This window comes from Bacillus sp. FSL K6-2431 (assembly GCF_038005165.1).
Lineage (GTDB): Bacteria > Bacillota > Bacilli > Bacillales > Bacillaceae > Bacillus > Bacillus pumilus.
This window is the reverse complement of record NZ_JBBOSQ010000001.1, coordinates 1,033,541-1,148,883: the sequence shown is the minus strand read 5'-3', so window position 1 is coordinate 1,148,883 and position 115,343 is coordinate 1,033,541. Positions and strand designations below refer to the sequence as shown.

Here is a 115,343-nt window from a genome sequence, read left to right as displayed (position 1 = left end):
AACGTTATCCACCATCGCGATATAATATTTATCCTTTTCATTTTTCTGATGGAGACAATCTGACCTCAGACAATGCACGGTGCGTAAAGCTAGTTTCTGAAATTATGAAAAAAGCCAATTTATTCTGTTATGGTGAAGTGAATCAATACAACCGGCATTCTACATTAATGTCAGCATATAAGCATATACAGGATGAGAAATTTAAGCATTATATTTTGAAGCAAAAATCAGATGTTTTTCTCGCCCTAAAAAAATTTTTTCAGCAGGAAGAAGTTCTTTCGTAAATAGCACATTTGAAAAAACCTTTCAGCATAAGGGCTGAAGGGTTTTTTGTATGGAGAAGGAAGGGATCACCAGAAAAAAAGTAAAACTTTCTCTTTGACATTTCAATTTTCATTTATTAATATTTAATCTTGTTAAATATAAGTTTTTCAAAAAAGATGCCGATCGTCTTTTCTTCTTTTTCTACTCTTTGCTCATGAGTGAACAATAAGTATAAATGGGCTGCACACCATTATTCATGCGGGGAAGATGAAGGAGATATAACAGTTTTATGAGCTTGCTTCATATTCTGTCAGATGATGGGCATTCTAAGTTTGCTAAAGCAGATGACACTATATTTTTATACATGAAAGGAGAAACAAAACATGAACAGAGGGCGTTTATTGCTAACGAACATTATTGGCCTTATTGTAATTCTTGCCATTATTGCCGGAGGTGCTTATTACTACTACGAAAGCACAAATTTTGTCAAAACTGACGAGGCGAAAGTGACAGGTGACATGTATCAAATCACAGCACCAGCAGCTGGACAAATCAAAGGCTGGGATATCAATGAAGGTGACGAAGTGCAAAAAGACAGCACAGTTGCAAAAGTTGAAGGAGAAACAAAAACAAACATTAAATCAGTGGCTGATGGCACATTAGTCAAAAAAGAAGTACAAAACAATCAACAAGTGCAGCCTGGTACAGTTCTTGGTGAAACGATTGATTTAAGCAAGCTTTACATCACAGCCAATATCAAAGAAACAGATATTAAAAACATTGAAAAAGGCGACAAAGTTGACATCGTCGTAGATGGTGATCCTGATACAACATTTGAAGGAACAGTTGAACAAATTGGTTATGCGACAAACTCAACATTCAGCATGCTGCCAGCAACAAATTCAAGTGGTAACTATACAAAAGTCACACAAAAAGTAGCAGTGAAAATTTCAATTAAAAATCCATCAGACAAAGTACTTCCTGGTATGAATGCTTCTGTCAAAATTTCATCTTAATGATGATTGATATCAAAAAATGAAAGGAGGTTGTCTGAGATGGCAAATCAACCTGCAGCAACAAAACAGGGAGCAGGCTCCTTGTCTTTACTGATCATTTTAATGGCCGGCTTGTTCGTAGCGATTTTGAACCAAACTCTTCTGAACGTAGCCATGCCCCATTTAATGACTGAATTTAATGTGAGTGCAACGACGATTCAGTGGCTTACAACAGGTTATATGCTTGTCAACGGTGTGCTGATTCCGTTATCTGCGTTTTTAATCACACGCTTTGGACAGCGCAGCTTATTCTTAGTTGCCATGATCTCGTTTACACTAGGGACCTTTATTTGCGGGATTGCGCCGAACTTTTCAACGATGCTTATCGGTCGTTTGATTCAGGCAATCGGCGGCGGTATTCTGCAGCCGCTTGTGATGACAACAATCCTTTTTATTTTCCCTCCTGAAAACAGAGGGAAAGGAATGGGGATTTTCGGTCTTGCAATGATGTTTGCTCCAGCGGTAGGACCAACATTATCTGGTTACATTATTGAACATTATTCTTGGCGTATTATGTTTTATGGACTTGTTCCAATCGGAGCAATTGTCATTATCGCGGCTTTCTTTATGTTTAGAAATATTGTAGAGCCTAAAAAGATCAAGCTGGACGGCCTTGGTGCGATTCTTTCCATCGTTGGTTTTGCTTCACTTCTATACGGAGTGAGTGAAGCCGGAAGTGATGGCTGGACAGATCCGATCGTCTTATCGACGATTATTGTTGGTGCGATTGCGATCATTCTCTTTATTTTCCAACAGCTGAAAGTTGATAATCCGATGCTTGATTTCCGTGTGTTTAAATACAGCATTTTCTCATTATCAAGTGTTATTAATATTATTATTACAGTTGCCTTATACACTGGGATGTTCTTACTTCCGATTTATCTGCAGAACCTCGTTGGATTTACGGCATTGCAATCCGGGCTATTAATGCTTCCGGGGGCACTTGCGATGCTGATTATGTCCCCGATTTCAGGGATTTTGTTTGATAAATTTGGACCTCGTCCGCTTGCGATTGTGGGGATGCTCATTACCGTTGTCACCACATTCGAGTTTACAAGGCTGACCATTGATACATCATATAGTCACATTGTACTCATGTATGCAGTGCGTGCATTCGGTATGTCACTCCTTATGATGCCGGTGATGACAGCTGGGATGAACCAATTACCACAGCACTTAAACAGCCATGGTACAGCGATGTCTAATACATTAAGACAAATAAGCGGTTCGATCGGTACGAGTTTGATCACAACGATTTATACGAATCGGACAACATTCCATTATTCCAATATGGCGGATCAAACAAATACAGCGGACCCATTCTTTATGAATTCATTCCAGGCGGCTGTGTCGAATGTGATGCATCATATGGGCATGACAGCTGAAGCTGCTCAAAAATATGTATCCACCCAGCTCTTTACGAAAGCACAGGTTGATTCAAACGTAATGGGTATCAATGATGCTTACATGTGGGTAACGTTATTCTGTGCCGCTGGTGTCATTCTTAGCTTGTTCCTGCGTGATGTACGTAAGGATAAAAAGCGAAAAGATCAGCAGCATAAAAAACAAGAAATAACACTGCTTCCAGCACCTAAGGAAGCAAACCAAGATGCAAGATAAGTGTGGAGGGACCGTACATGAAAATTTATGTCGTATACGATAGTGAAGGTAACCATACAAAAGCACTGGCAGAAGCAATTGCAGCAGGCGCAGGTGAAACAGAGCAGGCTGAAGTATTCGTTGATCACGTGAAAGATGCGGATATTCGCAAGCTGGATCAAATGGATGCGATCATTTGGGGCTGCCCTGGTCACTTTGGGACCATTAGTGCTGGATTAAAGACATGGATTGACCGTCTTGGCTACCTATGGGCAGAGGGAAAACTAATCGATAAAGTCGGTGCCGTTTTCTGTACAACTGCTACAACGCACGGCGGTTTAGAAATGACGATGCATAATTTGATTACACCAATGTTCCACCAAGGGATGCTTGTCGTTGGTCTTCCTGGAAATGTGCCAGAAAATGCTTTATACGGCTCTTACTATGGAGCAGGTGTGACATGTCCGATTGATTCTGATGAAGTGATTTCGACAGAAGGCATTGAACTCGGGAAAGCATTAGGAAGACGTGTAGCATCAGTCACTGCGTCATTTAAGCGATAAGGAGAGGGTTCTTTTGGCGACGATTATTGTAGCGTTAGTAGCTGCTGTTCTAGTCATTATCGGATTAGTAGCATTCAATGTCAGACACGCTTCGGTCGAGAAGAAAGAGATCAATGAAGATGTGCCCAATCAGCCTGACGTGCCCCGTAGCGAGTCAGAAGTTGCGGCGAGACCTGTAGAGCCTGAAGTAGAAGAGGAAGCGTCAACGCCTTCTCAAACGGATGAACGAGTGTCTGGTGATGATTTCTATAGACAGGCGCTTCAAAAGTTTAAGCAGCCAGAACCACCTGTCAAAGAAGAAGAGCCAGAAACTAAAATGAATGATGATATGTATCGTTCTGCTTTGCAGAAGCTAAAGCAGAACGACAAATAAAAAAGAGAACCTCTCGTCAGGTTCTCTTTTTTTATAGCACAAAAAAACCGCCGGCAGAAGCCGGGCGGTTTTCCTTCACTCTATAAAGTGCTAAAGAGCAGATGCTCTTAAATTACGCTTTGTTAACGTTAGCAGCTTGTGGTCCACGGTTACCTTCAACGATTTCGAAAGAAACTGCTTGACCTTCTTCTAAAGTTTTGAAGCCTTCGCCTTGGATAGCAGAGAAGTGAACGAATACATCGTCTTGACCTTCTACTTCGATGAATCCGAAACCTTTTTCAGAGTTGAACCATTTTACTTTACCTTCTAACATGAAATTTCCTCCTAAAGCGATCTTAACGCTTAAATTCACTATTCTTGCTCTTACACAAACTTCAAAGACGAAAACTCTTTCAAAACTTTCTTCTTAAAGATGATACGAACAAAAATAATTACCTTTACTTTACCAGTGTTTGCGGGAAAAAACAACTGTTATCCAAAAACTTTTTTAAAAATAATTAGCGCTAACAAATTGAGGAAAAAGCCTATGTTCATTGGCCTCTTTTTCTCCCTGAGAAGCTCACTTGATTTCGGCCAGACTGCTTCGCTTTATAGAGCTCTTGGTCAGCTATAATCGGTAATTGCTTGATATTTGGACTTGTCCCGGGGAAATACGCACACCCAAGTGATACTGTAATATGAATGGACATGCCATTTTGTAAATAAATCGGCTGATCTGCTATTTTTCTTCGTAAGCGTTCTGCAATCTGCCATGTTTTTTCAACTGTACAATTGGGTAGAAGGACGGCAAATTCCTCACCGCCAATTCGGCCAATATAATCTGAGCTTCTTGTGTTTTTCATCAGCCTTTTTCCGATTTCTTTTAAAACCATATCTCCCTCATGATGTCCATATTGGTCATTGATGGATTTGAAGTAATCGATGTCTAAGTAAATAAGGGATATTTGATGGATAGGCTGCTTAAATTTCATCGAAAAAGCATCATTTAAGACCTCATCGAACTTCCGCTTATTTAAAACACCTGTTAAAAAGTCATAATGAGCTTGGAATTTATACAAATTTAACAGCTGATATGCTTTTGTTTGATGCTCAATGACGTAAAAGTTAAACAGTCCTGCAACATATGAGAACATCCAATAAGCAAAATGCAGTTCAAATGATGTCTCATGCACGATCATGATAAACAGGCTTGTGGCAATGACATTACCTAACGTAATGGACAAAAGCATTTTCATAACTTGATTCATATGGCGCTCAGCAATTAAAAAAGAAGCTGTTGCGATGATCATCATGGAAAAAATATTGATGAAAGAAGCGACGTTGGCTTCGATTAATAATCGACCAATGATTACAACACAGGCTGCAATGATGGTTTGGGCGATGCCTCCATAAAAGGCCGTTAAAATAAGGGGGATATGTCTTAAATCGATGATGGCTGGTCCTGCTTTGATAGAGAAGAACATTAAGAGGACACCGAGTAACCCAGAAAGAATGCCTTTGAATAGTTGTCTGAGCAGGGTATCTTCTTTCTTAAGAAAATTCTCTTTAAACACAAGCAGAAATAGATAATGAAAAGTGACAAGAATTGTTAAATTAATAAAGAGGTCTCTTAGCAAAATTAAATCACCTTTTTAAAATTACTAAAATTTGTTGCAAAAGAAAAGGGGAAAAAGGATAATTAATAAAAATTTCACTTATAAGGGGATCGAAACATATGCGAGGAAAACGCTTCCCAGATGAAACGGACTGGCTTTCTTTTTTTGAAACGGAGCCTGATGAAAGGTTCGAGAAAGGGATGCCTATTGAATATCAAAGCCTGACATTTCGATTTGAGAATCAAGACGAGCGTTTCGTTGTCACGATGTACCTTGGAAGTCAAGAATTTACGTTAAAAGCTGTTCGAAAAAAAGATGGATCTGTTTTAGGCATTTATGATTTTAAAACCGTGCAACATGTAGAGATAAAAAAAGACAAGCAATACGAAAAAGAGCTTTTAATCATAGTGGAAGCTTATGGCGATTTTATCACAACAGTTGAAATCACCTTTTTACCTTTCTTCTCTGTGATGATGAAAGAACATTTTTCAGGAGAATAAACAGGAGCCTCTATTCATAAAGGCTCCTGTTTTCTTATTTGTGCTCGATGTCATTGATCACTTGCTGGATTGATTCATCATCCATCACATTCATGACACTTTCATCAATATGAAGAGACTGTGCATAAGATTCTCTTGGCTGATGGTTTCTTGATGTCGATTGGTGCTGATTCGTATGATTTGGCTGTACAGCAGTGAATGCCTGCTTCATCATTTGTCCGATTTCCGCAGTGCCCTTTGATTCTTTCTGTGCGTGTGACTCTTGTCGAGACGATTCATGGTGCTGTTGATCTTTTCCCTTCATCATTGAAGACATATTCATTTGCGTCATGCTTTTCAGTCTTCTTCGTAAAACTGGGGAAAATAATGCAATGATGGCTGTAGATGCTGCGATCATTGCGCCAGTGCTCATGCCTTTTCTTTTTTTAAACAAACGAATCCCTCCATTTGATCGTGATGATTCTTCTTCATCATGTTTAGGATGACCAAACAAAGCTGAATTATGAATTCAATTCGCTTAAAGAGAGGATGTATGCATAAAAAGCCGACTGGATGAAAAACCTAAGAGCAAAAGGAGGGAATAAATGATGAATAAGAAATGGATGCTATCTTTACTACTCGTTCCAGCATTGATCACCACTGGATGTGGTATGAACAACCAGGGCGATGAGCGAAGAGGAACAATGAAACGACAGTATGAAAATGTCACATATAAGAATGACAACATGAGGCAGGATCAGCCAGATGTTCAAACACCTCAGAAGGTCAAAGTGGCAGATAAAGCGTCAGAGCTAGTAGCCAACATGTCTGAAGTAAAAACAGCGAACGTACTTGTTACAGGAAAGAATGCATTTGTTGCCGTTATGCTTGAAGGCGATAAAAGCGGTAATGTAACAGAAGATTTGAAAAAGAAAATTTCTGATAAAGTCAAATCAACGGATCAACAAATCGACAATGTGTATGTATCTGCGAATCCAGACTTTGTCGATCGTATGGAAGGGTACGGAAAACGTATTAGAAGCGGAGAGCCCATCTCAGGATTTTTCGATGAATTTACTGAAACGGTCAGACGTGTCTTCCCTGAATCAAAATAACTACGACAAAAGCCGTATGTCATATGCGGCTTTTTTGTTTGGAACCGCACCTTGCGCACCTGACTGCATAAAGTAAAAAATATATCACCTCTTGTTGATCTTTGTTTCTTCATAGAAAGAGAAAGAGGCTGCAGGATGAATTCAGGTGGGGAGCAAATGAAAGCCAAGCCGTCATTGATTCATAAAAAGCTTGTAGGCGGAATGATAGCAGCAGGTCTCATTTTTTATGCTTTCACCGCATACTTGATTTATGTTGCGTTTCAGCTGACAGGACAATATTTAGAGCAGCAGTCTTCTCCTAAAACGATTTTAACGGAGGGACTCAATAAGCAAGTCTATGAACATATTAGAATATACTATGCAGAGGAAGAGGACGCTTTTGTTGATTTAACAATTGAGGCCATGGATCAGGCAAAGAAGAGGACAGCGTCAGTATTTCATTTTGAAACTGACAAACCTTTAGACATTATTTATTTTGATGATAAAGAGACAATCGAGCAATTTGCAGGAATTAAGCATATTACGGGTTTTTACTCCGATCATGATCAAATGATAGGGTTATATCCAGATAAGCGGGAAGCATTATTGAAGAAAGAGACACTCCCTTTATACTTTTTCAACACGTTATTGATTCATGAATATGCTCACTTTGTTTTCTATGAAAAAGTTCATTCTTACGAAGTGTCTTCGGTGATCTTTCCCCTTTGGTTCCATGAGGGAACAGCAGAATGGACGGCCTATGACGTGTTAAATGCCACGTCTGAACGGTTCGACGTCATTCCCTTTCAATTTCTTCATTCCGATCAAGATTGGCAGGACTCCCGAATGACGTATGAGACAGATGTTTATGTGCAAAGCTACTATATGATTTATGAGCTCGTGCAGCTTTATGGACGAGACGTCATACATGAGATTATGGAGGAAACGGCGAAGACTGGCCGTTTTGATAGAGGTTTTGAACAAGCGACAGGACAACGTTTGGCAGATTTTGAAGAGCAATTTAAACTGAGTTATCAAAGAAAAAACGGCTGACCTGAGGATATAGGTCGGCCGTTTTTTGTTTAATGAAGCGGTTTTTGCTGATTGGCTTTGTTTGGCGGCATTTGAACTTGGCCCTTCATTGGGGCAAATGTAGACGTCATCGCCTGCATATCTTGAGCTGTAAGCTGCGGAACTTGATAATAGCTATGTTTATTTTGATATAAGAAAATTTCATACGCCATTTCAATAAAGTTCGGAATTTGCGCTGCAAGCACACGTCGCACCACAGGGTTTGTTACCTCTAGTGCAGTCATTGAAAGTAATCCAGCATGTGATTTCACGAGACCTAGCATATGCCCTGTAATTCCCGAGTCCTTTACATCCTGTAACGATTGATTTGGCTTCTTAGGCTGAGATGGTTTTAACCCGTATGTCACCTGTGTTTGTTCTTTCATCATATACGTAGATGTTTCTTCACTAGGCTTTTGACCAGTAGAAAAACAATCTACCGTGACATTATACTGTGACAATACAAATTGATATTGTCGATCTAAAATGTCGGATAATGCGGGATCTTGGATGAATTGGCGAAAGATCATGTATTGATCCAAAATATTAATGGTCCCTGCTAATACTTCATGTAAATCAAATAACTCATGCCCGCCATGATTGAATTGGGGCTGCTGGACATTTCCTTGAACGTTTGTCTGCTGATCGTTTTGCATAGAGATTCCTCCTATTGTTTATACATTCTGTTTTAATGTGAGGAAGTTTTCCTTCTTTCATGCAAAAAACATTATTTACAATTAGAGGGTTTTCTTCCTTTTTGTCGAAAAAAAGTATCAGACGAATGAACATGGGGGTACCAGATGCAGGACAAAATCATTAATCGTTTGATAGAAGACGAACATGTGCAGGCACCAGTGATTGGCATCGGTGTTTCGCCGTTTGAACAGCATCATCTTGAGGCTTTTTTTCAATCATTTCCACATGAACTAAATGCCTCTTTTATTGTTGTACAAAATCATGTGACAGGCGATTGTATAACTGATTTGGAAGCACTTGTTTTACCGATTGGCTACCGGGCAAAAACGATTAAACATGGTGAGAAAGTCATGAAGAAGACGATTTATTTTTGTCCACAGCATGCGGTAGTGACGTTAACAGAAGATCAGCGGCTGCACCTATCAGAGCAGCTGCCGGCGTGCATGGCTTGCTCTGTGGACTTGCTTTTTCAGTCTCTTGCCAGCGTTCAAAAGGAGGAGGCATATGCGATTTTCTTTCAAAAAGGTCATTGCGTGGGAAGTGGCTTGCTTCAGTTGGTTGAGCAGGGCGGTACAGTTTTATCGTGCAGTGAGGAAGAAAGTGGTTTTGACACTTTGTATCAACAAACATTCAAAGACCCTTCAACCCTTGCGGCATATATCGCAAATATCATCAACGTCCCGCATCTCGATGAGGCAGATCCTGTTTTACTGAGAATTATTGAACGTCTTGAAATGTATAAAGGCATTGCTTTTTCAACCTATCAAAAGAAAAGGCTGCTATCTGTCATTCAAAAACGAATGAATGTTGCAAAAAAACGGATTTCATTGTTAGCAGAGTACGACTACTTATTAGAAAGAGAACCAGATGAGCTTGACCTTCTGCACGCTCAGCTTCTAAGCGGCATGACATCTTTTTTTAGAGATATGGAGGCTTTTCATGTATGTGAACATCAGATCATTCCGTCGATCATTGAAAATGCGGTGAAAAACGGGAAATCTCGATGCCGTATTTGGATTGCAGGATGTTCGACAGGAGAGGAAGCGTATTCTTTTACGATCTTATTTTTAGAAGAAATGAAGCGAAGACAAGTGACCATTGAACTTCAAGTATTTGCAACAGATATCAACCGGAAAGCCATTCAAACAGCTAGTAAAGGTCTTTACTCAGTAGAGTCTATGGCAAGGATGCCGGAAAAATGGCGGGCGCGATATTTCGAAAGGAAAGGTGACGCTTTTATTGTGAAGCAGTCGCTTAGAAAACATATTGTCTTTGCACCTCACAATTTATTGATCGATTCACCTTTTATCCACCTCGATTTTATCAGTTGCCGAAATGTTCTGATGTACTTCCAGCCTGAAGTGCAAAAACGAGTATTGTCCCGATTCCAATATGCTTTAAAAGATCAAGGGATGTTGATATTAGGGCCAAATGAAACTGTACCCAATATCCCTCGTTTGTTTCATTTGTTCAATGAAAAATGGAACATTTACACCCATTCAAACGTTTCAAAACCACATGTCCCTTGGACACCAGACGCTCGTGATATCGAGTTGAAAGCGCGAGCCGAACAATATATGCAAGAAGTAAGCAAGGATTATGATGCATGTATGGTCATCAACGATAGTGACAAAATCCTGGCAGTATCAAAGGGTGCGTATTCTTTTTTAGATCATACAGAAGTGTCAGATCAATCATGTGAATATGTGACACCAGATTATATGAAAGAGATGCTCAGTCAAACCTTTCAAAAGGTTTGGACAGACGAGACAGAGGTTGTGTTTCAACATGTTCTCATTTCGGAAAAAGGCAGCAAGCAATATGCAGATTTTACCGTGAAAAGTTTTGACCGCCGTTTTAAGGGAGTTTACGTCATTCTCATTCGAATGAATGAGAGAGGAAAAAATCAAAAGAACGGCAGGGACATAGGGATGTCAGATCAGAATTCAGTCTATCAACAGCGTATTGTCGATTTGGAAAATGAACTCAATGAAGTCAAACAAAAGGAGCAGGAGGCAAGGGCTCAATTAAAAGCAAAACACACGCAATTAGAGGAGTTTGAGAAAAAACACGAACATTATATAAATATCATAAACAACTTGAGGGTGACAAGAGAAGAACTGTACAAACCCTCTGTCAAGCCGGAGCTTGCAACGCTGTTTGTGGACAGGGACATGAATATACGCTATTACACTCCTACAGCTGCCTCTTTATTTACTTCTGCGAAAATCAGACATCAGCAATCCTTTCAGTCGATGGCTAAAAAGCTTACGCAGGAAACGCTCTATCATGATATCCAATCCGTCATATCGGATAGGCGCGCGATCGAACGTGAAATTGAAACGAACGAAGGCGAGCAATTCACCGTTCACATCACACCCATCTACGATGAAGAACGTGAAGGAGCAGTGATGACCTGGATTAAAATGACTGAAGTAACGAAAATCAAGCAGTCGCTTCATCTAGCGGTGACGGCACTTGATAACAGCCATATTCATATTGTTGTGGCAACTGAGGAAGGTGTCATCCAATGCGTGAATCAGCGTTTCTGTCAGTTTGTCCAGCAGCATGAATATGACCTGATCGGCAAAGATATTTTTTCTGTCTATCATTCGCTATGTCAATGTGATGATTTAGAGAAACAATGGAAGGTTTGTTTAAGAGAGGGCAGCTGGACAGGTGAACTATACTTTCAAGATTTATCTGGACGTGAACGATGGGAGAGAGTCTCTTTACACCGAATTGATGACCCTGACAAAATGCAGTCAACCGTCATGCGGATTTCAGAGGATATCACCAATCAAAAGCAGTCAGAGAAGATGCTGATGAAATCTGAGATGCTGTCAGCAGTAGGGCAGCTTGCAGCAGGCATCGCTCATGAGATACGGAACCCGCTGACCTCATTAAAAGGGTTTTTACAGCTGATGATTCAAAGTAAGAAGTATCAGAAAGATTATGCAGATGTGATGATGTCAGAGTTTAATCGGCTCGAGTCGATTATTAATGAATTCCTCGTTCTTTCGAGAAGCAAATCGGTGAAATTTGAACCGGTACATGTCAATCTTCTGCTCGAAGAAGTGATCATGGTCGTTGAATCCCAGGCGGTCTTAAAAGGCGTGTCCATTCAGAAAAAGCTGTCTCCGTCGCTCCCTAACATTCAAGGCATTCCGAATGAACTGAAACAAGTCTTCCTAAACATCCTTAAAAACGGAATAGAAGCGATGGATGGTGTGACAGGCGTCATCAAGGTGACCTCTCTCATGAAAGATCAGCAAATGATGTTGATCTTTGAAGACCAAGGAAAGGGAATACCAGAGGACGAAATAGGGAAACTCGGTGAACCATTTTATACAACAAAAGAAAAGGGGACAGGTCTTGGTTTAATGATGACCATTAAAATCATTGAAAGCCATGGCGGCACCATTCGTTTTGAAAGCAAAAACTTTGAGGGGACACGAGTGATTATTACCTTTCCGATGAGTTAAAAAAGACAAGTTTTACATGAAATCCATTCAACATCAATATTTACTTTGTACACTATGAGAGATGAAGCACAAAGGGGAGAGGTCTAATGAAACGAATGCTGTTTATTCGAATGATTTGTTGCTTGGTTTTGGTGATCTTTAGTTTGCAATCCTTATTGCCTGGCATGTCCGCAGGGAGCGAGGTCAATGCATCTGAAAAGAAAGAAATGGTGTGGAAACAAAAAAAGATTGTGCAGATCAAAAAAGCCCGTCAGCTCATAGGAGAGACCGTGACAGTGAGCGGAATTGTGACAGCAGATCAATCAGCTGTAGGCAATGGGAAACTGTCCACATACATTCAAGACAAATCAGCTGGAATCAATGTTTATTCAGCTCAGCCCAATCACTTCCCGGAACTAAAAGCAGGGATGAAGGTGACAGTGACTGGTAAAATCACGTCTTATAAAGGACTGATTGAAATTGTGCCAGATCAAGGCAGTCTGAAGATAGATGCTGTGAACCAAACCTTGCCAAAGGCGAAGCGAGTGTCTGTGAAGCAGCTAGAAACGGAACAAGCAGGTAAACATGAAGGAAGACTAGTAAAGGTCAAAGGCTATGTAGAGGCAAAACCAGCGCAGCCGGCTGGCGGTGGATACAATGTGGTGATCATCGATAAAAAGTATCACAGCACCACTCTGAGAGTGATGGTCGATACGAATGCGATTGATAAAGTAAAGACAGGAAAATGGTACGAGTTTACAGGGGTGTTAAGCAGATATGATACGTTGCAGGTGCTTCCAAGACATAAGGATGATATCAACCTGCTGAAACGCCAGCCAAAGCCGCCAAAGATGAAGAAAGAATACAAAGCAACGGTTGACCGTGTGGTGGATGGAGATACGATTCATCTAAAGAAGCCCGTTCTAGGTACAACAAAGGTGCGTTTTGTGAATATGGACACGCCGGAAACGTATCATCAGCCAAAAAGCGAATTAGACAAAAACCAATTGCGTTTTGGACAGCAAGCGACTGACTATTTAAAAACACTACTTTCAAGCGGTGACCAAGTCACATTAAAGATTGGTCCTGAAGCGAAAGATAACTATGGACGTCTTTTAGCTCAAGTGAAAACCAAAAAAGGGTTAAATACAAATCTAGAGCTTGTGAAAAAAGGATATGCCCCTACTTATTTCATCTGGCCAGTTGGAGATGAAAAGGACTATCATACGTTTCAAAAAGCAGTAAAAGAAGCAAAGGAAAAAGGACTGGGCATATGGAACGAAGCGGACCCTCTGCTGGAACAGCCATTTGAATTTAGAGCACGTGAACAGAAAAAAGGACTGACACGCTATGTTGGTGATTCATCTGTCAAAACCTACGTGTCCCCTGACAAATGGAAAGAAATCGATGTGGATAAACGGGTCTTTTTTGCTTCCAAAGAAGAAGCAGAACAGGCTGGTTATCAGCCGGCAAAGGATGCGGACGACGTACCATTAACGATTTTAAGTTTGAATGATTTACACGGTAAAATTGATCAAGAATACGAACTGGATGTAAAAGATGATGGCAATAAAGGCATGTACGGGCGGATGGATTATGTCGCGGCCTATATGAAGCAAAAACAAGCAGCGCACAAAAATACGATCACGGTCCATGCTGGAGATATGATTGGCGGGAGCTCTCCAATATCTTCTCTTCTGCAAGATGAACCAACCGTTGAACTCATGGAGAACATTGGCTTTGATGTCGGCACGGTCGGCAACCATGAATTCGATGAAGGGGTAGACGAGCTATTGCGTATCTTGAATGGCGGAGATCATCCTAAAGGCACAAAGGGGTATGACGGACAGAACTTTCCGCTCGTTTGTGCGAACTGTGAATACAAGGATACTGGCAAACCGCTTTTACCGGCTTATGAAATCATCGATGTCGAAGGAATCCCAGTCGCATTTATCGGCGTTGTGACCAAGTCAGCCGCAGGAATGGTCATGCCAGAAGGGATTAAAGACATTCAGTTTACAGATGAAGTCAAAGCTGTGAATGAAGCCACGAAGGAACTAAAACAAAAAGGAGTTAAAGCCATAGCGGTTTTAGCTCATATGACAGCCTCTCAAAATGGGGATACGATCACCGGAGAGAGTGCAAAGCTTGCAAAAGAAGGTGATGATGAAATTGACGTCATCTTTGCAGGGCATAATCATGAAGTGGTCAATGGAGAGGTCAATGGAAAATTAATTGTGCAAGCCTTTGAATATGGAAAGGCGATTGGCGAAGTCAATGTGACACTTGACCGTAAAACGAAGGATATCGTCAAAAAGAGTGCGAATATCCAGTATGTAGATCAAGCTGGTATAGAAAAGGACAAGGAAGCAGCAGACATCTTGGCTCATTACGGAAAAGAAGTGGAGCCGATTATTAGTGAGGTTGTTGGAGAAGCCGGGGTCAAAATGGAAGGCGGCTATTCAAATGATGGAGACACGCCGCTCGGTAATTTGATTGCGGATGGTATGAGATATTCAATGAAAAGTGACTTTGCCATGATGAATGGAGGCGGCATTAGACAAAACCTTGAAAAAGGGCCGATAACGTGGGGAGATCTCTTTAATATTCAGCCATTTGGCAACGTTTTAGTCAAACTAGAGATCAAGGGAAAAGACTTAGTAGAGATCATAGAAGCACAAATTTCTCCACAATTTGGACCAGATTATAGCATTTCAGGCTTTTCATATTCCTATGATCCTGTAACATATAAAGTAGTCGACTTGAAGCTGCCAGACGGTTCAGCAATAGCTCTCGATCAAGCGTATACACTCACTGTGAATAACTTCATGGCAACAGCAACTGGCAGTAAATATGCACCAATAGGCAGGCTTGGGCAAAACCCTGAAACAGGCCCAGAAGACTTAGAAGCCACTGTCGATTTTGTGAAAAGCTTTGAAGGAGCTTCCATTGTGTATCAAAAAGAGGGACGAATTCAAAAAGCAAAACAAGAGGAAAAAGCAGCAAGCTAAAGAGAGCGTATCATCTAAGAGAAATGTAACAGGCAAAGGAGTTTAAGCATGAAAAAGTGGCTTGCACTGACTGTGATGACAGCCGGGATTGTGCTGCTCGGCTGGGGGATATGGCAAATCGCATCGACTCATCTTCAAACAGCCCAATCATTAGACGAAGCGAAGAAGGTCGTGGCGGACGATCAAGGGATGTCCAAGAAGCAGTTTGCTCCTGAAATGGGGAGAGCCTCTGGCATCCTGACGATTCCAAAATTAAAAGCAGACCTTCCCATTGTCGAAGGGACGGATGCGGATGACCTTGCAAAGGGAGTAGGACACTACAAAGGCAGTTATTATCCGGATCAAAATGGACAAATCGTCCTTTCTGGCCATCGTGACACGGTGTTTCGCCGGACAGGCGAACTGGATATTGGAGATCAACTGAAAATCACTGTGCCGTATGGTGAATTTATATATGAAATCACACATACGAAAATTGTTAATCAGCATGATACATCCATCATTACGTTGCAGAATGAAAAGGAAGAGCTGGTGTTAACCACATGCTATCCTTTTCATTTCGTCGGCAATGCGCCAGAGCGGTATATTATTTATGCAAAAAGAGTGTCTGAATAAAGAAAAAGAGCCTGCTTTTCATACGCAGGCTCTTTTGTTAATGGATGAATTGACTCATGAGCTGGTCCATATCAGGTGGTAGAGGTGCTTCGATGATCAGATGCTCTCCTGTAAAAGGATGTTTCATGTCTACTTGCTTGGCGTGAAGAGCACACCTATTGATGTAATCACGAACTCCGTCATATAATGTATCCCCAGCTAGTGGATGCCCGAGACTGCTCAGGTGGACACGAATTTGATGCGTTCTACCCGTTTCTAATTGAAGTTTAACGGCTGTCAGTTGCAGACGTTTATTCATGTCCATGATCTGAAAATGAGTCACAGCTTTTAGCCCATTAGGGGAGATTCTTCGTCTGACTGCATGGTGTTTGTCACGGCCGATCGCTGCATCGATGGTGCCTTTCTTTTTTTTGAAAAGTCCCTCTGCGATGGCGATGTATGTGCGTTTGATTGTTTTTTTAGAAAGCATTTGATCAAGAGCCGCATGGGCTAATCTATGCTTTGCAAAAATGACGGTGCCGCTCGTGTCTTGATCAAGTCTGTGGATATGTCTTACCCGCTTTTCTTCACCATTTGCTTGAAAATGGAATGCCACAAGATTTGCCAGTGTGCCTGTTTGTCCTTGTTCATTCGGATGAGTTGGCCGGCCGGCAGGTTTTTGCACAATTAATAAATGCTCGTCTTCAAAGAGTACCTCTAATTCACCATATTCCGGTGTCACATCACTTTCTTCTGTTTCAAATAAATCAATGATGATCTGATCGCCTTGACTGACTTTAGCTGCGTGATGGGCAGGCTTTTGATTTAAACGAACTTTTTGATGCTCCATCCAAAAGTGAATAATCGGTTTTGATGCAGAGACGGCTGTCTTTAAAAAATGACTGAGTGAAGTGTGATGATACTGCTCGTCTACTTTGAGTGAGAGCGTGTGTCCTTTTATGATCATGATATCCGTTCCTCTCTATGGGTATATATAGGAAACACTTACCTTGGCGAACGCCTTTTTTTCTGTGCTATTCTGAATAAAGAATAACGACAGAGAGGTAGATGTCACGTGAGATTAATGAAAGCTGCTACAGACCTGCAAGAGCAGGCAATTGAAGAAATATCAAAGGATGTTGAAGATCTTCTTTCTCATGCTGTCAATGGACAGCAGCGGGATATGCGTCAAAAAGATCGCTCCCTTACCTTTATTGATGGTGTATATAACGGGACGATGGATGATGCTTTTCGTATTTTATCGGGACTTCAGCTATTACATACCATTATTGTAAAACCGAAACGTCATCTCACCAAACGAGATCGTGAGCTATTCGAGCGAAACCGTGAGCAGGTCAACGCCTGCGGCTTTTCTTTTCCGTTTGATCTCGACGATTTTGCCAGCCGTCACCTTCAAAATGCGTAAAAGATGGTGTGAACTTCCTTGTTAACTTACAGGGCCCTCGCACATACTATTTTTAAGGGAACGGAGAAACCTTTAAGATCTGTAATACCAAACCCGCTCTTTTTCAACATCGCCTATTTCTCCACGAATCGGAGCGCTTGGATCTCTTGCAGAATGAACCGAACATGGGTAGGAGCCTGACAAAACGGTGCAGGCTCCTTTTATACATAATCATTTTAGCAGACATTCATCTTTGAAAGTCAATTTTATTCACGATATGATAGCATTGAGTATATCTTTAAGACTTTTGTAAAAAAAAGGAGTGGCCTCGTTGGTAAAGGCGATTATATTTGATTTTGACGGATTAATTTTAGATACAGAAACACATGAATATGAGGTTTTACAAGAAATGTTTGCGGAGCATGAGTCAGATCTGCCTCTTTCCGTATGGGGCAAGGTCATTGGGACGCAGGCAGGCTTTAAGCCATTTGAATATTTGGAAAAGCAGCTAGGAAAGACACTGGATCATGAGACACTCACAGCAGATCGGCGTTCTCGTTTTCAAAAAAGAATGAAGGACGAATCAGCAAGACCTGGTGTAGAAGCTTATTTAGAAGCAGCAAAGGAGCTGGGGATCAAGATTGGACTTGCTTCCAGCTCAGACTATAAATGGGTGTCTGATCACCTGAAGCAGATTGGTCTTTTCGACTATTTTGAATGTATCCGCACGTCAGATGATGTGGAAGAAGTCAAACCAAATCCAGAGCTCTATTTGCAAACCGCACACTGCTTAGGGGTAGAGCCAAAAGATTGTGTGGCATTTGAGGATTCTGTAAATGGATCAGTAGCTGCCAAACGGGCAGGTATGAAATGTGTCATCGTCCCAAACAAAGTGACGAGCACGCTGCAATTTGAAGAATATGATGTCAGATTAGAATCCATGGCTGAAATCGAATTGCTCCAGCTATTCCATCAGCTTGAAAAAGAGGATCAGTAAGGGGGCAAATACATCATGGCAGAAAAACTAGACTTAACGCGGTTTGAAAAAAGAATGGAGATCCGTAATATCCGGGAAGAGGATATTGACCGGATCATTGCCTTGCAAGAGGTATGCTTTCCAGGCATGGATCCTTGGAAACGAGAGCATCTTGAAAGCCACCTTGAGCATTTCCCAGAAGGGCAGTTTTGTGCTGAATTCGAGGGAGAAATCATTGGCTCTTGTTCAAGTTTATTAATTAACTTTGATGAATACGATGATCGCCACACGTGGCAGGACATTACAGATGATGGGTACATCACAAACCACAATCCGGATGGGATGAATATGTACGGAATCGAAGTCATGGTGAGTCCTGAATACCGACGAATGAAAATTGGACATCGCTTGTATGAAGCAAGAAAAGACTTGGCAAGAAGATTAAATTTAAAAAGCATCATCATTGGCGGGCGCATTCCGAACTATCATAAATTCCAAGAGGAAATGACGCCTCGCCAGTATGTGGAGCAGGTGATGCTTCACCAAATCTATGATCCCGTTTTATCTTTTCAGCTGTTAAATGAATTTAGTCTCATGCGGATCAATCCCAATTACTTGCCTGATGATAAAGCATCCAGCACATATGCGACGTTAATGGAATGGAACAATGTCGATTATCGCCCGCAATCGAAAAGATATTTTAAATCGGCGTTCCCTGTTCGAATTTGTGTGATTCAATATGCGATGAAACAAATTCACTCCTTTGAAGAATTTATGAATCAGGTCGAGTATTATGTGGATGTTGCATCAGATGCATCAGCTGACTTTGCGGTATTCCCAGAAATTTTCACGACGCAGCTCATGTCTTATTTAGAAGAGCGGTCACCTAGTCTTGCCGTGCAGCGGATCACGGAATATACCGAGGACTACATTAATTTGTTCACAGACCTTTCTGTGAAATATAACATTAATATCATCGGCGGTTCCCACTTTGTAGAAGAAGAAGGGAAAATCTACAATATCGCCTATTTATTTAGACGTGATGGAACGATTGAAAAGCAATATAAGCTTCACATCACGCCGAATGAAAGAAAATGGTGGGGGATTTCAGCTGGTGACCAGGTCCGGGTATTTGATACGGATTGCGGCAAAATTGCGATCCAAATTTGCTACGATATTGAATTTCCTGAGCTTGCACGGATTGCAGCTGACAAAGGAGCGAAAATTATTTTCACTCCGTTCTGTACAGAAGACCGCCAAGGCTATTTAAGAGTACGTTACTGTGCACAGGCGAGAGCGGTTGAAAACCAGATTTATACCGTCATCTCTGGAACAGTTGGCAACCTTCCACAAACCGAAAATATGGATGTTCAATATGCACAATCGGCTATATTTGCCCCATCAGACTTTGAATTTGCAAGAGATGGGATTGTAGGAGAGTGTAATCCAAACATTGAGATGGTTGTCGTAGGTGATGTCGATTTAGAAATTTTAAGAAGACAAAGGCAAGATGGGACCGTACGTCAGCTGAAAGACCGAAGAAGAGACGTGTACCATATTGAATATAAGAAATAATGAAGGAAGCGCCTATGGTTGAGGCGCTTCTTTTTGATAACATATTTTTTTCAATTGCCAAAGGGATGCTGAAGAAAAAGCTGAATATACTGAAAGGAGATTATGTGTTCAAAAAGGAGAGGAACATGGGGCGACAATCTAAACATCTGTATATCAATTTGCCGGTAAATCATGTGAAGGAATCTATCGCTTTTTTTGAGCAGCTGGGCTTTGAATTTGAGCAGCAGTTCACGAATGATCAGGCGGCCTGTTTGGTCATTGATGACACGATCACCGTCATGCTGTTGTCACTCAGGCATTTTCAGTCCATTTCAGAGAAACAATTAGTGGATGCAAAAAAAGCATCAGAGGTGATCATCTCTATGCGTGTTCATTCACGAGAAGAGGTCGATGAGCTTGTCGAGCAGGCAATGGCAGCAGGCGGTTCACCGTTTAAGGAAAAGCAGGATCATGAGTTCATGTATGGATGGAGCTTTCAGGATCTTGATGGTCATTTGTGGGAAGTGTTTTATATGGATGAGGAGAGAAGCGGCCTTTCATAAGGGTGCTTCTTTTTTATTGTTTATCAATGGTATGATAATGAGGAGCAGAAGAAATCTGGAATTCAACTAAAGAAAAGTAGGTGCAGCATGGAGTTTTTACTTGTCTTACTGCCAGTGTTCGGCATATTCCTGATCGGGTATATCGGGCAGAAGGCGATTGGTTTTGACATACATACGCTCTCATCAATGTCTTTATATTTAATGTCACCATTTCTTGCGTTTGAAACCTTTTATCAAAACAAAGTGTCGATGGACTATGTGTATTTATCCATTTTTGTTGTCGGACTTTGTCTTGCACTTATTTTATGTGTCTTTATTTTATCTCGTATTTATGGGTATTCGAATGAAACGTATTGCGCCATGATTCTGTCGTCAGCCTTTATGAACAATGGAAACTATGGCACGCCTGTTGTGCTTCTTGTCTTCGGAGCAGCAGGTTTGGACATTGCGATCGTGTTGATGGTGCTGCAGCAGCTTGTCATGAGTACAATCGGCATGTATTATGCAGCAAAGGGCGGAGAGGATGCGGGAGATGGAAAGGTCGTCTTGAAAAAAGTGCTGCGTATGCCAGTTGCTTATGGGGCGCTCATCGGTCTATTATTTCAGCTGATTGACCTTTCATTACCTAAAGAGCTGATGACGGGTATTCAGCTTGTGGGGAATGCTGCCATTCCGACGATTATGCTTATTTTAGGTATGCAGCTTGCTGTGATTTCTTTTAAGCAAGTGGATTATCGCAATATTTCTTATGCTGTATTGCTGAAGCTGTTTATCTCCCCACTCATTGCATTTGGCTTTACGCTTATTTTACCGGTAGATGATATGGTGAAACAAATTATGATCTTAGTGGCAGCCATGCCGACAGCAGCAAATACCACGCTGATGGCTGTACAATTTCGAACGAAGCCTGAGTTTGTCTCAAGCACGACATTTCTCAGTACAATCTTAAGTATCGTGACATTACCAGTTTTATTATGGATTTTATCCATGCACCCTCTGGGATAGGGGATAGGCGGCATACAAAGGGGGACATATGAATGAATGTAGATGTTCATTTCCAAGTGAGTGACGTGTTGAAAACGAAGCATTTTGCGCATGCAAAAGTGTTAGCAGGGGAAAAAGGATTGTTTCGGCAGGTCAAATGGATACATGTGTTAGAAGTGCCTGATGTAGAGGATTTATTAAATGGAGGCGAGCTTATATTAACAACAGCCGCAGGCTTCCATGACCAACTGGATGTGTTTCAAGCGTTTTTACGACAGCTGATTGATTCAGGGGCGGCCGGCTTGTGTATTGAATTTGTTCCGCTAAGATTCGAAGTGCCGGAAGAATTACTGACCTATGCAGAAGAAAGAGATTTTCCGCTTATTCTGTTTACAAAAGAAGTGAAGTTCGTCAACATCACGCAGCATCTTCATACGATGATGATCGAGCGTCAGTATCAAATGATGGCTGATTTAGAAGCACTGTCATCAAAGCTAAATGAGCTTTTGCTGACCCCGCATCCGCAAATGGATATTTTGGATCAAGTGTATCAGCACGTAAGGGGGATACTTTTACTCCTCCCTGTTCAGGGCGAGCCGATTATTTTATGTGATTCTTCCAAACAAACCGAAGAACTGGTCATGAATTATTTGCAGTTTGCTTCCGTGCCAAAAGGATACGAAGTGACACAAAAACAAGTGCTTGCGCTCAAACAAACATTTGCAGATCTTGTGCTCATTCATCAAGCGGACACGCTCTCTGAATTCGAACTACTTGTAATGGATAAAGGAGCGAATGCTCTAGCCCAGCAAACATTAAGAGAGCTTTATACAGAAGAGCTGAAGAAGACAAAAGAAAATGAATGGCTGCAAAAATGGTTTCAAGAAGAGCATACAGAACAAGAGATCATAGAGCACCTAGAAGAAACAGAAGGGGTGAAAAAGCCAACTGGCTGCGTAGTCTTGCTGTTTCAAAAACATCATCAAATTGAAAAAATCACAGGGAATCTTTACTTTCTTGTCTCTTGCCGCTCCATTTTTCAGCGTGCTGGTTTCCATCTGATTGCATATGAGCATCAAGAACAAACCTTGTTTATTTTATTAAACACGAGAAAGAAAGAGGACTGGAAAGAGCGTGCAGAAAAGGCTGCAAACGACATCAAACAATTGTATGACCGGGAGCAGCCCCGAGGGGCCGAGATCAATTTTGGTATCGGGCAATATTGTGAAAAGTTTCAGCACATGAGAAAAAGCTTTCAAGCAGCCAAAGAAGTGCTGCATTTAAAAAAAGTGATGCCTCAGCGGGTGGAAAGTCCATTTTACCAAGATCTACATATGCTCCGTCTTATGCCTATGATGAAGGAAAGCGGTCTGCTTGAATGTATGGTGAAAGAGTATTTAGAGCCCGTGATTGTATACGATAATCAAAATAGCGGGAGACTCTATCAAACGCTAAATATCTTTTTACAGACAAACGGTTCTAAAAAAGAAACCGCAAGCCAGCTCTATATTGTTAGGCAAACCCTCTATCATAGACTGGATAAACTGCATGCCTTGCTCGGTGAGGATATGATGCAGGCGCCGAAACGGCAGGCGCTTGAATTTGCGATTCTTGCCTATGAATTCCTGCAAGGAAATCGACGTTAGCAGAGTGTGCTCCATTTTGCCAAGGCATCAAGAAAAGTGTCTTATGCTGGTGCTCAATCAGTTGACGATCTGTCTAATGTAATCGGCCTGACCCCTTTTTTATAATGAAAGTAACGGATTGGTTCTCTATTACGGGCGGCCTGGTTCCAGTTTCATATGCCTCACGTTTCATCCATATAATGAATGGAGAGGCAATGTGCTGCTGAATTGGTCTAAGCTTCTTTAATGATGAAAACGGATACATGGGGGCGGGAAGATGAAAATACATGAGCAGGCTCAAAATCTTCAGGCAAAAGATGATCAGTTGATCTGGCATCATATGAAAGGAACAAACAAGGAAAATGAAAGTATGGTCATTCACGAGGCAGAAGGCGCATGGGTGACAGATATTCATGGAAATCGTTATTTAGACGGGATGTCAGGCCTTTGGTGTGTAAATGCCGGATATGGCCGGAAAGAGCTTGCAGAAGCGGCGTATAAGCAATTAAAGACAATGCCTTACTATCCGCTTACACAAAGCCACGTGCCGGCGATTCAGCTGGCTGAAAAGCTAAATGAGTGGCTTGGCGGGGACTATGTCATCTTCTTTTCTAACAGCGGCTCTGAAGCCAATGAAGCTGCATTTAAAATGGCCAAACAATATCATACGCAAAAAGGAGAAAGTACTAGGACAAAGTTTATCTCCCGGTACCGGTCGTATCACGGCAATACAGCAGCGGCTCTTGCCGCAACCGGTCAAGCGCAGCGTAAATATAAATATGAACCATTAGGTCAGGGCTTTATTCATGTCGCGCCGCCTGATGTGTATCGTCATCCTGAGGATCAAGAGAATCTGGCAAGTGCTATGGCAATAGATCAGGCCATGACGTGGGAACTAAGTGAGACGATAGCTGGGGTCATTATGGAGCCGATCATTACGGGCGGAGGTATCCTAATGCCGCCAAAAGGGTATTTGAAGAAGGTCAAAGACATCTGTGAAGCCCATGGAGCGCTTCTCATTGTAGATGAGGTCATCTGCGGATTTGGCCGGACAGGGAAGCGGTTTGGTTTTATGCATGAGGAAGTAAAGCCGGATATTATCACCATGGCAAAAGGGATCACAAGCGGTTATTTACCGCTTTCTGCAACGTGCGTGAAACGAGAAATCTATGAAGCCTATGCAGGAGAAGATACGTATGACAGGCTGCGTCATGTGAATACATTTGGCGGGCACCCTGCTTCCTGTGCGGTGGCACTTGCCAACCTAGAGATTATGGAAAACGAGCAACTGGTGGAACGGTCCGATGCGATCGGCCGGGATATGCTTGAACGTTTGCAAGAGTTAAAAGAACACCCATTTGTCGGAGATGTCAGAGGAAAAGGCTTGCTGTTTGGCATTGAGCTTGTTCAGGATCAACAATCCAAAAAACCAGCTGAGCCACATGTCGTCGGTCAATTGATTGCTGAATGTAAAAAACGCGGACTAATCATCGGGAAAAATGGGGATACAGTGGCCGGCTATAATAACGTTGCCCAGCTTGCACCGCCGCTTAATATAACAGATGATGACGCCTCATTTATCATCAATACCTTAAAAGAAAGCATGGCACAGCTATAGCAGAGAGACTTCCTCTGCTTTTTTTATGGAATAAAAGTTTGCTTTCCATCATTTTGAGCTAGTTCTATGAAGATGATGTGAGATGAAATCGGTATTGGGCACACTAGGTGTATTGAAAAATAGAAGAGTTTCAATTACTGTTAGGAGAAGACTGATTCAATACACTTTTGAAGGAGACGGCTTATGAGTTTTCATGATCAACCCATTTTACCTGCTGTACGCAATATGAAGCAATTTGAGGAATTTTTAAAAAGTCCATTTACATATGGTGTTTTACTTGATGTTCACTTAGGCCGGCTTAAGGGCATCATGAATGAGGCAAATGCTCATCACAAAAAAATGTTTGTCCATGTCGATCTCATTCACGGGATTAAACATGATGAGTATGGAACGGAATTTATTTGTCAGGAAATGAAGCCAGCAGGAATTATTTCTACTAGGTCTTCTGTCATAGTAAAAGCCAAGCAAAAAAAGGTATATGCCATTCAGCGAATGTTTTTACTTGATACGAGTGCCATGGAAAAAAGCATGGAGTTCGTCGGGAAACATCGTCCAGATTTTATTGAAGTATTGCCGGGCGTCGTGCCAGATTTAATTACAGAAGTGCGCGAGCGAACTGGGATCCCGATTTTTGCAGGCGGATTTATCCGTACAAAAGAAGATGTAGAAAAAGCGCTTGAAGCAGGGGCTACAGCAGTGACGACCTCAAATACCACCCTTTGGAAAGCGTTCCAAAAGTGAAAAGATAAAATGTGAATATTTATTGACAACGTTTTCATCCTCTGATACTATAGCACTAAGTTAATATCATGTGATGGAGAAACGGAGATCCACAACAACGCTTTACTAGGTGACAAATGACCCTGATGTAAAGTATGTTTGTTGTGGATCTTTTTCTTTATCTTTTCTACACATTCATAGGGGATGGCAACTGAACCAGAGGAGGAATTTTTCATGACACCATTTTGGGGAGAAGTCGTAGGTACAATGCTGCTCATTATTTTTGGAGGCGGTGTATGTGCGGCAGTTAATTTAAAGAAATCACTCGCATATCAATCCGGCTGGATTGTAATCGCTTTCGGGTGGGGATTTGCAGTAGCCATTGCAGCATATGCAACTGGTGGAATTAGTGGAGCTCATTTAAACCCTGCACTCACAATTGGGCTTGCGCTAGAAGGAAGTTTTCCTTGGGCTGATGTTCCAATGTATATTGTTGGTCAAATGCTTGGCGCATTAATAGGGGCTACTATTGTCTTTTTACATTACTTACCGCACTGGAAAGCAACAGATGATCCAGGTGCAAAGCTAGGCGTATTCTCAACTGGTCCTGCGATTCCGCATACTTTTGCAAACGTACTTAGTGAAGTCATCGGTACATTTGTATTGGTTCTAGGAATTTTAGCGATTGGTGCAAATAAATTTGCAGACGGAGTCAATCCGCTGATTGTTGGTTTCTTAATTGTTGCAATTGGTCTTTCTTTAGGTGGAACAACTGGTTATGCAATTAACCCTGCACGTGATTTAGGTCCGAGAATCGCACATGCGATCTTGCCGATTCCAGGGAAAGGCCCATCGAACTGGAAGTATGCTTGGGTGCCAGTCGTTGGTCCAATTTTAGGCGGCGCATTTGGCGGTGTTTTCTACAATGCAGCCTTTAAAGCGAACGTCACTCCAGCCTTTTGGATTGTAAGCGTTATTTTAGTTGTGGTATTGTTAGGACTCTATATCACTACGAAAAACCAAACAAATGCTGTAAATGAAAGTATGTAAGGGGAGGAAAACATCATGACAAAAGAAAAATATATTCTTGCACTAGATCAAGGGACAACAAGCACAAGAGCGATCTTATTTGATCAAGAAGGCAAAATTGCACATACAACTCAGAAGGAATTTAATCAATATTTTCCGAACCCAGGCTGGGTAGAACACAATGCAAATGAAATTTGGAGCTCTGTTCTATCGGTCATTTCAACTGCTTTAATTGAATCAGGAATTGAAGCAGACCAAATCGCTGGTATCGGAATTACGAACCAACGTGAGACAGCGGTTGTTTGGGATAAACATACAGGCGCACCTATTTACAATGCAATTGTTTGGCAGTCAAGACAAACATCTGGCATTTGTGAAGAGTTAAAAGAACAAGGACACAATGAAACGTTTAGAAATAAAACAGGTCTTCTTATTGATGCTTATTTCTCAGGTACAAAGGTAAAATGGATCTTAGACAATGTTGAAGGTGCCCGTGAGAAAGCAGAAAATGGCGACTTACTGTTTGGCACAATCGATACTTGGCTTATTTGGAAGATGACAGGCGGTAAATCACACGTCACAGATTACTCCAATGCGTCAAGAACATTAATGTTCAACATTTACGATCTGAAATGGGATGAAGAATTACTTGATATCCTTGGCGTACCGGCTTCTATGCTTCCAGAGGTGAAACCATCTTCACACATTTATGGTGAAACAACTGACTATCACTTCTTCGGCAGAAATATTCCGATTGCAGGAGCGGCGGGAGATCAGCAGGCTGCTTTATTCGGTCAGGCTTGCTTTGAAGAAGGAATGGCGAAGAACACATATGGTACAGGATGTTTCATGTTGATGAATACAGGGGAAAAAGCCATTAAGTCGGATCATGGTTTATTAACGACGATTGCATGGGGCATTGACGGCAAAGTTGAATATGCTTTAGAAGGAAGTATTTTCGTTGCTGGCTCAGCGATTCAATGGCTGCGTGATGGACTCAGAATGTTTAAAGACTCGAAAGACAGCGAAGCTTATGCAGAGCGCGTTGAGTCAACAGATGGCGTATACGTCGTTCCGGCATTCGTTGGTCTAGGCACACCATACTGGGATAGTGATGTCAGAGGCGCTGTATTCGGGTTAACACGTGGTACTTCTAAAGAGCACTTTGTCCGTGCAACGTTAGAATCACTTGCTTATCAAACGAAAGATGTGTTAGATGCGATGGAAAAGGATTCAAATATTTCATTAAAAACATTGCGTGTGGATGGCGGAGCTGTAAAGAATGATTTCTTAATGGGCTTCCAAAGTGATTTACTGGATGTGCCTGTAGAGCGTCCAGAAATTAATGAAACGACGGCACTCGGTGCGGCCTATCTTGCAGGAATAGCAGTTGGCTTCTGGAACGACCGTTCAGACATTGCAAAACAGTGGAACCTTGACAAGCGCTTTGAACCTAAGATGGAGGAAGGCAGCCGTGACTCGTTATATAGCGGGTGGAAAAAGGCTGTAAAAGCAGCTCAAGCTTTCAAATAAACCAAAAGTATGATATACTTCAATTAAGTTAATAGAACGGTTGGAGAACTGGAGAGACCGCAGGCACCGAAGTGTAGAAATACGCTTTGGGTGTTTGCGGTCTCTTTTTCTTTACCGTACAACATGGGAGGAACAAGAGATGACTTTTTCTAGCTTAGAAAGAGAACAAATGCTGCAGGAAATGACAAAAAAACCATATGATGTGTTTATCATTGGTGGGGGTATTACAGGCGCGGGTACAGCACTTGATGCGGCTTCACGCGGAATGCGCGTCGGTCTTGCAGAAATGCAGGATTTCGCAGCAGGTACATCTAGCCGCTCAACGAAACTAGTGCACGGTGGACTTCGTTATTTAAAACAATTTGAAGTAAAAATGGTCGCAGAGGTCGGTAAAGAGCGTGCCATTGTATACGAAAACGGTCCTCATGTAACAACACCAGAATGGATGCTTCTTCCGATGCATAAAGGCGGGACATTCGGTAAGTTTTCAACATCCATTGGGCTTAGAGTGTATGACTTTTTAGCTGGCGTCAAGCATAGCGAACGCAGAAGCATGCTGAGCGCGAAGGAAACACTTGCAAAAGAACCGCTTGTGAAAAAGGACGGCTTAAAAGGCGGCGGCTACTATGTTGAATACCGTACGGACGATGCACGCCTCACAATCGAAGTTATGAAAGAGGCTGTGAAATTCGGAGCAGAAGCGGTCAACTATGCGAAAGTAAAAGAATTTATTTATGATAAAGGCAAAGTTGTCGGTGTTGTCATTGAAGATGTCATGACGCAGAAAACATACGATGTATATGCGAAGAAAATCGTCAATGCGACAGGTCCGTGGGTCGATCAACTAAGAGACAAGGATCACTCAAAAGAAGGGAAGCACTTACAGCATACAAAAGGTATTCACTTAGTATTCGACCAATCAGTCTTCCCATTAAAACAAGCGATCTACTTTGACACACCTGATAAACGGATGGTCTTTGCGATTCCAAGAGAAGGCAAAACGTACGTTGGTACAACAGATACAGTGTACAAAAAGCAGCTGGAACATCCGCGTATGACAAAAGCAGATCGTGATTATGTCATCAATGCGATTCAATACATGTTCCCTGATCTCAATATTACAGAAAAAGATGTTGAATCTAACTGGGCTGGTCTTCGTCCACTCATTCATGAAGAGGGCAAAGACCCTTCAGAAATTTCTCGTAAGGATGAAGTATGGACATCATCTTCAGGCTTAATCACCATTGCTGGCGGTAAATTAACAGGCTACCGCAAAATGGCTGAGCATATTGTGAATCTTGTACGTGATGGACTAAAAGAAGAAACAGGCAAAGACTTTGGACCATGTAAAACAAAGCACATGCCAATTTCAGGCGGTCATGTAGGCGGATCTAAAAATATGGCTTCCTTTGTCCAAGCGAAAACAGCAGAAGGTGCATCTGTTGGTTTAACAGAACCGATTGCTCAAAAACTTGCCGAAAAATATGGCTCAAACGTCAGCAGTCTCTTCAAGCGTGTAGAGCAGCTTCAAGGTGAAGCAGACAAACGAAACATTCCAGCGTATGTACTCGCAGAGCTTGTCTATGCAATCGAAGAAGAATTAGCTGTTACTCCTGTCGATTTCTTCTTAAGAAGAACAGGAAGCCTACTATTTAATATCAACTGGGCAAAAAAATATGCACAGCCTGTCGCTGATTATATGGCAGAGCGTTTTGGCTGGGATGAAGCAGTAAAACAGAAGCATCAAACAGAATTAGATCAACTATTCCATGAAGCAGTTGTACCGCTTGATGCTGAATAAAAGAAAAGCCGATTATGCATCGGCTTTTTTATTTGTTCAGCATTTTCTTCATCTCCCAATGATATAGCATGACATAAAGGATGATTCCATATAAAATAGCAGTAGAGGTTATTTTATTGATGATAAGAGCTGGGAGGACGACCATGAGTTGGAAGACGAATTATGAGCGATGGATCAATGAGAAGCACCTGGATACTGAGCTAAGGGAATGGCTGGAGGCACATCAAGATAATCAACAAGCACTTGAAGACTGTTTCTACAAAAACCTTGAGTTCGGTACTGGAGGAATGCGCGGGGAGATTGGTGCTGGTACGAACCGAATAAATGTGTACACGGTTCGTAAAGCATCTGCAGGTCTTGCTGCGTATATTGCGAAACATGGAGAGGATGCAAAAAGAAGAGGCGTCGCCATTGCATATGATTCACGCCATAAATCGCCTGAATTTGCGATGGAAGCAGCCAAAACACTTGCCTCGCAGGGCATCCAAACATACGTGTTTGACGAACTGCGTCCAACACCGGAGCTTTCCTTTGCTGTTCGAGAGCTGAATTCATTTGCTGGGATTGTCGTAACAGCAAGTCATAATCCACCAGAATATAATGGCTATAAAGTATATGGAGAAGACGGCGGACAGCTGCCGCCACTTCAAGCAGATCAAGTCATTCAAGAAGTAGATGCAATAGAAAATGAACTGTCGATTTCAGTTGATTCAGAAGAAACGTTAAAACAACAAGGGCTGATCAACATGATCGGAGCAGAAATCGATCATGCTTATATTGAAAAATTAAAAACCATCAGTGTGCACCCTGAGCTGGCAGATGAGGTCGATGTCAAAGTCGTTTTCACACCGCTTCATGGTACGGCCAACGAGCCTGTCCGAAAAGGGCTTCAAGCTTTAGGCTATCAGCATGTAACCGTTGTACCTGAACAGGAAAGACCAGATCCACAATTTTCAACAGTGTCATCGCCAAATCCAGAGGAGCATGCAGCATTTGAGTATGCGATCAAGCTTGGCGAAAAGCAGAATGCCGATATCCTCATTGCAACAGACCCAGATGCGGATAGGCTAGGTATTGCGGTCAGAGATCAAGATGGAGAGTTTACCGTCTTAACAGGCAACCAAACAGGAGCTCTATTGCTCCATTATTTATTGTCTGAAAAACAAAAGCTTGGTCAGCTGCCGCCTCGTCCCGTTGTGATGAAAACGATTGTCACAAGTGAGCTTGGGCGTGCTGTTGCTTCAGCATTTGGTGCCCATACGATTGACACGCTTACTGGTTTTAAATTTATCGGTGAAAAAATCAAGCAATTCGAAGAGAGCGGAGAATACACGTTTCAATTCGGGTACGAAGAAAGCTATGGCTATTTGATCGGTGACTTTGCTCGAGATAAAGATGCGGTGCAAGCAGCGCTGTTAGCTGTCGAAGTCGCTGCTTTCTATAAAAAACAAGGCAAGTCCTTGTACGATGCGCTAGTTGATATTTTCAAGGAGTTTGGATTTTACCGAGAAGGGTTAAAGTCGTTAACCTTAAAAGGAAAAGAAGGAGCAGAGCAAATTTCAGCGATCCTTCATACCTTTAGAACAAATCCGCCAGCTGCTATCGCGGGTCAGCGCATCACTGTCATCGAGGATTACCAATCAAGTCAAAGATATCTGATTGCCGAAAAGAAAGAAGAAACCATTCACCTTCCAGCATCAAACGTGCTGAAATATTTCCTTGAGGATGGTTCGTGGTTCTGCTTAAGACCTTCCGGAACTGAGCCTAAAGTGAAATTTTATATTGCTGTCAAAGGTACATCGTTAACAGATAGCGAAGAAAAGCTGAAGCATTTGTCAGAAGAAGTGATGAAAGTCGTTTATGAAATTGTGGAAGAAACAGCTAAATAAACAAACAAGGCCATTGTGTGAATACATGATGGCTTTTTCTCCATCAAAAGGATGAGAAAAAATCATCCTTTTAGCGAAAGAACCGGCAGAATGCTCATGATATAATGAGCGTAATGAAAAGAGAAGGCAGCAAATGCCGGGGGTAAACAGTATGGGAGAATATCAAGAGAAGGTTGAAACATTAAAAACGCTAAAAGAAATTGCTGAAAAGCTAAATGAAGGCTTGGAAATAAAAGATACGCTTCATGAAGTGCTCCATATGCTGATGGATGTCACAGGCTTTCATTCCGCATGGATTTATTTTATAGAAAAAGACGGCTCGTACGAACTGATGGCAGAGGTCTCCTTACCAGAAGCGCTGGCAAAGCATCAAAAGCAGCTCATGTGTCAAAACGATTGCTATTGCATCAATCGATACACAAAGGGCTCACTCCAATCAGCCACAAACATTATGAATTGTAAACGCATCGAAACGGCGGTTAAAAAGCAGCTTGGGGACACTGAAGGAATTACACATCATGCGACGGTTCCCCTTAAAGCATGTAAGCGTACGTTCGGGTTATTGAATGTGGCGGCAAAAGGAAAAGTCACATTTACGCAAGAAGAATTGAACTTGCTTGAAAGCATTGCGCTTCAAATTGGTACCGCCATTCAACGGATGAAGCTTGTGCAAAACGAACATCAGCATGCTCTTTTGGAAGAAAGAAACCGGCTTGCACAGGACTTACATGATTCCGTTAACCAAATGCTATTTTCAGTCAGCCTGACTGCTAAAGCCGCCCGTCAAATGACAAACGATCAGAATCTAGGGGAAATGATTGATTTTATTCAGCATTTGTCACAAGATGCACTGGTTGAAATGCGGTCACTCATTTGGCAGCTAAGGCCAAGAGGACTTGAAAAAGGATTCACAACAGGGATTCAAGAGTATGCAAAGCTTTTAGGATTACGCTGTACATTATCGTTATCAGGTTGTATGGAGATGGATCATACTCAGCATGAAACGTTGTTTCGGGTATGCCAGGAAGCGCTGAATAATTGTCAAAAACATGCGGAAGTAGAGGACGTTAAAGTCCAGCTGGAACAATCAAAAGACACGTTTGAGATGAAAATCATCGACCACGGTAAAGGGTTTCAGTATGACGAGCAAATGAGCCTCCCTTCACTTGGTCTGAAAGGGATGTCTGACCGTATCAAAAGAGCTGGTGGAACATTTTGTATAGAGTCTGAGCTCGGTAAAGGGACCACTATTCAAGTGAAGGTGCCATTTTCTCAAGAAAGGAAGGGGTCGTCATGAGAGTTGTCATTGCAGATGATCATCATATTGTGAGAAAAGGGCTTGTGTTTTTCCTGCAGACACAGCCTGACGTCGAAATTGTTGGTGAGGCTTCTAATGGAGAAGAAGCATTAGAAATTGTCAGACAAACGCGACCTGACATCGTTCTCATGGATTTATCGATGCCTGTAATGAATGGCATTGAGGCAACGAAACAAATGACGCTGGAAATGCCTGATACCCGCATTGTGATCCTGACAAGCTATGCGGATAAAGATTATGTTATTCCCGCCATTCAAGCAGGGGCAAAAGCCTATCAGCTCAAGGATGTAGCGCCAGAAAAACTTCTTACGACAATGATTGACGTACAAAAGGGCACCTATCAATTAGATGGTCATATCACCAATTTTCTTGTGCAGCATTTGACTGAGCCAAAAGAGCAAAAATGGGAGTTAATAAAAGAGCTGACCAATAGAGAGCGAGATGTCTTATTCGAAATTGCAAAGGGGAAAAGCAATAAAGAAATTGCCTCATCCTTGTTTATTTCTGAAAAAACTGTCAAAACGCACGTATCTCATGTATTATCAAAACTAGAGCTGGCAGACCGTACCCAAGCGGCTCTATATGCAGTGGATTATCAAAAAAGTCAGCCTAAAGAGCTGCTATAACAGAAGGGAATTTAGTCGTTATGCTAAAACTTTTAAGCGCACATTCAGTTCAATGAATTGAATAAAAAGAGCACGGTTGTTGGTTTATTTGACGTGCCCTTTTGCGTGAAAAGAGAAGCATGTTCAGTCTAATTTCTATGAGTAAAACGATAAAAGACTTGATGAGTATATGCTCATCAAGTCTTTTTTTTATTTTGAAGGAGGTAATAAACCGGCTGACTAAAGGTGAAATGATAAAAGGAGGAAATGAGCATGGAGACATATGAATTAGTGAGTGATTATCGCCATAATGAAAAATTGAAAGAAAGCTTTAATAAGCTAGCGATCAATACATTTGATTTGGATTTTAGTGACTGGTACAAAAGAGGGTATTGGGATAAAAAATATATTCCTTATTCCTTTGTCCATCACGGGAAAGTGATCTCAAACGCTTCCGTTTACCTCATGTCACTGATCATTGATGGAAAAACGTATCGAGCTGTTCAAATTGGCACGGTGATGACGGATCAAGCCTATCGCCATAAAGGATTAGCGACAAAGTTAATGGAGCATATTATGGATACGTACGAACATGATTGTGATTTGATTTTTCTTTTTGCCAATGAAACTGTACTGGATTTTTATCCAAAATTCGGCTTTACACGGTACCACGAAAGTGAGTTTAGTCTAGATATCAGCAAAAGCGCCATTCATATAAAAAAGGACATGCGTCTCAAGCAGCTGACATTGGAACATGACCTGCCATTACTTGAACAGTTCGCAGAAAAACGCCAAACGGGCTCAAAGAAATTAGACGCTAAGCATCATGGCAGCTTATTGATGTTTTATTTTACATTGGTTTGGCCGGATGCCCTTTTCTATATTGAAGCGTTGGATACGATTGTTCTGATGAATGAAGAAAATGAAACCATACATGTCTTTGATATCATTTCTCTCGAGCCACAAAATATAGAGGAAGTTGTTGCACATATTGTGAATGAAACGACGGAAAAAGTGATGTTCTATTTTACACCTGATACGTCAATTGACGGCTTACACTCGGTGAAGGCACCAAATGACGAGGATGCGCTGTTTGTTTATACAAAACAAGATTGGGTAAAAGGCCACTTTATGCTTCCAATCACTGCGCACTGCTAAATGTATGTAAAAAGGCTGATAATCAGCCTTTTTCTTTATGTGTACATCGGTTGTGAATAAACTTCAGAAGCAGCGGCCTCTGAAGCATGGTCAATGTACTGCAGGAGCCCATATAAACATTTTTCAACATCAGCATCGTTCCGGTTAAATTGATACGCGTGTAAGAAATGCTCAATACGTTTCGAGAGCAAGTCATCTTGCGTACGTACCATAAGAATAAGTAAATTATCCCATTGCGAGCGATGCGTATAATAAAGTGCTTTATCATAATCCGCCACATTCATCAAACCTTCTCCTTTCCCTTGAGAAGTCCTCATTAGTTTGCTCGGAACATATCGACATTTTCAGGGGAAAAGTTGGTGTCCGCATCAATCGTGTACCGGGAATTATAGGCTGAATAAATGCTTCATGTATGAAAATGGATCGATCAGCACAACATAAACAAAATATACATGAAAGTGAGATCAATGATATCATGCAGCCGAAATGGTGGGTGCCTTTTGCAGCGGGAATGGTTTTGTTTGGCAGTTTCATGATCCATCCTGCAACAAATGCAGCGACGCAGCCTGTTGAAAATTGGGAAAGACTTGCGTACACAGCGTTGCAAGAGGAATATGAAGGCGCCGTTTTAAACGATTATCAATATATCGGGCGTACACAAGTAAATGAAGATCAGACAAAGGATGTTTTTCGCGTCACCGTGAAGGAAGGCTCAACGCTTTTTGCTGCGCATGCAGAAATCTATTTTCACCCGGTGACCGGTCATTTGATTAGTATTAACGTATTCCGGTTATAAAAAAAGCACCTCTTTATTAGAGGTGCCCAGCGTGTAGACAAACCCTCGCATTCTTTGTCAGGTCTGCGCTTCGGTGCTCACGAATGTCAAATTCGCTCCGCTCCGGTGCTCGCCCTTCCTAGACTGCAAAGGTTTTCTATCACGCTGAAAAGAAGACAAAGGGCTAAAATAAAAATCATTTTAGCCCTTTGTCTACAATCTGAGCACCTCTTTATTAGAGGTGCCCTTTCCGGATCAATTATTTCATGCTTCCTTGAAGGTATGAGCGGATATCCACGCCAAGTGAATCGGCTAATCGTTGTCCGTAATCTTCATCTGCACGATAGAAGTTGCAGATCGCAAGTAATTTTGTTTTGTCATTTACGTCTTTCAGGTCAGCTGTTAGGTTTTTGATCAATGCTTGTTTCTCTTCTTCTGAGTAGCTTCGATATTTTTCCCCAGCTTGTTTGAAATCGTTTGGTTTTTCAATTTTTTGTCTCACCATACGATCACCGTGAAGAACTTGTTCACTTTCTTTGTAGTGAGGATTTTCTTTTGGCTGATCATCGTAACGGTTTGGTTCATAGTTAATATGACCGCTTGGACGAGTCGTTGTCATAAAGCCATCCTGCTGATTATTGTGTACAGGTGCATAAGGACAGTTCACCGGAATGCGCATATAGTTGGCACCAAGACGATGACGCTGCGTATCTGGATAAGAGAACAGACGACCTTGAAGCAATTTATCTTCAGATGCTTCAATTCCTGGAACAAGTGCACTTGGTGTGAAAGCAGCTTGCTCTGTTTCAGCAAAGAAGTTCTCAGGATTGCGGTTCAGTGTCATGCGTCCTACTTTTTGAAGCGGGTAATCTTCTTCGCTCCATGTCTTTGTTGGATCACATGGATCATAATCAAGATCATCATAATCGCTAAGCGGCATCAACTGGACATATAAATCCCATGCTGGATAGTTGCCATTTTCAATGCGGTCATATAAATCTCTTGTCGCATGCTGGAAATCATTCGCTTGGGTTTCTGCTGCTTCTTCCATAGATAAATTACGAATACCTTCTGAAGGTCTCCAGTGATATTTCACATATTTTGTTTCACCATATTTGTTGACCCATCTAAATGTATGCACACCAGAACCGCGCATTTCAGCGTAGCTCGCAGGGATTCCTTCATCAGAGAAGAGCCATGTGAGCATATGAGTGGATTCAGGAGTTAAGGTCATAAAATCCCAATAACGGTCAGGATCTTGGATATTGGTTACAGGATCTGGCTTGAGAGAGTGAACCATATCAGGGAATTTCAATGCATCACGTATAAAGAAGATCGGCAAGTTGTTACCAACTAGATCATAGTTGCCTTCTTCTGTGTAAAATTTGACAGCAAAGCCGCGCGGATCACGCAATGTTTCAGGTGAACCTTTAGGATGAATAACTGTTGAGAAGCGAACAAAAACATCTGTCTGTTTTCCTTCTTCACTTAAGAAGGCTGCTTTTGTATGTTTCTCCATACTATTTTCAACTTCAAACACACCATAAGCGCCGGCGCCTCTCGCATGAACAACACGCTCTGGAATACGTTCACGATCGAAGTGTGCAAGTTTTTCAATCAAATGGTAATCATCAAGAAATGTAGGTCCGCGGTGACCAGCTGTTCTTGAGTTTTGGTTATCGCCAACAGGTACGCCTTGGTTCGTTGTCAAATTTTTATGATTTGAATTTGTCATTCTTTTCTCCTCCTGTAAACAAAAAAATGGTTTCTAGCAATCTATATACCCTAATTATATTGAATCAAACATGATAGTCAATATCTATTTATAATAATTTTAAATTAATTATTATTACAAGAAGGTAAAGAAAAAGACGAAAGAATAGAATTCTTTCGCCTAAAGGAGGAGCTCTCTAAGAGCATCTTTGTTTTGAGTTAAGTCTTTTAATGTGTATTGGTCAAGAACGCGCAAGTAAGCAGTAAGTGCTTCATGAAGTACATGCTTTAATGAACAAATCGGGGAAATGATACAGCTGTTTTTCCTTGGATCAAAGCATTCAACCATGACTAAATCATCCTCTGTATAACGGACAACCTCTCCAATGTTAATGCTTTCTGGGCTTTTCCCAAGCCTAATTCCGCCATTTCTTCCACGGATCGTTTCAACATAGCCGCGTTTTCCAAGATGATAAATCACCTTTGTCAGATGATTTTTAGAGATGCCATAAACATCGGCGATCTGCTGAATATTTGACAGTTCATTGTTCTCTCTTGATGCTAAATAAATGAGTACTCTTAATGAGAAATCTGTATAATTCGTTAGTTTCATTTTGACGACCTCTAAACCTGATAGAGTTTTGTATCATCGTAACACATTTTAGACAAAAACTGTTCGAGAAAGTGTTAAATGTGTCAACATTTAAAACATGTATTATAAATATTGCTTTTATAAGCTGTCATCCGCTACGATAAAGATGTATTTAAAATACATCTTTTGAAAGAAGGAATGACGATGTTATCTATAGATCAAATGAATGCTATTAAACAATCAGCCCCTCTATTAAAAGGCGAGGGAACCAACCTTGTGACTGTTTTTTATCAAAATATGATTCGTCAGCATCCAGAGCTACTCAATCAATTTAATCAAACAAACCTCATGAACGGAAGTCAGCCAGAGGCGCTTGCTGCGACACTATACCAAGCTGCACTGCACATCGATCGATTAGAAGAATTACTTCCTGCGGTCAAACAGATTGCCCATAAGCATGTCAGTGTGATGGTCAAAAAAGAGCAATATCCAATCGTCGGATATTACCTAATTGAAGCGATGAAAGAAGTGTTTGGTTTAACGGAAAAAGATGACACGCTTTTAGCTTGGAAGGCCGCATATGACATCATTGCAAATATTTTTATCACGATTGAAGGAGAAATGATGGAGGTGAATGTAAAGCAACCAGGTGGATGGGCAGATGTGAAGCCGTTTGTGATAAAGAAAAAGGTACAGGAATCTCCAGCGCTGATCTCCTTTTACTTAGTACCAGAAGATGAATCAGAGCTGCCAATGTTTGAAGCAGGTCAATATATTACGGTTCAGGCAGATATGCCAGGTGAGGCTTATATGTGTAGCAGACAATACAGCTTATCAGATCACCATCATCCATCTTATTACCGCATCACAGTGAAGCGCGATGGTCATGTGTCTACATTTTTGCATGATGAAATGGAAGAAGGAGACGTTCTTCAAGTGAGTATGCCGCAGGGAATGTTCTGCTTGCAAGAAGCCACAAAAGAGCCTGTTTATTTCATTAGTGCTGGTTCTGGAGTCACGCCAATGATCGGTTTATTGAAAACAGCAGCGCAAAACAGCCATCCATTTACAATGATTCATGCAGATCGATTAGAGGATGTCACCGCTTTTGAAAATGAATTTGAAAGCGTTCTAGCATCAGCTCCGCATGGCCGCATCATGTTATGTAATGAACAATTTGCGAAGTCTGGTAAGGGTGAGCTTGTTGAAAAGGCAGCTTCCCGCATTGACCGTCTATTTCTTCAATCAGTGGTTGGAGAAGGGAAAGGCCAATTTTATCTATGCGGATCCCCGGTGTTTACACAGGAGATGATTTATATACTAAAAGAGCTGGGAATTCCAGAACAGAATATACATTTCGAGTCATTCGGCGGGCAATCCACAAAAGAAATGGAAGTCGTCTAAACGAATGGCGGAACATCATGTTTTTTTAGATACGCTCATATAGTAGGGATAAGTCCGATGAGGAGGGATGGTTTCCTTGAGCGTATCAGAAAAACGTCTTTTACAAAGAGCCATTGATGAAATTACAGAAATTGCAGAAGGATTTGGTCTAGATTTTTATCCGATGAGGTATGAAATCTGTCCCGCGGAAATAATTTATACGTTCGGTGCATACGGAATGCCAACACGATTCAGCCACTGGAGCTTCGGGAAACAATTTCATAAAATGAAGCTTCATTATGATTTAGGATTAAGCAAAATTTATGAGCTGGTCATCAATTCAAATCCTTGCTACGCCTTTCTACTTGATAACAACACGCTTGTTCAGAATAAATTAATTGTGGCTCATGTACTGGCACACTGTGATTTCTTCAAAAATAATTGCCGTTTCCAAAACACAAAACGAGACATGGTAGAAAGCATGTCAGCTGCGGCAGAGCGGATCAAAGAATATGAGCATCTTCATGGAACAAAAGAAGTTGAATCCTTTTTAGACGCCGTATTGGCTCTTCAGGAGCATATTGATCCGTCTCTTGTTCGTTCAAAACTAAGCTGGAATATCGGCGATGAAGAAGAATATGAAGATGACCAACCAAAGCGTCAGACGCCGTATGATGATTTGTGGGGAATGGATGAGCCGAAAATACGTGAGAAAAAGAAAATCGCCAAGCCATTTCCGCCAAAGCCGGAAAAAGATATTTTACTCTTTATTGAGGCGCACTCCCGGGAGTTAGAGCCGTGGCAGCGCGACGTTCTCACGATGCTGAGGGAGGAAATGCTCTATTTTTGGCCTCAGCTAGAAACAAAGATTATGAATGAAGGCTGGGCATCGTATTGGCATCAGCGGATAATGCGAGAGCTTGATTTGGATTCAAATGAATCGATTGAGTTTGCCAAATTAAATGCTGGCGTGGTGCAACCGTCAAAAACAGGCATCAATCCTTACTATTTAGGTTTGAAGATTTTTGAAGATATCGAAGAGCGCTATGACAACCCATGTGAAGAATTAAAAAAAGCAGGGGTGACAGAAGGATCGGGCCGCAGCAAAATGTTTGAAGTAAGGGAGATTGAATCAGATATTTCCTTCATTCGAAATTACTTAACAAAAGACCTTGTGATGAGAGAAGATTTGTACTTGTTTCAAAAACAAGGGAGAGATTATAAAGTCATCGATAAAGAATGGAAGGCTGTTCGTGATCAGCTAGTCAGCATGAGGGTCAATGGCGGCTTTCCTTATTTGACCGTGATGGATGGCGACTATTTAAAAAACAATGAACTCTATATTAAACATTGGTATGAGGGCATTGAACTAGATCTGAAATACTTAGAAAAAGTACTCCCATATTTGCATCAGCTATGGGGAAGAAGTGTGCATATCGAATCCATTCTTGAAGGAAAAGAAGTCATGTTTTCGTATGATGGAAAAGGAGTTCATAGAAAATATCTCGCATAAAAAAACAAAAAAAGATGTCTCTTAGTAGACATCTTTTTTGTCAGTTTTATTGGTTTTTCAGCAGCTTGAAAATGTGTTTTGCTTGATCGGTGTTTTCCATCAGACCTTTTAGCTTTTGGCTTGTTGGGCCATACGCAAAGAATGGCACTTCATCGCCCGTATGACCTGATGTGGTCCAGCCTGTATGTGATCTCACGTTCATCACTTCTTCAATCGCATCATCAATTTTAACAGTATCCTTTGTTTCAGCGGCCTTTTGAATAGAGGCCATTTCTTCTGTTGTGAAATCAAGATCGATATATTGTTTCAGCGCTGATTCAACAGGCATGCCACTGACGATTTTGTTTGCGATAAAATCTGGGGTCTTTTTCGCTGCTTTTACCGGTTTGTAATCCCAGCTACCTGAGCCGTCTGCCCCAAAGGAAAGTCCGCCAGTTGAATGATCGGCAGTGGTGATGACTAACGTATTTTTATCCTTTTTTGCAAAACGAATCGCTTCTTCAAATGCTTTTTCAAAATCCTTCATTTCACTCATGGCACTCACAATATCATGATCATGTCCTGCCCAGTCAATTTGACTGCCTTCGACCATAAGGAAAAATCCATTTTTGTTTTTAGACAGCTGTTTAATGGCTGAGGATGTCATGTCTTGCAGGGAAGGGGTCTTTTTATCACGATCAATCGCTTTATCAAGACCGCCATCAGCAAAAATGCCTAACACCTTTTGGTTTTTGTTTTTTTGTAAGGCATCTTTATTGGTGACATAATCATATCCGGCTTGCTTAAATTCCTTCGTTAAATCACGATCCTTTCGGACAAAATCGACGAGACCTCCGCCAAGCATGACATCGACTGTATGCTGTTTACCGATTTTTTCATCGAAGAAATCATCAGCGATGGCTGCTGTGTTTTTTCTCGATACATCGTGAGCCGCATACGCAGCAGGGGTGGCATTTGTTAATTCAGAGGTCACGACAAGACCCGTCGATTTTCCTTTGCGTTTGGCTTCTTCTAAAACGGTTTTTAATTTTTTGCCGTTTTTGTTTACACTGATCGCATTGTTGTAAGTCTTTTTACCAGTTGCCATAGCTGTACCAGCTGCGGCAGAATCAGTGATATTGCTTTTCGAGTCGTTAGGGTATGTTTTATGCATGCCAGTAAGGTAAGGGTCAAACGCTGTTTGCTTTGAAAGGTCTCCGTTGTGCTTAAATGAACGGTAAGTTGAAAGATACGGTGTTCCCATGCCATCCCCGATCAGCACGATCACATTTTGTACGTCATTTTTTGGCTTCTTTTTAGCCTCTGCCTTGTCAGCCTGTCCAAATTCAATTCCTGAAAAAATGCCAATCGATAGCACAGATGCTGCCGCCACTGCAGCGATTTTCGTTTTCGAGCTTTTCAACACACTCATTCATTTTGCCTCCTCAATGTTTATGTATCGCTCTTACGTTTACAATGGTAGAGCAGAATTGTGGATTCCCATTTACAGGATCGTAAAGTTCCCTTTAAAATTGTAAAGGCCCACTTTACATAGAATGAGCCAAAAAGAGAAATGAATGTATCATTTATCCATGACAAGATGCGTTTATTTTGTCATGATTGTGTAATGAAAATGAAATATAAAGAACCCTAAAAAAAAATAAATTTTGCCGAATTAATAAGCATAATGTCGTAGGAAGTCAAGACTATTTCTTCTGGTATTTGATCCTTATAATAGTAAGTAGATAAAAATTCGGATCTCGATAGATACATACAGGAGGAACAAATGAAAAAACAATTGATCACAGCTGCAAGTGCAGTTTTACTTGGGACGACATTATTTGCCGGAGCTGCCTCAGCACAATCAGTAAAAGTTCAAAAAGGTGACTCTCTTTCTGTTCTAGCGAAAAAATATAAGACAAGCGTGAGCAAGATTAAATCAGACAATAAGCTGAAATCTAACACGATTTATGTTGGACAAACGTTAAAAGTAAATGGTACTGCCGCAAAAAAAACAATGAAAACATCCAAAACAACAACAAAAGTAAAAGCGGCGTCAGCCACAGCCACTCATAAAGTTGTGAAAGGTGATACATTATCTAAAATCGGCAAAAAGTACGGCATGACTGTAAAAGAGCTGAAATCGTTAAATAAACTCAAAACAAACCTGATCAAAATTGGGCAAAAGCTAAAGGTCAAAAAGTCGTCTAAAAAAGTGAAGACAACACCTGTTAAAGAAAAAACAGTTTCTGCTTCTTCTTTAAACACGTCTAAGCTTGTATCGGATGCTAAAGCGCACAATGGCACACCATATAGATGGGGTGGAACGACACCAAAGGGTTTTGATTGCAGCGGGTTTATGTGGTATATCATTAACAAACAAAAAAAGATTTCGAGACAAACAACTGAAGGTTTTTGGGGATCAATGAAAAGCGTATCTTCTCCAAAGGTTGGAGATTTTGTGTTCTTTACAACATATAAATCGGGTCCGTCTCACATGGGTGTCTACATTGGGAACAACAAGTTTATTCATGCTGCTTCCGATGGTGTGACGATCAGTGATATGAATTCAAGCTACTGGAAGCCGATTTACCTTGGAGCGAAAACTTTTGTAAACTAATTTATTTTAAAAGACTGCTGATGAAGCAGTCTTTTTGATTTGCGCTGTAGACTTAAGAACATAAATCGATATTCAAAAAAGCCCGTGCGACTTGGCATTAGTCAAGTAACACGGGCTTTTCATTTTGAGAACGGCTTAAAAGCCTAATTGAAGATCGACATCGATCGATACGATGGCATAGACACAAAGAATGACAAAGATATTCAGAACGACACCAAGGAACCCAGGTCCCGTACGGCCTTTTTTAATGAACAGTTCAATAATGCCAAATGGAACTGCGGCCATTGCAAAAGGAAGCATCTGAAAAGAATAAAATGTCACATTACTGATAATGGCGAGGTTCAGCATGAGCAGAGATAATATCGCTGTACCGACAGAAATCCAGCCAAATACATTATGCTCTTTAAAAATTCTTACCAATTCCATAATTCCACCTCGCTCACTTTTGCCGTTTTAATGCGTTTTGTCTTCACGAATTTCTCGATTTCTTTCGAAGGACCTGTGATCACAGAGCCATAAATCGTGACACCATTTTGATTGATATAGCGTATGCGGTTTGACAGATCCAGTTCAGATCTGCCAGAGATCGTTTTTGCCCAGGTTGGGTGCTGATTGACATAAGTAAGGGCATCTTTAAATTGATCTACCTCTGTTTTTGATGTGTGCTGAAGCTCTTTTAAGAATTCAGAGTCTCTCCCAGGAAAGCCAATTGGCCGCTGATTCTCGCTTAATGAATCCTCTGTTTTAATCGCATTCCAGAGCACTTTCATATCATATTTTTTAGCAAAGGAATAAACGTCCTTTGGTGTATACGCTTTGTCATAGGAGACATACACTTCACTGACTGTTCCTTCAGGAAGCTTGTCTAAAGTAGTGAGTGTTTGTTTTTTTGATGCATCTGCCTGAGTAGAAGGATGGGTAAAGAAATCCTCCGTATCGCGTGCGCTGTCACCATAATATGAGATGGTAGGCTGCTTTAATTTATCGAAAAACATCTCGATTTGCTCACTGCCAATGGCTTCTGTTTTATTGCCAATTTGTTTTTGCAGCTTCAATTCGGTGTTCATTCCAAAAAGCTTGACTTGGCCTTTTAAATCCTTCATATCAATCGCCACGTTTGGTTTCGTCAAAGCGACTGTTACAGCGGCTGTTTCCATGAAGTGATTCCCTTTGCTCTCTGCTCCGCCAACGCCGTAGTATAGATAACTTCCTAATGTACAAAGCGGTAAAATAATAAGTGTAGAGATGACAGCAAGTACAGAAATACGTAAATAAGACTTTCTTTTTCCGTATTGCAAGATGGCTTTTTGCTTTTCAGGACTGATGGAAAAATCGGTCCAATCCGAGTCGTTCAGTTCCTGACTTAAGCGTTTTTCGTTTTCTTCAAGCTCTTCTTCAAACGCTATCATTTCTTCCTCGTTCATCTCACCATTATTATATTGTTCCCATCGCTTGTTAAACTCTTCATTCATCATTAACACCTCTGTTGTAAAGTGCTTTTAGGCGCTGCCTTGCACGAAATAAAACACTTTTAAAATTTGCTTCAGTAATATTCATGACCTTGGATGCTTCCTTGTAATTCAGTTCTTTTAAATAATACAATGTCAACGCTTCCTTGTAGTTATCTGGAAGCTGTTCCAAATACATGTTGAGGACTTCTTTTATTTCAACCTGTTCAGCAGGGCTTTGTACAGACGTTTGTAAAAGGCCGCCAATAAGATCATCCGATATGGTCACTTCTTTTTTATGTTTCCTGACATAATCAATAAAAGCATTTCGTGCCACCTGAAATAACCAAGGTTTCACTTTGCTATGGTCGTAGGAATGAATATGTATATAAGCACGCATAAAGGTTTCCTGCAATAAGTCTTCTGCCAAATGTTTGTCTTTTGTCATGGAGAGCAGAAACCTGTAAACATCGTTCATATACATTTGATAAATTTCATCGATCGTCACTGATTTTTCTCCCCTCTATGTTATACACGCATAAGAAAGGCATAAAGTTGCACGAAACTTCTCAATACCGTACAATACTCATTTCTTTCGCCGAATCAAAATCATTTCTCCTTATCATAGCGAAATTTGCGTCATTTATAAAGCATTTTCAATAGAACAAATCAGGAAAAAACCTTAAAAAACGACAAAATTGGACACAATTTCTCTTCTATTCTCTCCTAAAACCATAGACCTGAATACAGAAAGAACGATGATTTAGAAAGAAAAATGATGTGATGGTTTGGCTGTTTCATGAAAATTTTAGTACCAGGTAATAAAAAATTTGTTATAATAGAAACAAATCCTTCATTCTTCAAACAAAGGAAGTGCACTATGTATAAATTTTCAGGCTATACCATTAAAGTAGTATTTACTCTCCGAGGCGGAATCAAAGTATATCAAAAAGAGAATCTGCCAACGGATCGGGGATTTGTCATTGCATGTACACATGAGGGTTTTGTGGATGTTCTTGCATTAGGCGCAGGAATTCTTCCGTTTGAGATCCACTACATGGCGAAAAAAGAATTGTTTGCAAACAAATGGATCGGTGGATTTTTAAAGAAGATTCATGCCTTTCCAGTTGATCGAGAGAATCCTGGGCCAAGCAGTATTAAAACGCCCATTAAATTATTAAAAGAGGGAAAGATCGTCGGGATTTTTCCAAGCGGAACACGTACAACAGAGGATGTACCTTTAAAAAGAGGTGCGGTTACTATTGCACAGCTCGGTAAAGCGCCAATCGTTCCAGCAGCGTACAAAGGACCGTCCAATGCGAAAAGTCTTTTCAAAAAGGGGAAAATGCGCTTAATTATTGGTGAACCGATTGAGCAGTCAGAATTTGAGCATCTGCCGCCAAAAGAACGATTAGGTGCCATGACGGAAGTATTAAACACGAGAATTAAAGAACTTGAAGCTCAATTAATGGAAAAGGCATAAGAAAAACGACCGCTTGCTTTGGCAAGGGTCGTTTTTTTCTTAAGAAGCGCCTTCTTCAGCGGCTTCTGCTAATTGTTCATTTAACTTTTTGACCTCGATATATACCACATGGTGTCCATCGACTTCATTAATGATAAATTCATAGCCTTGCTCACGAATGGTGTCATTTTTCTCAACTTCATATTTCTGAGTAAGGAACCAGCCGCCGATCGTATCGACTTCTTCGTTATCAAGCTGCGTACCTAAGAGCAGGTTGACTTGGTCCACTAGAACCTTTCCATCAAAGATGTAATGGTCTTCTCCAAGTTTACGCACTTCGTTGATTTCATCCATATCGAATTCATCACGAATTTCACCGACGATTTCTTCAAGGATGTCTTCTACAGTCACAAGACCAGCTGTACCGCCGTATTCATCTGATAAAATCGCCATGTGTACACGTTCACGCTGCATTTTGAGCAATAAATCATGTACAGGAACGGTTTCAATCACATGAATAATTGGATTGACAAACTTTTCGATCGTATCACTTGTAGAACACTCACCGCTAATGCATGCAGTAAGAACCTCTTTAATGTTCAGAACACCAATCATATTATCTTTATCGCCATCTTCAATTGGATAACGTGTATATTTCTCTACCTTGGTCACCTTCAGCATTTCCTCAATGGTAATATCATGAGGGAAGCTGACAACTTCGGTACGAGGAATCATAATTTCTTTCGCCAGACGGTCATCAAATTCAAAAATTTTATTTACATATTTGAATTCAGACTGGTTAATTTCGCCGCTTTTATAGCTCTCTGATAAAATAATCCGCAATTCTTCTTCAGAGTGCGCCATGTCATGCTCAGAAACTTGCTGAAGACCGAACGCTTTTGTTAACAAACGAGCAGATCCATTTAATACCCAGATAAATGGGAACATCACTTTGTAAAAAATCATGAGCGGTCTAGCAAAAAGAAGAGATACTTGCTCCGCCTTTTGAATGGCGAGTGTTTTTGGTGCAAGTTCTCCAACCACAACGTGTAAAAACGTCATAATACTAAACGCAATAATAAAAGTGACAATAGAACTAGCTGATTGAGGAATGGACAGCTCTACAAATAGTGGAGCAAGCATGTGCGCAATTGTTTCTTCCCCTAACCAACCAATACCAAGGGCGGTAATGGTAATACCGAGCTGACAGGCCGACAGATACTCATCAAGGTGAGTCGTGACATGCTTGACAGCAACTGCTGTTTTATTACCTTCTGCGATTAACTGATCAATTCTTGAGCTTCTTAAGCGAATGATCGCAAACTCTGATGCAACGAAAAATGCGGTTAAAGCTATAAGCAAAGCAACTATAAGTAAATTAACTATGTCCAATTAAGGCCTTCGTTCTGACTTTGAGAACGAAGGTAACACCTCCTGTTTAGTAAAAATTTTAACTTAACAGCAGTAAAAATGATTGGACAGCCGTCATCTTCTCAGGTGTAAGCTGCTCTTTTAATTTTTCACGTTGTTCTGGTTGAAGCTGCTTACAACGTACCAAAATGCGGTCCATATGCTCGTTCATCCGATCGATATCAGATGTTAAATGGACAAGTTCATCAGGATCTTCCTTTTGAGAAGGGAATTGTTCATCTAATCTGGATTTGATGTCAGAAAGAGCCAATCTCTGCTGTTTGCAAAGAACGATTAATTGTAATCGTTTTAAAGCATGTTCATCGTAATAACGATAATTTGAGCAAGATCTAACAGGCACAAGCAACCCTAGATTTGTATAATAATCTACAGTACGTTTCGTCACCTGTGCAATCTGTGCTAGTTCACCAATACGATACTTTTTCTCAGCCCCATCTGAACATCTCCTCCTAACCGTCACGTTATAGTTTATGAAAATAGTTTAATATAATTCTAGCCTGAAATACAAGTTAATTGTTCATATTTCCTGCCGATATGAAGAGGAGAAAGGGATTTCTCAGTCTAAATTGTCCTGTCAAATTTAACATAGTGATACAGGAATTTTCAGATTATTTATGGTAAGATAAAATGAAGACCGTTTCATATATATGTAGAGAAGCGGATTTATACGTGAACCGGAGGTGGTTAAGTGGGGCCCTCAATATAGTCTTATTTAATCAGTTAACCGTTTTGCAAAACATAACATCATCAATCAGGAGGTGACTCCTTGTTCTTCTAAGAAAGAGCAAGGTTAAATGGACGATATTGTTAATCTGAGTATAGTCGGTGTTTTGATTGCTTTAACAGCTTTCTTTGTTGCATCTGAATTTGCCATAGTAAAGGCAAGAAGCTCAAGAATTGATCAGCTTGTTGCCGAAGGGTCTAAAAAGGCCATCGTGGCGAAAAAGGTGACATCAAGGCTGGATGAATATTTGTCAGCCTGTCAGCTCGGTATTACAGTGACATCCCTTGGTTTAGGGTGGATTGGTAAGCCAGCTGTAAAAGAACTTTTGGTTCGAGGTTTCGGTTTGACAAACATTCCTGATTCAGCAATCAGCCTGATCTCAGCAACACTTGCGTTCTCTATTATTACCTTTTTGCATGTAGTCGTCGGTGAGCTTGCACCAAAAACACTGGCGATTCAAAAGGCGGAAAAAATGACGCTCTGGCTGTCAGGCCCGCTGCATGCATTTTATATCCTAATGTTCCCTTTCATTTATGTGTTAAACGGGTCAGCCCGTGTTCTAACCAAAATGATGGGCATCGATATGGGGTCTGAAAAAGAACAATCCCATTCTGAAGAGGAATTAAAGATTTTATTATCTGAGAGCTTAAAAAATGGGGAAATCAACCCATCAGAATATAATTATATGAACAAAATTTTCGACTTTGATAATCGAATTGCCAGAGAAATCATGGTCCCGCGGAGAGAAATTTGTGCCATTCCAGAAGATATGCCGCTGGATGAAATCCTCTCCATCATGACGCAGGAGAAGTATACACGCTTTCCTGTGTTTTCAGGAGATAAAGACCATGTCATCGGCATGCTGAACAAAAAGCAGCTCTTTGCAGATCTTGTGTATCAAGGAGAAAAAGATCAACTGAAGATTCAAGATTATATATATCCAGTGATTGAAGTCATTGACACGATTCCTATTCAAGAGCTTCTTGTCAAGATGCAGCGCGATCGAATGCATATGGCGATTTTAACCGACGAATATGGCGGAACGTCTGGACTTGTCACAACAGAAGATATTTTAGAAGAGATTGTTGGCGATATTCGAGATGAATTCGATGAAGATGAGCAGCCGGTTATTCAAAAAAGAGCCGATCATCATTATGTTTTAGATGGCAAAGTCAGATTAGATGAAGTTCAAGATTTGATCGAAATGTCATATCATGATGAAGAAATTGATACAATAGGCGGGTTAATCTTAAATGAGAACATTGATATCCGAGAAGGACAATCCATTTATCTTGATGATATTCGGATGAAGGTCTTGGAGATGGATGGACGCTATGTGAAAAAGATCGACCTAAAGAAAGGCGTCACATCATCAGAAAAAGGAAATACACGCACAGGGCTTGATATAAAAGAGCCGCTGTTAGTAAATGAAATGACCTTGAGCGAAAAATAAGCTCAAGGTTTTTTTAGGTATTTAGTCTCTTTTTACGAATGCTCGTTCGGGTTATAATGAGAACAAACGTTCGATAGAGGGGGATGGATATGCTTTGGTATGAAACAGCCAGTATCACGGAGAAAAAAACCTCAATGAAACGAATTGAGTTTCATTTGAAGAATTTTAAAAATTACCAGGCAGCGATTTTAAATATCGAAAGACAGCTTGAAAAAAGAAGTACGCATCATTTGGATCACATGACACGGAAGAAGTTAGAAGAGCAAAAAAATCAGTATGAACTCATCGTTGCTTGTATTGAAACAGCACTAAAAGAGTTGGATGAGATAGAGAAGCAGCTCATCGATTACAAATACTTTCGTGATTGGCGGATGGCCAAGTGTGCGATGGAAATCGGCTACAGTGAGAAAACCCTCTTTTTAATGAAGCGCCAGCTTATGGATCAATTGCTCATTAGCTTAGCTGCGATCACCAATATTTAAAAAAGGTGTTGTCCTATTTGATAGAACGCAGTAAAGAGACAGAAAGACCCGATGATTGTCGTCACTAAGTAGACAGCAAGTTTTCCGATTTGCCGCTGCTGTAGCATGGTCGCAGACTCTACACTAAACGTAGAGAATGTTGTAAAGCCACCGAAAAAACCTGTTCCAATGATCACAAGCAGCGGATGATTAGCAGTCACGGCACCTGTCAGTATACCTAAACCGGCAGCACCTAATAAGTTGATGAGAATAATACTGTACGGGAAACGAGCATGAGACTTAGTTTTATGTATCGATTGGCTAATCAAAAAACGAAGGACGCTGCCAATCCCGCCGGCAATAGCTGTATATAAAACGATCATTTATCTGCCTTCTCTCTGCTGCTTATTTTGATGAAAGAGTCGTTGAGCTAGCATTAGTCCACATAAGGCAGCCGCTACTCCTGCAATGACTGAGAGCAGGATGTAGATCACACTTGAAGTGATTTGCCCGGTCTGTAATAAAAGAATCGTTTCTTTAGAAAAAGTGGACATTGTCGTAAAACCTCCGCAAAATCCTGTTCCGATCAAAGCGGCAAGATATTTTTTTCTCTTTTGGAACATAAAATATCCTGTTGAAAAACCAAGAAGCAGACTGCCTGTCACGTTTTCGATTAGCGTTGCATAGGGGAATGTTTGGCTGACGATCAATTGGCTTAGTTCATATCTGCAAAGTGTCCCAATCAGTCCACCAATAAATACGGCAAGATACGCTTTCATTTACATCATTTCTCCTTTAGAAAAAATAGCGGATGATCCGTCACCACACCATCAACGGGATATTTTTTAATCCGATCGGCTGTTTTTTGATCTTTCACAGTCCATATAAACACATCCATCCCGAATGTGTGGATGCGGTCTATCCACCATCTATTGATCATCGTTTTTTTCATATTAAGACAATTTGCAAACGAGCTGTATGCCGTTAACTTTCTTTTCGTCAGTTTAAATGCATTAGGCTTTATAATCAAAGCTGTTCGAAGAGAAGGGGCGAAAGCTTTGATTCTTTGCAGTGCATGATCGTCAAAAGATTGAATCATGATATGACGAGAATAGGCAAAACGATTGACGATGCGGGCAACTGCCTTTTCAATTCCTATCTGCCGTTTTGGGTGTTTGATCTCGATCAATATCCCGATCCGCTGGCTGTATCTTTCAAGAATTTCGTGTAATGTTGGAATTCGTTCATTTGTGTACTGTTGGTCAAACCAGCTTCCTGCGTCCAGTTTTTTCAACTGATCGAGTGTATAGCTTTTGACTAAGCCGTTCCCGTTCGTCGTTCGGTCAACTGTATCATCATGGATCACGACGACGTGCTGGTCCAATGTGAGCTGTACATCTAATTCAATATAATCTGCACCCTGCTGAACAGCTAAATCAAATGCAGCAATTGTATTTTCTGGGGCAGCGCTTGATGACCCTCTATGCGCAATAATATACACATGCTCCAGCTCCCTGACTTAAGTTCTGGTCTTATCATATCAAATGCTTTACCGTTTTTCCTTCTTTACTATATGGACGAAAGAAGAGCTGTATGTAATGGTGAATTGGATTGCTAAGAAAGTATGAGAATACAAATGTAAAAAGTTGCAGGAATATCCCAAGCCATGATTGAGTAAATCTGAAGTACATCAATTTTTTCTTCGATCAATTTTGTCCAAATCGTCAGCGTTCGCCAAAATATTAGTGCTTTCGTCATGTTGACTGAAAATTCTGATGTTTTATAATGATGAAAAGGAGGCGAGATGATTGGGTAAAGGGAGAATTAGAGTGGAAGAACGTATTAAGGCCGAAACGGATGCTGAAATGTTTAAAGCGACTCTCCTTGATCAGGCTCAGAAGAAAAAGTAGTTTGCTGCCCGTCGATATGTCTCTAGCCAAAATTTCATAATTGAACATCATGCCTCGGGACTGATCCCGAGGCTTTTTATTTAGAGGTCAGACATTTATGAGAGGACATAAACGAAGGTTATATTATAAACTAGAGAGGATTGTTTTAAAGGAGAGAGACAAACATGATTACACAAAAATGGATGGATACATATTTTACAGTAGATGTTGCGATCCAAATCGGTATTAGCCTTTGTATTTTATTGCTTTTTTTATTGCTTCGGAAAGTATTTACGAAGTACTTATTTCATCTTCTCTTTAGGCTGACCAATCGGTCTAAAACGGAGGTCATTAACCAAATTGTTGTGGCATTCGAAAAGCCAGCCAGACTGTTTTTTGTCGCACTTGGGTTATATTTTGCGTTAAGACAGGCACCATACTTTGAGCATCATATGGATGTCATCGTCAAATTATATAGATCCTCCATTATATTGATGCTGACATGGGGGCTTTGTAATCTAACAGCAGCTTCTTCTTTCTTATTTCAAAAAGTAAATTCGAAATTTGAATTAGAAATGGATGATATTTTAGCGCCGTTTTTATCAAAGGTGCTTCGTTTCATTATTATTGCACTAAGTATTAGTGTCATTGCACAGGAATTTAATTATGATGTAAATGGACTTGTGGCAGGTCTTGGTCTAGGGGGTCTAGCCTTTGCGCTTGCTGCACAGGATACGGTGGCGAACTTTTTTGGAGGGGTCGTCATCATTACAGAGAAGCCTTTTACAATGGGCGACTTTGTGGAGACGCCAAGTGTTCTTGGGACTGTCGAGGACATTACATTTCGAAGTACAAAATTTAGAACACCTGCTGAAGCTGTCGTGACAGTTCCGAATTCTACGCTTTCAAAGGAACCAATCACGAACTGGACGAGAATGAATAAACGCCAAATTACGTTTTCCGTACGTGTATCCTACAATACACCAAAGGAAAATCTGGACCATTGTATCAAACGTCTCAAACAAATGCTTTATGAGCATGATGGGGTGCACAAGGAGACAATCATGGTGAATCTCGATGTACTGGCAGACAGTTATTTGAATTTATTTTTTAACTTTTACACAAACACGACAGCCTGGGCTGAAAACCTGAATATCAAACAGGACATTAACTACCGTATTATGGATATCTTCCATGAAGAAGGTGTAGAATTTGCCTTCCCTGGACAGACCATTTACATGAAACAAAAAGGTGAAAAACAGCTGAGTGAATAAAGGAGGAAGGATGCGTGGATCAAACAAAGGTGGCAGTGCTAAGAGAGAAATTAACGCAGGCTTCACATATAATGGTGCTTTCAGGTGCGGGGATGAGCACGGAATCAGGTATTCCCGATTTTAGATCAACGGGCGGCTTATGGACTGAAGACACCGCTCGCATGGAAGCGATGAGCCGCTCCTACTTTTTATCAAACCCTTATCAATTCTGGCCGAAATTCAAGGAATTGTTTCAGATGAAAATGAGCGGGGAGTACGAGCCGAATAGTGGGCATACCTTCTTAGCAAGCCTTGAGAAACAAGGAAAACTTGTAGAGATTTTTACCCAAAATATTGATGGCCTGCATAAAAAAGCAGGAAGCCAGCATGTATATGAACTTCACGGCTCCATTCAAACAGCTACTTGTCCATCATGCCAAGCGACATATGAATTGCCTTATTTATTACAAGAAGAAGTGCCTGTATGTCTAAAGGTTTCCTCAGACGGACGGACATGTGGGCAAGTGCTGAAAACAGATGTTGTCCTTTTTGGAGACAGGGTTAAACATTTTGATCAAGTAGAGAAATCACTTCAGCAAGCGGACCTTCTGCTCGTCATGGGAACCTCCCTAGAAGTAGCGCCAGCAAGGTATATTCCTGAAGATGCGGCTCAAAATCCTTCCATCTTCAAGGTGATGATGAATTTGAGTGAAACAGAATACGATCCACTGTTTGATCTTGTCTTTCATGAGCGAATTGGCGATCTCGTGAAAGCTTTATAATTCATAAAAGACCCCGCATCCAAAAAAGGTGCAGGGTCTTTCTTTATTGTTGCAGCGGCTTCATCGTTTCATCAAGTACTTCAAATGTATAGCCCTTTGCTTTTAGCTGTGTGAGCAAACTGTTTAAGTATTTTGCTGTCGCTGGCTGATCGTGCATTAAGATGATCTTTGGTTCCTTTGGATGTTTTGTCTCTAGCACTTGCAGCTGATTCAATACTTCTGGTACATATTTTGAGCTTTTATATTTCCAGTCAAGACTGTCAATTGTCCAATCCCAGTAGATAAAGCCTTTTTGTTTTAAACGTGCTTTTTGCTGATCGGTTAAATTTGGGGCGCTGCCATAAGGTGTTCTCACAAGATGTGAATACTCTCCTGTGACAGAAGCCAAAATGCGCTGATCTTCCTTCATCTCATTAACGGGAGAATCACTTTTTTGATAAAAGCGTTTCACATCGTGTGTGATCCCATGAAGCCCTAACTGATGACCTTCTTGATGAAGTCTTTTCACAGCGGCCGGATGTTCCTTAATCTGCGGCCCAAGCATGAAGAATGTAGCCTTTACTTGATGCGCCTTGAGCACATCTAAAAGCTGGTTTGATGTCGCTGACGGACCATCATCAAAGGTTAAAAAGATCGTTTGATCCGTTACGTGTTTGTTTGGGTTGATCTTAAAATGTGCATCTAATGTTTTCGTAGAATCATCTTTTGCTTTCAGACTTGTGCTTGTGTCTCGGAATTGACTGCTCGCAGACATTTTAGCCGGCTGGTCTGCTGCCTGCATATTGGTTTTAGATATATCCCAAATAAAAAAGAGGATCAGTGACAGAATCACTAAACCAATCGCCTTTGAGAGCAGCATCGTGTTTGAAGGTGTCTGTTTTTTCGTAACCCGTTGCATTACAATCGCTCCAATAAATCAAAAATTTTTGTCGAATCATGTAGTAGATTCTGTCTTTTTTCACTGTTTTTTGTCGTGTTTATATGGAGTAAGTATACAGGAAAAAAGAGCCTATGAATATAGAAGATGCTAAAAAATTGGAATCTTTTTGGTTATGAGTCTATCTTTGTTACAATAGAAAGTTGACCATTTATCATGATGTGAAATAATTCTGAATAATCATTGAAACATACCCATTTATCCGCTAAGATAGCATCAGATTCAACCATTAATGCGAAGCGAAGGGGAGATTCCGTATGAAAGTATTGTATAATGACGATTTCATTGAAAAAAAGGATGCACATGTGGATATTGAAGACAGAGGCTATCAATTTGGTGACGGTGTCTATGAGGTCATCCGTGTATACAATGGGAATTTGTTTACATTAAAAGAGCATACAGAGCGTTTGTTCAAGAGTGCAAAAGAAATCGGCATTCATCTTCAAGGTGCAGTATCAGATATGGAAGAAAAGTTAAAACAGCTCGTCGCCCATAACCAATTAACAGATGGCGGTGTGTATATTCAAGTCACACGGGGCGTCGCACCTCGTAAACATCAATATGGCAATTCTCTCACTCCTCAAATCACAGCATATACGTTCCAGGTGAAAAAGCCTGTTCATGAGCAGACAGCTGGTGCAAAGGCTATATTATCTGAGGACCTTCGCTGGTTAAGATGTGATATTAAAAGCTTAAATCTTTTATATAACGTCATGGAAAAACAGAAAGCATCTGAAGCTGGTGCGTTTGAAGCCATTCTGATTAGAGACGGTTTTGTGACAGAGGGTACTTCCTCGAATGTATATGCCGTCATTGATGGCGTGATTCGCACACATCCCGCAAACAATTTTATTCTAAACGGCATTACCCGTAGAAAGCTTCTTGAAGTATGTGAAGAAGAGGGATGCAGCGTTGGAGAAACGCGTATAAGTAAAGAAGAGCTGCTGCGCGCGCAGGAAATCTTCATCAGCTCGACGACGGCTGAAGTCATTCCGATTGTTGAAATTGATGGTCAGCCAGTAGGTGAAGGCGTTCCAGGAGAGTTAACAAAGCGTGTACAGGAAGGCTTCCAGCAAAAAATTAAACAGGAAAGTGAAGCATCGATTTCTTCATAAATAAAAAGAGGCTGTAAACGAATGTTTACAGCCTTTTGTAATTCTTTTATTTTACAATAAGCACAGGTATATCTGATTTTGATGATAACTTTTCACTTACACTGCCAAAGAGCATTTTTTTCAATCTGCTTTGGTCACGTGCTCCCATGACGATGAGGTCTGCTGATATGTCTTCAGCATATTCGATAATCGCTTCCGCTGGTTCCCCCTCAACAATTTCAATCGCAGCTTCAAACTGCTCCTCATTTAAAAGCATTCTTGCTTCTGCAACGACCTCTTCTGTATGATCTTCAAAAATCAAGGGACTTTGCTGTTCATCATGAGGTACATACACAGGGGGGGTTTGAAGGTCTGCCATGCCGCCGCCGATATAAGCTCCGCCAGTCATTGGGCGCGGTGCATCAAACACCTGTCTGCTTGATTTGCCATCATGTGCATAGGCAACGGTCAGCTTGGCATTCAAGGTTTTGGCTAAAGCGATTGCCTTTTTTAATGCTTTCTTACTGTCTTCATGTCCATCAAACGCAACGACCATCCGATCAGCTTGAAACAATGTCCTCATTCCTTTCAAAAGGAGTCTTTACACTCATGGTATACCCGTTATCTGAAAAAGATACACATGAAGGTGGTGAACTTTTTGTTAGAAAATTTCATTTATTGAAAAATATTTATTGACAAAATGGTGACAGCCACTATAAGATAAAAAAAGATTCAAGAGCCAAAAGGAGGAAATGTCATGTGCAACATTGGAAGAATGAAATCAAACTGCATGAATGGGTTGATTCACGTGACAATTACACCTTCATTGGTCATTGAAAAGGGACTCGTATGTTCCAATTGATCGGATGAATCAAGGCGTATGTTGCGTATTTGTCAACATGCGCCTTTTTACATGACGAAAAGAGGCGTACCAGATTGCTGGTTGCCTCTTTTTTTGTTGTATTCATTTCGCATTCCGAAATAAAGGGATGGAGATCAACAAGTAAATGAAGAGGAGTGAAAGCATGTGAACATGCCAAAAACAAGACAAATGACAAAAACCAAAAAAATAATTCAAGGTGACAGCCAAGAAAATCTAGAAAGCGGCTAGCTTTAAAAGGAGAGACAAACATGTTTTCAGTATTTACAAAATTAGGCTGGTTCTTCAAACAAGAGTGGAGGCGTTATACGATCGCCATTACGCTCCTGCTCATTGTGAATGTGCTTGAAATGCTGCCGCCAAGATACCTTGGGCAGGCAGTGGATGACATTCGTTCTGGTCAATTTACAACATCTAGTATGATGTTTTATGTAGCCATTTTTTGCTTGCTAGGTGTCGTCGTCTATACACTGACATATTTTTGGATGTATCAGTTATTTGGCGGCGCAAATGTCATGGAGCGTGTAATGCGCGGGAAACTCATGCGCCACTTACTCAAGATGACACCCACCTTTTATGAAAAGAAAAAAACTGGTAACTTAATGGCATTAGGTACAAACGATTTGAATGCTGTAGCTTTAACGACAGGCTTTGGCGTTCTGACATTGGTGGATTCCACTGCTTATATGCTGATGATCTTTTTTACGATGGGTCTGACGATTAGCTGGAAATTAACTTTAATGGCGATTATCCCTATGCCGCTGATGGCGCTTTTGATTGCGTATTATGGCAGCAAAATTCATGATCGCTTTACAGTTGCTCAAGATGCATTTGGTGATATGAATGATCGCGTCCTTGAATCGGTCGCAGGTGTCCGGGTCATCCGGTCTTTTGTACAGGAGAAGCAAGATGTCGAACGCTTTCGCCAAATGACAGATGATGTATTTCAAAAAAATATGAGAGTGGCGGTCATTGATTCATTGTTTGAGCCGACAGTGAAATTACTTGTCGGTGTCAGCTACTTAATAGGAATTGGCTACGGAGCCTATCTTGTATTCCAAAGTGATTTAACCATTGGTGAGCTTGTCGCTTTTAACGTCTATCTTGGGATGATGATCTGGCCAATGTTTGCGATCGGCGAGTTGATTAATATTATGCAAAGAGGAAATGCGTCGTTAGACCGGTTGAATCATACACTCAGCTACAAGCCGGATGTCACAGACGCTTCTCAGCCAAAAACGTTACAAGAGCCTGGCGATATTCAGTTTGATCGCGTGACATTTAGGTATCCAACTTCCCCTAAAGATAATTTAATTGATGTGTCCTTTACGATTCGAAAGGGGCAAACGATCGGAATTACAGGCAAAACAGGAAGCGGTAAAACGACTATCGTAAAACAGCTTCTGCGCCAGTACCCAACAGGTGATGGTCAAATCCTGCTATCAGGAGTCCCAATCCAAGAGATCGAATTGGATCAGCTATTTCAATGGATCGGATACGTACCGCAGGATCATATTCTTTTTTCTAAAAGTGTAGAAGAGAATATGCGTTTTGGTCATCGAGACGCAAAACAAAATGAATTAGCACAAGCGATCAAAGATGCTTATTTTGAAAAAGATTTACGTCTTTTGCCTGAGGGTCTCGAAACCATGGTCGGAGAAAAAGGTGTGGCGCTGTCAGGTGGACAAAAGCAGCGAATTTCCATTGCACGCGCTTTATTAATAGATCCCGACATTTTAATACTGGATGACTCGCTTTCTGCGGTAGATGCAAAAACAGAAACCGCTATTTTAGAAAATTTAAGGCAAAATCGTCATGGAAAAACGACGTTTATTACGACTCATCGTCTATCAGCTGTTGAGCATGCAGATCTCATACTTGTCATGGAAGAAGGACGCATCGTCCAAAAGGGAACTAACGAAGAGCTTATTCAGCAAGATGGATGGTACAAAGAACAATTTCTGCGTCAGCAGCTGACAAACCAGCTGGAAGGAGGGGATGAGGCATGACAACAGGAAGAAGACTCCTTGCCTACGCACTCCTTTATAAGAAAGTACTGTCTGTTGCCTTGATCTTTCTCATCATTGCAGTAGGTGCTGAACTGACAGGACCATTTATTGGGAAGAAAATGATTGATGATCATATTTTAGGCGTAGAAAAGCCTTATGTCGAGGTCAATGAAAAAACAGACAAAACCGTTTATTACCAGGGAAATAACTATATACGAAGCGATCGATTAGACAGTGATATGGAATCCGGAAAACAAATCAATGTGGTGCAGGTCGGATTCGGTTACTATTTTGTGAATGAGCCCATTCGTTTTGATGGAAACCGAAAGATATCGGGAGATCAGCTTACCATTGAAAATGGAAACGAGCGCGAGACCTATCAAGTACAGCGTTTATCGAAAGAGGAAATTTTCTCTTTTTATGAGCCGGAAATCAGTGGTTTGGTGCAGCTTGTTCTATTTTATCTAGGGCTTCTCGTTATTGCGATTTTCTTTCAATATACGCAGCATTATCTGTTACAGCGAATAGCCAACCGAATTATTCAAAAAATGAGGGTTGATGTATTTGAGCATATTCAAACACTGCCTATCCGGTATTTTGATAATTTACCTGCTGGAAAGGTCGTAGCGAGGATCACCAATGACACAGAAACCATTCGTGATTTATATGTGACAGTCCTCGCCAATTTCGTGACGAGTGCGATTTACATGATTGGGATTTATATTGCCATGTTTTTATTAAATGTGAAGCTGGCACTCATTTGTTTAGTGGCGGTACCGATTATTTTCCTATGGTCAATGACCTACAGAAAGTTTGCATCGGTGTACAATCACCGCATTCGTTCGATCATTAGTGACATCAATGCCAAGCTAAATGAAGCCATTCAAGGGATGACCATTATTCAAGCGTTTCGCCATGAAAAAGTGACGAAAGAGGAATTCGATGAGCTGAACAACAATCACTTTCGATATCAGCGAAAGATGCTCCATTTAAATTCACTTCTTTCGCATAACTTAGTTAACCTGCTTCGGAATTTAGCCTATGTGGCACTCATTTGGTATTTTGGCGGTGCGTCCTTAAGTGCGACGGGGATTGTGTCGATTGGTGTGCTCTATGCGTTTGTCGATTATTTAAATCGATTATTTCAGCCGATTACAGGCATTGTGAACCAATTCTCGAGATTGGAATTAGCACGGGTTTCCTCGGAAAGGGTTTTCCGATTATTGGATGAGCCAGGAACAACAGTGGAAGAACCCGTTCAGAAGGAAATGGAAGGACACGTTCAGTTCCAAGATGTCACCTTTGCTTATAATGAAGGGAAAAATGTATTAAAGAACATTACGTTCGAGGCCAAAAAAGGCCAGACGGTTGCACTTGTGGGGCATACTGGTTCTGGGAAAAGCTCGATCATGAACTTACTGCTGCGTTTTTATGACATTCAGCAAGGAGACATTCTCATTGATGGAGAAAGCATTTATCGCCAGTCCCGGCAAACGTTGCGGAAACAAATGGGCATTGTCCTTCAAGACCCGTATTTATTTTCCGGAACGATTGCATCCAATGTCAGCTTAGGAAATGAAGACATTAAAAGAGAAACGATTGAAGCATCATTAAAACAAGTAGGCGCAGTAGAGTTATTGAAGCATCTGCCAGAAGGATTTGATGAACCAGTCGTTGAAAAGGGAAGTACTCTTTCCTCAGGGGAACGTCAGCTCATTTCATTTGCTCGTGCACTAGCATACAATCCAGCGATCTTAATTTTAGATGAAGCCACCGCAAACATTGATACAGAAACAGAAGCGATCATTCAACGAGCGCTTGATGTTGTCAAAGAAGGACGAACAACTTTTGTCATTGCTCACCGATTATCCACCATTAAGAAAGCCGATATGATTTTGGTTTTAGAAAAAGGGGAAATTGTCGAGCGGGGCAGTCATGATCAACTCATGCAGCAAGAAGGGCTATATGCGCAAATGTACGAACTGCAAAAAGGTGCTGTGGCAAACAGCTGATGAATCACAAAAAGAGCCTATTCATTATGAATGAGGCTCTTTTTATTTGCATAAAAAAGTCGAGAAATCGTTTTAGACCTCGATCTTTACTCGTTATGCGACATTAGTAAGCAATGCCGACGCGTTGATGTACAAATTCCTTCGAATTTAACTGCTGATATAAAAAGTGTGCGGTATCTTCAACTGAAATTTTCTTTCCATCTATAGGGAGAAAATCTTTCTCATAGCGATATGACCGTGTCACTTCTCCGTCTGGTAAATAGGTTGGACAAATAATGGTCCAATCTAAATCAGTCGATTGAAGGAGTTCAAACGCTTTGGCATGCTCCTTAGCTGCTCGGGAAGTGGTCCGCCTTGATTCATTTGTTTCAAAACGGTAAAGTTCCGGCTGCTGCCTTGCCTTTAAAATACCTGCTGTACCTATTGTAATAATTCTTGATGTATTTGATTGCTTCATGGCTTGTACGATATGTTCCATTGAAACAGATAATGTATCATCACCATCTGTCGATAGACAGCTCACAACAATATCTGCTCCTTTGATCGTCTCAAGCACATCTTCTCGATTTCTTGAATTGCCGGTGACTTGAAACATACCCGCAAGCATTTCTTCTCGGTTTGTCCGAATCAATGAACGAACGATGTAACGATCATCTACTTGAACGAAACGAAGAAATGCTTGTCCTACACGTCCATGAGCACCGAAAAGAGCTATTTTCATCTGTTCGATCCCTCCACTACATACTATAAGTGAAAAGAACCCAAAATGGTACAACTTTTATGTGATGCTTTTTTTATAAAGATGAAAGGACCGAATACTATGAGCATATTCACATAATAGAGAGATACCTACGAATTGTAGAAGTTCAAAGTTCATACCGGAAATAATGTCCATGAAGATTCGCTCCTTTCTACTCCATGATATGAGCTGGAAAGGAGATTGGTGAGGGGGAATAACAAAAAAAGAAGACACCTTAAGAGGTGCCTTCTATGATCCAGATATGAAATTAAGCTTTTGTTCCACCCATGTGTTGTTGAGCGTAAGACACAAGACGTTTTGTGATTTCTCCACCAACTGAACCGTTAGCACGAGCTGTAGTTTCTGCTCCAAGGTTAACGCCAAATTCAGAAGCGATTTCGTATTTCATTTGATCGATTGCTTGCTCTGCTCCAGGAACTAGTAATTGATTTGAACTATTAGAATTAGCCATGATGTGAATCTCCTTTTTGTATATGATTTTTTATGGTTGGGTTTGCTGGAATCGCACCAGCGAAATGATCAAGTCATTTGCCACTTGGCGAAACCCAATGCAGTAACTTCTTTGTACTAAGTATTATGGTGATTTCCGAAAAAAACATACGAGAAAAGTACATGGTAAATGTTGTTCAACATGCAAAAAAGCCATCACTCAATCATGAGTGATGGCACTGCATATATCTCTTTATTCAGCGGAACGAATGCGGAGCTCCGTATCCGAATCAAAGAAGTGGGCTTTGTTCATATCGATGGCAAGAGGTATAGATTGTCCGGCCTGAACATCGGTACGAGAATCAACACGTGCAATAAAAGACTGACCATCGAGAGAAGAGTAAAGCATCGTTTCTGCTCCCATTAATTCAGCAACTTCTACGTTGGCATCGATCTTTGTGCCCTCAGATGCTTCAATAAACACTGGTTCATCATGAAAATCTTCTGGTCTGATCCCGAGGATGATATCTTTTCCGATATAACCTTGGCTGCGTAATACCTTCATCTTTCCTTCTGGTACACGTATATGCGTTTTTCCAACTGCAATGGCACCGTCAGAGAGCTTTCCTGTAAAAAAATTCATCGCAGGAGAGCCAATGAATCCACCTACAAATACATTCTCTGGATTTTCATATACATCCTTCGGCGCTCCAACCTGCTGAATAAAGCCATCTTTCATTACAACAAGACGAGTAGCCATTGTCATAGCTTCAGTCTGGTCATGTGTGACATAGATAAATGTCGTTTGCAGACGCTGATGAAGCTTAGATATTTCAGCACGCATTTGAACGCGGAGTTTTGCATCTAAATTAGAAAGCGGCTCATCCAAAAGAAAGACCTTTGCATCACGCACAATTGCTCTCCCAAGTGCAACACGCTGTCTTTGACCTCCAGACAGTGCTTTTGGTTTCCTGTCTAAATATTGCTCAAGGCCTAATATTTTAGCGGCATTTCGAACCCGCTCATCAATTTCTGCTTTCGGGAACTTCCGTAGCTTTAATCCAAAAGCCATATTATCGTATACATTCATGTGAGGGTATAATGCATAGTTTTGGAAAACCATTGCGATATCCCGGTCTTTTGGTGCTACATCATTCATCCGTTTTCCGTCTAAAAGAAAATCCCCTTGTGAAATCTCTTCAAGTCCTGCAATCATGCGAAGGGTTGTTGATTTTCCGCACCCAGATGGACCAACAAACACAACAAATTCTTTATCTTCTATATGTAGATTAAAGTTGTCTACTGCTGTTACCTTGTTATCATACACTTTATAAATTTGATTGAGCATCATTTCAGCCATAGATGATAACCTCCCCATTTACTTATTGAAAGCGCTTTACTTGTAAGTAAAGTGTATAAAATGGGGAAGCGTCTGTAAATGGACAACGTGCACAACATCTCATTTTCATTTTTGGGCAGGGTGCTCATGTCACTGAATGTTATGAAAGGTCGAGAAGATTCATCATAAAATAGACGGCAGATGCTTCTGGAAAATGTCGTATATCAATTCCTGTTCGCTCAATAAATTTATCAATTCGATATTGAAGGCTGTTTCTGTGAACATATAAAGCTTTTGCTGCCTTAGATGCATTTAAGTTACATTGCATATAAGTCATGAGGGTACGGTAAACGTCCCGATCAAGGACCGCCTCTTTAAAAGCATCTGAAATAGCATGAGAGAGGGCGGATTCATCATAACGTAAGAGTGAGGGTAGACATTGATAAATTGTGCAAATCCCTGACCTAGGCTTAGCTCGCTGCATATGGCCCAAGACAAGCTGCTGTTCTTTTAACAATTTCTTCTGTAAATGTTCATTTGGCAAATGGAGCTGTCCTTGTAAAAAGACTGAGTCTGTTAAAAAGTCACTTGTAATGGCTAGAGACAAATCATATAGCAGCTCTAATTGACTATTTTCTGATGTAGCGTTTGTTTGAATCAGCATCGCTGTATGAGCGCCTGTCCAAATGAAATGAGTTTGTTCGAGGCTGTGGACCACAGCCTCTTTTATTTGCTGCCTTTGTTCTGCTTGATGTGACATTTTAAAATAATATACACGGACGGGGTGCTGAACAGTTAGTGGTTTGTTATCAAAAAGATAGCTGTACCATTTTTGTTCATCCTCAGTCTGCTTTGTGTGAGAAAGATCAATTGGTGTAAGGAAAGTATTGAGAAGAAGTGTTTCTCTAGCTGTAAGCTTTGATTTGTCTACTCCAAATAATTCGCCTTCGTCTGTTTGGTACCAAAGAATTTGATGATCATCTGTAGGGGAGCTGATGATATGCTCTCCGTAAACAAGCTTTAATTTTTCTAACATGGCGAAGCTCCTTAAACAGTTTAATCATAGACATGGAATAGCATTAATTCGTGGATTTCTTCTTTTAATGTTGGTTCGACTTCATGGGGCGGAAGCTGAGAGCCCCATTCAATATCACCTGTTTTGTGGTAGATGCCTTCGTAGTGCGCACCATTGTGAAAAAAGGATATTTTCCAGCCTGGCAATTGTGCTTTTTTAAAGAGAGGTTTCCATTGAAAATGAGAAATCATATCATTATTGCCTCCTTGCTTTTATTGATGAAACAATAAATAAACACGACAATACGGAAACAACCTTGAACTTGATTTTATTGTATCTCATCTGATGAAAAGAGCATAGGAAAAGCATAGATTTCATAGCACCCTCACTTTAAAACGAAAAACAGTCAGTAGACGTTTGTATGGTCTGTAGTTGTTGAGGTCGTTTGTGAAAGGTAAGATGCGTAATCCATGATTCTTTTGCCGATCAGCCTTTCTGAGTTTCGCAATGAGACATGCTGGAAAACCTCGCGGCCAGGGCGAGAATTGGCTTCAAACATCCAGATAGCTCCTGTCTGATCAATACCTAAATCAAAACCGATTTCACCAATATGACCGGACATTTTTTCATCAATTACCTGACTAAGCGTGATGGCCGTATAAGAAAGCTGCTCTAAGATTTTGAAACGCTTCTTCTTTTCTGGAAAAACATCATAAAGTGTTCTCACGGAGCCACCATGTGAATGGTGAGTCGTGACGGTGTGATTGCCAGAAATTTTTGCTGCTGCTGCTGTGACTGTCCAATGACCGTACTTATTTTTATTGGTATGGACTCTGAAATCCATTGGTTGATTGTCTATTTGAAGAAGTGCAATGCCTTGTTGAGCCATAAAGTCTTGAACTGCGTGATCTTTCCGGAGATTGGTCACGAAATCCTCTAATGAGTCATATGGAACAGCTCTTCCTTGATTTGAGCATACAATGATTCCATGAGCCTTCTTGTTTAATTGATAAATATCGTCGCCGTGACTGCCGTTTGACGGTTTTAAGTAAATGACCTGATGTAGATGGAGGAGTGTTTCTATTTTATTTAGAGCGTCCACCGGGTCCAATTGTATGGAATGTGGAAGAAAAGGACATGTTTTTTCATCTGTTAACAGTTGTTCATGAATATCCCATTTGTTAAAAAAATGAGGGTTGAACCAAGGAATATCATAGTCTTGAGTGAGTTTGCGTTTTGTTTCTTGAATGAATGCTGACTGAGCAGCCTTTCTACTTGGAAGACGGTCGTAAATGACTGAAGGCAGGGGCATCTGTTTTTTAACCCATGTTTGCTGTTGGTACAACAATCCTTCTACCATTCCTTTATCCCAATCAATAGAATGAGTACCAAAAAGATAGGCAAAACCGGCATGTTGTTTGAAAGAGCGCAGCAGTTTGATAAAAAAGTCTGATCTCGTTCCGAGTGGCTGCGTGCTTTGCTCAAAACCTGCGGTGAAAATACCAAGCAGTGGCCCTAAAAACAGGGTATGATCAATGGCGATCACATCAGCTTTTGATTGATAAGGAATTCGTAAATCTCTATATAGATCTTCTGATAATAAAATTTTCTTCGGATGTTGATGATAGGAAACGGTGAAGTCATCTATTAAACGGGAACCTAAAGCAAGAGAATAGATCGCCTCCTGCTGTTTAAAACGGACGGGAAGATGAATTGTTTTTTCACTTGTGGGATGAGGAGCGATGATGCAGCGATTTTTGTTCATAAGATACCTCCTTCGGTTGTGACTTCATCGATTGGGCATGTGCAAGAATGGTACGAATCAAATGATTTTCCTTGTCAGGATAAGCTTTTAAAAAAGCGGATCGCCCTGGTTTTGATCTTATATTTGATATGAAAAGCCTGCCTTCACTTGTATGGAGTAAGTCTACAGCGAATTCAAAGCAAGGGGAAAGGGTTTTATCTATATATGCTGGCAGAGATGCTTGAATGGATGCAATATCATCTAAAAGAAGTTCTTTGATGTGCGGCTGCAAGGTGTTTAGATAGTGATCAAAGCCTATCATGGCTGCTGATTTTTGTGTAATGCTTAAATGACTATTTTCTGTAGGTGATTTTGTGTGAATTCCTATGCGATTCCACTGATTTTGTGAATCTTTCATCAGGAAAATCCTTATTTCATTGAATAAAAAGTCTTTTTCATCACTCGTCTGAAAAAATTGAAGGAAATATCGGCCTACATATTTTTTACACCAGCGCTCTATATCTGATGGACGCGAAAATGTGATGACTTGCTCGGGACTTAGCTGAACAGTGAAAGTGTTGTCTTTTAAGAAAATGAAGTAAGTAGATGCTGCATGGTGTTGAGAGAGCGGCTGCATTTTACAATAACCGTCTTTCCTTAACATGCTGAGAAGGTCTGATGTCTTTTTTAATAATGAGCAGACAGGTAAATATGGCTGTAAAGCAGGGAGAAGGCGGAGCTGCTCGAATAGCATCATTTTATTTGAAATACCTGTATTCAAAAAATCTGTTTTCGGATACTTTTTCAGCCAATCCATGATTGGTTTTGCTTTTTTAGATTGTGCGTCATGCTTGTAAAGGCATCGATCGTAAATCAAGTCAGGAATCTCAAATTCTGCTGCGACGAATCCATGACCATTCGTATATGTTTGACCTTGTATCAAATTTGAAGCCGGCTTTAAATCAAGTGGTGTAAAACGGACAACCTTTAAACCATAAGCAGGGGCAGCTTTGGCTAGCCCACGTGTGAATGCCTCTTCATACTTCGGTGAAAGGGTCACAATACCTAATGTTGATGTCATTAAAAAACACCTTCTTTTCAACTTCTTTTTTTACCAGCAGAAAAACACTTTTTCATGATTTTACATAAAGATTGCGCTCCTTTATCATTACGACAGATCGATTGATCATATGTCTAGCAGCATGCTTCATTTGCTTGGGAACTTGACAACAACTATAATACGTATAGGTTAAAACAATAAACATCGGGTGTTATTTGAAAGGTTGATGACGACTTTGAATATATTCACAACGTTTATCTTTATGATTGTGATAGGCGCAGTCATTGGAGCAGCAACAAACCATCTTGCGATTAAAATGCTTTTTCGCCCTTATAAGCCGTATTACTTATTCGGGAAACAGCTTCCTTTTACACCAGGGCTCATTCCGAAAAGAAGAGACGAAGTAGCCAAGCAGGTTGGTGTCATGGTGATGGAGCATTTGCTCACGCCAGAAGGTATTCAAAAGCGATTTGAATCATCGGAGGCAAAGCAAGAAATCTTACATACAGTCCATCGATATATTGACAAAGGCGCTGAAATGGAGATAACAGTGCTATCTTTGCTTGAAAGCTTCGGCGTATCACAGGCTGACGTCAAAGCAGATGAATGGATCCATGAGTGGTCTGATCATAAGCTCAATTCACTACTTGAAAATTATAATGAGCAAACTTTATCTGAATTGCTTCCGCTAGATGTGGAAAACAAAATATCTTCAAAAATTCCAGATGCAGCAGATTATATTTTAAAGAGAGGGATTCATTATTTTGAAAGTGAGGAAGGAAAATCAAGACTCGGTAATATGATTGATGATTTCTTAAAAGAAAGAGGAATGCTCGGCAGTATGGTCCAAATGTTTCTAGGAAATTCAAGCTTAATTGATCGGGTACATCCTGAAATCATCAAATTTTTAAGAAACGCAGAGACAAAAAGGTTTTTATCAGATTTGCTTGTTCAAGAATGGGACAAGGTGAAGCAGTTCTCTCTACATGAGCTTGATGAAAGATGGAATGTGAAGGAACTTATGTTTAGCGTGAAAAACCAATTGCTTTCTCATTTCTCAACAAAGCTGATATTAGACAAACCAGTTGGTGCATATGTCAGTGCTGTAGCGGATGATCTTAAAACACACGTTGCACCAGTACTGATTCAAAAGGGGATCAGTGCGGCATCAAATGTTTTAGAGGATCTGCTTGCAAAGCTGCAATTTGAAGACATCATTCGTGAACAAATTGAACTTTTCCCGCTAGAAAAAATGGAAGAGCTTGTCGTCAGTATTTCCAATAAGGAGCTCAAGATGATTACATTCTTAGGCGGTCTTTTAGGCGGATTGATCGGCGCAATCCAAGCAATCTTTGTCACGCTATTTTAAGACAGACTAGAGAAATTTTGATGAATTCATTGTATATATGTGAAACGAAAGCCATAGTTTGTTATAGTGGAGTGGTGTCCGCCGATCATATCGGTGATAACGGATAGAAAGGAGACATAACATGTCTGTAAATGTTTATGATGTTGCATATGACCTTGAAAAAGCACTGCGTCATAGCGAAGAATATTCAACTTTAAAAAATCTTTATGATGAGGTAAACGCGGATGAATCCTCTAAAAGAATGTTCGATAACTTCCGTGACATTCAAGTAAACCTTCAACAAAAACAAATGACTGGTCAAGAGATCACACAAGAAGAAGTGGAGCAAGCTCAAAAAACAGTGGCACTTGTTCAACAGCACGATAAAATCTCGCAGTTGATGGAAGCAGAACAACGTGTGAGTGTTCTCATCGGAGAATTAAATAAAGTGATCATGAAGCCTCTTGAAGAGCTTTATGGGAATCCAGAAGAAAATTAATGAAAAGGGCGATGATATTCGCCCTTTTTTTATTTCACATGTTCCCTGTCCAACTTTTCAAAAAAAGGTTGTCGAAGCTCATAAATTTTGCGATAATACTTATATTGAAAGTGCTTTCAAATGAGCGCTCTCATGGGACAATTGGGTGCGTTTCACTTGGGATTTATGGCGATTAGCCAAACGAGAGAGAAGCGCTTCTGGGAGAAACACAAAGCATAAGGGGATCTGATATAAGCAATGCTTTGGTGTGTGAATGATAAGGGGATCATGGGGAGCTTCATCACCTCATTGTGACGCATCCAAACCATACATAAAAAAAAGCCTAGGGGTAGGCTTTTTTTATTTGCAAAAGATTCATAACACACAGGGCTCTTTCAACTGCATGTTCTAAAGCACCAAGCTAGGGCATATCCTCATCGTAAGTACAGTCATCAAGAAGGGGGATGCCTCAGTGTCAAAAAAACTACTTGCACTCAATATAGATGGAACGTTACTTCGTTCCAATGGAAAAATCCATTCCGCTACAAAAGAAGCTGTGGAATACGTGAAGAAAAAAGGGGTTTACGTGACGCTTGTCACCAACCGGCATTTTCGTTCCGCACAAAAAATTGCCAAGGCGTTGAAGATTCCAACGTCAACCCTTGTAACGCATAGTGGTGCATTTATCGCGAATAAACTCGATGAGCCGCTTCATGTGAAGAAACTAACGGAAGAAAAAACATTTAATCTTGTACAAATTCTTGAAAGCTTTGATTGTAATGTTCGCTTGCTGCATGAAAAATTCTCGATTGGCAACCGGAAAAAAACGCAGTCACAGCTGATGGGAAAGACGTTGATTCATCCATCTGATCCAATTTTCTATCCCGTGCAATTTGTTGAATCGCTAAGTGATATGCTGATGGATGAACCGGTCAGTACACCAGTGATTGAAGTATATTCAACGGCAGAGCTGCAGCCTGAAATTCACCGAACCATTCAACAAGCTTTTCCATCTGTCGATCTTATTCGGATCAGTGATGAGAAAATGAATATTGTATGCAAAGGCGTATCGAAAGAAGCGGGGCTTTCTCTTTTGACCTCAGCATTAGATTTGACTTTAGAAGATACGGTGGTCATTGGGCAGGGAACAGATGACATCGCAATGCTTGAATTGGCTGGTTTAGGCGTTGCGATGGGAAATGCACCTCATTCTGTTAAGCGTAAAGCCGATTGGGTGACACGTTCGCACGATGAACAGGGAGTCGCTTATATGATCAAAGAATACTTTAGAATGCAGCAAAGAGAAGGATTCTTACATCAATTCGATATTAAACGATAATATAGGCGAAGGCCCTGTCAATCAAGAAATGGCAGGGTCTTCAACTGTTCCAGTCATTGCTTTTCCTACATATATTTTGTAAAATGAAACAAGTTTGAAGATAAAGGTGATACGATGCGAATTTTAATTAAAGGGCTGTCAGATGAACGATTTCATCGCCCGCTTGTTAATATAGCCAATTTATTTGAAGAAGATAGTGAAGTGCTGTTTGATCCAGATGAATTGCATGATGGACTAGTCATGGAGTTTAGCTGGAAAGAAGAAAATGGCATAGTGGAGGCATCTGGTCACATCGCTGGATTAGACATCACTAGTCGTTTTTCGCGAGACGTCCCAGAGGGCTTGAATGACAAGGAGCGCTGGAAGCAAATCAAAAACACAGTGCTGTCTGTTTATTTACATCTGCTTCAGGAGCACACAGGAATGACGCAAAAGTGGGGTATTCTCACAGGGATACGTCCTACAAAATTACTTCATAAGATGCTGAGAGAAGGTATGACAAAGGAAGATGCGCATGCCGCATTAAAGCGTGATTATTTGATTCATGATGAAAAAATCGATTTGATGCAGGAGATTGTTGACCGTCAGCTTCAAGCGATTCCTGACTTGTATGACCTTCAGCAGGAGGTAAGTATTTATATTGGTATTCCTTTCTGCCCAACAAAATGCGCTTATTGCACGTTTCCTGCTTATGCGATTAAAGGACAAGCTGGAAGAGTGGGAACGTTTTTGTTTGGTCTGCATTATGAGATGCAAAAAATTGGTACTTGGCTAAAAGAACATGGGATCAAAGTGACGACTGTTTATTTTGGCGGAGGTACGCCGACGAGTATCACTGCAGAAGAAATGGATTTGCTGTATGAAGAAATGTATCGCTCGTTCCCTGATGTGAAACATATACGGGAAGTGACTGTCGAAGCAGGACGTCCTGATACGATTTCGCCTGATAAGCTAGAGGTGCTAAACCGATATCATATTGACCGTATTAGTATCAATCCACAATCGTATGAGAATGAAACACTGAAAGCCATTGGCCGGCACCATAGTGTAGAAGAAACGATTGAAAAGTATCACTTATCAAGACAGTATGGCATGAATAATATTAATATGGACTTAATTATTGGTTTGCCGGGAGAAGGGCTAAAGGAATTCCAGCATTCCTTGCAAAAGACTGAAGAACTTAAGCCTGAATCGTTAACTGTGCATACACTCTCCTTTAAAAGAGCGTCTGAGATGACGCGCAATAAGGACAAATATCAAGTAGCTGACCGAGAAGAGATCACACGTATGATGGATGAAGCGGTCGCTTGGACGAAAGCACATGACTATCATCCTTATTATTTATATAGACAAAAAAACATCTTAGGAAACCTTGAAAATGTCGGGTATTCATTAGATGGACAGGAAAGTTTGTATAATATCATTATTATGGAAGAAGTGCAGACAATCATTGGGATTGGATGCGGTGCTGCTAGTAAGTTTATTGATCCACGTTCAGGAAAAATTACGCAATATGCCAATCCAAAAGATCCAAAATCATATAATGACCGTTATGAACACTATACTGAAGAGAAAATTCAGTTTCTTGAGTCATTATTTGTTCCTCATGTTTAAACACTGCGGTGACGCAGTGTTTTTTTCATTTGTAAAAGGGTATATAAGTGATAAAAAGTTAAAGCAGGTGTACATATGATTGATGTGATCGGAATTGGGATTGGGCCTGCCAATTTAGGTTTGGCGGCTTTGTTAGCGGAGTATGAAGATGTTTCATGCTGTTTTTTTGAACAGGAGACTGAATTTGCCTGGCATCCTGGTATGCTGATCAAAGGAACGGATTTACAAGTCTCCTTTTTAGCTGATCTTGTGACGATGGCGAATCCAAGGAGCAGATATACATTTTTAAATTATTTACATGAATCAAATAGACTTCACCGGTTCTATACATTTGAACAGTTTGACATTCCGCGAAGAGAATTCAATGAGTATTTGTCATGGGTCGCAGGTGAATTAGATAGCTGTCAATTTGGCATGAAGGTAGAGGAAGTGACGGACTGCCAAGGTGGTTATCTTGTGAAAGTCCGGCGATTGAAGGATGGATCGCTTTCTGAGTATCAGGCAAAGCATGTCGTGCTCGGAACAGGGAGCAAACCGATGATTCCTGTCGATGTGCCTGCTGCTGCACTGCCATATGTGACCCATAGCAGCCGGTATTTAGAACAACAGAAAGAACTTCATGAAGCTGAGGCGGTGACGGTCATTGGCTCTGGGCAGAGTGCAGCCGAAATCTTCTTAGACCTGCTTCAGCATCAGAAGAAAGGGCAACAGCTATCTTGGTTTACGCGATCTAGTGAATTTAGAGAGCTGGAGACGGCTGAGCTTGGTCAGGAGCTGTTTACACCAAAGTACGTTGAATATTTCCATTCGCTTCCTTATGAAGAACGAATGAACACATTACCTAGGCTGACTGGATTAAGAAATGGGATAGATGCATCGACACTCTCACGCATTTATCAGGAATTGTATCATCGGTCTGTTTCAGGCGAAGAGGCATCTGTGATTATTCAGCCAATGACCGAGCTTGAAGCCATACAGGTGGAGGAGAATCAGTCCCTGAAGCTACACCTAAAGCAGTGGCAGTTAAAGAAAAAAAAGAATATAACAGTAGATCGTGCCGTATTGGCTACAGGGTATACACCGAATATCCCGGCATGGTTTAGTGCGTATGAACCTTTAATTGAATGGGAAAGTGAAGAGCATTTTAAAGTGACAGAAGACTTCAGGCTTGTGTTCAAAGACAAGCGTCCGCATCATTTCTTTACATTCACGCACCTAGATCACTCTCATGGAACAGCGGCGACCAATTTAAAACTATCCATCTACCGCAACCAGAAAGTGATTCAAACCATTCGCGGGGTCAAAGAAGCGCCAGTTAAGCAAGAAACAGCCTTTCAGCAATTTGAATAAGAGATAAAAAGGGCCCCAAGCATAGGGCCCTTTTTCATTAGATTCGTTTCTTTTTTCACTTTTGGCTTTTCTGTTTGCCATTTGAACACTTTGTTCAGAATTTGATAAATTCGCTTAGATTCCTTCGTCACTAGTAGACCTAATATCGCAAGGATTAAGACGTACAATGCAGCAAATGGCTTTAAGGTAGCGGCAAGTCCGCCCGCAATACTCCCAGGAAGATCATTTTCTTTCATATTCATTTTATCCCTCCAAATATGATAGGTTGTGATTTTCATATCGTAATACGGATGAAATAAAATGAATCAGTATGGATCATTTGATTGACACATAATGGGGATCGCACACTTTATTTTCAAAAAACGTAGATCAATCGATAACGCAGCTGATGGAGCAGGCTTTAGAGGGAAAACCTTTGAATCAGCCAGTGATAATCTGTCCTTTAATAGAATAGAATGCTTTATCAACCATCCTCCCCCTTTCATCATCAATTTCTTTCCTCATTTACTATATAAAAATATATTTTTTGTTTCAACAATTTTGCTTATTTTGGTATCAACTGATCTTGAAATTTTTTACGCAGAGGAAAAGGGATTATTCGGGTTGAAATGGAAGTAAGTTGTGTGTTTAAAAGAAAAGGGGGATGCATGATGACATATATCAATTGTCAGCTAGACGGGGATATTTTTGAAATCGTTTTCAACAGACCAGATGCTTACAATTCATTTCATGTGGACATGTTTGCTGAATTCAAAGAGGCATGTGATGCGGCGGAGGAAAGTAGTGCAAAAGTCGTTGTGATCAAGGGTGTGGGAAAAGGATTTTCAGCAGGCGGAGATATTGGCATGATGCTTAAGCAGGAAAATGAAGAAGATTTCCATCGTGTGATGGATCTGATCGAGGGGATTACGCTTTCTCTTGCCGGTATGAAAAAAGTGACGATTGCTCTTGTCCACGGGTCAGCGGCAGGCCTTGCTTTTAGCTTTGCTTTAAGCTGTGACTACTTGTTTATGCATCAAGATGCAAAGCTCGCCATGAATTTTAATGGAGTAGGCTTAATACCAGATGGCGGAGGACACTTTTTCCTTACAAAAAGAGTCAGTGAACAAACCGCGAAACAATTGATTTGGAGCGGACAAAAGCTTCCTGCTGAAGAAGCGCTAAAGCTGGGCCTTGCAGACGGCGTGTTTCAAGAGGAAGTCGATGCGTATCAAAAGGTATGTGTGAAGCCGTTTATGAACATGCCGCTTCAAGCATTTATCGAGACAAAGCTAATCTATTTCCAGCAGTCAGAATCACAGCTATTAGCCGTTCTTCAAAAGGAGAGGGCAGCACAGGCAAGGCTGAGGCAAAGCCATGATCATAAAGAAGGCATTCAGGCCTTTTTAGAAAAAAGACGACCTGTGTTCCAGAATGTATAAACGGATGTGATGCCGGCGAATGCCGGCTTTTTTAACGTTCAAATAAAAGTAGCTTGCCTGCATCATCAACGAGCCGATGAGAATGCTTCGTGTATTGCTGTTCGATTAAGCGATGGCGACCTAATTCCTTTGCCTTTTCATCACTATCCGTTGTGATTTTTTCATTTAATAAAGTCTCACCCGATGGGTCAAATACAGTTAAAAAGTATGTCTTCTCCATTCCTCATCTTCCTTTCCTCTACTTGTCTATGTAATTAAACAAGGAATAAGATAAAACCTCTTTTTTAGCCCTTAAAAATGTGTTTTTTAGAATGAGAGTGATAGAACGTGCATTCGCAAAAATGGCATGATAAAATATGGACAATGACAGTATCGGACAAGGAGATAGACGTTTGACTAAGCTCACCTTTATTCATGCCGCAGATTTACATTTAGACAGTCCATTTGCAGGAATGTCGAATATCCCTAGCTTACCCTTTAAGCGGCTCAAAGAAAGTACATTTCAAAGTGCGAAGAATATGTTTGATCTCGCCATTGCTCGAGCAGTAGACTTTGTGCTGCTGAGTGGAGATTTATTTGACGAATCCAACCGTAGCCTGAAAGCACAGCTGTTTTTAAGAAATCAGTTTCTAAGACTGCAAACTCAAGGGATTGAAGTCTTTATTATTTATGGTAATCATGATCATTTAGGCGGTGAATGGACACCGATTGAGTGGCCTGAGAATGTGCACGTTTTTTCAACCAGTACCCCAAGTGAGCAATCCTACTATAGAGGAGATCAGCTTGTCGCAAGTATTTATGGATTTAGCTATAAGGAGCGTGCTGTCTATGAAAATATGACCTCACATTACGTCAAAACGACAGATGCTGCCTTTCACATTGTGATGCTTCACGGTACATTAGCTGGACAAGAAGGTCATGACGCGTATGCACCTTTTCAGCTTGAGCAGCTCGTTTCCCGAGATTTCGATTATTGGGCGCTTGGACATATACATAAGAGAGCCCTTCTGCATGAAGACCCGTTGATTATTTACCCTGGTAACATGCAGGGCAGACATATAAAAGAAACAGGAGAGAAAGGCTGTTACGTTGTTCAACTCTCCAAGGATTCTGCGACAGCGGAATTTATGAGCTGTGCAGATGTGATGTTTGAGACACTTGCAATAGACATCACAGAGACGGTTCATATGACGGATCTTGTGATACTTGTGGATAACAAAATCAGTGAACTGAAAAAGGATGGCGTCCCTCATTTTGTGAAAATTGAATTGACGGGTGAGGCACCACCTTACTTTGAGCATACGCAGCTTGAGTTGGTTGAGGAGCTCATGATCGTTCTTCATGAACAGGAGGAAGATGAAGATGTATTCGTTTGGGTGATCTCGATTGATTGCCGAACAAATGAGGATGTCGCCTATCCAGAAGATTCTTTTTTAAAGGAACTCACTGCTGAAATTTCACAGTTTGAGGCATATGAAGAGCTTCTATCACCGATCAAGCGTCACCCAACCTATAGAAAGTCAGGCAAAACTCTCACAAAAGAGGATGAGGTGGATATAAAAGAAGAAGCACAAAGGCTGCTGACAGAACAGCTAAAGCAATTATGAGAAAAGGAGAGGCACAATGAAAATACGTTCACTCCATATCGCCCATTTTGGAAAATTTTCAAATCGGACCTTTCACTTTTCTGATGACGGTTTTCAGCTAGTTTACGGCCTGAATGAATCGGGGAAAACGACATTGAAAACGTTTATTGAATCGATGTTATTTGGTTTTCCGAAAAACAAGATGTACAAGACGAAACAGGGTTCTTTTTATGGTGGTTCCCTCACTTGCCAAGATGACGAGTTAGGCGTTATTCACATTGAGAGAACATCCGACCGCGGTGGTCAAGCACAGGTGTTTTTACCGAATGGTGAAGTGAAAGACGAAGCTTTTCTACAGACACTTTTAAAGGGAACGGATCGCAGATTATATCAATCAATCTATTCATTTGATGTGTTCGGACTGCAAAATGTCCAAGCCTTAAATCAGGATCAGATAGGTGAATTTCTACTTTTCTCAAGTTTATTTGGCTCAGATGCAGCCACCAAGATGGATAGCAGGCTGCTAAAGCAGCAGGAGCAGCTGTTTAAACCAAATGGCCGCAAGCCTGAATTAAACCAGCAGCTTGATCATTTAAAAGAGCTAACAGGTCAGCTGAAACAAGCGAGATTGATAGAAGGTAGCTATACCGAAAAGAAACGGGAGCAATCTGAATTAACGGAGACGATCGAAAAGCTTCAAAATGAAATGAAGCAAGCAGAAGAACACCTTCAGAAACTGACTGAATCCATTCAAGTGTATCCCATGATTGAGAAAAAAGTGGACTTGAAAAAGGAATTAGCCCGCTATCCAGACCGGGTCAAGCGTTTTAGAGCAGAAACAGAGCATGAGCTGGATAAACTAGAATCACACCTTCACCCGAAAAAGGCTCAATTGACTGCACTGAAACAGAGGTTAGAACATTTGCAAACCTCACTCGTACAAGTTCAACCGCTCTATGACAAGGATACCTTAATGGAGATGAAACGAGTTGTAGATGAAGCATCTAATGCTGAGCTTGTGAAAAAGCGCATAGCAGGGTGTCGAGCAAACCGTGATTCATTGAAACAAAAAATCGACGAAGCGGTAGCAAAGCTAAAGTGGGATCGCCCGATAAAGCTCGAACAAATCGACGATTCGCTTGAATTTGAGTGGGAATTAAAGGAGACTGTCACTCAATACGTCCGTCTCATGGACAGAAAGGCACAGTTAGATGAACGATTTGATCACGCAAGACATGAGCTGGACGAAGCAGAAGCCGCTTTAAAGGGATTAAAGGAACAGCAAGTGAGACTGCACGGAACAGAAGATGATGCGAAGGGGACAAGAACGAAAAAGAAACCGATTCATTCCCGGTCGTGGTTATTCCGAGGCTTGATCGCATTTGATGTGGTGTTTCTGTGTGTTCTATTCTTTTTAACAGAGTGGTGGATCACGCTCTTGTTTGCGGGATTTTCTGTTTTTCTCTTCTTTGTCATTTACTCATTCAGTCAAATGAGCCCTATGAAACAAAGAAGCGGCGAAGACGCCTTAGATTCCTTTCAAGTGCAGGCAGCTTCAGCTGAAACACTTATGAGGCAGAAGGAGCTGCTGTACGAAAGAATCATCCGGCAATATGAAGACTGGGAGCTAGAGGTAGAGCCTGTCCAGCAGCAAGTAGAGGAAAAGAAGAGACAGCTTGGCTTGTCGTCTGAGCTTTCTTTCCTAGTAGAGGCCTTCCATATTCTAAAACAATTAAAAATGAATACAGCGGCATATGAGGAGCTTCAGCGTGAAATAGATGTGCTCTCCGATCAGCAATCGATTTATGAGCGCAAGGTTTCAGCGTTAAGCAGTCTCCTTCAAAATAAGGAAGGAACTATTCAGGAGAATATTTCAGCCTTTCAAGAGATATTGAAAGATGTGGCGAAAAGAGAAAAAGAACGCCAGACATTACATGTATCCATTCAACATGCGATGCAGCAGCTCTCGACACTAGAAGGTGAAATTCAATATTACGAAAAACAAACTGACGAGCTTTTTCGTCAAGTAGAAGCACAGTCCAAAGAAGATTACCAAGTGCTTTCTCATCTATCGAAAGAATACCGGAAACGGCTTTCTGAGCTGCAGCAGCTGAATCAAGAGCTTCATAGAAGCGGTTGTTTTGATGAGGAGGAATGGATTGTTCATAAAGGACTACCTCTCCTTGAGGAGGAGTGTGCAGAAGCAAAGCAGCACCTTCATGACGTTCAATTGAATGCGGAGAATATGGAAAAGCGTTTAGCAGAACTAGCGGTGGAAATCCGGCAAATAGAAGCTTCTGGAACAGTGTCTGATTTGACTCATCAGCTTGCCGCAGAGCAGGAGCATGCGAAGCACCTTGCAAAAAAATGGGCGGCCATTCAGCTTGTCCGCTCCGTCATACGAGAAAAATTGAATGAGCATAAAGAAACAAGGCTGCCTGCATTGCTTCAAACAGCCTCTAGTTTTATTCAACCGTTAACAAATGATCGTTATGAAGCGATTTTATTTTCACCTGAAGATGACTTGCTCATGGTGAAAAGAATGGATGGACGAATATTCCGTCCTGAGGAGCTTTCACAGGCAACGTGTGAACAGATCTATCTGGCGATTCGTTTTGCGCTTGCTTTGTCTCATCAGCAAGATTGTCAGCTTCCGTTTATGATGGATGACAGCTTTGTTCATTTCGATCACGTTCGTCTAGGCAGAGTGCTGGAGATGATGGACGAGCTCACACGTTTTGAAACACAGCTGTTTTATTTCACCTGTCATGAGCATATGAAGCAAGCAGCAGAAGATGGACAGGTTACGAGTTTAGTTGTTGAATGATTGACAAATAATGACTTATGTTATACTTATATGAGCAGAAACATGGAAGGAGCTTTTATTGAATGGCTAAAGGGATCATGACCTATGATGTCGGCGAACAAGTTGACCTGCATTTATTAATTAAATCATCTACTAAAGGGATTGCGAGTAATGGCAAACCATTTTTAACGTTAATTCTTCAAGATCAAAGTGGAGATATTGAGGCGAAACTATGGGATGCGAAGCAGAATGATGAACAAACCTATGCCGCACAAACCATTGTGAAGGTAGTAGGCGATATTCATCATTATCGCGGGAGGAATCAGCTGAAACTTAGGAATATACGCCCTGTTGCTGAAAATGAGCAAATTCGAATCGATGATTTTCTCGAAACAGCTCCTATTCCAAAACATGATATGATGGATACGATTATGCAATATATCTTTGATATGAAAAACCCTAATATACAGCGTGTCACAAGACATTTGCTGAAAAAATATGGACAGGAATTCGCTGACTATCCAGCAGCGACAAAAAACCATCACGAATTTGTCTCTGGTCTTGCTTATCACGTGGTGTCTATGTTGCATTTGGCTAAATCAATTGTGGATCTATATCCATCACTAGATCGAGATCTTTTATATTCAGGCATCATTCTTCATGATTTAGGAAAAGTCAAAGAGCTTTCAGGCCCAGTCTCAACCGCCTATACGGTGGAAGGCAATTTAATTGGTCATATTTCGATTATGGTGACAGAAATTGCGAAAGCTGCTGAAGAGCTTGGCATTGATTCAGAAGAAATTCTGATTCTACAGCACTTAGTACTAAGTCATCACGGCAAAGGAGAGTGGGGCAGCCCGAAACCACCAATGGTGAAGGAAGCCGAAATTCTCCACTATATTGATAATTTAGATGCGAAGATGAATATGATGGATCGTGCGCTTGAGCATGTGAAGCCAGGAGAATATACAGAACGTATTTTTGCGCTAGAGAATCGTTCATTTTATAAACCAACCTTTCACGAATAACCATGTCAAAACGTCCGCTTATGCGGGCGTTTTTTTCATAACTTGTCTTCTTCTCGCATAAGCATGTAACACAAAGGAAGAGAGCTGTTCTGAAAAAAAGGAGGCGATGAAAAAATGTTGTTTTTTCCATGGTGGGTGTATGCATGTATCATTGGCATTATTTTCTGTGCGTATAAATTAATGACAACGGCCAAAGAGGAGCAAGAGATTGATCAATCCTTTATTGAAAAGGAAGGAGAAATTTTTATCGAGCGAATGGAGCAAGAAAGAGAGCGCAGACGACAGGGACAGCAAATGAAAAGATCCCAAGATACGGCGGCACAAGAAGATCACTCGATTGCTTAATCAGGTGATATAAAAATCCCTCTGCCCGATCACGGCAGAGGGATTTTTTGTGATTATTGGTTTTGTTGTGGTTGTTGATTTTGTGCGGGTTGTTGAGACTTTTCTTTGAATGTGTTTTCAAGTTCTTTATCTTTTACTTTCACATCGGCATCTTTCACCAATTTGTTTAAGATCGTTTGGATTTCATTTGTGTCTGCTTGTTTTTGATTAAGTAGTTCTTTTTTCAAGTCTGCTTTCATGTCATCGTATTTACCGCGTTCTTCGGTCTTTTTAATGATATGGTAGCCGAATTGTGATTTCACTGGTTTGCTGATTTCATTCACTTTTAGTTTGAATGCAGCTTTACTGAAGTTCTCGTCCATTTGACCTTCTTTTGCGAACCAGCCTACATCGCCGCCTTGTGCAGCTGAAGCGGTATCAGTTGAATATTCAGACACAACAGCATCCCATTTTTCACCTTTATCTAATTTCTTTTCCACTTCGTCAGCTGTTTTCTTATCAGCTACTAAAATGTGGCTTGCGCGGATTTTCCCTTTTAGGTCATCGTAATACGCTTTTACTTCTTTATCAGTGATTTTGATGTTAGCTTTGGCAGCCTTTTGAGTCAGCAGCTCATATTTCACTTGATCTTTGATGTAATCTTTTCCGAATTCATCTTGAAGTTGTTTTAAACGATCTTCACCAAGTGTCTTTTTATATTCTTCCATTTTCTTATCAATTTCTTTATCAGATACTTTGTATTTGTCAGCAAGAACCTTTTGTTGAACAAGTAGATTTAAAGCATCTCCACCTGCTTGTTTCTTAAGAGTCGTATAAAGCTCTTCTTTTGTGACATCTCCTGATTTTGTTGTTGCGATGACATCTTTATCACCGCTACTGCATGCGCCAAGAGTTAAAACACTAACTGCTGTTACAGCTGCTAAAGCCATTTTTTTCATTCAAAAAACACTCCTAATCTTTCCAATTTATTTATCATTGCTTGTATCATAACATATTGTGACACGCTGTAAAAAGAAATGCAAATGGGAGGGCATTCGTCTAGTCAAAAATTTGCGCGCTACATACACATATAGTGATCACAAAAAGGAGGCTGAATTATATGGGAGCAGGATATTCTAATGGGTTTGCTTTATTGGTCGTGCTATTCATTTTGCTGATCATCGTTGGTGCAGCATATCTTTATTAATTAAATCGCTGTGACAGAAAGGAGCCGTCCTGCCATGCGTGCGGGCGGTTCTTTTTTCAAACGATGACAGGTGCCTAAACGTTTTCAATTTTATAGCATACACTGAGCTTAGAACAGAGGAAGAACTGGCAGGAGGTGTTTTTTACATGGGAGGAGAAGTCTTCGCTGGCGGTTTTGCACTAGTCGTCGTGTTATTCATCTTATTGATCATTATCGGTGCATCTTGGATTTGCTAATTAATGAATATACACAAAAAGCTGCCCTCAAACTGGCAGCTTTTGCTTTGATCTTAAATAGATATGGTAATTTCAACAAATGATGAGATCAGTAAGATCAGTATCGATACATTGATAAAGCGAAACACCTTATCTTGCCGTTCTTCAGGAATCTCTCTGACAAGGCATAATGTATTAGTAAGCCTGTTTATTGAATACACAATAAACGCGGCAAAGACGATGAAGTAAAATAAAACTATCGGAGATCCCCCCTCTCTATGCTATTCCCATACTACATTACCAAATTTTTTATGAAAAAGATAGAAGTTGGCTTTAAAAACCTCATGATGAGGATGTTTGGTCAACTAAAATATCAAACTCGTCTTGGGCTTGATCGATGATGCAGGATTTAGGTGCTTTGAGCAGTTTCCATGCAAATAAAAAGTCAGGCAAACAATAGCCTGCATGAATACTTGCGATGATGATAAAATAGTGTGCATACATTGGAAACGCCACACCTAACACAAAGTAAACCGGTGAAATCACACAAAATGGACTGAGAAGTGAATAAAGCATGATGTTCTTTGGTACACGCTGCCAGCAATTGCGTTTAAATAGCGTCATTTTTTTCTTGTTTTTCATCACTGGGATCAAGTGAACCACGCGGTGGACAAGCAATGTCACAAGTAAAAGCATCGCAAAAAGCGGTGCGTTGTGACTGCTTAGTCTCGTTTCAGGATGAGTCAGTTGAAAACATAAAAAAGCCGTAATGAAAAAAAGTATAGCAAGACTTATGGCTGAAATCAGCAGTCTTGTATAACCATAATCCTTTTCAAGATTAATGGTTTTCCAACAATTCATTTTTCATCCTTCCAATCTTAAAAAACTAATTGAATATCTCAAGATAATTTACTCTTCCTGAGGATAAAAATCAATGGTTTTCATGAAAAAAAATAAAATGTTGTGTTCACATGGAATAAAGAGAGGAAACTTTGGATTTTTCAAGAAAAAAAGACAGAAGAGGGAGGTTCGTCTCTTTCGTCAATGAGTAATTTCGGCTAGAATAGAAAGACTAAGAGAAAGAGGGAACGTACATGAGTATTGAGGAACGAATGAGCCAGCTCGAATATTATATGGAACTTTTGCTGACGGCGACCGATATGAGCCGTTATCCATATTATGCATTATTGATCAGGCAGCGGGTATCGAAGGAAGAGGCGCAGGAAATTGAGCGTATTTGTGCTGAGCTTTCAGAGGAAATGGACAAGCAAAAAGCACAAGGCTACGTCATGTTTGACGATATGCTTGCGCTTTTTGCAGGACAGTTAATTGAAAAGCTGGATGTGCATGAGACGATATTTGCATTGCGTGATCAAGGGCTGTTTCAGCCGTTAATGAATGAATTTATAAAGATCATTAAACAATTTGATTTGCTTTATTAGCCGCTTTTTCTGCTGCATCAGCTGAGTCTTCAAGTTCCTCAGGTTTTTTCGTGACTTTTCCTCGCTCATCCAAAAAGTCCTTCTCAATGTTTGAAAACGATTTCTCAAAAATCTCCATGAAGTCCTCACCATAGATGTTTCGGATAATACACATCATTTCTAAAATCTCAGGGAACTTTCCGTAAATGTCATGAAGCGGCTGTGCACCTTTGACAATACCAGTTCGTGCAGGGTCATAATCTTCGAGTAGTTTATGGAATGTCTCTTCGCCTTTTGGCGTTAGCTCAATATACGTATTGCGTTTATCGTTTAACTTTTTAGAAAATTTTAAAAATCCTCGTTCCTCAAGTTTCTTGGAGAAGTTAAACGCCGTTGATACATGCATGACGCCAAACTTTGCAATTTCTGATATTGAAGCTCCTTTTAATTGATACGCAATCCACAAAATATGATGTTCATTGATATTTAGGTTATACGGTTTGATCCACTGCTGCCAGTCCTTTTCAATGGATTTCCAAAGAGCTTTGCTCAATTGGGCCATTCTTTGACTGAATAAAAGTGCTTCTTTTACATCGAAAGGCTTTTCCGAATGATTCATCCATTTCACCTACTTCTCTTTTTCTTGTAATTCTATTATGCCAATAAAATAAAGATTAATAAAGCTGAAAATTCAAGAATTTTTAAAACTCATGAAAAACATTGACAAAATAACCTTTTTTCAACAAAAAAAGTGCGGGATACGCACCCCGCACACTTTTGTAAACGAATATTTTTTCTTGAGTATATTAGTTTTGTAAGGTTTTCTCCAGTTGCTTGAGCTTTTCCTCAATTTCCTGAATTTCCTTTTGCAAGTCCTGCTGGTGAGGCTTGATTTCTTCACGCCATTGCTGAATCGATGTTTGTAATTCAGTTCCGACTTCTTTAATGACCTCTGCGCTTTCTTTTGCTGTTTCAACAATTTGCTCTTTTAAAGCCTGTCCATCTCTTTTTAATCTTGTCAGCGTATCTTCGAATTTGTCATAGCCATCTTTCATCTTTCCGCGCACATCTCTGCCAGAAGAGGGAGTCGTCAGGAGCACTGCCGCACCTCCGAGGAGACCGCCTACAAATAATCCTGTTAATAAAGAACGTCCACTAGCCATTCAAATCACCTCTAGTCAAATTTTACACATTCGCATGTTCTCTCTGAGCTGACGATCAGCTTCATTGAACTTCCATACATAGCTTGCTTTATTTTAGCATACTTTTGAAGAAAAGGGAGGGGAGAAGGTTGTCTGTCTTTCTGTTCGTTTTTACGTGTATCGGTGTCGTTTTTACAGGTGGTTCTATTCATTATGCAAGACAGCTGGGGTATGCAGGGTCTTATCCGCCAAAACATGTATTAAAGCAAAAAGCACTTGTGTGTGCGGCAGGTGCAGGAATTTCGCTCCTCATTTTGCTGCTGACCCTTTTTCTTTTATAAAAGCATGAAAAAAACCTCTTCATCTATTATGAAGAGGTTCGATTATTTGTTAAGCAACTTCTATCATTCTTGCACGTCTGAGAATGGACTGAGCAATTGGGAAGACAAATACCATGGCAATGGTATTAATCACGGCTGCTGGCAGGACGACGCCTACAAGAAGTGCCGGTAATGCAGCTGGCAGTCCAGTGATCAGTAATGCGGCAGATAGGAAAATCACGCCGGATACGATGGTTCCAATCGCAGTTAACACAGCGGTTAGCACTACTTTGTTCTTTATCTTCATGCAAGATAAGAAAAGGGCTAAGAAGATAAAGGCTGTTACTGGTTTATCAATCATATTCGGAATTTGTCCGCCTGGGAAACCTGTTGTTAATGCAGAAATGGCGCCTGTTACGAGGGCAATAACCACTACATGCTGTACCTTTGGGAAAAGGATGATGCTTAAAAACATCATAACCAGCATCATATCAGGTTTCATTCCGAAAAAGATGGGCGGGAAAATCGTATGCAAAACAGCTCCCATTGCTGCAAGCAATGACATAATGACTAATTCTTTTGTTTTCATTTCTATGCTCTCCTCTGCTAAGCTCTTAGAACTCTCCAATAATATGGCTCATCATTTATTGCAAGAGTCATCACTTTATATTTCTCGTTATTATAACAAATTTATTTCTCTATAGAAAAGCTTTTTTACTCATTTTCTTGCTGGAACTTTTTCATAAAGTCCGCAAGCTTTTGGCAGTCTTCAATCGATACCGCATTGTAAATAGATGCTCTGCATCCACCGACAGAACGGTGGCCGGCAAGTCCAACCATTTGTTCCTGCTTTGCTTTCTCTACAAAGGAAGCAGTGAGCGCATCATCACGAAGGGTAAATGTGACATTCATATGCGAACGGCTGTCAGTGCGTGCGTGTCCTTTGTAAAAACCGCCGCTTTGATCAATTGTGTCATAGAGAATGCCTGCTTTTTGTTCATTGCGTTTTTCCGCTGCTTCTACGCCGCCAGCCTGTTTAACATGCTCAAGGACAAGAGACAGCATATAAATCGCAAAAGTCGGTGGTGTGTGATAAAGAGAGCCAGCTTTTGCGTGTGTTGAATATTTTAATATTTTCGGTGTGCTGCTTTTCTCTTTTTCTAATAAACGTTTGCGCGCGATCACAATCGTGATACCAGAAGGCCCTAGGTTTTTTTGTGCCCCAGCATAAATGAGATCAAATTGAGAAACATCGATTTTTTTGCTGAGAATATCACTGGACATATCCGCAATGAGCGGTAATGATGTACCAGGGAACGTTTTCCACTGAGTGCCGAAGATCGTATTGTTTGATGTGATGTGTAAGTAAGCGCCATCTGTTAAACCGGAGGCATCTACTTCTGGAATATACGAGTAGTTGTCGTCTTCACTTGAAGCAAACACAGATGTTTCACCAAACCCTTTTGCTTCTGATAATGCTTTTTCTGACCAAGCGCCAGTTTGAATGAAATGAGCCGTTTCGCCTTCATGTAAGAAGTTCATCGGAATCATCGCAAATTGAAGGCTAGCTCCGCCCTGTAAAAAGAGGACTTCGTAATCTTCAGGAATGTCCATCAGTTCCACCAACAGTGCTTTTGCCTTATTGTGGACTTCTTCATATTCACCGCTGCGATGAGACAGCTCCATCACAGACATCCCAGTTTGTTTAAAATCAACAAGTTCTTCCTGTGCTTTTTCAAGCACTTCTAGCGGCAGTGCCGCCGGACCAGCATTAAAATTCGTCGTTCGCTTCATCACAATCTCTCCCTATTTCTCGCGTTAATGGATCAAAAGATAAAACCATCCTATCACAAATTTGAAGCAATTGGACAAAAAATTTGAATCGTTTTAAATATCTTACTATTAAGAAATGAAGGGGATAAAATGGGGTGGAAATGAGAAAAACCTCATCTATTAAGATGAGGTAAGGCGCGTGTGGATGGCAGAAGAAATCTCTTTTAAATCCTCTGACGTGTATTGATCTTGATGTGATTTCCATACGGCACCAAAGCCATCGCCTTTGCCGTAGCGCGGAATGATATGCATATGGTAATGGAACACAGATTGTCCGGCTTTTTCGCCGTTGTTGTTTAAAAGGTTTAATCCAATGGGTTCAAATTCCTGTTTGATCGCTCTTGCAATTTTCGGAATCGCTTGGAAGTAGTGATTAGATACTTCTGGTGTCATTTCGTAGATGTTTTCTTTATGTATTTTTGGAATTACAAGGGTATGCCCTTTTGTTACTTGGCTAATATCTAGAAAAGCCAATACATGCTCGTCTTCATATACTTTTGCACATGGAATGTCTCCATCAATGATCTTGCAAAAAATACAATCGCTCACGTCATGTCACTCCTCATTCATTTTCCTTCATCGTATCACAAAAATGAGCAAAAAAGAAAACAGGACAAGCGAACTCCTTTGGTCGCTCATCCTGCTCCTGCAGAAGAAATGCTGATGCTTTCATTCGATATGCCTTTTGAATTCTCTATTTACTGAAATAAAGAATTCATATGCCTGCTATTTCTGCCGTAAACACCTCATTTGACGTTTTGGTTTGTCGTATACATATTGTATAGGACACAAAAATCAAGAATCAGTGAAGCAAAACAGAAGCTAAGGTTTTTAGATGAAAAACCAACTTGTCATGCGGTTCTTTGCCTTTAACAAACACCTCATTTACTTATTGGTCATCAAGTTCATTTCTTCTACATACATTATGATGACCAAGATGCCTATTTTTTATTCTTGACTTGTCTATAGGTAAACATTTCAAATTACCTTTCGTTTTTGTTACTATAAAGGAAAAACGAAAGAAAGGAACGAATTCATGTCCCTTCTCACTGTAAAAGATGTAACGGGTGGATATACGAAGAATCCCGTTCTAAAAAATATCTCATTTGAATTAGAAAGAAATCAAATCGTCGGTCTCATCGGCTTAAACGGGGCGGGGAAAAGCACAACCATTCGCCATATCATCGGACTCATGAAACCGCATAAAGGTGTTATTGAATTGAATGGACGAACCCTTCAAGATGATCAAGAGGCGTATCGTTCGCAATTTACGTTTATTCCAGAAACACCTGTATTATATGAAGAATTAACTTTAAAAGAGCATTTAGAGCTGACAGCGATGGCTTACGGACTGTCAAAGGAACAATTAGATGAGCGTCTGCCGTCATTGCTGAAAGAATTTCGAATGGAGAAACGTTTGAAGTGGTTCCCTGCTCATTTTTCAAAAGGAATGAAGCAGAAGGTCATGATTATGTGTGCGTTTCTTGTTGAACCGGAACTGTATATCATCGATGAACCGTTCTTAGGGCTTGATCCTCTTGCGATTAATGCACTGCTTGAACGGATGAATGCTGCAAAGAAAAACGGTGCTAGTGTCCTGATGTCAACGCATATCTTGGCGACAGCTGAACGCTATTGTGATTCCTTTATTATTTTGCACGAAGGGGAAATTAGAGCGAAAGGAACACTGACAGAGCTGAGAGAACAGTTCAATATGAGAGATGCGACACTCGATGATCTTTATTTGGAATTAACAAAGGAAGAAAGCTATGAGTAAAACGACGCAAAGCATTTGGAAATCCCGGTTAGCGGAACACATACAAGATACAAGAAAATATTTAAAATACATGTTCAATGATCATCTTGTCATTGTGCTCATTTTTTTCCTTGCAGGCGGAGCGAGCTGGTATAGTAACTGGCTCAAACAAATTCCAGCACATTTTCCTTCCTACTGGGTCATGGCAGTTGTTTTCTCATTGGTGCTGACAAGCTCTTACGTGCGGACGTTGATCAAAGAAGCGGATCTCGTGTTTTTGCTTCCTTTGGAAGGGAAGATGGAGCCTTATTTAAAACAAGCTTTTAACTTTAGCTTCATTTCTCAGCTGTTTCCTCTCATTGCCGTATCCATTGTCGCACTCCCGCTTTATTCGGCGGTGTCTTCAGGCGGCATCAAGATGTATGTGCTTATATTGGCGCAAATGATTTTGATCAAGGGTCTGAATACAGCGATTCAATGGAGAATGACGTATTTTCAAGGAAAACAGATGAGATGGCTTGATGCATTCCTTCGTTTTCTATTGAATATGATTTTAATCTATACCGTTTTACAGGCATCTTATGCAATCGCAATCGTTTTTTATCTCATCTATGGTGTCTATCTCGTTTACTTAACCAATGCAGTCAAAAAGCAGCCTTTTCAATGGGAATTGCATATTTCTGACGAATTAAAACGAAAACAGCGTTTTTATCGTTTGGCCAATTTATTTACAGATGTGCCTCATTTAAAGAAACAGGTGAAAAGAAGAGCTTATATGGACTGGCTTTTGCAGTTTGTTCCGTATGACCAGCGTAAAACTTTTTCTTATATGTATGTGAGGGCGTTTGTACGCTCAAATGACTATTTTGGTCTCGTTTTTAGGCTAACTGCCGTGTTTGTCCTGATTATTTTGTATACAGGTGCAGCAGGCTGGGTGGGCGCGCTGCTTGTCTTGTTCACCGTGTTCATCACAGGTGTCCAGCTTGTGCCGTTAACGAAGCACTTTGCCCATCTTTCATTACAGGCACTTTATCCTGTTGCTCAGCAAGAAAAGGATCGGAGCTTTTTTGTTCTCGTCCGTAACGTGCTCATCATCCAATCGATATTGCTGAGCTGTTCAGTACTACCGGCAGGAGGATGGCAGGGAAGTGGACTTGCCCTTCTGATTTCACTGGCATTTGTGCTTGTCCTCTTCAAGCCTTACGTACTCAGTCGATTAAAAAAGATGCGATAAGCAGAGATATGTTTCTGACAGCGAGCGTATGATGACATCAAGGAGGGGACCGGATGAATGCAGCTGAACGGGAGTTATATGAAGAAGCCATTCTTTTTCAAACGCGTTTTTTAAGAAAACCTTCAAAGATCGAACGGTTTTCAAAAGGAGTTCAGCAGCAGGTGAACCGCCGAATCCCTGCCAGGTTTCATCAAGTCATCACAAGTGCGGTCAAAACAATGGTTGAATCCACCGTATCAGGATCTCACTTCACTTCATTTTCAGTCATTGATGAGCAATTATCCATCATTGAGCGAAATGAACTGGCAAAGGAGAAAGTGAAGTACTATCAAAAAGCAGCTGCGATCGAAGGAATTGGAACAGGTGCAGGTGGTATTTTGCTCGGTATGGCAGACTTTCCGCTGCTGCTTAGCATCAAGATGAAATGTCTTTATGAACTGGCATGTATTTATGGCTTTGATTTGTCTCAAAAAGAGGAAAGACTCTTTTTGCTCTGTATATTTCAACTCGCCTTTTCCGGCAGTGCGCATCGTCAAAAAATGATGAGCATCATTGATGATTGGGAAACGAGCCGTGAGAAAATGGATTGGTACAGCTTTCAGCAAGAGTATCGAGATTACATTGACCTAGTGAAGCTGTTTCAATTAATGCCGATTGTCGGAGCCGCTGTTGGCGGTGTGGCAAATCATCATCTGACAGGACAGCTCGGAGATGTTGCTCGTCATGTGTTTCATTTACGGGTGTTGAAAGAAATGAAATAGAAAAGCCGCTGTTTGCCAGCGGCTTCAGCGTGTAGACAAACCCTCGCATTCGTTGTCAGGTCTGCGCGCTTGGTGCTCACGAATGTTAAATTCGCTCCGCGCCAGTGCTCGCCCTTCCTAGACTGCAAAGGTTTTCTATCACACTGAAAAGAAGACAAAGGGCTAAAACCCTTTGTCTTTAATCTAGAGCCGCTGTTTGCCAGCGGCTTTTTTTATTCATCGTAGGAAAGGACAGCACGGGCGAGTACCTTTGCTGCGATAGGCATTGCTTTTTCGTTGATATCAAACTTCGGGTGGTGATGGGGATACGCGTCTTCGCTGTTTTCCGGCATGGCGCCTGTGTAAAAGAAGGTACCAGGGACATGCTGAAGGTAGTAAGCAAAATCTTCTCCGCCCATTTGGGTTTCCGCTTCTTTTACTTCTGTGACACCATCTGTTTGTTTTGCGATGTCAGCAATAAATTCAGTTGGCTTTGGATGATTTTTGACAGCAGGATATCCTCTCACATATTCATATGTGTAGCCGGCATCATGCATGTCGCACACCCCTTTTACGACCTGTTCAATTTCTCGTTCGATGGTGTGTCGTGCACTTTCTTCAAAGGACCGTGCAGTACCAGTCAAAACTGCAGAATCTGCAATGACGTTAAAAGCATTCTCTGCTACAAAACCTCCAACAGATACAACAGCAGAATCAACTGGATTGACTTTACGGGCAACGACTTGCTGCAAGTTTGTGACGATTTGTGAACCGATAAGTACAGCATCTTTCGTTAAGTGAGGCTGGGCGCCGTGTCCGCCTTTCCCCTGAACTCGGATAGAGAAGCGGTCGGCAGCTGCCATAAAGTTTCCGCTTTTATAAAGAACCGTGCCACAAGGCTCTGGAGACCAAAGATGCGTCCCGAATATGACATCGACACCGTCTAAGCAGCCGTCTTCGATCATTGGTTTTGCACCGCCTGGCGCATATTCTTCTGCATGCTGATGAATGAGGACGATTTTCCCTTTTAATTGATCACGGTGCTCATTCAAAATTTTCGCTAAGACAAGTAGTGTCGCTGTGTGCCCATCGTGCCCGCAGGCATGCATCACACCGGGCTTTGTCGATTTGTAAGGCACTTCCTTTTCATCATGGATAGGAAGCGCATCGAAATCAGCCCTGAGGGCAATCGTCGGGCCCGAAGAAGCTCCTTCGATAAAGGCGAGTACACCATGGCCGCCCACCTGTGTACGTGTTGGTATATGTAATCTGTCATAGTAGCTGGCGATGAAAGCGGCTGTTTCTTCTTCCTGGAAAGAAAGTTCAGGATTCATGTGGAGATGGCGTCTAATTTCAACCATTTCCTCATAATGTTCATCAAGACGTTCATTGATGCTTTTTTGTAAAGTGGATATTGTCATTGATTTGAAAACCTCCTTCATGCTCTTTTACTGATTGTATGGTAATTGTTAGAATCTTTCAACAGAAGAGAATGTCGTATGCGCATCAAAAGGTCATTTTACATAAAAGTCGAAGGTGCTATGAAGCGGAGAAAGGGAGGAATTGTATTGGGAAGCTGTCCAAATTGTTCAAAAGCGTTTTCTTTCGTTGAAAAGTTTCATTTATCACATACGAAAATGATGATGTGTCCAAGCTGTCGGCATCAAATCAAAGAAACCTTTGTATCAAAAATGATTTTTTTCATGCTCTGTTTGATTCCGCTATTGGTGATGCTCATTCAATTGAAAGGGGCTTCACCTATGCTGAAGTGGCCGATCTTATTAGGATGGATCCTATTGAATTTCTATGTACTTCAGCCGATCATTCATCGGTACGAGCTGACATCACGACGATAAAATGAAGAGCCCAGCGATTGGGCTTTTTTTCATAAAAAAAGGAAGTGCTGAAAGCAGCACTTCCTTAATTGTCTGTAACGGCATGATAGGATGTGAGATAAGCAGGACGAGAGAAGATGGAGCCAGTATCATCGTTTGGCTGAAAGAATGCTTCTGATTCTTGAAAGTCTTCAAATAAGTCCTCTGATGCCCAGAGTGTCATAATCAAATACACTTCTTCATCTTTTTTCGGTCTTAAAACACGAAGAGCCTGGAAGCCCCGCTGATGTTCTGAAATGTTCGTCTTCTTCTGAAAAGTAGATTCAAACAGTGCTCTGCTTTCAAGCTTCACAGGGATATGATTCAAGGTGACGAAGCCAGGTTGGACTAGCTCACCTTTCGCATAGATCACATCATAGGCATGAGGGGCTTTAAAAACAGTCTCGCCCTCCGTCTCATGGAAAAGAGCTGCTTGTTCTTTTCCGACCATATAAAGCAGATTTTCCTGATCGTGTTTCTTTGCGATTTTATGCAAGAAATCTGCTGTTCCATAGGTTATATAGACATTCATCTAAACCGCCTCCCGCTTGATAGTATAACAAAAGAATGATATATAATTCTTTGGTAGTCAATCCATAAAACATATTATGAAGCAATACATCCCATACTATCCGTATAAAGGAATGAGGTGACCTAATTTGAAGAAAAAGAAGATAATCATTCCATTAGTCATTGCAGGAAGTACAATCGTACTCTCATTTATTGGCTATCTGACCATTTTATTTTTAGGACATTATGTCATAGATGAAAAGAAGCTTGTATTTCACGCTTCATCCCAAATCATTGATCGGAATGGAAAAGAACTCACAAGTATGTATTCAGAAAATCGGGACCCTGTGTCAATAAAGGATGTACCTGATAAAGTAGCAAAAGCCTTTGTGTCTGTCGAGGACAAGCGGTTTTATGAGCATCATGGAATTGATGCGCAGTCAATTTCAAGGGCGGTTTATCGAGATATATTAGCAGGTGGAAAGGTAGAGGGCGGCAGTACAATTACTCAGCAGCTCGCAAAAAATATTTTTCTCACAAATGACAAAACCTTTCTGCGAAAAACAAAAGAAGTCATCATTGCAATTAATTTAGAAAGAGATTATTCAAAGGATAAGCTGCTTGAAATGTATTTGAATCAGCTTTACTTCGGTCATGGCGTCTACGGTATCCAAGCAGCAGCCAATTATTACTTTAGTAAAGATGTGAAAGATTTAACGGTCAGCGAAGGGGCTACACTCGCTGCGATGCCAAAGGCGCCGTCTACTTACTCGCCTGTTTTACACCCTGATAAAAATAAACAAAGACGGGACACGATTCTTAACTTAATGAATGAGCAAGGATATTTATCATCAACAGAAACAGTAGAAGCAAAAGGGAGAACACTAGGCATTCATTTAAAAAAGAAATCAGAAACGCCTTGGGTCGATAGCTATGTCGATCTTATCATTAAGGAAGCAGAATCAGAGTATGCCATTTCACATGAACAATTGCTTCAAGGTGGTTATACCATAACAGTTCCGATTGATATGAATCTGCAAAAGGTCACCTACGATGCGATGAAAAACAACCGTTATTTCCCGGGAAAAAGCGGTTCTCCTGAAAGCAGTGCCATCTTTATTGATAATGAGTCAGGGGGAGTAAAAGCAGCAATCGGAGGACGAGAATATCAAGCGAGGGGCTATAACAGGGTGACCGCTGTTAGACAGCCTGGATCTGTTTTCAAGCCGATCGCGGTATATGGACCTGCGCTACAAGAGAAAAAATTCCGACCTTATTCCCTGCTTGAAGACGAAGAAAAAAGCTATGACGGTTATTCACCAAAGAATTACGATGGACAGTATGAAGGCAAGGTCACGATGGTGGAGGCCCTCATGAAAAGTAAGAATACAGCAGCGGTGTGGACATTAAGCCAGCTTGGTATTGATACTTCGAAAACATATCTCGAGAAAATGGGAATCGATATTTCGGATCAAGGACTTGCCATGGCGCTTGGCGGTTTAGAAAAAGGGGTTTCTCCACTTCAAATCGCAGGAGCTTTCCACACATTTGCAAACGAAGGCGTATATCAAAAGCCTTTCTTCATTCAGAAAATCACCAATGATGAAGGAGAAACGGTAGAGAAAAATCGTAGTAAGCCAGAACGAGTGTTTAGCGTGCAGAATGCTTGGAATATGACAAGAATGCTGCAGCAAGTCGTCAAAGGCGGAACAGCCCAGAGCGGTTCATATGCTGGAGATTTAGCAGGTAAAACAGGCACGACCACATATTCAGGTGTGAAGGGTGCAACAAAAGATGCTTGGTTTGCCGGCTATACGCCAAGTACAACGGGTGCGATTTGGATGGGGTATGACAAAACCGATAACAGTCACTATTTAACTGGCGGAAGTCAATACCCAGTGCAGCTGTTTAAGGATATTTTAACGGCAGCCCAAATAACGAATGAAACGTTTAAAAAACCAGAGGGGATTAAAGAACTTCAAGCGCCAATTCATTTAGAGGGACTATCAGGATTTGAAGCCCGCTATGCGTTTAAAATCAAAGGATTGTTTACATTAGAGCTGTCTTGGGAGAAGCAAGAGGATAAACGGGTTGAATACCGTATTTATGAAAAGAGGAATGGGAACGAGACGCTGATCGATTCAGTGACAGGCGTAGGCAGCTACACAATGCCGTATGCCAATGTGTTTTCAGATGCGGAGTATAAGGTGGTTCCATATAATACTCAAACGCAAGAAGAAGGAGAAGGCAGTCCATATGTCAAGCCAGAGGCTTTTGGACGTTAATATTCGGCGATTTTTTGAACAATGAGCCGGTTTAGTATACCGTGCCTTGAAAAAGCGGTATAGTAAAAGCAGTGTTTGAGCCTTATACAAAGAGAGTGTAAGGCGAAAGGTGGAATGAAAGGTAATGGGAAAAACGAAGGCTTTTAATGACACGTTCTTAAAGGCGTGCAAAGGGGAAAAAACAGACCATGTACCAGTTTGGTATATGAGGCAGGCAGGACGCTCACAGCCTGAATATCGTGCCCTTAAAGAAAAGTACGGGCTATTTGAAATTACGCATCAGCCAGAGCTATGTGCTTATGTAACACGACTTCCTGTAGAACAATATGGTGTAGATGCCGCGATTTTATATAAAGATATTATGACCCCGCTTCCAGCTATTGGAGTGGACGTTGAAATTAAAAATGGCATTGGACCTGTCATTGATTCACCGATTCGGACAAAAGCAGATATCGAACGTCTTGGGGAACTTCATCCTGAAGAAGACCTGCCATATGTGCTTGATACCATTCAGCTTTTAACGAAGGAGCAGCTGAATGTACCGCTCATCGGTTTTGCTGGTGCACCATTTACGATGGCTAGCTATATGATTGAGGGCGGCCCGTCTAAAAACTATCATAAAACAAAAGCGCTCATGTACAGTGAGCCTGAGACATGGATGCTGCTCATGAACAAATTAGCTGATATGACGATCACGTACATACGCGCGCAGGTAAAAGCAGGGGTCAGTGCGTTTCAAATCTTCGACTCATGGGTGGGCGCTTTAAATGCAGCGGACTACCGGACATTCATTAAACCTGTCATGCAGCGAATTTTCACAGAGTTGAAGAGTGAAAATGTACCAATGATCATGTACGGAGTTGGTGCAAGCCATCTCGTGAAAGATTGGCATGACCTGCCGCTAGACGTCGTTGGACTTGATTGGCGTATGAGTGTAGACGAAGCGCGAAAAGAAGGGCTCACAAAAACGTTACAAGGAAATCTTGATCCAACGATCTTACTTTCTCCTTGGGAAGTCATTGAAGAAAGAGCAAAAGACATATTAGATCAAGGGATGAAATCAGATCACTTCATCTTTAACCTAGGTCATGGGGTATTTCCAGATGTTTCACCAGATACGTTAAAGAAGCTGACCGATTTTATTCACGACTATTCAGCTACACATAAAAAATCATCCATCTAAACTATTTCAATTGATCTGAAGGAGTGTTGGTTGTGGAGAAAAAGAAAATGGGGCTTCTTGTCATGGCATATGGCACCCCATATAAAGAAGAAGACATTGAGCGTTATTATACACATATTCGTAGAGGCAGAAAGCCGGAGCCGGAAATGCTGCAAGATTTAAAGGACCGCTACAAGGCAATCGGCGGTATTTCTCCTTTATCAAAAATTACTGAGCAGCAGGCACATGGTTTGTGTGAGCACTTGAATGACATTCAAGACGACATTGAATTTCATGTGTACATTGGCTTAAAACATATCGAGCCTTTCATAGAGGATGCAGTTGCTGACATGCACAAGGACGGCATGACAGAAGCTGTGAGTATCGTTTTAGCGCCGCATTTCTCTACCTTTAGTGTGAAATCATATAACAAACGTGCACAAGATGAGGCAGACAAGCTTGGCAATCTACAGATTACGTCTGTTGAAAGCTGGTACGATGAGCCGAAGTTTGTGGACTATTGGGTGAAGCAAGTGAAGGATACGTATGCATCAATGAGTCAAGAGGAAAGAGATTCCGCGGTACTTATTGTGTCTGCACACAGCCTTCCTGAAAAAATTATTGCAGCAGGAGATCCATATCCTGATCAGCTCGCACAATCTGCCAAAATGATTGCAGAAGGTGCGGGAATTGAACACTATGAAATTGGCTGGCAAAGTGAAGGCAATACGCCGGATCCATGGCTTGGACCAGACGTACAAGACTTAACGCGGGACTTATTTGAACAAAAAGGCTATCAAACATTCGTGTATGTGCCTGTTGGTTTTGTCGCTGATCATCTTGAAGTGTTATACGACAACGATTATGAATGTAAAGTCGTGACAGATGAAATTGGTGCAGCCTACTATCGTCCAGAAATGCCAAATGCGAAACCAGCATTTATTGATGCTCTGGCAACAGTCGTATTAAAGAAGCTTGACGAAAGCAAGTAATCATATAAAAGAAGGCGATCCTATGCATGACAATCAAAAACACCTTGTCATCATTGGCGGTGGCATCACTGGTTTAGCCGCCGCCTTCTATTTGGAAAAGGAAGTCGAAGAAAAAGGTCTTCCGATTCAAATATCACTTATTGAAGCGAGCCCTAGGCTAGGTGGAAAAATACAAACATTATATAAAGACGGCTACATCATTGAACGTGGACCTGATTCATTTTTAGAAAGAAAGGTCAGTGGGCCGCAGCTTGCGAAAGATGTCGGTCTGTCCGATCAGCTCGTCAATAATGAAACTGGGCAAGCGTATGTACTGGTCAATGAAAAGCTTCACCCGATGCCAAAGGGTGCTGTTATGGGCATTCCAACTCAAATCAGCCCATTTATTACAACTGGTCTTTTTTCAGTTGCGGGAAAAGCAAGAGCGGCGATGGATTTCGTGTTGCCAAAAAGCAAGCAGACCGAAGATCAGTCGCTTGGTGAATTTTTTAGAAGACGTGTGGGTGATGAGGTCGTTGAGAATTTAATTGAACCGCTTCTATCAGGCATTTATGCAGGGGATATTGACCGCCTGAGCTTAATGTCCACCTTCCCGCAATTTTATCAAACAGAACAGCAGCATCGCAGTTTGATTCTTGGGATGAAAAAATCACAGCAGCATGCGAAAGCGCAGCAGGTGACTGCGAAAAAACAAGGACAGTTCCAAACGATCAATCAAGGGTTGCAGTCGCTTGTGGAAGCAGTAGAAAGTAAGCTCAAGCTGACAAAGGTGTATAAAGGGACAAAAGTAAAACAGATTGAAAAAACGGATGGAGGCTATGGCTTGCAATTAGACAGCGGTCAAACGCTTTTTGCCGATTCAGCCATTGTCACGACGCCGCATCAATCGATTTATTCCATGTTTCCTAAAGAAGCAGGGCTAGAGTATTTGCATGACATGACCTCTACTTCTGTTGCAACAGTAGCACTCGGTTTTAAAGAAGAGGATGTTCATAATGAATATGACGGCACTGGTTTTGTTATCTCAAGAAACAGTGATTTCTCTATTACGGCCTGTACGTGGACAAACAAAAAGTGGCCGCATACCGCTCCGAAAGGAAAAACGCTATTGCGTGCGTATGTCGGAAAAGCTGGTGACGAATCGATTGTCGAGCAGTCAGACAGTCAAATCGTCAGCATCGTGCTAGAAGATTTAAAGAAAATCATGGATATTAAAGCAGATCCAGAATTGACGACAGTGACTCGCTGGAAGACAAGTATGCCGCAATATCACGTCGGTCATCAGAAAGCTATTTCGAACATGCGAGAAACGTTTAAGCAATCATATCCTGGTGTTTATATCACAGGTGCTGCATTTGAAGGTGTTGGAATCCCTGATTGTATTGATCAAGGAAAAGCCGCCATCTCAGAGGCTGTATCGTATCTATTTTCATAAAAAACAACTCCCTTTTCTGTCATGGAAAGGGAGTTTTTCATGTTCGAATCATTCAAAAAGAGTTGGGAATTATAAATGTGAACAAAGTTGTTGCATCTGGGGAAAAGGATATGGTATATTACTTTCTGTACTTAATGACCAAAACGTTCAAATAGTCATTTCGGGAGTGAGATCATGAGTGTTGATAGGAGACAAATGATTTTAGATGGTGCGACGAAAGCATTTACTCAATTCGGGTATAAAGCGACCACAATGGACCTTGTGGCAAAGCTTGCCAACGTCGGAAAAGGAACCATTTATACATTTTTCAAAAACAAAGAAGAGTTGTTTGATGAAATTTTCACATCCCTTTTACTAGAGATGAGGAAAATTGCGGATGAGGCAATTGATGAGAAGAATAGTTTCTCTGAAAACCTTCACTTAGCACTCTTTGCAATTTTAGAATTTCGAAAAAACCACCAGCTCACAATTAAGATTTTTCAGGAAAATGCAGAGCTTGGCACGTCAGCGGTCAAGGAAATGATCGAAAAAATGGAGCAGATGATCATTCGCTATATCAAAATGAAAGTGCAAGAAGCGATGGATAAAGGCGACATTAAGCCTTGTGATCCTGAATTGACTGCATTTGTGATGGTGAAACTATATATTGCACTGATTTTTGATTGGGAAAAGCGATACGAGCCTTTAACAAAAGAAGAGGTAGCCGAATCGCTGGAGCTTTATGTCTTAAAAGGACTATCTGCAACAACATAATTTTTTTGAGTTCAAATGACCAAATTGTATATTTAGTCATTCATCTATGGGAGGAAACAGCAATGAATTTAATTCGGAATCAATGGAAGGACATTGTAACGAGCAAAAAACTACTGATCCCGATTTTAGCTGTCTTATTTATTCCGCTGATTTACAGTGGTGTATTTTTAAAAGCATACTGGGACCCTTATGGTACAGTTGATCAATTGCCTGTAGCGGTTGTCAACTTGGATGAAGGCAGTCATTATGACGGGAAAACCCTTCAAGTCGGCGATGATTTAGTAAAGGAATTAAAGAAAAACGATAATTTCAAATGGAACTTTGTCGATAGTCATGAAAAGGCTATAAAAGGATTAAATAACGAGGAATATTACCTCGTGGTGGAAATACCAAAGAATTTCTCGAAAAATGCAAGTACAGTGCTAGATAAACATCCGAAAAAATCGAATCTGAAATATTATACGAATCCAGGCGCCAACTATGCGGCGTCACAAATTGCGAATAATGCCATTATCAAATTAAAAGATTCGGTTTCAAAAGAAGTCACAAAAAATTACGCCGAGGTCATCTTTGATAACTTCAAAACAATTGCAAAAGGATTAGATCAAGCAAGCGATGGCGCGAAGAAAATTGATGACGGAACAAAAAGCGCAAAAGATGGCAGTACGAAATTAAAAGACAACTTAGCCAAATTGGCTGAAGGTACGTTAACCTACAGCGAAGGTGTTCATCAGTTCGCAGGGAAAATGGGTGAACTGAACACAGGCATACAGTCTCTAGACAGTGGGCTTGGTCAGCTCCTAACAGGCTATCAAACCATTGATCAGAAATTTGGAGAGCTTGGTACAGGAATTGATACATTAACCGAAGGATTAAACACAAGCCGAGAAGGACATCAGCAGCTCGCTTCTAAAATGCCGCAATTCACAGCAGGCATTGAGCAGCTAAACAACAAAGCCCAATCCTTTTCGGAAAAAATTGCAGCAGTAGAAAAAGTCTTGTCGTCACCAGAATTAGCGAATTTAGAGAAGATGGCGCCTAAACTCGATCAGGTGAAAGAAGACGCAAAAACGTTCAGTACAAAACTTGCTTCATTAAAAGAAGCACTATCAAATCGAGATGCTAATGTAAAAAGCATTATCCAGAACAGCTCCATGACAGATGAAGAGAAAAAGGCGGCAATGGATCAGCTTGACAGTCTGCCTAAAATCGAACTGCCTGATCTGTCTGGACTCGAACAAAGCTTAGCGGCCTTGCAGGAACTGCCTGATGCAAGTGAGGTTCAACAAGCAGTTACATCTGCAAAAGCGCAGCTGCAGCAAGTCAAACAGCTGCCAGAGAAAACAGAACAGCTGTACACATCTACAGTTGCGATACAAAATGCGATCGACCAAATGACGTCTGGTACGAATAAATTGTATCAAGGTGCACTGAAGCTTCAAACAGGTCAAGGCCAATTACAAGATGGCCTGCAAACAGCAAATGGAAAGCTTGATACAGCGAAAAGCGGTGCGGATAAGCTTGCGAATGGATCAAGCCAGCTGAGCGCAGCGTTAAATAAGCTGGAAAGTGGTTCAACAAATATCCAAAGCAATACATCTAAGCTTGCCGAAGGCTCAAAATCGCTTGATAAAGGATTGGGAGATTTAAAGAGCGGTACAGGTAAGCTGTCCAATAAATTGAAAAGCGCCGCTGATGAAACAGGAGAAATTGATGCGGGGCAAGACAATTACAATATGATTGCTAGCCCAGTTAAAACAGAAAATGATACAGCGAAGAAGATTGATAATTATGGAACAGGGCTCACGCCTTATATTTTATCCATGGGACTCTTTGTTGGGGCTCTAATGCTCACCGTCGTATTCCCAATGAAAGACCCTGCTGGCCGCCCTAGAAATGCGTTTGAATGGTTTGTCAGCAAATATAGCGTGCTTCTACTTGTCGGTATCCTTCAAGCAGTCATTGCAAGTACGATGCTCATCTTTGGGCTTGGTCTTGAGGTGGAAAGCCTCTGGCGCTTCTATCTCTTTGCGATCGTCGTCAGTCTGACATTCTTAGCGATTATTCAGCTGCTAGCAACAACAATGGGGAACCCAGGACGCTTCATTGCCGTCATTATCTTAGTTCTTCAGCTCGCAGCAAGTGCTGGTACATTCCCGCTTGAGCTTGTGCCGAAGTTCTTCCAAGTCATTCATAGTCTGCTTCCAATGACGTATACAATCAATGGATTTAGAACGATCATTGCAAGCGGTGATGACAGCTATTTATGGCACCAAGCAGCGATTCTCGGTACAGTTGCGATCATCATGATGGCGGCAACAACTGCATACTTTGCTTGGAACGTAAGAAAAATGAAACAAGACGAAGCTTAATCAATGAATCCTTTCTCTTGATAGAGGAAGGATTTTTGATTTGAAATTAGACATCTTGAACCCGAAGCGATATATTTTAATGGAAGGAATTGCTTTCACACAAAGGAGGAAATGCCGAATGACTACTGAAGTAAACGAAACCGTTCAGCTGATTCAAAAGCTCGTATCGATCCCAAGTCCGTCAGGGAATACAGAAAAGGTGATCGGCTTTGTTGAACGCTTTTTACAAGATGTAAATATTGAGACAAAACGAAATCGTAAGGGCGGCTTAATTGCTACTATTAAAGGAACTGATGACAAGGAACACCGCATGCTGACAGCACATGTCGATACGCTCGGTGCAATGGTAAAGGAAATTAAATCAAATGGACGGCTTCGTCTTGCACTCATTGGAGGCTTTCAATATAACTCAATTGAAGGCGAATATTGTGAAATTGAAACAGCAACAGGTCATACATACACAGGTACTATTCTTATGCATCAAACGTCCGTTCATGTCTATGCGGATGCAGGAAAAGCAAAACGAAACCAAGAAAATATGGAGATTCGTCTCGATGAAAAGGTGAAAAATGCAGACGATGTCAAAGCACTTGGGATTCAAGTAGGGGACTTTATCTCATTTGATCCTAGAGTGGAAGTGACGTCATCAGGTTTTATTAAATCAAGACACCTTGATGACAAGGCAAGTGTAGCGCTTTTGCTACGACTCATCCACCGCATTCAAAAGGAAAATATCACACTGCCGCATACGACGCACTTCTTAATTTCTAATAATGAAGAGATTGGCTACGGAGGTAACTCCAATATTCCCGAAGAAACGGTGGAATATCTTGCTGTCGATATGGGAGCGATCGGCGATGGTCAATCAACAGATGAATACAGCGTGTCTATTTGTGTGAAGGACTCAAGCGGTCCTTATCATTATGGATTACGCAAGCATTTAGCTGCATTAGCAGAAGAGAACAACATAGATTACCGTTTAGATATTTACCCTTATTACGGCTCTGATGCATCAGCAGCGATTCGAGCAGGGCATGATATCATTCATGGACTGATTGGTCCAGGGATCGATTCCTCGCATGCTTTTGAACGAACGCATGAAGATTCCCTTGTCCATACAGCGAATCTTCTTTATCACTACGTGCAATCATCCTTAATCACAGTATAAAAAAAGAACCCCATTTATTGGGGTTCTTTTTCATTAGCTTGAAAGCTGTGTCGGTTCAGGTACATCTTGTCCAGTCATCACGCGATGTCCTTTTTCAGGGTCATATTGCCCTTCCCATTTAGACATCACAACAGCTGCAAGTGCATTTCCTGTTAAGTTAACAACTGTTCGCGCCATATCCATGATACGATCCACACCTGCAATAAATGCAAGACCTTCAGCAGGAACACCAATCGTTCCTAATGTGGCGAGTAATACAACAAAGGACGTACCAGGAACGGCAGCCATTCCTTTAGATGTCACCATCAGCACAAGAACAAGTGTGAGCTGCTGGACGATCGTGAGGTCAATGCCATATACCTGTGCAAGGAAAAGCGCAGCAATCGCTTGATACAAGACGGAGCCGTCCAGGTTAAACGTATAACCGATTGGGATAACAAAAGAAACAATTCCCTTCGGACATCCAATGCGCTCCATTTTATCCATGACTCTTGGTAAAACTGTTTCAGAGCTTGATGTACTAAAGGCAAGAAGCATTTCGTCTTTCATGTAAGCAAGAAATCTGAAAATATTGACGCCAATCATCTTTCCAATAATTCCGAATACAACGATAAGGAAGAGAGCGAGCGCAAAATAAACAAGACCTACAAGCTTACCTAATGAAATAAGAGATTCAAGACCAAATTTTGATACAGTCACGCCAATGAGTGCGAAGACACCAAATGGTGCAGCTTTCATCACAACATTGACGACATGGAACATGGCGTGTGATACACCTTCAAAGAAGGCGAGCACTGGTTTGCCGCGTTCACCAATGGCAGAAACGCCAAGAGCAAATAGCACAGTGAAGAAAATAATCGCAAGCAAATCACCTTCCGCCAATGATTGGAAGAAGTTCGTTGGAACGATATGAAGGAACGTATCAGCAACTGATTTGCTGCTTTGCTCTTTTTCCGTTTCAACATACTGGCTAATATCTTGTTTTTCCGTATTTCCAAAGTCAACGCCTGCACCAGGTTGAACAAAGTTAGCAAGCACAAGACCAAGGATAATCGCAAATGTTGTGATAATTTCAAAATAAAGAATGGTTCTAAAACCAAGCTTCCCTACCTTTTTACCATCACCGGCACCTGCAACTCCTAAAATTAAGCTAGATACGACAATTGGTATAACAATCATCTTAATGAGTCTTAAGAAGAAGTCTCCAATTGGTTTTAAATAAGTCTCAACGCCTGGGTTACCGAAAAAGATTGCCCCAACAACGACACCGAGAATAAGACCGATTAGGATTTGTGTCGCTAATCCAAATTTTAATTTTTTCATAGATTTCCTCCCTAGCATATTCATTAAAGGAATATTCCCATCATATTAAGTTTTAATATATGAAATAAAGTATAACTAAAATTAAAGAGGTTCGTCCACGATTAAATTATATTAAGAAAATACAAAATTATTTGAAAAAATGAATATTTAGAACCTCCTTTATTGATTCAAGTCAATAAAAAGTGCCTTCGGAACTAAAACTCATCAGATGAAAATACTAAAAAACCCTTTTAGGACAAGGGTTTTACCTTTTTACCTATTTTTCAGAAAAAATAAAAAGCACTTTTGACTCCAACTGACGACGGAGGAAAAAAGTGCTTTTTAATTCAATTTATTACCTTATTTAAGATAACTTACTTGTGAGCATTCCTCACATTCATTACCGTAACACTCGTGTTGTTCCATTAAATCATTTCCACATTTTGTGCATTTTTTTGAAGGCAAATTTCTAAAAAATTCTGTGATTTTTCCTAGCATTTGTCATCCTCCAATACGTTTTGTTGTTATTATTGTATTATAACAGATTAATAATTGTCAATCTGTTTTGTAACAATAGGCAAGAAGAATGCTTTTTTTATGAAAAATGGGTATATTGTAAGAAGGGGATTTTTAGAAAAGGAGGGAAAAATGACGATGAAATTAACTGTCATTGGATGCTACGGAGGATTCCCGGCCGCTGGTGAAGCGACGTCAGGGTATCTTTTTGAATCAGATGGCTTTCGTCTACTTGTAGACTGCGGAAGCGGTGTTCTTTCCAAACTGCAGCAATACATAGATATAGAAGAACTAGATGCTGTTCTCCTTTCTCATTATCACCACGATCATATTGCAGATATCGGACCACTCCAATATGCGAAGCTAGTGGGATATCATTTAGGAAAAAGCAGCGGTCCGCTTCCGATCTATGGACATACAGGTAATCAAGAAGCATTTGGGCGGCTTGCGGATGATGTACATACTAAGGCAAAGGCTTATCAGCCAGAAGAGGGTATTCAAATTGGTCCATTTCAAATTGATTTTTTGAAAACGGTTCATCCGGCAGAATGCTATGCGATGAGAATTCAGGCGGGGGATGCTGTGGTGGTGTATACAGCAGACTCAAGTGATCAGGAGGCATTTATCCCATTTAGCAAGGATGCAGATCTACTGATTGCTGAAAGCAATTTTTACGCTGGACAGGATGGATCGAGTGCAGGACATATGAATAGTACAGAGGTGGGCAAGCTTGCAAAGGAAGCAAATGTTGGGGAACTGATCATCACCCACCTGCCCCATTTTGGTCGTCATAAAGACCTAGTCAATGAAGCACAGGCGTTATATACTGGCAATATACAGCTTGCCCATTCAGGGCTTAGATGGAACAAGGAAGGAAGATAGAGATGCTGTTTATCGATAACGAACAACATTATGATCCAATGATTAATTTGGCAATTGAAGAATATTGCTTAAAATATTTAGACCCAGAAGAAACGTACTTGCTGTTCTATATTAACCAGCCGTCGATTATTATAGGAAAGAACCAAAATACAATAGAAGAAATCAACACGAAGTATGTGGAAGACAACGGCATCAAAGTTGTCCGCCGCCTGTCCGGTGGTGGCGCAGTTTACCATGACAAAGGAAACTTAAACTTCAGCTTTATCACAAAAGACGATGGGGACAGCTTCCATAATTTTAAAAAGTTTACGGAGCCAGTCATCCAAGCGCTTGAAAAGCTAGGCGTCAAAGCTGAATTAAGTGGCAGAAATGACATCATGGCAGAAGGTCGAAAAATTTCTGGAAATGCCCAGTTCGCAACACGAGGACGTATTTTCAGCCATGGCACGCTGCTATTTGATTCAGAAATTGAACATGTTGTTTCGGCTTTAAATGTGAAAAAAGAAAAGATTGAATCAAAAGGCATTAAATCCATTAGGAGCAGGGTTGCCAATATTAGTGAATTAATGGATCAAAAGATGACAACAGAAGAATTTAGAAAAATTCTGTTAAGCTACATTTTCGATACGAATGGGGATGTTCCTCAATATCAGTTGACTGAGAAGGATTGGGAAAAGATTCACGAGATTTCTCGGGAACGATATCAAAAATGGGAATGGAACTACGGCCGTTCACCGAAATTTAATTTACAGCATTCTAAAAGATTCTCAGCAGGCTCCATTGATCTTCGATTAGAAGTGAAAAAAGGGATGATCCAGGACTGCAAGATCTTTGGTGATTTCTTCGGTGTAGGGGATATTGCTGATATTGAAAAAAGACTCATTGGGCAACAATATGATCGCAAAACGATCAGCGACGTATTAGAAGATATGGACATGCGCCACTACTTCGGCAATGTATCAAAAGAGGATTTTCTTGATTTGATTTATTAAGAGGAACAAGCACGGCTAGAGATAGCGGTGCTTTTTTGATTGAAAGAATTGAAAGCGATTTACATTTGATCTTGTGGATTTTTTCGATTGTCTATTATAATAGAAAGGAGGAATGTTTGGCCATAAAATGAATGGTTATTCATTCATTGATGACATGTAAGGGGTGGGAGAATGGATTTGATCAAAAATCTAGAGCAGACGGCGATGACGAAGGGAGAAGATATCGCACTGATCTTTGAAGGAAATCAGTGGACCTATCGAGAGCTCATGACAAGTATCGAGCGCTTTGCAGATGGATTAGTGGGCGAAGGATTTCAAGCCGGGGATCATATCGCGCTTATTTTAGGAAATTCACCGCATTTTGTCATTTCTTTTTTTGGTGCTTTAAAAGCCGGGCTTGTCGTAGTACCAATCAATCCAACATACACGCCTAGTGAAATTGGCTATATGCTGATTACAGGTGATGTAAAAGGCATTGTTGCCCCTGAACAACTGCTGCCAGTGTACGAGCAAGTGTATGAACAGCTTCCGTCTATTGAACGGGTGATTATTTGTGCAGAAAATGAATCTGCGTGCAGATCAAGTTTTAAGGAAGTATCAGATCAACTTGTCTTCTTTGGAAAGCTTGTGTCTGGTCATGCGAAAGAGAACGTGCATCCATCTATTCATCAGGACGATACGGCAGTTATTTTATTTACATCTGGCACGACAGGAAAACCAAAGGGTGCGATGCTGACTCATTTCAACCTGTATTCAAATGCCAGAGACGTTGCTGAGTACCTATCCATTGATGAAAAGGACAAGGTGATTGCTGCATTGCCGATGTTCCATGTATTTTGTTTAACGGTTTGTATGAATGCACCATTGATTCATGGCGCGACCATCTATGTCCTGCCGCATTTCAGCCCATCAGAGCTTTTGCGTATGATGGAAAAAGAGAAGCCAACGTTATTTGTTGGTGTTCCAACTATGTATAACTATTTGTACCGCCAGGAAGGGCATGAGAAAGCAATGTCCTCTGTGAGGATTTGTATATCAGGCGGTGCCTCAATGCCTGTTGCTTTACTTCACGGTTTTGAGAAAAAATTTGGTGTCACGGTGCTGGAGGGTTACGGATTATCAGAGGCTTCCCCAGTAACTGCATTCAATCCTCTTGATGGAAAAAGAAAACCCGGTTCAGTCGGGACCGACATTATGAATGTGAAGAATAAGATTGTGAATGAACTGGGAGAAGAAGTCGGTCCAAATGAAGTCGGAGAGCTCATAGCAAAAGGACCCAACATTATGAAAGGCTATTATCAAATGCCAGAAGATACTGAAGCTGCACTAAGAGACGGATGGCTGTACACCGGTGATTTAGCAAGAAGAGATGAAGAAGGATACATTTATATTGTCGATCGGAAAAAGGATATGATTCTTGTTGGCGGTTATAATGTGTATCCAAGAGAAGTAGAAGAAGTGCTTTATCAACATGAAGCTGTAGCAGAAGCCGTTGTCATCGGTGTGCCAGATCCGAACACCGGAGAGGCTGTCGTCTGTTACATTTCCCCCAAGAAACATGCTCACATCGATCAAGAAGACATCATCACACATTGTTCACGCTTTTTAGCGAAATATAAGCAGCCCCAAACGATCCATTTCATAGATGATATTCCAAAGAACACAACAGGTAAAATTTTAAGAAGAGCACTAAAGGAAAAGTATCAAGCAGAGGAAAGTAAATAAGAAAAGGGGGTCTCTTATGAAGAGACTCCCTTAGTGTGCTAAGGTTCTATCACGCTGATAAGAAGACAAAGGGATAAAATAAAATTTCAGCCCTTTAGAATCGCTTCTTTTAACTGTTTCTGAAAAGAATTAGACTGTTTTTGATTCAGCTCATAATAAGTCCCATCTACTAAAAAAACGACCTGCGAACGGTTTGTCCAAAGCTGAAAGGTGGTGCCGTTTGTTCGGCCGTACATCACCTTGGCGATATAATCTGGTTTCTTTAAATTTTTCTTGAGATGATTGCTTGTTTGTTTGCCTTTGTTTAATTCTTCTATTAAGTCTTCTGCTGTGTCCTTATCATCTATTTCATAAGAAGTGGACTCGTTTTCAGATGAAAGGAGCAATTTTTCAGCTCGATTCTCATCAAAAATTTCGCTCGTCCGGCTGAATACATAAAAGAAGGTAATAAGTAAAAGTCCAAAGATCACAACTCCTGCAAGGATTTTCTTCATTTCGATCCTCCAACTCTCTATTTTATATGTAGCATCTCCGATTTTCGAGTAGCATAATCATTTTTTTCGTGAAAGCTTTTTCAGATAGGGCATGCTATGATGGAGCCACATGAGACAGGTTCTAAACAAAATAATGGATGATTAGAATAGAGAGAGGGATGGAAAGGAGGCTGACCTGTGCGAGTACGTAAATGGGTAGCTCTTGCAACGGTAGCATACATATTGTACGGTCTTTTTATTTATTCTTATTTGTTTCTATTTGGGGATGCAGCGGTTCCTGACAGTGTAAAAGGAACAAGTGCAGATCCGCATACCTTTATGACAAGCCATGAGCTTGTCATCAGCGAGAATTTCTCGAGATTACGTAACTTGCTATTTTTCATGACAATTCCATTAGATTGGTATGTCTTTTTTCTTCTGCTCATTTCAGGGTTTTCACGAAAATTAGCAGACTGGAGCCTGGCAGCAGCTCGTTTCACATTTTTAAGTAAACTTGTATATGTGTTTGTGCTATCGCTTTTGACAATGCTGATTTCACTTCCCATTAAGTGGATTGGTTATCAGCTGTCTTTGCACTACGGAGTATCTGCTCAAAGTACGGCAAGCTGGTTGAAAGATCAAATTCTAGATTTCTGGATTCAATATCCGCTTCTTGCTCTATGTGCAATTGTATTCTTTTGGCTTATTCAAAAAAGAAGAAAGCGCTGGTGGCTGTATGCCTGGTGTTTGACAGTTCCATTCACGCTATTTCTCTTCTTTATACAGCCGGTCGTCATTGATCCGTTATATAACAATTTTTATCCACTAAAGGATCAAGCTCTTGAGAACAAGATCTTAACACTTGCAGACAAAGCTCATATCCCGGCAGGTCATGTATATGAGGTCAATATGTCTGAGAAAACGAACACGATGAATGCTTATGTCACAGGAATTGGTGAAAATAAGCGTATTGTGTTATGGGATACGACACTGCAAAAGCTGAAAGATCGCGAAATTTTATTTATCATGGCACATGAAATGGGACATTACGTCATGAAGCATGTCTATATAGGATTAGCAGGATATCTAGTACTGTCACTTGCGGGATTTTTTGCGATCGACCGTCTCTATTTTTATTTCTATCGTAAAGGAGCAGTTCTATTTCGGCTGAGGGAGCCGCGCGACATCGCTGCTCTTCCGCTTCTTCTCATGATTGTATCGATGCTGTCATTTGCAGCATCACCTTTTACAAATGCAGTTTCAAGACATCAAGAACGTGCAGCTGATGAGTATGCGCTAAACCTGACAAAAGACGGAGAGGCAGGGGTGACGTCTTTTCAAAAGCTTGCAAAATCAGGGCTGTCTCAGGTGAATCCACCACTTTTAGTGAAGGTCTTCCGCTACGGGCACCCAACTATGATGGAGAGAATCATGGAAATGGAAAAAGCAGCGGAAAAAGAGGAAACGTCGAGGAAGCAATAAATAAAAAAATCCGGCTGTATTAGCCGGATTTTATTTATTGTTTAGTTAGAAGCCGCTTGAACGTTGATTAACCCTTTTCCGTAATAGAAGGAGTTACCAAGCGGTGTTGCTGTGTTTTCTAAGCGCTGGCGAACCTGAGAAGTTGATAGATTCGGGTACTTAGAAAGGATAAGCGCTGCTGCTCCTGCTACATGAGGAGACGCCATAGACGTTCCAGTATAAGATGTGTATCCACTGCTTGGTACTGTACTTAAAATAGAAGTACCAGGTGCAGAAACATCTAATTCAGGACCTGCGCTAGAAGACGAATTTCTGACATTGTTGCTGTTTACATTGGCAACGGCAATGGTAGAATCATATTTTGCTGGATAGCCAACTGTACTAGTAGAACCAGTGGAACCTGAGTTACCTGCAGCCGCCACAACAACGACTCCGCGGTTATTCGCTGTATCAACGGCATTTTTAAGCGCTGTTGAACCATTCGGTCCGCCTAAGCTCATGTTGATGACATCCATATTATTGGCTACTGCCCATTCAATACCGCTAATGATCCAGCTATATTGTCCGTCGCCATAGCGGTCTAATACTTTAACAGCATATAGGGAAGCACTTGGAGCGACCCCAAGAACACCGATTGTGTTATCAAGGGCAGCAATGGTTCCGGCTACGTGAGTTCCATGTGATTGAAAGTCTTGGGTGGCATTTGGCTCTGAAGGGACGAAGCTGGCACCGCCTGCAACATTTAAGTCAGGGTGGGCAGCGTGGATGCCCGTATCAAGGACAGCTACTTTGACATTAGCACCTTTATAACCTTGAGCGTGTACAGCTGGAGCTTTGATTTGAGGGATTCCATAAGGGACGGTTTGTGCATATGCTTCTGCTTTGTGGTCTTCTTCTACGTAAGCAATGCTAGGGTCATGTTCAAGTTTTTTTGCGGCTTGTTCGGACATCTTTACTTGTGCGGCATTAATGAGACGATATTGCTTTTCTAGTTTTCCACCATTTTGAGTGACGGCTTGTTTCTTAGAGCTGTTTGTAGTGGCAGAGGCTTTAAAGCCAACAATATAGCTCTTTTCACTATCTGACTTTGAGACCGTCTCGGCATTTGCCATGGAGCCTCCAAACCCTGCTGAAAACAGAAGAGGGACAGCCAATAAAACACTTGTCATCACATTTTTCTTTTTCACGCACAATCCACATCCCTTTTTTCTTATTTCAGAATAATCATCCGTAGTCTATAAGAATGATCCGTTTGACTATTCTGTATATTCAGTTTAAGGGAAGTAGGCAAATAAGAGTAGACCCGAATTTTTGTGAAAGTCCTAGCGAAAATTGGGGAATTAAGTCACTTGGAAATGATGGTAAAATATGTTTATTCTACTATTTCAGCGGCTATCTTTTAAAAAGGAAATGTGCTTTTTTTCTTATGATCCATTTTCGGAGAAATATTCGATACCCGAAAAGCCTTAAAATAGGTAGAAACGTCTAGCATCTATTTCGAATTTCGATATAAAAAAATACTATTTTATCATTGTTTTTGTCATTTAAAAAGAACCTGTTTACATAACAGGTTCTTTAAATAGGAGAGGATTGAGTTAAATGGCTGACCACGTTGTAATCAAGCACCTTCCATTTACCATCTTTCCATTCCACATAATTTAAGCAAGCATTGACGAGCCTCGTGTTCTCAAGACCAAGATGTTCATCCGCTAAGGTGGTGAGTAAAGCATGGATGGCAACGCCGTGTGCCACGATCAGGACTTGTTGATTCGGATAGGCTGCTCTAACTTTCTCAATGCCTTCTACCATTCGATCCTGAATCGTTTCAAGCGGCTCCATATTTGGATACTGTTTATCTGGAAAAAGCTTTTGGCGCTCCTCAAATGACATGCCTTCAGCATCGCCATAATCACGCTCAATGAAATCATCCATGATGACAAGAGGCGCATCTATATGTTTTAAAATCAAGTGTGCTGTTTCTTTTGCCCTTGTGAGTGGACTGGAAATGACAACATCCCAATGGGCATCCTTCAAATAAAGACCCGTTTGTTCAGCCTGCCATTTACCAGTATCATTTAAAGGGATATCTGTTCGTCCTTGAATTCGTTTCGCTGCATTCCAATCTGTTTCCCCGTGCCTGACTAGGCAAATTGTTGTCAATCAAATCCCGCCTTTTCTATCTTTTCTTCTATTATACTAAAGCAGAAGAAAAAAGACTGGATTAGCGATTTGTGAGACTTGTTAAGGATTCGACTGAGCTGGCAACTTGAGAAACCGTTTGTTTGACTTCCTTCAATTCGTTCAGGAAGGTTTGAAGGTCTATTTCAATTTTTCCATTTTGATTTTTGCTTAAGTTCATGCTGCTGACGATATCATCGAAGAGCGAATTGATTTGAGTCATTTTTTCTTTACTATCTGTCACGAGTAAATTCACGTCCCCAATGTGCTGAGACACAATGGAGATTTGTGAATTGGTATTGTTGACGAGTTCAGATACGGTTGAAACCGTTTTCTTTGTGTCCTCTGATAATTTACGAACCTCGTTTGCAACGACAGCAAAGCCTTTTCCGTGTTCGCCTGCTCGTGCAGATTCGATGGAAGCATTTAAAGATAACAAGTTCGTCTGCTCTGCAATGCCTGTGACAATCCCAAAGATTTGTTCAATCTGTTTGGCGATTTCTTCTAAACGCTTAATTTCTGTTTCAATCTTTGTCATGCTGCCATCAATTTGGTTCATTTGTGTTTGTTGAATCTCTAATTCTTTTTTACCGCCAATCGATTTTTCCTCGACCTGTGCTGAAATTTGCGTGCCAGCTTGCGACATGTCTGCCATCTCATCAGATTTTGATACAAGCTTGTCCACGGCATTTGTTGTGTTTGAGAAGAGAGAAGCAAGTGAATTTGATGTTTCTGTGATTTTTGTATGGAGCTCCTGCTGCTGCTGTTCTGCTTCATCACGAATTTTAGAATATTCATTTTGGAATGTATCAAGGACAAGCTGCTGCTCTAAATTTAAGATTTTTGTCGTCGCTTTGACTGCTGTCTGATATTCTTTGAAATCTTGGATATGCTGAGCAAATAAATCCATAATTGATAGCAGAAGGTCCTGGAATGCAGCCATATACCACTTAGGCTGGAGGCCAATCCGTAAATGAACTTGCGCAATTTTAATTCGTTTTGCCACATAGGCTTCATCAACCACACCTGCAAACATTTCACTAATATGAATGCGGAGTGTTTTTTTCAAACGGTCGACAGAACTATTATCTTGAATGATATGCATCAAGGAAGATTCGACTTCTAAATTTTTATAAAATTTATCAACGATACGTGCAATATCCTCCTGAACAATTGGATTGAGCTGTTTTAGAATAAATAGGTCATGCTGCGTCAGGTCTATCATTTTAATTTGTTTCGCGATATCCGTATTGTCAGAAAAGTTGATACGTTTTATCCCATCATCCTGCTGTGTGAAAAAAGCAGTATTTTTTCTTTTCGTCTCTTTTTTAAATAACAATGTTTTTGTCCCCCTATAATCATCACAAATTATCAGACTTTATATTATCTATCGGATAATATTGGATTTTTTAAAGGGGATCAGTAAAATTTTACTGTTCTTTATAAGACCTTTTTAGTGGTTTCTTTGCTGGGCCTTCTACTACCTCTCCAGTAATGGAGAAACGTGAACCGTGACACGGGCAATCCCAAGTGCGGTCGCTATTATTCCAAGCGACTTCACAGCCTAGGTGAGTACACGTTGTATCCACAAGAAAGATATTCCCATCCTCTGATTTAAAGGCGCCGCATTTTTTATGCTCATACGATACAATGCCGCCTTCACCTGGCTTTAAATCATCAATGGTTTGATCGGTTCGTTTTAATTTACCACTGATCAGCTTGGCAGCGACATTGCTGTTTTCTTTAACGAAATCTTTGACGAAAGAATCAGAAACAGGTCTTGATGGCGTAAAAATGGATTCGTATGGATTCGATTTTCCTTCAATCAAATCACCGATAAGAGTAGCTGCCGCGTGGCTTGTCGTCATGCCCCATTTTCTAAAACCGGTCGCAACGAAGATATTTTGATGGTGCTTGGTTAGGCGGCCAATGTAAGGGATTTGATCCATTGTGACCATATCGTGTGTCGACCAGCGATACAGCACCTCTTCAATTCCAAGGGTAGCGTCTCCAAACCCTTCTAGTCCTTCATAGTGAGCAGATTCATCCCCGCCTTGTCCAGTTTTATGACCTTCTCCTCCGATGAGAACGACTTCCTCACCATGCCATTCTGTCGTTCTTAAAGAATGAGCAGGCTGGTCGATCCCTAAGTACATTCCATCTGGGAGCGGCTTCGTTGTTTTGGCTGCTACCACATAAGATTGCTCTGGGTGAATGCGCGTGAAATAAAGTCCCTTTCCATCATAAAAAGGAAAGTGCGAACAGGATATGATATAGCGGCCTGTCAGGTGATGGTCGTCTTTTGTGACGACAGCAGGGCGGTTTCCTTCTTTTACGTCAACAGCAGTTGTCTGTTCATAAATACGTACACCACGCTCTAGGAGCTGGTCAATGAGTGCATTGAGATAATGAAGGGGATGGAACTGTGCCTGCTGCGTCATTGCTAGGGCAGCCTTGATGTCAGCATCAAAAGGAAGCGCTGTTTTCCATCCCCGATCAATCCCAAGCTGTTTGTAGGCATCTAATTCCTTTTTTAATTTTTTTACACCGCTTTCTTCCTTTGTATAAAGGTACGCATCCTTGACTTCTAGCTGACAATCGATGTCGTACTTTTGGACGCGAGCTTGAATTAGCTCTTTTGCTTTCTCATTTGCTTCTACATACAAACGGGCTTTGGGCATACCAAT

General features: G+C 40.9%; 112 protein-coding genes and 2 pseudogenes (2 of these 114 running past the window's edge). 68 read left to right on the top strand and 46 right to left on the bottom strand.

Annotated features, from left to right (window positions below; genetic code table 11):
• The 5 genes from yhbH to MHH40_RS05835 all read left to right on the top strand — a co-directional run.
• Positions 1 to 284 carry the end of a sporulation protein YhbH gene (gene yhbH, locus MHH40_RS05855; RefSeq protein WP_003211440.1) on the top strand. 880 nt of this gene lie to the left of the window's left edge, so only the last 284 of its 1,164 coding nucleotides appear in the window; its start codon lies beyond the left edge, outside the window; its stop codon occupies positions 282 to 284.
• 363 nt (positions 285 to 647) lie between these two features.
• Complete coding sequence (locus MHH40_RS05850; RefSeq protein ID WP_003211200.1) at positions 648 to 1,280, top strand: HlyD family efflux transporter periplasmic adaptor subunit; 633 nt, start codon at positions 648 to 650, stop codon at positions 1,278 to 1,280.
• Positions 1,281 to 1,319: 39 nt separating this feature from the next.
• Positions 1,320 to 2,939: a DHA2 family efflux MFS transporter permease subunit gene (locus tag MHH40_RS05845; protein ID WP_050945441.1), complete on the top strand. Its 1,620-nt coding sequence runs from the start codon at positions 1,320 to 1,322 to the stop codon at positions 2,937 to 2,939.
• Between the two features lie 17 nt (positions 2,940 to 2,956).
• Positions 2,957 to 3,481, top strand: a complete 525-nt coding sequence (locus MHH40_RS05840) for a flavodoxin family protein (RefSeq protein ID WP_003210946.1) — start codon at positions 2,957 to 2,959, stop codon at positions 3,479 to 3,481.
• A gap of 13 nt (positions 3,482 to 3,494) precedes the next feature.
• A complete protein-coding gene (locus MHH40_RS05835) occupies positions 3,495 to 3,854 on the top strand; it encodes a hypothetical protein (RefSeq protein ID WP_003211027.1) in 360 nt (119 codons plus the stop codon).
• A 112-nt stretch (positions 3,855 to 3,966) separates the two neighbouring features.
• Here the strand turns inward: MHH40_RS05835 and cspB are convergent, their stop codons facing one another.
• Positions 3,967 to 4,167, bottom strand: coding sequence for a cold shock-like protein CspB (gene cspB / locus MHH40_RS05830; RefSeq protein WP_003212277.1), 201 nt, complete (start codon positions 4,165 to 4,167; stop codon positions 3,967 to 3,969).
• Between the two features lie 217 nt (positions 4,168 to 4,384).
• Positions 4,385 to 5,470 carry a GGDEF domain-containing protein gene (locus MHH40_RS05825; protein ID WP_003211754.1) on the bottom strand — a complete coding sequence of 362 codons (1,086 nt, stop codon included), beginning with the start codon at positions 5,468 to 5,470 and terminating at the stop codon, positions 4,385 to 4,387.
• Positions 5,471 to 5,568: 98 nt separating this feature from the next.
• Here MHH40_RS05825 and MHH40_RS05820 point away from each other — a divergent pair, with 98 nt between their 5' ends.
• The gene (locus MHH40_RS05820) at positions 5,569 to 5,949 is read left to right on the top strand and encodes a hypothetical protein (RefSeq protein WP_003211455.1); all 381 of its coding nucleotides are present in this window, start codon (positions 5,569 to 5,571) and stop codon (positions 5,947 to 5,949) included.
• 34 nt (positions 5,950 to 5,983) lie between these two features.
• Here the strand turns inward: MHH40_RS05820 and MHH40_RS05815 are convergent, their stop codons facing one another.
• On the bottom strand, positions 5,984 to 6,382 hold the full coding sequence (locus MHH40_RS05815; protein WP_050945440.1) for a hypothetical protein: 399 nt from the start codon (positions 6,380 to 6,382) through the stop codon (positions 5,984 to 5,986).
• 151 nt (positions 6,383 to 6,533) lie between these two features.
• Here MHH40_RS05815 and MHH40_RS05810 point away from each other — a divergent pair, with 151 nt between their 5' ends.
• Together MHH40_RS05810 and MHH40_RS05805 are read left to right on the top strand one after the other, a co-directional pair.
• The gene (locus MHH40_RS05810) at positions 6,534 to 7,043 is read left to right on the top strand and encodes a YhcN/YlaJ family sporulation lipoprotein (RefSeq protein WP_003211812.1); all 510 of its coding nucleotides are present in this window, start codon (positions 6,534 to 6,536) and stop codon (positions 7,041 to 7,043) included.
• A 156-nt stretch (positions 7,044 to 7,199) separates the two neighbouring features.
• Positions 7,200 to 8,075: a hypothetical protein gene (locus tag MHH40_RS05805; protein WP_050945475.1), complete on the top strand. Its 876-nt coding sequence runs from the start codon at positions 7,200 to 7,202 to the stop codon at positions 8,073 to 8,075.
• A 29-nt stretch (positions 8,076 to 8,104) separates the two neighbouring features.
• Here the strand turns inward: MHH40_RS05805 and MHH40_RS05800 are convergent, their stop codons facing one another.
• On the bottom strand, positions 8,105 to 8,749 hold the full coding sequence (locus MHH40_RS05800; RefSeq protein WP_050945439.1) for a spore coat protein: 645 nt from the start codon (positions 8,747 to 8,749) through the stop codon (positions 8,105 to 8,107).
• A 144-nt stretch (positions 8,750 to 8,893) separates the two neighbouring features.
• Between MHH40_RS05800 and MHH40_RS05795 the strand changes: the two genes are divergently transcribed.
• The 3 genes from MHH40_RS05795 to MHH40_RS05785 all read left to right on the top strand — a co-directional run bounded on the left by MHH40_RS05795 (position 8,894) and on the right by MHH40_RS05785 (position 15,879).
• Positions 8,894 to 12,274, top strand: a complete 3,381-nt coding sequence (locus MHH40_RS05795; protein WP_050945438.1) for a CheR family methyltransferase — start codon at positions 8,894 to 8,896, stop codon at positions 12,272 to 12,274.
• Between the two features lie 86 nt (positions 12,275 to 12,360).
• Entirely contained in the window at positions 12,361 to 15,264 is a 2,904-nt protein-coding gene (locus MHH40_RS05790; protein ID WP_050945437.1) for a 5'-nucleotidase C-terminal domain-containing protein, read from the top strand.
• Positions 15,265 to 15,312: 48 nt separating this feature from the next.
• Positions 15,313 to 15,879, top strand: coding sequence for a class D sortase (locus MHH40_RS05785; RefSeq protein WP_050945436.1), 567 nt, complete (start codon positions 15,313 to 15,315; stop codon positions 15,877 to 15,879).
• Positions 15,880 to 15,916: 37 nt separating this feature from the next.
• On the opposite strand, the gene MHH40_RS05780 is transcribed toward MHH40_RS05785, so the two are convergent.
• Positions 15,917 to 16,825, bottom strand: a complete 909-nt coding sequence (locus MHH40_RS05780; RefSeq protein ID WP_050945435.1) for an RluA family pseudouridine synthase — start codon at positions 16,823 to 16,825, stop codon at positions 15,917 to 15,919.
• Between the two features lie 108 nt (positions 16,826 to 16,933).
• Here MHH40_RS05780 and MHH40_RS05775 point away from each other — a divergent pair, with 108 nt between their 5' ends.
• The 15 genes from MHH40_RS05775 to MHH40_RS05705 all read left to right on the top strand — a co-directional run bounded on the left by MHH40_RS05775 (position 16,934) and on the right by MHH40_RS05705 (position 34,636).
• Positions 16,934 to 17,284: a DUF5365 family protein gene (locus MHH40_RS05775; RefSeq protein ID WP_003212251.1), complete on the top strand. Its 351-nt coding sequence runs from the start codon at positions 16,934 to 16,936 to the stop codon at positions 17,282 to 17,284.
• A gap of 310 nt (positions 17,285 to 17,594) precedes the next feature.
• A complete protein-coding gene (locus tag MHH40_RS05770) occupies positions 17,595 to 18,260 on the top strand; it encodes an HAD family hydrolase (protein WP_050945434.1) in 666 nt (221 codons plus the stop codon).
• A gap of 15 nt (positions 18,261 to 18,275) precedes the next feature.
• Positions 18,276 to 19,814, top strand: coding sequence for a carbon-nitrogen hydrolase family protein (locus tag MHH40_RS05765; protein ID WP_050945433.1), 1,539 nt, complete (start codon positions 18,276 to 18,278; stop codon positions 19,812 to 19,814).
• A 125-nt stretch (positions 19,815 to 19,939) separates the two neighbouring features.
• Entirely contained in the window at positions 19,940 to 20,356 is a 417-nt protein-coding gene (locus MHH40_RS05760; RefSeq protein WP_050945474.1) for a VOC family protein, read from the top strand.
• Positions 20,357 to 20,443: 87 nt separating this feature from the next.
• Complete coding sequence (locus MHH40_RS05755; protein ID WP_003212117.1) at positions 20,444 to 21,361, top strand: AEC family transporter; 918 nt, start codon at positions 20,444 to 20,446, stop codon at positions 21,359 to 21,361.
• A gap of 32 nt (positions 21,362 to 21,393) precedes the next feature.
• Positions 21,394 to 22,986 (top strand): PucR family transcriptional regulator, encoded by a 1,593-nt coding sequence (locus tag MHH40_RS05750; RefSeq protein ID WP_050945432.1) that lies wholly within the window; start codon positions 21,394 to 21,396, stop codon positions 22,984 to 22,986.
• A gap of 256 nt (positions 22,987 to 23,242) precedes the next feature.
• Complete coding sequence (locus tag MHH40_RS05745; RefSeq protein WP_050945431.1) at positions 23,243 to 24,583, top strand: aspartate aminotransferase family protein; 1,341 nt, start codon at positions 23,243 to 23,245, stop codon at positions 24,581 to 24,583.
• 183 nt (positions 24,584 to 24,766) lie between these two features.
• The gene (locus MHH40_RS05740) at positions 24,767 to 25,324 is read left to right on the top strand and encodes a glycerol-3-phosphate responsive antiterminator (RefSeq protein WP_050945430.1); all 558 of its coding nucleotides are present in this window, start codon (positions 24,767 to 24,769) and stop codon (positions 25,322 to 25,324) included.
• Positions 25,325 to 25,537: 213 nt separating this feature from the next.
• A complete protein-coding gene (locus MHH40_RS05735; RefSeq protein WP_003211784.1) occupies positions 25,538 to 26,353 on the top strand; it encodes an MIP/aquaporin family protein in 816 nt (271 codons plus the stop codon).
• Positions 26,354 to 26,368: 15 nt separating this feature from the next.
• On the top strand, positions 26,369 to 27,865 hold the full coding sequence (gene glpK, locus MHH40_RS05730) for a glycerol kinase GlpK (RefSeq protein WP_003212099.1): 1,497 nt from the start codon (positions 26,369 to 26,371) through the stop codon (positions 27,863 to 27,865).
• A gap of 139 nt (positions 27,866 to 28,004) precedes the next feature.
• A complete protein-coding gene (gene glpD, locus MHH40_RS05725; RefSeq protein ID WP_113386892.1) occupies positions 28,005 to 29,666 on the top strand; it encodes a glycerol-3-phosphate dehydrogenase in 1,662 nt (553 codons plus the stop codon).
• Positions 29,667 to 29,809: 143 nt separating this feature from the next.
• The gene (locus MHH40_RS05720) at positions 29,810 to 31,555 is read left to right on the top strand and encodes a phospho-sugar mutase (RefSeq protein ID WP_340900750.1); all 1,746 of its coding nucleotides are present in this window, start codon (positions 29,810 to 29,812) and stop codon (positions 31,553 to 31,555) included.
• A gap of 151 nt (positions 31,556 to 31,706) precedes the next feature.
• Positions 31,707 to 32,852: a GAF domain-containing sensor histidine kinase gene (locus MHH40_RS05715; protein WP_050945426.1), complete on the top strand. Its 1,146-nt coding sequence runs from the start codon at positions 31,707 to 31,709 to the stop codon at positions 32,850 to 32,852.
• Positions 32,849 to 33,499, top strand: coding sequence for a response regulator transcription factor (locus tag MHH40_RS05710; protein ID WP_321999229.1), 651 nt, complete (start codon positions 32,849 to 32,851; stop codon positions 33,497 to 33,499). The genes MHH40_RS05715 and MHH40_RS05710 overlap by 4 nt, the downstream gene beginning before the upstream one ends.
• Before the next feature lie 252 nt (positions 33,500 to 33,751).
• Positions 33,752 to 34,636, top strand: a complete 885-nt coding sequence (locus MHH40_RS05705; RefSeq protein ID WP_050945425.1) for a GNAT family N-acetyltransferase — start codon at positions 33,752 to 33,754, stop codon at positions 34,634 to 34,636.
• A gap of 35 nt (positions 34,637 to 34,671) precedes the next feature.
• Here MHH40_RS05705 and MHH40_RS05700 read toward each other — a convergent pair whose 3' ends face one another.
• Positions 34,672 to 34,920: a YhdB family protein gene (locus MHH40_RS05700; RefSeq protein ID WP_024426598.1), complete on the bottom strand. Its 249-nt coding sequence runs from the start codon at positions 34,918 to 34,920 to the stop codon at positions 34,672 to 34,674.
• Positions 34,921 to 35,048: 128 nt separating this feature from the next.
• Between MHH40_RS05700 and MHH40_RS05695 the strand changes: the two genes are divergently transcribed.
• Positions 35,049 to 35,432 carry a YqzG/YhdC family protein gene (locus tag MHH40_RS05695; RefSeq protein ID WP_137054851.1) on the top strand — a complete coding sequence of 128 codons (384 nt, stop codon included), beginning with the start codon at positions 35,049 to 35,051 and terminating at the stop codon, positions 35,430 to 35,432.
• A 238-nt stretch (positions 35,433 to 35,670) separates the two neighbouring features.
• On the opposite strand, the gene MHH40_RS05690 is transcribed toward MHH40_RS05695, so the two are convergent.
• Complete coding sequence (locus MHH40_RS05690) at positions 35,671 to 37,146, bottom strand: catalase (protein WP_050945423.1); 1,476 nt, start codon at positions 37,144 to 37,146, stop codon at positions 35,671 to 35,673.
• Between the two features lie 159 nt (positions 37,147 to 37,305).
• Positions 37,306 to 37,737, bottom strand: coding sequence for an Rrf2 family transcriptional regulator (locus MHH40_RS05685; protein ID WP_050945422.1), 432 nt, complete (start codon positions 37,735 to 37,737; stop codon positions 37,306 to 37,308).
• 183 nt (positions 37,738 to 37,920) lie between these two features.
• On the opposite strand from MHH40_RS05685, the gene MHH40_RS05680 reads away from it, so the two are divergent.
• Positions 37,921 to 39,120 carry a globin domain-containing protein gene (locus MHH40_RS05680; RefSeq protein WP_050945421.1) on the top strand — a complete coding sequence of 400 codons (1,200 nt, stop codon included), beginning with the start codon at positions 37,921 to 37,923 and terminating at the stop codon, positions 39,118 to 39,120.
• Positions 39,121 to 39,187: 67 nt separating this feature from the next.
• Positions 39,188 to 40,612 carry a SpoVR family protein gene (locus tag MHH40_RS05675; protein ID WP_373466169.1) on the top strand — a complete coding sequence of 475 codons (1,425 nt, stop codon included), beginning with the start codon at positions 39,188 to 39,190 and terminating at the stop codon, positions 40,610 to 40,612.
• A 46-nt stretch (positions 40,613 to 40,658) separates the two neighbouring features.
• Here MHH40_RS05675 and MHH40_RS05670 read toward each other — a convergent pair whose 3' ends face one another.
• Complete coding sequence (locus MHH40_RS05670) at positions 40,659 to 42,023, bottom strand: alkaline phosphatase (RefSeq protein WP_340900748.1); 1,365 nt, start codon at positions 42,021 to 42,023, stop codon at positions 40,659 to 40,661.
• 354 nt (positions 42,024 to 42,377) lie between these two features.
• On the opposite strand from MHH40_RS05670, the gene MHH40_RS05665 reads away from it, so the two are divergent.
• A complete protein-coding gene (locus MHH40_RS05665) occupies positions 42,378 to 43,211 on the top strand; it encodes a C40 family peptidase (RefSeq protein ID WP_212046120.1) in 834 nt (277 codons plus the stop codon).
• A 135-nt stretch (positions 43,212 to 43,346) separates the two neighbouring features.
• Here MHH40_RS05665 and MHH40_RS05660 read toward each other — a convergent pair whose 3' ends face one another.
• From MHH40_RS05660 to MHH40_RS05650, 3 genes are read right to left on the bottom strand one after another with little or no spacing between them, the layout of a single operon-like run.
• Positions 43,347 to 43,637, bottom strand: a complete 291-nt coding sequence (locus tag MHH40_RS05660; RefSeq protein ID WP_003212420.1) for a hypothetical protein — start codon at positions 43,635 to 43,637, stop codon at positions 43,347 to 43,349.
• Positions 43,625 to 44,683: an anti-sigma factor gene (locus tag MHH40_RS05655; protein ID WP_003212471.1), complete on the bottom strand. Its 1,059-nt coding sequence runs from the start codon at positions 44,681 to 44,683 to the stop codon at positions 43,625 to 43,627. The genes MHH40_RS05660 and MHH40_RS05655 overlap by 13 nt, the downstream gene beginning before the upstream one ends.
• Entirely contained in the window at positions 44,676 to 45,167 is a 492-nt protein-coding gene (locus MHH40_RS05650; RefSeq protein ID WP_003211938.1) for a sigma-70 family RNA polymerase sigma factor, read from the bottom strand. Before MHH40_RS05650 ends, MHH40_RS05655 begins: the two co-directional genes overlap by 8 nt.
• A gap of 372 nt (positions 45,168 to 45,539) precedes the next feature.
• On the opposite strand from MHH40_RS05650, the gene MHH40_RS05645 reads away from it, so the two are divergent.
• Positions 45,540 to 46,142: a lysophospholipid acyltransferase family protein gene (locus tag MHH40_RS05645; protein ID WP_003212102.1), complete on the top strand. Its 603-nt coding sequence runs from the start codon at positions 45,540 to 45,542 to the stop codon at positions 46,140 to 46,142.
• Between the two features lie 39 nt (positions 46,143 to 46,181).
• Here the strand turns inward: MHH40_RS05645 and MHH40_RS05640 are convergent, their stop codons facing one another.
• Both MHH40_RS05640 and MHH40_RS05635 read right to left on the bottom strand, forming a co-directional pair.
• Complete coding sequence (locus tag MHH40_RS05640) at positions 46,182 to 47,513, bottom strand: hemolysin family protein (RefSeq protein WP_034620023.1); 1,332 nt, start codon at positions 47,511 to 47,513, stop codon at positions 46,182 to 46,184.
• A 58-nt stretch (positions 47,514 to 47,571) separates the two neighbouring features.
• Positions 47,572 to 48,012, bottom strand: a complete 441-nt coding sequence (locus MHH40_RS05635; RefSeq protein WP_050945416.1) for a MerR family transcriptional regulator — start codon at positions 48,010 to 48,012, stop codon at positions 47,572 to 47,574.
• 334 nt (positions 48,013 to 48,346) lie between these two features.
• Between MHH40_RS05635 and MHH40_RS05630 the strand changes: the two genes are divergently transcribed.
• Positions 48,347 to 49,729 carry a hemolysin family protein gene (locus MHH40_RS05630; RefSeq protein WP_003210868.1) on the top strand — a complete coding sequence of 461 codons (1,383 nt, stop codon included), beginning with the start codon at positions 48,347 to 48,349 and terminating at the stop codon, positions 49,727 to 49,729.
• Positions 49,730 to 49,818: 89 nt separating this feature from the next.
• Positions 49,819 to 50,211 carry a hypothetical protein gene (locus tag MHH40_RS05625; protein WP_050945415.1) on the top strand — a complete coding sequence of 131 codons (393 nt, stop codon included), beginning with the start codon at positions 49,819 to 49,821 and terminating at the stop codon, positions 50,209 to 50,211.
• Here the strand turns inward: MHH40_RS05625 and crcB (MHH40_RS05620) are convergent.
• The 3 genes from crcB (MHH40_RS05620) to MHH40_RS05610 are packed head-to-tail and all read right to left on the bottom strand — an operon-like array spanning position 50,208 to position 51,691.
• The gene (gene crcB / locus MHH40_RS05620; RefSeq protein ID WP_003211864.1) at positions 50,208 to 50,573 is read right to left on the bottom strand and encodes a fluoride efflux transporter CrcB; all 366 of its coding nucleotides are present in this window, start codon (positions 50,571 to 50,573) and stop codon (positions 50,208 to 50,210) included. The two genes, MHH40_RS05625 and crcB (MHH40_RS05620), sit on opposite strands and share 4 nt — an antisense overlap.
• Positions 50,574 to 50,969 (bottom strand): fluoride efflux transporter CrcB, encoded by a 396-nt coding sequence (gene crcB / locus MHH40_RS05615; RefSeq protein WP_050945414.1) that lies wholly within the window; start codon positions 50,967 to 50,969, stop codon positions 50,574 to 50,576.
• 5 nt (positions 50,970 to 50,974) lie between these two features.
• Positions 50,975 to 51,691 carry a glycerophosphodiester phosphodiesterase gene (locus MHH40_RS05610; protein WP_050945413.1) on the bottom strand — a complete coding sequence of 239 codons (717 nt, stop codon included), beginning with the start codon at positions 51,689 to 51,691 and terminating at the stop codon, positions 50,975 to 50,977.
• 307 nt (positions 51,692 to 51,998) lie between these two features.
• Here MHH40_RS05610 and MHH40_RS05605 point away from each other — a divergent pair, with 307 nt between their 5' ends.
• The 3 genes from MHH40_RS05605 to MHH40_RS05595 all read left to right on the top strand — a co-directional run bounded on the left by MHH40_RS05605 (position 51,999) and on the right by MHH40_RS05595 (position 54,114).
• A complete protein-coding gene (locus MHH40_RS05605) occupies positions 51,999 to 52,100 on the top strand; it encodes a YhdX family protein (RefSeq protein WP_017360338.1) in 102 nt (33 codons plus the stop codon).
• Positions 52,101 to 52,264: 164 nt separating this feature from the next.
• Positions 52,265 to 53,353 carry a mechanosensitive ion channel family protein gene (locus MHH40_RS05600; protein WP_050945412.1) on the top strand — a complete coding sequence of 363 codons (1,089 nt, stop codon included), beginning with the start codon at positions 52,265 to 52,267 and terminating at the stop codon, positions 53,351 to 53,353.
• A gap of 29 nt (positions 53,354 to 53,382) precedes the next feature.
• Complete coding sequence (locus MHH40_RS05595; protein WP_371475034.1) at positions 53,383 to 54,114, top strand: NAD-dependent protein deacylase; 732 nt, start codon at positions 53,383 to 53,385, stop codon at positions 54,112 to 54,114.
• A 43-nt stretch (positions 54,115 to 54,157) separates the two neighbouring features.
• On the opposite strand, the gene MHH40_RS05590 is transcribed toward MHH40_RS05595, so the two are convergent.
• Entirely contained in the window at positions 54,158 to 55,012 is an 855-nt protein-coding gene (locus MHH40_RS05590; RefSeq protein ID WP_137054845.1) for a polysaccharide deacetylase family protein, read from the bottom strand.
• Between the two features lie 296 nt (positions 55,013 to 55,308).
• On the opposite strand from MHH40_RS05590, the gene dat reads away from it, so the two are divergent.
• On the top strand, positions 55,309 to 56,166 hold the full coding sequence (dat, locus tag MHH40_RS05585) for a D-amino-acid transaminase (RefSeq protein ID WP_050945410.1): 858 nt from the start codon (positions 55,309 to 55,311) through the stop codon (positions 56,164 to 56,166).
• 46 nt (positions 56,167 to 56,212) lie between these two features.
• Here the strand turns inward: dat and MHH40_RS05580 are convergent, their stop codons facing one another.
• Complete coding sequence (locus MHH40_RS05580; RefSeq protein WP_003210990.1) at positions 56,213 to 56,719, bottom strand: universal stress protein; 507 nt, start codon at positions 56,717 to 56,719, stop codon at positions 56,213 to 56,215.
• A 557-nt stretch (positions 56,720 to 57,276) separates the two neighbouring features.
• Between MHH40_RS05580 and MHH40_RS05575 the strand changes: the two genes are divergently transcribed.
• Both MHH40_RS05575 and MHH40_RS05570 read left to right on the top strand, forming a co-directional pair.
• A complete protein-coding gene (locus MHH40_RS05575; protein ID WP_212046116.1) occupies positions 57,277 to 59,034 on the top strand; it encodes an ABC transporter ATP-binding protein in 1,758 nt (585 codons plus the stop codon).
• The gene (locus tag MHH40_RS05570) at positions 59,031 to 61,046 is read left to right on the top strand and encodes an ABC transporter ATP-binding protein (protein ID WP_212046115.1); all 2,016 of its coding nucleotides are present in this window, start codon (positions 59,031 to 59,033) and stop codon (positions 61,044 to 61,046) included. Before MHH40_RS05575 ends, MHH40_RS05570 begins: the two co-directional genes overlap by 4 nt.
• Positions 61,047 to 61,149: 103 nt before the next feature.
• Here MHH40_RS05570 and MHH40_RS05565 read toward each other — a convergent pair whose 3' ends face one another.
• The 7 genes from MHH40_RS05565 to MHH40_RS05535 all read right to left on the bottom strand — a co-directional run bounded on the left by MHH40_RS05565 (position 61,150) and on the right by MHH40_RS05535 (position 67,414).
• Entirely contained in the window at positions 61,150 to 61,767 is a 618-nt protein-coding gene (locus MHH40_RS05565; RefSeq protein WP_003212493.1) for an NAD(P)-dependent oxidoreductase, read from the bottom strand.
• A 286-nt stretch (positions 61,768 to 62,053) separates the two neighbouring features.
• Entirely contained in the window at positions 62,054 to 62,257 is a 204-nt protein-coding gene (locus MHH40_RS05560; RefSeq protein WP_003210761.1) for an alpha/beta-type small acid-soluble spore protein, read from the bottom strand.
• A gap of 231 nt (positions 62,258 to 62,488) precedes the next feature.
• Positions 62,489 to 63,595, bottom strand: coding sequence for an ABC transporter ATP-binding protein (locus tag MHH40_RS05555; RefSeq protein WP_003212351.1), 1,107 nt, complete (start codon positions 63,593 to 63,595; stop codon positions 62,489 to 62,491).
• A gap of 139 nt (positions 63,596 to 63,734) precedes the next feature.
• Positions 63,735 to 64,610 (bottom strand): helix-turn-helix domain-containing protein, encoded by an 876-nt coding sequence (locus MHH40_RS05550; protein WP_050945405.1) that lies wholly within the window; start codon positions 64,608 to 64,610, stop codon positions 63,735 to 63,737.
• Positions 64,611 to 64,630: 20 nt separating this feature from the next.
• Positions 64,631 to 64,840 (bottom strand): YheE family protein, encoded by a 210-nt coding sequence (locus MHH40_RS05545; protein WP_003211787.1) that lies wholly within the window; start codon positions 64,838 to 64,840, stop codon positions 64,631 to 64,633.
• Positions 64,841 to 64,995: 155 nt separating this feature from the next.
• The gene (locus tag MHH40_RS05540) at positions 64,996 to 66,354 is read right to left on the bottom strand and encodes a YheC/YheD family endospore coat-associated protein (RefSeq protein ID WP_137054842.1); all 1,359 of its coding nucleotides are present in this window, start codon (positions 66,352 to 66,354) and stop codon (positions 64,996 to 64,998) included.
• The gene (locus tag MHH40_RS05535) at positions 66,311 to 67,414 is read right to left on the bottom strand and encodes a YheC/YheD family protein (protein ID WP_050945403.1); all 1,104 of its coding nucleotides are present in this window, start codon (positions 67,412 to 67,414) and stop codon (positions 66,311 to 66,313) included. The genes MHH40_RS05540 and MHH40_RS05535 overlap by 44 nt, the downstream gene beginning before the upstream one ends.
• Before the next feature lie 214 nt (positions 67,415 to 67,628).
• On the opposite strand from MHH40_RS05535, the gene MHH40_RS05530 reads away from it, so the two are divergent.
• The 5 genes from MHH40_RS05530 to MHH40_RS05510 all read left to right on the top strand — a co-directional run bounded on the left by MHH40_RS05530 (position 67,629) and on the right by MHH40_RS05510 (position 73,522).
• Positions 67,629 to 68,762 (top strand): DUF445 domain-containing protein, encoded by a 1,134-nt coding sequence (locus tag MHH40_RS05530; RefSeq protein WP_050945402.1) that lies wholly within the window; start codon positions 67,629 to 67,631, stop codon positions 68,760 to 68,762.
• Positions 68,763 to 68,883: 121 nt separating this feature from the next.
• A complete protein-coding gene (locus MHH40_RS05525; protein ID WP_003211109.1) occupies positions 68,884 to 69,240 on the top strand; it encodes a YlbF family regulator in 357 nt (118 codons plus the stop codon).
• Positions 69,241 to 69,691: 451 nt separating this feature from the next.
• On the top strand, positions 69,692 to 70,558 hold the full coding sequence (locus MHH40_RS05520; RefSeq protein WP_050945401.1) for a Cof-type HAD-IIB family hydrolase: 867 nt from the start codon (positions 69,692 to 69,694) through the stop codon (positions 70,556 to 70,558).
• Between the two features lie 114 nt (positions 70,559 to 70,672).
• Positions 70,673 to 72,172, top strand: a complete 1,500-nt coding sequence (locus MHH40_RS05515) for a coproporphyrinogen III oxidase (RefSeq protein ID WP_340900746.1) — start codon at positions 70,673 to 70,675, stop codon at positions 72,170 to 72,172.
• 75 nt (positions 72,173 to 72,247) lie between these two features.
• Positions 72,248 to 73,522 carry a lysine N(6)-hydroxylase/L-ornithine N(5)-oxygenase family protein gene (locus MHH40_RS05510; RefSeq protein ID WP_212046113.1) on the top strand — a complete coding sequence of 425 codons (1,275 nt, stop codon included), beginning with the start codon at positions 72,248 to 72,250 and terminating at the stop codon, positions 73,520 to 73,522.
• On the opposite strand, the pseudogene MHH40_RS05505 reads toward MHH40_RS05510, so the two are convergent.
• Positions 73,507 to 73,731, bottom strand: a pseudogene (locus tag MHH40_RS05505) (hypothetical protein); the annotation flags it as partial. The gene MHH40_RS05510 and the pseudogene MHH40_RS05505 overlap by 16 nt on opposite strands.
• A 438-nt stretch (positions 73,732 to 74,169) precedes the next feature.
• On the opposite strand from MHH40_RS05505, the gene MHH40_RS05500 reads away from it, so the two are divergent.
• Positions 74,170 to 74,943 (top strand): enoyl-CoA hydratase, encoded by a 774-nt coding sequence (locus MHH40_RS05500; protein ID WP_080984796.1) that lies wholly within the window; start codon positions 74,170 to 74,172, stop codon positions 74,941 to 74,943.
• Between the two features lie 31 nt (positions 74,944 to 74,974).
• On the opposite strand, the gene MHH40_RS05495 is transcribed toward MHH40_RS05500, so the two are convergent.
• On the bottom strand, positions 74,975 to 75,163 hold the full coding sequence (locus MHH40_RS05495; RefSeq protein ID WP_003210963.1) for a YhzD family protein: 189 nt from the start codon (positions 75,161 to 75,163) through the stop codon (positions 74,975 to 74,977).
• Between the two features lie 172 nt (positions 75,164 to 75,335).
• Here MHH40_RS05495 and MHH40_RS05490 point away from each other — a divergent pair, with 172 nt between their 5' ends.
• The 4 genes from MHH40_RS05490 (at position 75,336) to MHH40_RS05475 (ending at position 80,708) form a co-directional block, all read left to right on the top strand.
• Entirely contained in the window at positions 75,336 to 76,550 is a 1,215-nt protein-coding gene (locus MHH40_RS05490) for a metallophosphoesterase family protein (protein ID WP_340900745.1), read from the top strand.
• A 16-nt stretch (positions 76,551 to 76,566) separates the two neighbouring features.
• Positions 76,567 to 79,356, top strand: a complete 2,790-nt coding sequence (locus tag MHH40_RS05485; protein WP_340900743.1) for an ATP-binding protein — start codon at positions 76,567 to 76,569, stop codon at positions 79,354 to 79,356.
• Between the two features lie 62 nt (positions 79,357 to 79,418).
• On the top strand, positions 79,419 to 80,363 hold the full coding sequence (gene yhaM / locus MHH40_RS05480) for a 3'-5' exoribonuclease YhaM (protein ID WP_340900742.1): 945 nt from the start codon (positions 79,419 to 79,421) through the stop codon (positions 80,361 to 80,363).
• A gap of 114 nt (positions 80,364 to 80,477) precedes the next feature.
• Positions 80,478 to 80,708: a sporulation YhaL family protein gene (locus MHH40_RS05475; protein ID WP_003211592.1), complete on the top strand. Its 231-nt coding sequence runs from the start codon at positions 80,478 to 80,480 to the stop codon at positions 80,706 to 80,708.
• A gap of 53 nt (positions 80,709 to 80,761) precedes the next feature.
• Here the strand turns inward: MHH40_RS05475 and MHH40_RS05470 are convergent, their stop codons facing one another.
• On the bottom strand, positions 80,762 to 81,646 hold the full coding sequence (locus tag MHH40_RS05470; protein WP_003211354.1) for a peptidylprolyl isomerase: 885 nt from the start codon (positions 81,644 to 81,646) through the stop codon (positions 80,762 to 80,764).
• Between the two features lie 161 nt (positions 81,647 to 81,807).
• Here MHH40_RS05470 and MHH40_RS05465 point away from each other — a divergent pair, with 161 nt between their 5' ends.
• Both MHH40_RS05465 and MHH40_RS05460 read left to right on the top strand, forming a co-directional pair.
• Complete coding sequence (locus MHH40_RS05465) at positions 81,808 to 81,894, top strand: YjcZ family sporulation protein (protein ID WP_008361129.1); 87 nt, start codon at positions 81,808 to 81,810, stop codon at positions 81,892 to 81,894.
• Positions 81,895 to 82,040: 146 nt separating this feature from the next.
• A complete protein-coding gene (locus tag MHH40_RS05460) occupies positions 82,041 to 82,130 on the top strand; it encodes a YjcZ family sporulation protein (protein WP_017360317.1) in 90 nt (29 codons plus the stop codon).
• A 53-nt stretch (positions 82,131 to 82,183) separates the two neighbouring features.
• Here the strand turns inward: MHH40_RS05460 and MHH40_RS05455 are convergent, their stop codons facing one another.
• Complete coding sequence (locus MHH40_RS05455) at positions 82,184 to 82,369, bottom strand: hypothetical protein (protein ID WP_072368131.1); 186 nt, start codon at positions 82,367 to 82,369, stop codon at positions 82,184 to 82,186.
• 82 nt (positions 82,370 to 82,451) lie between these two features.
• Positions 82,452 to 82,970, bottom strand: coding sequence for a DUF3267 domain-containing protein (locus MHH40_RS05450; protein ID WP_003210901.1), 519 nt, complete (start codon positions 82,968 to 82,970; stop codon positions 82,452 to 82,454).
• A 233-nt stretch (positions 82,971 to 83,203) separates the two neighbouring features.
• Here MHH40_RS05450 and MHH40_RS05445 point away from each other — a divergent pair, with 233 nt between their 5' ends.
• The gene (locus MHH40_RS05445; protein WP_050945394.1) at positions 83,204 to 83,551 is read left to right on the top strand and encodes a YhaI family protein; all 348 of its coding nucleotides are present in this window, start codon (positions 83,204 to 83,206) and stop codon (positions 83,549 to 83,551) included.
• Here the strand turns inward: MHH40_RS05445 and MHH40_RS05440 are convergent.
• The gene (locus MHH40_RS05440; protein ID WP_050945393.1) at positions 83,526 to 84,149 is read right to left on the bottom strand and encodes an HTH-type transcriptional regulator Hpr; all 624 of its coding nucleotides are present in this window, start codon (positions 84,147 to 84,149) and stop codon (positions 83,526 to 83,528) included. The two genes, MHH40_RS05445 and MHH40_RS05440, sit on opposite strands and share 26 nt — an antisense overlap.
• A gap of 187 nt (positions 84,150 to 84,336) precedes the next feature.
• Positions 84,337 to 84,693, bottom strand: a complete 357-nt coding sequence (locus tag MHH40_RS05435) for a YtxH domain-containing protein (protein ID WP_007497160.1) — start codon at positions 84,691 to 84,693, stop codon at positions 84,337 to 84,339.
• A gap of 128 nt (positions 84,694 to 84,821) precedes the next feature.
• Between MHH40_RS05435 and MHH40_RS05430 the strand changes: the two genes are divergently transcribed.
• The gene (locus tag MHH40_RS05430; protein WP_003211362.1) at positions 84,822 to 85,013 is read left to right on the top strand and encodes a hypothetical protein; all 192 of its coding nucleotides are present in this window, start codon (positions 84,822 to 84,824) and stop codon (positions 85,011 to 85,013) included.
• Positions 85,014 to 85,062: 49 nt separating this feature from the next.
• Here the strand turns inward: MHH40_RS05430 and MHH40_RS05425 are convergent, their stop codons facing one another.
• The 3 genes from MHH40_RS05425 to MHH40_RS05415 form a co-directional block, all read right to left on the bottom strand.
• Positions 85,063 to 85,581 (bottom strand): tryptophan transporter, encoded by a 519-nt coding sequence (locus MHH40_RS05425; RefSeq protein WP_003212065.1) that lies wholly within the window; start codon positions 85,579 to 85,581, stop codon positions 85,063 to 85,065.
• Positions 85,582 to 85,706: 125 nt separating this feature from the next.
• Positions 85,707 to 86,786: a 3-phosphoserine/phosphohydroxythreonine transaminase gene (serC, locus tag MHH40_RS05420; RefSeq protein WP_003210828.1), complete on the bottom strand. Its 1,080-nt coding sequence runs from the start codon at positions 86,784 to 86,786 to the stop codon at positions 85,707 to 85,709.
• A 159-nt stretch (positions 86,787 to 86,945) separates the two neighbouring features.
• Positions 86,946 to 87,374, bottom strand: coding sequence for an HIT family protein (locus MHH40_RS05415; protein ID WP_003212458.1), 429 nt, complete (start codon positions 87,372 to 87,374; stop codon positions 86,946 to 86,948).
• A 487-nt stretch (positions 87,375 to 87,861) separates the two neighbouring features.
• Here MHH40_RS05415 and MHH40_RS05410 point away from each other — a divergent pair, with 487 nt between their 5' ends.
• From MHH40_RS05410 to MHH40_RS05400, 3 genes are read left to right on the top strand one after another with little or no spacing between them, the layout of a single operon-like run.
• Positions 87,862 to 88,602: an ABC transporter ATP-binding protein gene (locus MHH40_RS05410; protein ID WP_003212171.1), complete on the top strand. Its 741-nt coding sequence runs from the start codon at positions 87,862 to 87,864 to the stop codon at positions 88,600 to 88,602.
• Entirely contained in the window at positions 88,595 to 89,815 is a 1,221-nt protein-coding gene (locus MHH40_RS05405; protein WP_137054833.1) for an ABC transporter permease, read from the top strand. Before MHH40_RS05410 ends, MHH40_RS05405 begins: the two co-directional genes overlap by 8 nt.
• Positions 89,816 to 89,868: 53 nt before the next feature.
• Positions 89,869 to 90,576, top strand: a complete 708-nt coding sequence (locus MHH40_RS05400; RefSeq protein WP_212046110.1) for an EcsC family protein — start codon at positions 89,869 to 89,871, stop codon at positions 90,574 to 90,576.
• 212 nt (positions 90,577 to 90,788) lie between these two features.
• Here MHH40_RS05400 and MHH40_RS05395 read toward each other — a convergent pair whose 3' ends face one another.
• On the bottom strand, positions 90,789 to 91,976 hold the full coding sequence (locus MHH40_RS05395) for a M20 family metallopeptidase (RefSeq protein WP_050945390.1): 1,188 nt from the start codon (positions 91,974 to 91,976) through the stop codon (positions 90,789 to 90,791).
• Between the two features lie 147 nt (positions 91,977 to 92,123).
• Between MHH40_RS05395 and MHH40_RS05390 the strand changes: the two genes are divergently transcribed.
• Positions 92,124 to 92,411 carry a hypothetical protein gene (locus tag MHH40_RS05390; protein ID WP_240792638.1) on the top strand — a complete coding sequence of 96 codons (288 nt, stop codon included), beginning with the start codon at positions 92,124 to 92,126 and terminating at the stop codon, positions 92,409 to 92,411.
• Positions 92,412 to 92,475: 64 nt separating this feature from the next.
• Here MHH40_RS05390 and MHH40_RS05385 read toward each other — a convergent pair whose 3' ends face one another.
• Entirely contained in the window at positions 92,476 to 92,961 is a 486-nt protein-coding gene (locus tag MHH40_RS05385) for an antibiotic biosynthesis monooxygenase family protein (protein WP_050945389.1), read from the bottom strand.
• A 127-nt stretch (positions 92,962 to 93,088) separates the two neighbouring features.
• Between MHH40_RS05385 and MHH40_RS05380 the strand changes: the two genes are divergently transcribed.
• The 7 genes from MHH40_RS05380 (at position 93,089) to MHH40_RS05350 (ending at position 103,106) form a co-directional block, all read left to right on the top strand.
• Positions 93,089 to 95,224, top strand: a complete 2,136-nt coding sequence (locus MHH40_RS05380) for a transglycosylase domain-containing protein (protein ID WP_050945388.1) — start codon at positions 93,089 to 93,091, stop codon at positions 95,222 to 95,224.
• A 124-nt stretch (positions 95,225 to 95,348) separates the two neighbouring features.
• The gene (gene hemE / locus MHH40_RS05375) at positions 95,349 to 96,407 is read left to right on the top strand and encodes a uroporphyrinogen decarboxylase (RefSeq protein ID WP_003211982.1); all 1,059 of its coding nucleotides are present in this window, start codon (positions 95,349 to 95,351) and stop codon (positions 96,405 to 96,407) included.
• Between the two features lie 32 nt (positions 96,408 to 96,439).
• On the top strand, positions 96,440 to 97,378 hold the full coding sequence (gene hemH / locus MHH40_RS05370; protein WP_050945387.1) for a ferrochelatase: 939 nt from the start codon (positions 96,440 to 96,442) through the stop codon (positions 97,376 to 97,378).
• A gap of 22 nt (positions 97,379 to 97,400) precedes the next feature.
• A complete protein-coding gene (gene hemY / locus MHH40_RS05365) occupies positions 97,401 to 98,813 on the top strand; it encodes a protoporphyrinogen oxidase (RefSeq protein WP_050945386.1) in 1,413 nt (470 codons plus the stop codon).
• Between the two features lie 174 nt (positions 98,814 to 98,987).
• Positions 98,988 to 99,566, top strand: coding sequence for a TetR/AcrR family transcriptional regulator (locus MHH40_RS05360; protein WP_034620016.1), 579 nt, complete (start codon positions 98,988 to 98,990; stop codon positions 99,564 to 99,566).
• A 62-nt stretch (positions 99,567 to 99,628) separates the two neighbouring features.
• Positions 99,629 to 101,938 (top strand): YhgE/Pip domain-containing protein, encoded by a 2,310-nt coding sequence (locus MHH40_RS05355; protein WP_050945385.1) that lies wholly within the window; start codon positions 99,629 to 99,631, stop codon positions 101,936 to 101,938.
• Between the two features lie 118 nt (positions 101,939 to 102,056).
• On the top strand, positions 102,057 to 103,106 hold the full coding sequence (locus tag MHH40_RS05350) for a M42 family metallopeptidase (protein WP_003212389.1): 1,050 nt from the start codon (positions 102,057 to 102,059) through the stop codon (positions 103,104 to 103,106).
• A 33-nt stretch (positions 103,107 to 103,139) separates the two neighbouring features.
• Here the strand turns inward: MHH40_RS05350 and MHH40_RS05345 are convergent, their stop codons facing one another.
• A complete protein-coding gene (locus MHH40_RS05345; protein WP_003211494.1) occupies positions 103,140 to 104,429 on the bottom strand; it encodes a cation:dicarboxylate symporter family transporter in 1,290 nt (429 codons plus the stop codon).
• 339 nt (positions 104,430 to 104,768) lie between these two features.
• Positions 104,769 to 104,906 (bottom strand): protein YhfH, encoded by a 138-nt coding sequence (gene yhfH, locus MHH40_RS05340; RefSeq protein ID WP_008359029.1) that lies wholly within the window; start codon positions 104,904 to 104,906, stop codon positions 104,769 to 104,771.
• A gap of 156 nt (positions 104,907 to 105,062) precedes the next feature.
• On the opposite strand from yhfH, the gene MHH40_RS05335 reads away from it, so the two are divergent.
• The 3 genes from MHH40_RS05335 (at position 105,063) to MHH40_RS05325 (ending at position 108,523) form a co-directional block, all read left to right on the top strand.
• Entirely contained in the window at positions 105,063 to 105,806 is a 744-nt protein-coding gene (locus tag MHH40_RS05335) for an MBL fold metallo-hydrolase (RefSeq protein WP_050945473.1), read from the top strand.
• 2 nt (positions 105,807 to 105,808) lie between these two features.
• Positions 105,809 to 106,798 carry a lipoate--protein ligase gene (locus MHH40_RS05330; RefSeq protein WP_050945384.1) on the top strand — a complete coding sequence of 330 codons (990 nt, stop codon included), beginning with the start codon at positions 105,809 to 105,811 and terminating at the stop codon, positions 106,796 to 106,798.
• A 171-nt stretch (positions 106,799 to 106,969) separates the two neighbouring features.
• Entirely contained in the window at positions 106,970 to 108,523 is a 1,554-nt protein-coding gene (locus MHH40_RS05325) for a fatty acid--CoA ligase family protein (RefSeq protein WP_050945383.1), read from the top strand.
• Between the two features lie 86 nt (positions 108,524 to 108,609).
• On the opposite strand, the gene MHH40_RS05320 is transcribed toward MHH40_RS05325, so the two are convergent.
• On the bottom strand, positions 108,610 to 109,017 hold the full coding sequence (locus MHH40_RS05320) for a hypothetical protein (RefSeq protein ID WP_003211259.1): 408 nt from the start codon (positions 109,015 to 109,017) through the stop codon (positions 108,610 to 108,612).
• A 177-nt stretch (positions 109,018 to 109,194) separates the two neighbouring features.
• On the opposite strand from MHH40_RS05320, the gene MHH40_RS05315 reads away from it, so the two are divergent.
• On the top strand, positions 109,195 to 110,478 hold the full coding sequence (locus tag MHH40_RS05315) for a M48 family metallopeptidase (protein ID WP_050945382.1): 1,284 nt from the start codon (positions 109,195 to 109,197) through the stop codon (positions 110,476 to 110,478).
• Positions 110,479 to 110,519: 41 nt separating this feature from the next.
• Here MHH40_RS05315 and MHH40_RS05310 read toward each other — a convergent pair whose 3' ends face one another.
• From MHH40_RS05310 to MHH40_RS05295, 5 genes and pseudogenes are all read right to left on the bottom strand, one after another.
• Positions 110,520 to 111,665, bottom strand: a complete 1,146-nt coding sequence (locus MHH40_RS05310; protein ID WP_034620013.1) for a serine alkaline protease SapB — start codon at positions 111,663 to 111,665, stop codon at positions 110,520 to 110,522.
• Positions 111,666 to 112,053: 388 nt separating this feature from the next.
• Entirely contained in the window at positions 112,054 to 112,638 is a 585-nt protein-coding gene (locus MHH40_RS05305) for a histidine phosphatase family protein (protein ID WP_050945381.1), read from the bottom strand.
• Between the two features lie 61 nt (positions 112,639 to 112,699).
• Positions 112,700 to 113,215 (bottom strand): methyl-accepting chemotaxis protein, encoded by a 516-nt coding sequence (locus tag MHH40_RS18845; RefSeq protein WP_407707228.1) that lies wholly within the window; start codon positions 113,213 to 113,215, stop codon positions 112,700 to 112,702.
• A gap of 240 nt (positions 113,216 to 113,455) precedes the next feature.
• Positions 113,456 to 113,995, bottom strand: a pseudogene (locus tag MHH40_RS18840) (protoglobin family protein); the annotation flags it as partial.
• A gap of 91 nt (positions 113,996 to 114,086) precedes the next feature.
• Positions 114,087 to 115,343, bottom strand: partial view of an FAD-dependent oxidoreductase gene (locus tag MHH40_RS05295; RefSeq protein WP_050945380.1) — the 3' portion only. 276 nt of this gene lie beyond the right edge of the window; 1,257 of the gene's 1,533 nt are visible here — the last part of the coding sequence; its start codon lies off the right edge, out of view; its stop codon occupies positions 114,087 to 114,089.

Coding starts and splice junctions, on each gene's coding strand:
- MHH40_RS05850 (WP_003211200.1), top strand. CDS start 648: ATGAACAGAGGGCGTTTATTGCTAACGAACATTATTGGCCTTATTGTA.
- MHH40_RS05845 (WP_050945441.1), top strand. CDS start 1,320: ATGGCAAATCAACCTGCAGCAACAAAACAGGGAGCAGGCTCCTTGTCT.
- MHH40_RS05840 (WP_003210946.1), top strand. CDS start 2,957: ATGAAAATTTATGTCGTATACGATAGTGAAGGTAACCATACAAAAGCA.
- cspB (WP_003212277.1), bottom strand. CDS start 4,167: ATGTTAGAAGGTAAAGTAAAATGGTTCAACTCTGAAAAAGGTTTCGGA.
- MHH40_RS05820 (WP_003211455.1), top strand. CDS start 5,569: ATGCGAGGAAAACGCTTCCCAGATGAAACGGACTGGCTTTCTTTTTTT.
- MHH40_RS05810 (WP_003211812.1), top strand. CDS start 6,534: ATGATGAATAAGAAATGGATGCTATCTTTACTACTCGTTCCAGCATTG.
- MHH40_RS05805 (WP_050945475.1), top strand. CDS start 7,200: ATGAAAGCCAAGCCGTCATTGATTCATAAAAAGCTTGTAGGCGGAATG.
- MHH40_RS05800 (WP_050945439.1), bottom strand. CDS start 8,749: ATGCAAAACGATCAGCAGACAAACGTTCAAGGAAATGTCCAGCAGCCC.
- MHH40_RS05795 (WP_050945438.1), top strand. CDS start 8,894: ATGCAGGACAAAATCATTAATCGTTTGATAGAAGACGAACATGTGCAG.
- MHH40_RS05790 (WP_050945437.1), top strand. CDS start 12,361: ATGAAACGAATGCTGTTTATTCGAATGATTTGTTGCTTGGTTTTGGTG.
- MHH40_RS05785 (WP_050945436.1), top strand. CDS start 15,313: ATGAAAAAGTGGCTTGCACTGACTGTGATGACAGCCGGGATTGTGCTG.
- MHH40_RS05780 (WP_050945435.1), bottom strand. CDS start 16,825: ATGATCATAAAAGGACACACGCTCTCACTCAAAGTAGACGAGCAGTAT.
- MHH40_RS05765 (WP_050945433.1), top strand. CDS start 18,276: ATGGCAGAAAAACTAGACTTAACGCGGTTTGAAAAAAGAATGGAGATC.
- MHH40_RS05760 (WP_050945474.1), top strand. CDS start 19,940: ATGGGGCGACAATCTAAACATCTGTATATCAATTTGCCGGTAAATCAT.
- MHH40_RS05755 (WP_003212117.1), top strand. CDS start 20,444: ATGGAGTTTTTACTTGTCTTACTGCCAGTGTTCGGCATATTCCTGATC.
- MHH40_RS05750 (WP_050945432.1), top strand. CDS start 21,394: ATGAATGTAGATGTTCATTTCCAAGTGAGTGACGTGTTGAAAACGAAG.
- MHH40_RS05745 (WP_050945431.1), top strand. CDS start 23,243: ATGAAAATACATGAGCAGGCTCAAAATCTTCAGGCAAAAGATGATCAG.
- MHH40_RS05740 (WP_050945430.1), top strand. CDS start 24,767: ATGAGTTTTCATGATCAACCCATTTTACCTGCTGTACGCAATATGAAG.
- MHH40_RS05735 (WP_003211784.1), top strand. CDS start 25,538: ATGACACCATTTTGGGGAGAAGTCGTAGGTACAATGCTGCTCATTATT.
- glpK (WP_003212099.1), top strand. CDS start 26,369: ATGACAAAAGAAAAATATATTCTTGCACTAGATCAAGGGACAACAAGC.
- glpD (WP_113386892.1), top strand. CDS start 28,005: ATGACTTTTTCTAGCTTAGAAAGAGAACAAATGCTGCAGGAAATGACA.
- MHH40_RS05720 (WP_340900750.1), top strand. CDS start 29,810: ATGAGTTGGAAGACGAATTATGAGCGATGGATCAATGAGAAGCACCTG.
- MHH40_RS05715 (WP_050945426.1), top strand. CDS start 31,707: ATGGGAGAATATCAAGAGAAGGTTGAAACATTAAAAACGCTAAAAGAA.
- MHH40_RS05710 (WP_321999229.1), top strand. CDS start 32,849: ATGAGAGTTGTCATTGCAGATGATCATCATATTGTGAGAAAAGGGCTT.
- MHH40_RS05705 (WP_050945425.1), top strand. CDS start 33,752: ATGGAGACATATGAATTAGTGAGTGATTATCGCCATAATGAAAAATTG.
- MHH40_RS05700 (WP_024426598.1), bottom strand. CDS start 34,920: ATGAATGTGGCGGATTATGATAAAGCACTTTATTATACGCATCGCTCG.
- MHH40_RS05695 (WP_137054851.1), top strand. CDS start 35,049: ATGAAAATGGATCGATCAGCACAACATAAACAAAATATACATGAAAGT.
- MHH40_RS05690 (WP_050945423.1), bottom strand. CDS start 37,146: ATGACAAATTCAAATCATAAAAATTTGACAACGAACCAAGGCGTACCT.
- MHH40_RS05685 (WP_050945422.1), bottom strand. CDS start 37,737: ATGAAACTAACGAATTATACAGATTTCTCATTAAGAGTACTCATTTAT.
- MHH40_RS05680 (WP_050945421.1), top strand. CDS start 37,921: ATGTTATCTATAGATCAAATGAATGCTATTAAACAATCAGCCCCTCTA.
- MHH40_RS05675 (WP_373466169.1), top strand. CDS start 39,188: ATGGTTTCCTTGAGCGTATCAGAAAAACGTCTTTTACAAAGAGCCATT.
- MHH40_RS05670 (WP_340900748.1), bottom strand. CDS start 42,023: ATGAGTGTGTTGAAAAGCTCGAAAACGAAAATCGCTGCAGTGGCGGCA.
- MHH40_RS05665 (WP_212046120.1), top strand. CDS start 42,378: ATGAAAAAACAATTGATCACAGCTGCAAGTGCAGTTTTACTTGGGACG.
- MHH40_RS05660 (WP_003212420.1), bottom strand. CDS start 43,637: ATGGAATTGGTAAGAATTTTTAAAGAGCATAATGTATTTGGCTGGATT.
- MHH40_RS05655 (WP_003212471.1), bottom strand. CDS start 44,683: ATGAATGAAGAGTTTAACAAGCGATGGGAACAATATAATAATGGTGAG.
- MHH40_RS05645 (WP_003212102.1), top strand. CDS start 45,540: ATGTATAAATTTTCAGGCTATACCATTAAAGTAGTATTTACTCTCCGA.
- MHH40_RS05630 (WP_003210868.1), top strand. CDS start 48,347: ATGGACGATATTGTTAATCTGAGTATAGTCGGTGTTTTGATTGCTTTA.
- MHH40_RS05625 (WP_050945415.1), top strand. CDS start 49,819: ATGCTTTGGTATGAAACAGCCAGTATCACGGAGAAAAAAACCTCAATG.
- crcB (WP_003211864.1), bottom strand. CDS start 50,573: ATGATCGTTTTATATACAGCTATTGCCGGCGGGATTGGCAGCGTCCTT.
- crcB (WP_050945414.1), bottom strand. CDS start 50,969: ATGAAAGCGTATCTTGCCGTATTTATTGGTGGACTGATTGGGACACTT.
- MHH40_RS05600 (WP_050945412.1), top strand. CDS start 52,265: ATGATTACACAAAAATGGATGGATACATATTTTACAGTAGATGTTGCG.
- MHH40_RS05590 (WP_137054845.1), bottom strand. CDS start 55,012: ATGCAACGGGTTACGAAAAAACAGACACCTTCAAACACGATGCTGCTC.
- dat (WP_050945410.1), top strand. CDS start 55,309: ATGAAAGTATTGTATAATGACGATTTCATTGAAAAAAAGGATGCACAT.
- MHH40_RS05575 (WP_212046116.1), top strand. CDS start 57,277: ATGTTTTCAGTATTTACAAAATTAGGCTGGTTCTTCAAACAAGAGTGG.
- MHH40_RS05570 (WP_212046115.1), top strand. CDS start 59,031: ATGACAACAGGAAGAAGACTCCTTGCCTACGCACTCCTTTATAAGAAA.
- MHH40_RS05565 (WP_003212493.1), bottom strand. CDS start 61,767: ATGAAAATAGCTCTTTTCGGTGCTCATGGACGTGTAGGACAAGCATTT.
- MHH40_RS05560 (WP_003210761.1), bottom strand. CDS start 62,257: ATGGCTAATTCTAATAGTTCAAATCAATTACTAGTTCCTGGAGCAGAG.
- MHH40_RS05555 (WP_003212351.1), bottom strand. CDS start 63,595: ATGGCTGAAATGATGCTCAATCAAATTTATAAAGTGTATGATAACAAG.
- MHH40_RS05550 (WP_050945405.1), bottom strand. CDS start 64,610: ATGTTAGAAAAATTAAAGCTTGTTTACGGAGAGCATATCATCAGCTCC.
- MHH40_RS05545 (WP_003211787.1), bottom strand. CDS start 64,840: ATGATTTCTCATTTTCAATGGAAACCTCTCTTTAAAAAAGCACAATTG.
- MHH40_RS05540 (WP_137054842.1), bottom strand. CDS start 66,354: ATGAACAAAAATCGCTGCATCATCGCTCCTCATCCCACAAGTGAAAAA.
- MHH40_RS05535 (WP_050945403.1), bottom strand. CDS start 67,414: ATGACATCAACATTAGGTATTGTGACCCTTTCACCGAAGTATGAAGAG.
- MHH40_RS05525 (WP_003211109.1), top strand. CDS start 68,884: ATGTCTGTAAATGTTTATGATGTTGCATATGACCTTGAAAAAGCACTG.
- MHH40_RS05515 (WP_340900746.1), top strand. CDS start 70,673: ATGCGAATTTTAATTAAAGGGCTGTCAGATGAACGATTTCATCGCCCG.
- MHH40_RS05510 (WP_212046113.1), top strand. CDS start 72,248: ATGATTGATGTGATCGGAATTGGGATTGGGCCTGCCAATTTAGGTTTG.
- MHH40_RS05500 (WP_080984796.1), top strand. CDS start 74,170: ATGATGACATATATCAATTGTCAGCTAGACGGGGATATTTTTGAAATC.
- MHH40_RS05495 (WP_003210963.1), bottom strand. CDS start 75,163: ATGGAGAAGACATACTTTTTAACTGTATTTGACCCATCGGGTGAGACT.
- MHH40_RS05485 (WP_340900743.1), top strand. CDS start 76,567: ATGAAAATACGTTCACTCCATATCGCCCATTTTGGAAAATTTTCAAAT.
- yhaM (WP_340900742.1), top strand. CDS start 79,419: ATGGCTAAAGGGATCATGACCTATGATGTCGGCGAACAAGTTGACCTG.
- MHH40_RS05475 (WP_003211592.1), top strand. CDS start 80,478: ATGTTGTTTTTTCCATGGTGGGTGTATGCATGTATCATTGGCATTATT.
- MHH40_RS05470 (WP_003211354.1), bottom strand. CDS start 81,646: ATGAAAAAAATGGCTTTAGCAGCTGTAACAGCAGTTAGTGTTTTAACT.
- MHH40_RS05465 (WP_008361129.1), top strand. CDS start 81,808: ATGGGAGCAGGATATTCTAATGGGTTTGCTTTATTGGTCGTGCTATTC.
- MHH40_RS05460 (WP_017360317.1), top strand. CDS start 82,041: ATGGGAGGAGAAGTCTTCGCTGGCGGTTTTGCACTAGTCGTCGTGTTA.
- MHH40_RS05450 (WP_003210901.1), bottom strand. CDS start 82,970: ATGAATTGTTGGAAAACCATTAATCTTGAAAAGGATTATGGTTATACA.
- MHH40_RS05445 (WP_050945394.1), top strand. CDS start 83,204: ATGAGTATTGAGGAACGAATGAGCCAGCTCGAATATTATATGGAACTT.
- MHH40_RS05440 (WP_050945393.1), bottom strand. CDS start 84,149: ATGAATCATTCGGAAAAGCCTTTCGATGTAAAAGAAGCACTTTTATTC.
- MHH40_RS05435 (WP_007497160.1), bottom strand. CDS start 84,693: ATGGCTAGTGGACGTTCTTTATTAACAGGATTATTTGTAGGCGGTCTC.
- MHH40_RS05425 (WP_003212065.1), bottom strand. CDS start 85,581: ATGAAAACAAAAGAATTAGTCATTATGTCATTGCTTGCAGCAATGGGA.
- serC (WP_003210828.1), bottom strand. CDS start 86,786: ATGAAGCGAACGACGAATTTTAATGCTGGTCCGGCGGCACTGCCGCTA.
- MHH40_RS05410 (WP_003212171.1), top strand. CDS start 87,862: ATGTCCCTTCTCACTGTAAAAGATGTAACGGGTGGATATACGAAGAAT.
- MHH40_RS05405 (WP_137054833.1), top strand. CDS start 88,595: ATGAGTAAAACGACGCAAAGCATTTGGAAATCCCGGTTAGCGGAACAC.
- MHH40_RS05400 (WP_212046110.1), top strand. CDS start 89,869: ATGAATGCAGCTGAACGGGAGTTATATGAAGAAGCCATTCTTTTTCAA.
- MHH40_RS05395 (WP_050945390.1), bottom strand. CDS start 91,976: ATGACAATATCCACTTTACAAAAAAGCATCAATGAACGTCTTGATGAA.
- MHH40_RS05385 (WP_050945389.1), bottom strand. CDS start 92,961: ATGAATGTCTATATAACCTATGGAACAGCAGATTTCTTGCATAAAATC.
- hemE (WP_003211982.1), top strand. CDS start 95,349: ATGGGAAAAACGAAGGCTTTTAATGACACGTTCTTAAAGGCGTGCAAA.
- hemY (WP_050945386.1), top strand. CDS start 97,401: ATGCATGACAATCAAAAACACCTTGTCATCATTGGCGGTGGCATCACT.
- MHH40_RS05360 (WP_034620016.1), top strand. CDS start 98,988: ATGAGTGTTGATAGGAGACAAATGATTTTAGATGGTGCGACGAAAGCA.
- MHH40_RS05355 (WP_050945385.1), top strand. CDS start 99,629: ATGAATTTAATTCGGAATCAATGGAAGGACATTGTAACGAGCAAAAAA.
- MHH40_RS05350 (WP_003212389.1), top strand. CDS start 102,057: ATGACTACTGAAGTAAACGAAACCGTTCAGCTGATTCAAAAGCTCGTA.
- MHH40_RS05345 (WP_003211494.1), bottom strand. CDS start 104,429: ATGAAAAAATTAAAATTTGGATTAGCGACACAAATCCTAATCGGTCTT.
- yhfH (WP_008359029.1), bottom strand. CDS start 104,906: ATGCTAGGAAAAATCACAGAATTTTTTAGAAATTTGCCTTCAAAAAAA.
- MHH40_RS05335 (WP_050945473.1), top strand. CDS start 105,063: ATGAAATTAACTGTCATTGGATGCTACGGAGGATTCCCGGCCGCTGGT.
- MHH40_RS05330 (WP_050945384.1), top strand. CDS start 105,809: ATGCTGTTTATCGATAACGAACAACATTATGATCCAATGATTAATTTG.
- MHH40_RS05325 (WP_050945383.1), top strand. CDS start 106,970: ATGGATTTGATCAAAAATCTAGAGCAGACGGCGATGACGAAGGGAGAA.
- MHH40_RS05320 (WP_003211259.1), bottom strand. CDS start 109,017: ATGAAGAAAATCCTTGCAGGAGTTGTGATCTTTGGACTTTTACTTATT.
- MHH40_RS18845 (WP_407707228.1), bottom strand. CDS start 113,215: ATGAACCAAATTGATGGCAGCATGACAAAGATTGAAACAGAAATTAAG.